This window comes from Tepidimonas charontis, assembly GCF_007556685.1.
Classification (GTDB): domain Bacteria; phylum Pseudomonadota; class Gammaproteobacteria; order Burkholderiales; family Burkholderiaceae_C; genus Tepidimonas; species Tepidimonas charontis.
Window position 1 is genome coordinate 1 of record NZ_VJON01000007.1, and the last position, 80,956, is coordinate 80,956.

An 80,956-nucleotide genomic window follows, 5' to 3' on the forward strand; every position below is an offset into this window, starting at 1 on the left:
GCTTGGCGGTCAAGTTGCTGCTGTTGACGATGGTCAGAAAGTCGGAATTGACTGAAGCGACGTGGGGCGAAGTCAACTTTACCCAGGCGACCTGGACCATTCCGGCGGAACGGATGAAGAGGAAGCGTCCGCACGTGGTGTACCTGTCCCGCCAGGCATTGGATATTTTCGTTGCCCTCAAGACGTGCGCAGGCGGGTCGCGGTACGTCTTGCCGTCGCGCTACGATCCTGACATTCCAATGAGCAAGGCCACGCTGAATCAAGTGACGACTCTTGCGTGGAAGGCGGCGCAGCAAGATGGACAGCCGTTGGGAAAGTTCTGCGTCCACGACTTACGGCGGACCGCCTCGACCCTGCTTCACGAGGCCGGATACAATACGGATTGGATCGAGAAGTGCCTCGCCCATGAGCAAAAGGGAGTACGAGCGATTTATAACAAGGCTGAATATGCCGAGCAGCGTCGCGTCATGCTTCAGGACTGGGCTGACATGATCGACCTCTGGGTGAAAGGCGACCCGGCGCTTTGGGTCGTTGTGCCGCCGCCTTCCTCGCCTCTATCCATGCTTCGACCTCCCTCAAGTCCCACGCCACTGATCGCGGAGTGAGGGTGAATCGTCTCGGAAATTCACCGCGCTTTTCCATATCGAAAATCGTCCGATCCGATAACGGAACGATCTTTAGAAGCTGCTTGCGGTTGATGAGCACCTTCCCAGGGATTTTGAGTTCATCTTCTCGAATGGTGCGCATATTATCTCCGTTACATTCCGATTCTTGCCAGAAAATCTAGGCCACCCATTTAGCATTTTGTGGGGCAAGGGTGCTCGCTTTTGAGTCATTGCGGCCCAACTCGGCTTCCTCCAGAAAGCGAGAAGGCGGGCCTTCCTCCACGGCACTGCTGACCACCAACCGGTTTTTCGCCCGAGTCATGCCCACATACATCAAACGGCGTTCGTCTTCCTCGTCGGAATCGGCGTGAGGCAAGGTGCCATCCTCGCAACCGACAATCCACACGCTGTCGAACTCCAGCCCCTTGGATGCGTGCAGGGTCATGATGTGCACATGCGGTGCCCGCCTGCCAGCGGGGCTGGATCGCGTCACGAATGCCAATCGCTGTGCCAGCGAACCGCTCAACTTGATGAGTGCACCTTCGAGCTTGCGAAGCAGGGATGCTTGCGGGGGCGTGCAGTACTCCGCCAGAAATGCGGCGACGCCATGCACCACCAGCGACGCTCGATCTTTGCTCGATTGCTCGCGCCATGCGATCATGCCCATGCGCAGGCCCATCAAGAGCTTGCGGGTGGCATCATCGCTGGCGTGTTCCACGGCGGCATGGAGGCGGGCCACACAGCCACCACGCGAGCGTCGGGAGTGGTCATTGATCCATCCGGCCTGCACACCACAAAACGACAGCGCGTTGGCAATGCCCGTCCAGGAATCATCGAGCACGGATCGCAGCAGCCCACACAGCACGCTGCCGATGGAGTGCTCCCACACGCTCTTACCCCCGGAGCGGGCGAACTCGACGCGAGCGCCCGACAGGCCGACCTCGACCGCATCGAGAATATTGTTCGTTCTGGCGAGAACCGCCCACTGGGTGCCTCGCGGACTCTGGCGGATGGCGTCCACCACCATATCGACCTCGCTCCAGCGGTCGGGGCAACGAATCACCCGAATCTCGCCGTTGTCTTGCCGGTGCGCGATGATTTTCTTGGCTGCCCGATGTTGGTTGTGGGCAATCAGCCGCGCCGCATGGTCCAGGATGTTGGCTGCGCAGCGGTAGTTGATCGGAAGCGTGGTTTCGGTTGCCGACAGCGCCGTCGTGACCCTTTGCAAGCCCGAGTAGCCCAAGGCTTGGCGAAAGGCATACAGGCTTTGGTCATCGTCGCCCACGAGAGTGACTTCGGTGCCAGCGCGGCCATGAAGCAACACCCACTCCATCTGCACCTCATCCATATCCTGGGCTTCATCGACCAGCATCCAGCGCACAGGCAGCGGAGGCAGTTGCCCGCTGGCGATGCGCTGCACGCACGCCAGCAGCAGGTCGGCAAAATCCATGGCGCCTTCGGACGCCAGCAGGTCTTGGTAGGCACGAAACACCGCCTCCTGGGTGGCGTTGGCAAACGGTGCTGGGTACAGGCGGGCCTTCGCGGCGTCGATGGCGCGCACCAGGTCATCGAACGGCTCTTCGCTGCCGTGCTGTTGCCAGCAGCGACGCAGCAGGCTCACGCGCTCCCCTTCAGCGAGCAAGCGCGGGGGCTGGCCCCCTGAAGCGCGTCTCAGGTGCGCCAAGGCCAAAGAGTGAAAGGTGCCCACGGCCAACCGCTTGGCGTGGGCTTCTCCGCACGAGGCGAGGATACGCGAGCGCAGTTCCTGGGCGGCGTCTCGCGTGAACGTCACGGCACAAAGACGGCCCATGTCATGGCTGGCAAGCAACCGTGACGCCCGCTCGGACAGCACCCTCGTCTTGCCCGATCCGGGGCAGGCGAGCACGGTGCAATGACCGCTTGCCTCGACGGCTCGTGCTTGATACGGGTTGAGCACTGACACTACGCGGCAGCTTGTTCGGGATCGACGGCCTTGATCTCGCTGGCCGCCCCTTCTGCAACCTGAACATCGCCCGCTGCATCCTTCTTGCGCGCGGCGATCATGGCTCGGTTGGCGATGCTGCGCACCGAGCCAGCCAGACGGAGCAGGCGGCGCTTCCACTCGTAAATGCTGGCCGAATAGGTGCTGTCTGGGATCACGCCCGACAGCCACAGCGCATCGAGCTTGGAGACCAGTGCATCGAACTCGCGCACGATGCCGACATAGCGCACGGCGCGAGGGGAAGTGATCTTGGCCTCAATGTCCTTTGGATTCGAGTATTCGATACCAGCGAACTCGATACCGTTATTCTCGGCGACTTTTTCCAGGCGGGCGATCTCTGCGCGAATATCCTCGAACGCCTTATTCATCCGCTCGTCGATGATGCCCTCGACTTCGCGCGCTTGCTCTTCGGTGCCGACGATGCGCAGCACGACCGACAGAGAAAAGATTGCATTCGCGCATGTCTCGAATCCACGCTCGAACACTTGCTGTGCGTGGAAGGACTGAAGACGAACTTTCTGGATGAAATACGGGAGACTTTTGCGGTTGTCGGGGGTGTTTCGAGGTGGTTCCTGGGCTGCCATGCCGTGCTCCTTCGCTGATCTTGGCGACAATATCGTACCCAGAGCAGGGCCTTGTGGCTAGTTTCGAAACGCGACCAAAAATGTCACGATTAGAGACTTGACACCGCTGAGCGCCGGTGTAGCATGATCACATCGTTTCGTTGTGCCTAGTGCCGCGAGCGTGTCCTAGCTGGGGACTTGAAAGAAGCAGCATCAAAGACACGCCGACCGCGCCATGCGTGGCGGCGAGTAGAGAAAAGAGAGGGGCGCATCTCGCCCGACCCTGATCCACGGGACATTGTGGTGATGGCTTGGGCGCGAGACCGTAAGACCTCGCCTTGTCCGTTATGAGCGGACGAGGCTTGAGGCAGCGCGCCCCGTGAGCCTGCGTAAAGGGGTTCTCCAAAGAACGGCGGGCGGCTTGGAAGGCCGCCAGCGGACGGTATCCGTGCGTCTGACAAACGCGCATGGCGGATACCAGTTCGTCCCGTTGGGGCGGTAGCTCAATTGGCAGAGCAGCAGGTTGTCACCCTGGCTGGTGCGGGTTCGAATCCCGTCCGCTCCATTCCCCAGACACCACGGGTGCTGTAATATTGGCACCGGCAATAAGGCAGACACATCCGCTGTCAGCGGATGGGGTGACAGCCCCTTCCCCAGAAGGGGTTTGCCGAATAGACTGGGAGCGACGCCCCGCATGTCGGGGCGTTCGTTTGTCCAGGAAGATTTCTCAACCCTGCGGGGGCCGTCACGCTCCCGCAAGGGGCCGTGGTGCCTCCGCGTTTTCTTGGAGGCCATCATGGCACTTGTCATCGTAGCTTGCTGCATCACCGGCTGGGTTCTCTCGCGCCCGATCGTTCGGGCGCTGGGACTCCGGTAAGCAAAAGCGTCTGCGGGGCAATCCCGCAGGCCACAGACCCTTGCAGATGGGGTTTGCGGCCTGCGGGGTTGTCCGGGCGCGCGAAAAGCCGGGCAGCCTTGCGGGTCAGTCCATCTACCCAGCAAGGAAACGCCATGACACTTTTGATCCTCTCGATGTGCGCAGTCTCGGGATACGTCATCAGCCGCCCGATCGTTCGGGCGCTGGGACTGCGCTGATTGAGTCGGGCGCCCCGTACCAGATACGGGGCTTCCCAGGGCATGCTGGAACAAGTGTGCCGTGGAAAGCCAGCTTTGTTGCTCCTGGGTAACCATGAGCCACATGGCGGTAGCTGGCCGCCCTAAACAAACAGCACCAAGGTTGCTCGCGCAAGCGGGCATTGTGTTCAACCCCTGCGGGGCATCTCATCCCCGCAAGGGGATAGGTGTCTCCAGGGATATTTCCATGGAGACCAAAATGAAGATTGAAAACGTAGGCCTGCTATCCATGCCGGCAGGCCAGTACCACGCCTGCCCTGCGGTGGGCCACAGTGGGCTGGTGCGCATCATGCGCAGCCCGGCCCACTACCAGCATTACGCCACAAACCCGCCTGAGCCGACACCGGCGATGGAGTTCGGCACGGCGGTGCATACCGCCATCCTAGAGCCGGACAACTTCGCGCGCGACTACGTAGTCGCGCCGAAGTTCGACCGGCGAACCAAGGAGGGCAAAGCGGCAGCCGAAGCCTGGGAGGCAGCGAACGCGGGAAAAACCCCGCTGACCGCCGACCAGATGGCCGCCATCGAGCAGATGGTGGCGTCCATCAGGGCTCATGCCGGTGCTGCACGGCTGCTTTCCAACGGCCTTGCCGAAATGTCCGGCTTCTGGGTTGACCAGGAGACGGGCATCGAGTGCAAGTGCCGCCCTGACTTCCTGGCGGTGGCGGAAACCTGCCCGGAGCAGGTGACAGCGATCGTCGATGTCAAAACCTGCGTGGACGCCAGCGCCGAAGGGTTCTCGCGAGCCATCGCGACCCTGGGCTACGACGTGCAGGCGGCGTTCTACCAAGACGGGCTCAAGGCCCTGACTGGTCGAACCATCCCGTTCTACCTCATCGCAGTCGAGAAGGACGCGCCCTACGCGGTCGCGTGCTACAAGGCGAGCGACGAGGTGATCGAGATCGGTCGGGCAAAGTACCGCGCAGCGCTTCAGCTTCTGAAGTGGTGTCGGGACAACGACCAGTGGCCGGGCTACCAGCCAAACGGGGAGATCGAAGAGATCAACCTACCGCGCTGGGCAGCCAACTTCGACGCGGATGCGTAGAATGGGTAGCATGAACTTGCCACTCGAAATCTACGACCTGCTTGAGCGGCGACTTGGGCGCGACGATGCGATGGCGGTTGCCAAGAGCATCGAAGCGTCCTTGACCACATCGAAGAGCGTAGCCGGGAGATGGCGGTTCAGCGAAAGATCGAGGCGAAAGAAGAACTTCGCATCGAGCTGCGCAGTGAACTCGCCACCAAGGAAGACCTGCTTGCCGTCAAGGAAGACCTACTTGCCGTCAGGGAAGACTTGGCTAAGCTCGAAGGCTCGCTCAGGGAAGACTTGGTGAAGTTGGACAAGAAGTTCTCGATGTACTTCTTGACGATAATCTTCACCGTGATCTTCCTAAACCAAAACGCGCTGGAGTTTCTGGCGCGCATTCTCGGCCTGATCAAGTAAGGCCAAAGGCCGCGAGCGCTGCCAAGGCGTCTCGCACATTTTCAACCCCGAGTCGGGACACACTGTTGGTCCCGACGGGGGCCATGGTGTGTCCTTTTCTTTTCTCAAGGAGCACATCATGGCTTTGCAAGCACTCAAAAACATCAACCGCGCCCAAAGCGCTGTCGAGGCGCCGAAGGATAAGGGCTTCCCGGCCTTGTTGGAAAAATACAAAGGGGAAATTGCAAGGGCGCTGCCCAAGCACATCAACCCCGACCGCATGGTGCGGATCGCCTTGACGGCGTTCCGCATGACGCCGAAGCTGGGAGAGTGCGATCCCCGCTCCGTATTTGCGGCGGTCATCCAGTCCAGCCAGCTTGGCCTGGAAGTGGGCCTGATGGGCGAAGCCCATCTGGTCCCCTATGGAGACCAGTGCCAACTCATCCCCGGCTACACCGGGCTGATAAAGCTCGCTCGCCAGAGCGGGCTCGTGCAGGACATCTACGCGCACGAGGTGCGCGTGAACGACAAGTTCACGCTCAAGCTCGGGATGGAGCGCAGTTTGGAGCACGAGCCGCTCACAGGGCCCGGCGGCTTCCCTGCTTCCGATGAGGAGCGGGGTGAGGTTGTCGGGTTTTATGCTGTTGCTGTGTTCAAGGATGGTTCTCGTACCTTCGTGGCGATGAGCCGCAAGGAAGTCGAGAAGATCCGTGACAACAGTAAAGGCTACCAGGCAGCCAAGCGGTACAAGAAGGAATCCGTCTGGGACTCCGACTTCACCGCCATGGGGCTGAAAACGGCGATCCGTCGCCTCTGCAAGTTCCTGCCCAAGTCGCCGGAACTTGCGACGGCTCTGGCACTCGACGCGGCTTCCGAGCAAGGAAAAGCGCAGAACCTGAATCTGAACGATGTCATCGAGGGTAACTACGCTCCGGTGGTAATCGACGAGGAGACGGGTGAAGTCCTGGACGCTGATGAGAAGGCGGGCGCGAAACCCGACCCGACCGAGCAAAAGCCCAAGGAGACCAAAGCCGAGATCATGGGCGGCGTGAAAGCCACCCAGGTCAAGGTGAACGAGGGCGTCACGGCCTTCGTTGTCGATCCCGCTGAGCAAGGAGATGCGGCCAAGCCCAATGCCAAGCTCGCGACGGCGATCAAGGCTATGGAGAAGGCGACCACGAACGAAGCCCTGGACGAAATTTATATCCGTCTTGAGGCCGACTTCGAGGGAACCGACCTGGAGGCTCTGACGCGCGAATATCGTCGCATCAAGGCCGACATCGGTAGCCTGATCTAAGCGCCTGCGCTGCTGCGTAGGTTCTTCCCAACCCGGCGGGAAACGCCATGTCTCCCGCCAGGGGGCATGGTGTGACCGCCTTTTTCTTATTCTGAAAGGAGAATCACCATGCTGAACAAAGTGCAACTGATCGGCTTCCTGGGCGCTGCCCCTGAAGTCCGTTACACCCAGGAACAGGAAGCTGTCGCCCGTGTGCGAATCGCCACCAGCGAAACCTGGAAGAAGAACGGCGAGAAGCACGAAAAGACGGAGTGGCACAACGTCGTGTTTTTCGGGAAGCTCGCTGAAATCGTCGGCGAACACCTGAAGAAAGGCTCCCTGGTGTACGTCGAGGGGCACCTCCAGACCCGTTCCTGGGAGAAGGATGGCGAAAATCGCTACACCACTGAGATCATCGCCGAGAGCATGAAAATGCTCCCGAGTGGTGGCGGCAAGGTCAAGGAAGTGCCGGATGCGTCCAAGCAGACGCAGAAGGGGAAATCCAAGCCGAGCTATGACGATGGGCCGTTCTGATGGAGGTGGGCAATGGAAATCGTAACCGTTGTCCTGCCTGCGTCGTGGGCCCCGGCCTTGGTCAACAACGATTGGTCTGGTCTGGAGTATTACGATCCCGACGGCGCTGCCATGGCGAAAGCCTGGCAGATGGAGTCCGGTTTGGCCGTGCTCTCGTGCGGTGAAGAGCCGTTCGTGTATAGATTCGAGGGTCTGCTGACGGAGTGCTTGGAATACCAATGCGCTCCGGTTGGAGGAAATCAATGAGCAATGAACTCCCTCCAAGCCAAGCAGATTTCGAGGCGGCGCTTCGGCGCATAGAAGGCGGTGTAACAACCGTGACGGATGTGCAAATCATCCGTCAGTACGTGGCCGACATGAAGGAAGGCATGAACTACCTCCATGATCGGCTTCGCGAGACCCGCGAAATGCTGATGCGCGAACGTGCATCCAGTGATCGCTTGCAGCGGGCGCTGGACGAGGCGTTCAACTCAGGGTCGGGTGCATACATTCCTTGATCCAGACCAACCCCAGCCGGGGAGATTCTCCCCGGTTTGGGGAAGCTCTTCGGCTGGTTTTCTTCAATACCCCAGACCGGGGCATCTCCAAGTGCCTCCTTCTGGGGGTTCTTCGGGATGCCCCGACTGGGGCTTTTCAGAGGAGAACCGCATGAAAGCCGAAGAAGTAAGACCAATGGCACGAGGCCGGTGGGGAGAAATCCTCGCAGGCCTTGCGCCGCAGTTGCAACCTGCGCTTGACCGCGTAGGCCGCCACGTCCCGTGCCCAGTGCACGGAGGCAAGGATGGATACCGTGTCTTCAAGGACGTTGATGCGACCGGCGGCTCCGTCTGCAACACCTGCGGGGTGTTTGCAGACGGGTTCGCCACCCTGATGTGGGCGAATGGTTGGGATTTCTCGACTGCGCTCAAGGCTGTGGCCGAGTATCTCAACGCCAACAGCGCGAGGCCAGCACAACACCGTGCGACCAGACCAGAGCCCGTGAAGAGTGAAGATGACGAGAGGTTGCGTCAGTCACTCAATCAGGTCTGGAACGAGTCAGTACCGATCTTGGATCGAGACGCCGAGCCGGCCAGGCTGTATCTGGCCCGGCGCGGAATATCGATCCCACCGCCCGAGGCTCTCCGGTTCCATCCGTCGCTGGCGTACTACGACGGCGACAAGAGGATCGGCGAATACCCGGCGATCATCGCCATGGTGTCTGGCACCCAGGGTAATCCAGTGACGATTCACCGGACGTACCTGACGCAGGATGGCAAGAAGGCGCCCGTCGAGTCGCCCAAAAAGCTGATGAGTTATCCGAAGGATCGAAAGATCATCGGTGGAGCGATTCGGCTGGTTGATCCGGGCCCCGTGCTCGCTGTCGCCGAAGGGCTGGAAACGGCCCTGGCGGTGATGGAAGGAACGGGGCTTCCGGTATGGTGTGCGGTCAACGCATACCTGCTGGAGCACTTCGAAGCGCCACCAGAGGTGCGCCGTGTCATTGTCTTTGCGGACAAAGATCGGCCAACCGCCCAACACCCCGGAGGCCACGGACAAGAAGCCGCCAGGCGGCTTGTCCAGCGCCTGTGGGCCAACGGCATCAAAGCATCGGCCATCGTTCCAGCGGGGGAGATTCCGTCGGGCCAGAAATCCCTGGACTGGCTCGACATCCTCAACCGCGACGGGGCGCAGGCCTTTCCAAGCCTGCAATCCATCGATGCGCGGGTGCGCAAGGCGGCGTAAGGAGGCGGAGCCATGTACGGTGCCGTCAACTTTCGTTGCATCAACACCGAACCCGGCGCGGGCACGGCATTCGCGCCACCTGCGGGATTCGAGGGCGATGCCCAAGCGTATGCGCGGTACATGCGCGAGCGCTGGAAGTCCGACCCCGGTGTCCGGCAGCACGTGGCCGTGGCTGGCCGCAGGCTGGTCAGGGGCGACGAAGTGGTTTTCGTGGGGCGCTACGCTGATGAGGCAAGGCGCATCGCGAAGGCCGCTTGGTGCTAAACTTCAAAGCAGGCCCGCCGCCAAAGGCGGGTCTTTTCAGAGCGCGTTCGAGTCGAGCGCGCTGCGAAAAGACGGTTTTTCTGCTGTCGGTTATGCCGATGGTGAAAAAGTCCTAGCTGGGGACTCTAAACAATCAGCATCAAAGCGCTGCTTGGGCAACTGAGTAGCATCATCAACCGCCCCTGCGGGATGCCTTCGTCCCGCAAGGGGTGAAGCGTCTCCAGGGGTTTTTCACTTCTGGAGACATCATGACTCAAACTCTCATCCTTCTCGCTGCCGTCAGCGGTTCTGTTCTTTATCTCTTCGACCGGATTGCTGCGCTCATCAAGCGCGGCAAGGAGACGAAGGAAAAACGGAGCGAACAGCAGTTGACAGAAGTCCTTCGCCTGAAGGACGCAAAAATCGAGGAACTCCAAGCCCGAATAAGGTTTCTGGAGTCTTCCTTGAGAGACGTGCGCCGTCAACGCGCCGAGCAAATCGCCAGCAGTGCCCGCCCCGCGCGGCCTGCCGATCCGGTTGCTCGGGAGGCCGAGGACAAGGCCGAAGAGGCTATGGCCCAGGCAAGAAACCTGGCCTTAGCGGCCATCGATGCGTCGGGGCGCGAGAAATCGCGCCTCATCGCTCAAGCCCGCAAGCTCGCTGAGCGGGCCAATGAGTATCGCCGCGTTGCGCGCGGCGAACTGCCAACACCCGATCAAGTCCAGGCGCAAGCTCAGGGCTCGATTGGGAAACAAGGCAGCGCTGGGGCTGCGCAGTTCGAGGTTCTTGGCGGGGAGTAACGTCATGCGCTACTACGTCGCTGAGTTCAAGGACGGCAAGCCGATCTGCGTCATCTCCGGTCTCGGAAAAAACCGGGGCCGGTGGGACGCCGACCACTCCAGGTCTGCTGCATACCGTCACGCGCGCATCCTGCGTCAGGAAAACCCCGGCAGGGTGTTCCGCGTGATTTCCATGAGCGTGAAATAGACGCTTTCATCAACCCGGCTGGGGGCGACCTTCACCCCCGGTCGGGGGTGGACGTGCCCAGCTTCTTCTTTAGGAGACAGCAATGGGCATTCTTTTCGATATGGCCGCCTTTTACCGGTGGCTGGAAGAGGCTTCTGAACGCGAGCTATTGGCCCGACGGGATGAGGCGCTCAACATGGAAAACCGCATCAGCGATGTCGATCTCAAGAGTGATTTGCGTCGCTTGGTGCGGATGATCGAGGAAGAGTTGGTGGCTCGGAAGTTTCGAGTCTGAAGCTCTTACGCCGCCCTTTTGCCAAGATGTCGGAAGCATTGCCGCTTCCACTGAAAACGGCAAGCAGGGCGGCGGCCTCGTAGTTTGTCTTGGCCTTGTGCTTGACTCTCGCCAACGCAAGGTCAAAGGCTTCCGCTCGCGACAGTTCGAAAAGCTCGCAGAGCCGATCAAACTCGTCGTGATCGAAGGCCCACGGCTGGTTGAACAGGAGTCGCTTCTTGCGCTCCAGTTCGACCTTGCCGCCCTGGATGACCGTGAAAGCGCGTCTGTGTGGTCTGACCATGCGGCCAGTCTAGCACGGTTGCTCATGACAACCCATGCGGGGGGCGATCCCACGTCCCCGCAGGGGTGTGGGCGCCTTCCGTATCCAACGAAGGAGTCCTACAATGACGGGTATGTTCGCCTTTGACACCCTGGCCTTCGCCAAAAAGCTGCGTGGTGCCGGTTACACCGACGCGCAGGCTGAAGCGCTGGCTGAGGCACAGGTCGAGGTGTTCCAGCGCATGCTGGAATCCACGCTCGCCACCAAGGACGACATCAACGAGGTCAGAGCCGAGATCAACGAGGTCAGAGCCGAGATCAAGGCCCTCAAGACCGAGATCGGTCAGGTCAAGACCCAGCTTCAAAGCGAGATCGGTCAGGTCAAGACCCAGCTTCATGGCGAGATTGCTCAAGCAGTCAAGGACATGAAGATTTGGTTCGGCAGCATGCTGGTAGTGGCCGTCACGGCCATCGCCACGTTGACCAAGGTCCTGTGACCTGAAGCACGAGCGCTGCCAAGGCGTCTCGCACATTTTCAACCCCGAGTCGGGACACACTGTTGGTCCCGACGGGGGCCATGGTGTGTCCCATTTTTCTTTGGAGACCACCATGGAAAAGACCAACAACCGCCCCGACTGGGGCAAACTGTTCCAGGCCGCCCTGCACGAGCCCGGTCGCTTGGGTTCGCACTACCGGCTGTTTCATCGCTACAGTCTGGGGAACCAGCTTCTTGCGATGGAGCAGATGGCCGAACGGGGAATCCCCGCCGGCCCTATCGCCAGCTTCACCGGCTGGAAAAAGGCGGGCCGCAAGGTCAAAAAGGGCGAAAAAGCCCTTGGGTTCTGGATGCCGATCATCAAAAAGGAAGCCCGCCAAAACGGCGACGGCACTGAAGACGAAGTGACCAAGGTGTTCTTCTTGATGAAGAACAACTGGTTCGCGCTGTCCCAGACCGAGCCGATCGACCCGGAAAACCCCGGCACCGTGCCCACACCGGAAACCCCGGAGTGGGATAAGGCGCAGGCGCTGGCGAAGCTGGGCATCACGGAGGTGGCTTTCGAGCACACCGACGGAAACTGCCAAGGCTTTGCGCGTCCGAGGATGGGCGAGGTAGCGGTCAACCCGCTGGCGGCCATGCCGTGGAAAACCCTCTTCCACGAAATGGCGCATTGCCTGCTACATGGCGAGACGGCTGAGGCTCAGTTCGTGGATGGCGGTGCCATCAACCGCTCCATCCAAGAGGCTGAGGCCGAGGCGGTGGCGATGCTGTGCTGTGCGACGCTCGGCCTGCCCGGTGTCGAGGAAGCTCGCGGCTATATCCAGGACTGGCTGGAGAGCAGCAGCGACCGCGAAACCTTCATCAAAAAGTCGGCAAGCCGGGTTTTCTCGGCGGCTGACAAAATCCTCAAGGCCGGAAGCGCAAAGACCGAAGCCTCGCAAGAGGGGGAGGGTGAGTGATGAAGCGCAAACTCGTTTTTCATCTCGTGGAAAACGATGGCCTGCTTCTGATCCAGCCCAAGCCCTGGGTGGGGGAGCCTCGGCGGGCATCGGTGCTCACCGGCATCTGGCGGCTGCTGCTGCGGCTGCGCGACATGATTGGGAAGGGATTGCCATGAGCAGCCCTACGATCATTCGCCTGCCTGCGGAGCAGTGGCGGCCAATGGCTGAAGCCAACTCGTGCCGACTCGCCGCCGAACACCGTGGCAAGTCCCCGGTGCCGGTTCGGGCGGTGCAGTACCGCGGCGCTTCCTACGTCGTCTTCAGCGTGATGTGGGGAGCCTACGGGTCGGTGCCGGAGCCGCAAATAAGCGCTTGGTGGTTGTGGCCGCCGAGTCTCTACGAGGGCAGCACCACGACCGTGTACCACGATGAAGAGGCGATCCGTGCAGGCCTGCGCGAACGCGGAGACCACACGGGCCTGATCGTGTCGGCCAACGGCAAGCTGATGGTGTGCGCGCGGCAGGTCAAGTTCTATCAGGGCTTACCTACCACGCGCCCCCTGACGCAGGCAGAGGCCGAGGACTATGACGCCCAATGCCGGTCATCCGGCTGGCGGGCGTTGTGGTTTCGCGGCAAAGAACCGAAGTGGTACTCGCTGCACGGCCATCCGGTGGCCGTGTACCGGGGCCACGAAACGCTCGGAACGGATCACGCGGTGTTGTTGTGGAGGGCGGACGGAGATGTCCACGAAATGTCCATCCACCACAGCGTGAGGCTAGAGCCAGCGCGCTCAGCGGACGCCGGAAAACCGGCGCTCGTAGGGCAGATGGCACTTTTCTGATGAACCCCGGCCTCTCTCACGAGGGCCGGGTTTTTTATTGCGCTCCGCCGACGCCGCGCGGGCCGAGTCTCTCTGAGCAAGGGCGCAAGCCCGGCCTGCGCAACTTCACCAGCGCCTCAGCCCGCCGCCCCAGCGCTTGGCGTTGATGTCGCTCTCAGGGCGACTGCACGCCGAGATGCGCCTTCACTGGATCGCGCCAGGCGTAGCTCGACTCTCCGAGCCCATTGTTCACAGTTTTTGTGGACAACCGACCGAAACCCGACTCCGGTGCATGCTGCCGCTCGCTGAGGGACAACGGCTTGAGCTGTCTTGCCCAAAAAATGAGCACCCGGGGGCGCACAGCATTCATGATAACTGTCATTATCATGACTGCGATTTTTTGCGTGTAACTCGACCGATCCAGAAATCCGGGGGGGAAAATCAAGGTGAGACAAGGACTTGGCAAGCCACTTGATGGCTGCTAGCATCGCGCCATGCACCAAGGAGCGCGCGATGGAAATGATCACTCGACAGCAAGCCGCTGACCGGCTGGGCGTGCCCGTGGCCTGGATCGATGGGATGATCGAGGCAGGCGAGCTGCAATACCACGAAGGACCGGACGGCAAAGTCCTCGTCGATGCCGAGGACATCCAGGCGCTGAAGGGGGCCGGCGAGCCGCCGACCGTGCCGTCGCTGTCTCACGTTCGCGCCATGCTCCGGCGCGTCATGGGCGGCCCCGATAAGGTCGAGCAAGGCCAATAACCGACTGCGCCTGTTTTGCGTGTGGCCGTCCACGTCGGGGGACGGTCACGATCTTGCGCGCTTCTTCGCCTGCGCGCGGCGACATCTCCAACCCGACGCGCCCACCCCCTCGTCGCACTCATTCCCCCACGAACCGCCCGTTTGGTCTGGCTAAACACAGCCTCGGCAGCCCATCGTCGCGCGGGCCGATCGTTGTACCGCCAGTGAACCGCCCGTGACTCTGCTGGACGAGACGGCGGCATAGCTGTATCGCCAGTGAACCGCCAGTGAATCACCAGTCGCAGCCGCGCCCGGCTCCATGTTCAACTGCTGCACCGTCTGTGCACTGCCAGTGACCTACCGCACTCTGGGCGGAGGGGCTTGCCGAGTGCTCGGTCAAGAATGGGGCGGCTTGCATCGTAGTCACAGTGTGACTACAATATCGGCATATGAACCTTTGCCTGGAGTTCATCATGAGCACCGCCGATACCTACGTCCGCGCCCGCATCGACACCAACACCAAGGAGCGCGCTGCTGACGCGCTCAAAGCAATGGGCCTGTCCATCTCGGACGCCATCCGCTTGCTGATGCTGCGCGTAGCCGATGAGCGCCGCTTGCCCTTCGACGTGAAAGTACCCAACGCCACCACGCGCAAGGCTATTGCCGAGCTGGAAGCGGGCAAGGGCAAGAAGTTCGCCAACGTGGATGATCTGATGGCGGATTTGCATGCGGACGATTGACCGATCCTCGGCGTTCAAGCGCGACTACAAGCGGGAAGCCAAAGGGCGTTACCGCGCCACGCTCGATAACGATCTCAAGCCGGTTCTGGTCGCCCTGGCGACGGATCAGCCCTTGGATGCCCGCTACCGCGATCACGATCTTTCTGGCGATTGGGCAGGCTATCGGGAGTGCCACATCAAGCCAGACTTGCTGCTGATCTACCGCAAGTCCGACGCCGATACCCTCAGATTGGCGCGGCTCGGCTCGCACAGCGAGCTTTTCGGCTGATGCGCCGCATGGCGCCGCCCTCGATGGAGAAGCCTGAAGGCCGCGAGCCGCAGCGACGGCAGGAACGAGAGCGGCAAGTGCAGCGCAGCCGCGACCGGGACGTCGCCCCGGCATGAGCCGTTGATACTTCCACAAAAACGCTTGCATATCGTATCTGTATTGTGTATCGTATCTGTATTGATACGAGTTACACAGATACGGTCAATCCTCCCCGCCCTAAAGGGCGGAGCTTGTGAAAGCAAGCTCGGTTGACCAGACCATGCGCGAGCAATCGCGCGACGTGTGATGGAAGTGCGAAGACCCACCCGCAGATGCTTCCTCAGTCTGCGGCTCTGGAAGAGAGGGATGCAGACACGGCAAGGGAGCGCCACGAAACGGTCCCTCTCCTGGCGGGAAAACCGCCGAAGCTGCCATCGCACACGGTCGAGGGGAGCGGTCCTGATGGACCCGTTACTGGTCCCGTAAGGGACGAACGCAAGGAGAAGAAGATGGCTGTGTTTGTGTTGGACCGGCGTAAAAAGCCTCTGATGCCATGTAGCGAAAAGCGGGCACGGCTCCTCCTGGAGCGGGGCCGTGCTCGGGTGCATCGGCTCGTGCCATTTACCATCCGTCTCGTCGATCGCACGCAGGAAGAAAGCGCCCTGCAGCCCTTGCTCGTGAAGCTCGACCCAGGCAGCAAAACGACGGGAATCGCCGTGGTGCGCGAGGACGAATCGGCTGACGAGGAAACTGGCGAAATCCAGCGCCAGGTCCATGTCCTGTGGCTTGCGCAGCTCGTGCATCGGGGGCAGCAGATCAGCGAAACGCTCGCCGTGCGGCGAGCGTTTCGGCGCCGCCGTCGCGGTGCAAACTTGCGCTACCGCGCACCGCGATTTCTCAATCGCAGCAGACCCAAGGGGTGGTTGGCGCCGTCGCTGCGTCACCGCGTCGAGACAACCCTCTCCTGGGTGCGTCGCCTGCAACGGCTCGCGCCCATCAGCGGGATTTCCCAGGAGCTCGTGCGCTTCGACCCCCAGGCGCTGGAAAACCCCGAGATTTCCGGCATCGAGTACCAGCAGGGGACGCTTGCCGGGTACGAAGTGCGTGAGTATCTCCTGGAGAAGTGGGGCCGGCAGTGTGCCTACTGCGGGGCTACAGACGTTCCCCTGCAGATCGAGCACATCCACCCCAAGGCCCGAGGTGGCAGCGACCGGGTGAGCAACCTGACGCTTGCCTGCGCCCCCTGTAACCACGCAAAGGGTGCGCAGGACGTGCGTGTCTTTCTTGCCAAGGACCCGCAGCGGCTAGCGCGAATCCTTGAGCAGGCGAAGCGCCCCTTGCACGACGCCGCTGCCGTCAACTCGACCCGTTGGTCGCTCTTCGAAGCGCTCAAAGCCACGGGCCTGCCGGTCGAGACGGGCTCAGGCGCCAGGACCAAATTCAATCGCGTGCGTCTAGGGCTGCCCAAGACCCATGCGCTCGATGCCGTCTGTGTCGGGGTGACGCACGCCGTGTTCGATTGGGACCGCCCTACGCTCCAGATCAAGGCCACCGGCCGGGGAGGCTATCAACGCACGCGCCTTGACCGGTTCGGATTCCCTAGAGGCTATCTCACGCGGCAGAAACGGCACTTCGGGTTCCAGACGGGCGACATGGTGCGCGCCGAAGTGCCCAAGGGCAAGAAGACAGGCACCTACGTCGGTCGAGTGGCCGTGCGCGCATCGGGATCTTTCAATATCCAAACACGAGAGGAAGTGATTCAGGGCATTGCCCATCGCTACTGTACGCTCCTTCAGCGAGCCGATGGGTATGGTTATTCGTGGATCAAGAGAGCATGTTGAAGGAGGAAGCGGGATTAGGGGCGTGCCTTGCACGCCGCGCTCTCCCTCCCCGGCCTGAAGGCCGAGGTTTCCCGCGCAAACTGATGAAAGGAGCAAGGGTCGTGGCACGTCAGGGCATCACTTTTGAGCAGGTCGCCGCCGTCGCTGATGCGCTGGCAGGCGAGGGGCAGCAGCCGACGATCCGGGCAGTGCGGGAGAAGCTGGGCGACACCGGCAGCCCGAACACCATCCACAAGCATCTCACCGCATGGCGGCAAGCCCGCCCGGTCGCCGCCGCCGATGCGCCGGAATTGCCGCACACGCTGACCGCGGCCATTGCCGCAGAGATCGAGCGGGCCGCTGCACGCGCCCGCGCCGAGATCGAGGACCGCTTGGTGCAGGCGCAAGCGGAAGCCGCCGAACTGGCCGCCGCTGGCGAGGCGCTGGAGGCGGAGCGCGACGAACTGGCCGAGCAGGTGGCCGTCCTCACCACAGAGCGCGACACGCTGGCAGGCAAAGCCGCCCAGCAGGCCGCCGACTTGGCCGAGGCACAGCGGCGCATCGAGCGCGAGCAGCAGGCGGCAGAGGCCGCCCGCGTGGAGGTGGCAACCGCCCGCCTCAAAATAGAGGCGCAGGCGGAGCGCGTGAGCGAACTGGCCGCCGAGCTTGAGCGCCTACGCGCCGCACTTGCCGAGGCGCAGCAGGGCCGCACCGCAGCCGAACAGCAGGCCGCCGTGCTGGCGGCACGGCTGGATGCGTGCGCCGAGGCCCGCGCAGAGCGTGACGAGGCGCGCAAGGCAGCGGCAGAGGCGCGCGAGCAAGCTGCCCGGCTGGCCGGGCAGCTTGAGGCGCTACAACAGCAGAAATAAGCGGCGCAGGCCGTGGCGGGCGCCAAGGCAGCGCCTAACCACGCGGCTTCTCAAGAAGCGCTTTCACAGCATCACCAGCGCGGAAGCCCCCGACTTCAGTCGGGGGAGGAAGCGCGGCCCCCATGGGTTGGCATATTGAACCAATCCGCCTATAATTACGGGCATGAAGCTGACCTTGCAGACGTGCGGCGCGCGTTTGCAGCCGAGGCAGCGAAGATGGGGCGCTCGCTCTGGAGTGTGCCAACTCTGGATGATCTGTCTGGGCGTTACTTCGACAGTGAGCGCGCCGAAAAAGCGCAAGAGGCGATGCGCCGGGCTCTAGAGCAAACGCTTGTGGAGCACGGCATTGACCCGACGGCGATGCTGCTGCCCAAGCCCACGGCAGCGGCGCTGCCGCAGCCCAGTGGTAGTGTGCCGGAAAAGGCTGAGCAGCTCGCGCTTGTCTAGCACGCCTAGGCTTGCTCGGGTTGTAGCGACAAATCACCTCACCCCGCGCCCCTTGTGGCGCGGGTTTTCCGACCAGCCGGCGGTGAGTAGCCGGCAGAGCATCGAAAAGGAGAACGACGTGGACTATCAGGCACTAAAGAAAATCGGCAACGAAATGCTCAGCGAGATGATCCGCGATGCCGTCGCCCGGGGCGATTTCGGAAAACGCGACCACGGAGAAACCGCGCGCGATGTGATCGAGCGCCTTGGCGCGCGGGGGCTCAGTGCCGATGAAAAGCGCTTCATCGGGGGCTACATCATGGCCCAGTGTGGCTACGGCGGCGGCCTTTGACTACGACAATGCCAAATGGGTAGAGAATGGAGGCTCTCGATAACGATGAAAAAATTCGAGCGAAACGGAAAAGAAAATGGCAAGTCGGCGTGGCTTGTCAAGCAGTCGTTTGTTGGCAGACACATCACTGTCGCCTCCATCGTGTTCGATGGCAGCGATTGGTGTCTTTGCACGCACGGCAAGTCGGGCATTCGCACAGACCGATTTGCCACCTTGAGGGAGGCCAAGGAGGAAGCCCTCAAGATTTGACCCGGCGCACGGCAAGCCCCCGGCCTTCGGGCCGGGGAAGGATAGCGCGGACGCCGTAGGCGCCCCATAGGCCAATCGTATCATTTCACCACGGCATCACCAGCGCGGAAGCCCCCGACTTCAGTCGGGGGAGGAAGCGCGGCCCCCATGGGTTGGCATATTGAACCAATCCGCCTATAATTACGGGCATGAAGCTGACCTTGCAGACGCAACTTCTGCCTACCTCGGAGCAAGCCGCTTTGCTTGAGGCGACCATGCGCGCCTTCAACGAAGCAGCCAACTGGTTGGCCGGCGAGGCGTTTGCAAGAAAGACCGCCAACAAAATCCTGCTGCAAAAGCTCTGCTACGCTCAGTTGCGCGAGAGATTCGGGCTGTCGGCCCAGATGGCGGTGCGCTGCATTGCGCAAGTCTGCGAAGCCTACAAGCGGGACAGGTCCAAGCGACCGCAGTTTCGTCCGCTTGCCGCTGTCCCCTATGACCAGCGGTTGATGAGCTTCAAGGGCATTGACCGCGTGTCGCTTTTGACGCTGTCGGGTCGCATTCTCGTGCCCATGGTCATGGGCAAGTATCAGCAAGAACGGTTTACCGCCGCCAGGGGGCAATGTGACCTCGTCCTGCGCAAGGATGGCAAGTGGTTCCTGCTTGTGACCGTCGATCTGCCAGACGGCACCAAGCCGCCAACGACCGACTTCATCGGCGTCGATCTCGGAGTGGCCAATATCGCCACCGACAGCGACGGGCAGCACTACAGCGGCGATGCGGTCGAAGCCGTCAGGAGTAGGCAGTACACACTGCGCGCCAGTCTCCAGAGGGCTGCTTCTGCCAAAAAGCGGCGAGGCATGCGTCCGAAGAACATCCGGCGCAAGCTCAAGCGCTTGAGCGGGAAGGAAAGGAGATTTCGCGCCAACGAGAATCATCGCATAGCCAAATCGCTCGTTGCTAAGGCCAAAGGCACCGGTCGCGGGCTTGCCCTGGAGGAACTCAAGGGCATCCGCAACCGGACACGGTTTCGCAAGGCGCAGCGGGCGAAGATGGGTGGGTGGGCTTTGGCGCAACTTCGTGCATTTGTCGAATACAAAGCCAGGCTGGCAGGCGTTGAGGTCGTCTACATCAACCCTGCCTATACCAGCCAGACGTGCGCGGTTTGCGGGCATGTATCCAAAGCCAACCGCCCATCGCAAACGGAGTTTCGCTGCGTGGCCTGTGGGCACGCCGACCACGCAGACGTGAACGCGGCGAGTAACATCCGTTGCCTCGCCAGGGCGTCTGTCAATACGCCTAAAGTCTCGGAACCGCATTAGGACCTTCTGGTTGCGTAGTACAGGGACAAGCCACCGACTTCAGTCGGGGGTAGTTGACATGACCAACGTCAGTGCGCACCACCGGGTGCGCCTGGGCAGCGTCCAGACCGGCCAAGTCGCGCTTGGCCTTGTCGTCGATCTCAATCCGCCAGGCCAACATCGCGCTCCACTTCTTCCAGCGTATGGGTGCGGCTGCGGCCTGCACGGATGTCGATCAGGCGTTGCTCTGCAAGGTACAGGTCTTCGAGGTCGTCCAAGTGCTCAAGAATGGCTTCGCGGGCATAGAACGTCTTGGTGCGTTCGGTGGCCTTCGCCAGTGCTTCAAGGCGGGCTTCCACTTCGGCGGGCATATTGGCATCCAACCGCCACGGACAGCAGACGGTATCCGTGCCGCTCACGCACGCGAGCAAGGCGCTCGACCTCTGCCAGCGCCCGTTGTTCGTCGTCGAACACCTGGCGTTTCGTCCCTCCTCGCCGGTTGTAGAGGCCATACCAGCGCCGATGCAGCACGAAGGCTCCGAACAGGTCGCGTTCCAGCCACATGGTATAGCCGCGCCGGTCGGTCCTGAACTCAAGCAGCATGCGATGACTCCAGGCATTCGACGGCCAGTTCAACCTGCTCCTTACCAATATCGCACCACCTGCGCCCGTCGAGCGCCTTGCGGTTCCAGGCCATGCCGGACGTATGAGGCATCGGAACGGCATAGACGGGGCCTGCGACGTGCAGCAAGTGGCGGATGGCGGGTTTGAGAGCATCGTGGGCATCTTTCGCCAACACCAGTGCCGACGCGCGCGAGCGCTCGATTTGCCACCACAGCGCGCCGCTGCCAAGAAAAACCTCCGTGGCCGTTGTGCCAACCAGCAGCAGTACACGAGGCCGGCACATCAGCAAGAACTCGCCCAGTTTGGGCAGGCAGTTGGCGATCTCGTGGCGGCCTGGCGCGCGGTTGTTTTCAGGACGACACCGAACGATGTTGGCAACGCCGTAGTCGCGATTGCGCTCCAGTCCGTGCTGCACGAGCAGGGCATCGAGCACGCGCCCGGCCTGCCCGACGAAGCCTTCCCCGATTTCGTCTTCCTCGGCGCCAGGTGCCTCACCGATTGCCAGCAGTCCGCCAGGTGGACAAGGGGTCGGCTGCACGATGCAACGGCGGCTCAAGACAAGCCGATCGCACAAGCGGCACTCAGGCGCGTGACTCGACCTCGATCCATAGTCGTTCATCATCGGTCTCCGTGTAAATGCTGGTGGTCGCCAGACTCGCGTGACCCAGCAGTTTTTGCACGAGGTTGACGGGCACGCCACTGGAGGCCAAATGAGCGCCGCAGGTGTGGCGCAGCCAGTGCACTGTGGCCCGCTCAAAGGCTTTGGCTTCCTGCTCCAAGCCTTGCGCAACCAGTTGTTGCGCGGCGTCGTGAAACACCGCCCGCAGCATCTTGTACAGTGCGCTGCCGCTGACCGGCGCCAGGCTGCCAAGCCGGGTGATGAGCGGCGTGTCGGCAGGGTTGCGAAGTGGGTCGGCATCGAGTCCGCGCCACGTCAGGTATTGGCGCAGTCGATCCACGACCGCCGTGGGGACGGGAACCGCACGCCAGCGCCCCCCTTTGCCCAGCACCTTGAGCATCCAGCGCACACCCAAATCGTCTTTCAGCGGCATGGTGTAGAGTCGGCCTACGGTGGCATCGACCAACTCCGACAGGCGCAAGCCCGTGGCGTGAGCAAAGGCAAGCACGAACTGCACCCGCGCCACAGCCTCGCTGGCTGGCATGGCGTCGATGTGGGCCATCAGGTACTCCCACTGCGCCACAGAGAACACGCGGGACAGCTCGACATCTGGTGGCGCATCCCCGCTTGCCGCTAGCTTGCGCCCCACGGCGCTCCAAGGGTTGAACGCGCAGTACTGAACCTGCACCAACCATTCGAACAGACTGGAGACAACCGTCAGCGCCTGGCGCACGCTGGTTGCCGACAGCGGGCCATCGAACGGACGCCACTCGGGGCTGAAGCGCGGCGTGTTGCGCTTGCCGATCCATGCCGACTGGGGTAGTCGATACGGCCAGTGCTCAGGATCGGTGCGGCCCAGCGCTGAGAGCCAATCGCGGTAGGCCGCGCAGTCCTCGACGGTGAGGTCGGACAGCGCTTTCTGGCGCTCGATGACCGCCCAAAGCAACAACCGTTCCGCCTCCTTGCGGTACGCACGCAGGGTGTGCGGGCTGCCCGACTTGGTGGTCAGCCAAGCATCAATGGCCTGCTGGTCGTTGCCGGCCTGAATCCGGGGTGGTCCAGGATAGCGGTTGGAAGCCGCTTCGCCCGACAGCGACGAAGGCACGGCCAGCGCCTCGATGGGCACGATGGCCGTCTCCCTGGCGCGTAATGGGACGACTTCTGCTGAGGGTTTGTGGCGTGCAGGCGCGCAGGCGTAGGAGGGCAGGGGGCCGACCGATGCCTCATAGCCCCGAAGCCACTCGACGATGCGCTGGGCGCCCTTTTCGCCGAGTTTGGGAACGGTCGTCCACCAGCGCTGGCCCCGCCGACGGATACGCTCGATGAGGTCGGCAATGGTGACGATATTTGCGCCCGCCAAGCGCTCGGCCAGCGCCTCATCGAACCACGCCGACACGGGGTCAGCGGGCACGGGCTCAGTGGTCAGCAGGCGCTCGATCACGTCCAGGGCGCGCAACTGCCGCTCGATGAGTCGTTGGCGCTGTCGGGTCTTGCGGTCAAGCACGCTTGGGAACGTCTGCACGTATAGCCGAATGAGCTCGTCCTCGCGGTAGAACCCATCCGGGTCGTGCGCTTGGCGAAAGTCCTCCAGCGACGGCGGCAACGATACCGCACTCGATGCCGTTCGAGGCGCCAGGTGCAAGCGCAGCAGGCGCGCTTCGCCTTTCTTCCCATGCCGCAAGGCCGCTTGGCTGAACGTGTCGCGCAACCACGCCAGCGTGGACTTGGCAACCCGCAAATCGAGGCCCGTTTCCAGATACCGATCCGCCAGCGCCTTGAGCTCAAGGCCCTGAAGCCACCCCCGGTAGAACGCGACGTGGTGTCGCCCGATCCTGCGATCACGGCGCGATCGTTCCATCACAAATCCTCGCCGAGCGACTTGGCAAAGCTCACTGCGCGCCCGGCTCGCACTGGCGCGGTATCGGGAGCCTTTTCGGTTGGGGCTGGGTTGTCGCGCGGACGGGGGGCGGCACCGGTCGCGAGCGCCGCCAAACCCAGCGTTGCCAGCGTGCGAATGCGCTCCGCCCGCATGCGAGCGGGAATATCCTTCAGTGCCGCGAAGAGCTCGGGGCTCGATGGCGTCACTGTAAGGACGACGCGAATCCCGCTCACAGCGACATCCCCATCAGCCAAAACCCGCGCGCGTTGGCATAAACCGGCTCCTTGGGGGAGACGACACGAAGCCGTGGAAATGCGGATTGAATCGCCGCCCGGAAAAACCCCGCCCCACCGCCAACCAGTACGACAAGATCGAATCCGCTGCCTTCCGTGCGCAATGACTTCAGCAGCGCTTGAGTCACCACGTCGCCAACGGTTTGGGATGCCTGCTCCAGATAGGGGGCTAGTTCCACACGTTGGCCCAACACCAAAATGCTGCTCTTGCCTGCACGCATGGCGTTTTCGAGCGCCTCTGTCGCAACGGTTGCGCACTTGAGCAAGCCGCAAGCCCCGACCGCGGCGCAGCCCGATCTTTTGGTGCTCGTCTCCCTGTCCATGCCGAAGCAGGCGCTGGAGCGCATCATCGAGCAAGCCGAACGCGCCGGTGCGACGTTGGTGTTTCGGGGCCTCAAGGATGGCTCGATGAACCGCATGGGCGAAGAGCTTCAAAAACTCATCGGTCAGCGCAACGTATCCGCCGCCATCCACCCGCCAGCGTTTCAGCAGTTCAGCGTAACCCGTGTACCGGCGGTGGTGATTGCCGGGGCGGAAGCAGGGGAGGTGCTTGAAAACGGCTGTGCGCGACCGGAGACCTTTGTCAAGGTGACGGGTGATGTCACTCTTGACTACGCCTTGGACTACATCGAGCGCAAAAGCCCCGCCTGGGCAGCGTGGGCCAAGCACTATCGCAGCAAGATCGTTGGGGGAATTCGCTGATGCGAGTCATCGTCGCAGTGTTGTCTGGGCTAATGGTCGGAATCGCCGCAGCAGGTACCGATCAAGCGTTTCAGGCTGGCAAGACACTCGGAGCGGGATCGAGGCAGCAAGCGGCATCGCAAATCAGCGCGGGCAGCGCCACGGGCAAGGTGCCATCGTATGGAGCAAGCGCGCCTGAAACCAATTACTTCCAAGGCGGACGAGGCGAGCTGTCGGGTCACGGAATCACCAAGATGCAGACCTGCGCGACGGCCACGCCGGATTCCGATCCCATCAAGCGCCAGGAATGCGAAGCCGTCAACTTTCTAGCTCGCAACCCCAACACCCGCCCGCAGTTCGACCTGAGCAACAACCCGATGTTCGCTAGAGCGAAGAACATCCGCAACAACGCGGAAAACATCTTCGCCTCACTCGGCATGGGCGGCACGGGCAGCACCACGCAATGTGTGCCGCGCACCATCACGACCCCCGCCCAATACAGCACGGACACATGTTCGTCGATCCGCGAGGTTGGGGAACAGCAATGCACGATGGGGCGGGTCATCAAGATTGATGCTGACTCAAACTTCCAATGCGATCAGACCATCAACGCATACGAAACGCTGAAGTGCAGAAGGACTTATGAAGTCAGTTGTACCGGCGGCGGTACAGGATGCGCTCCATCCGGCATAAATACTGGAACAGCGACGATCAGCGGTTTTGGACGAATTTTGCTCCATCAAGCTGGAAATAACTATTGGTACCTCTCTGCTGGCACGATAGCGCCGGACGGATCATGGATAAACAACTACATGTTCAGTGGCACATTCCTTCAAATCTTTCAGTCGGATATATATTTTGATATAACGAACAAGGACAATATTGCGACGTTTTTTCTGGATCAGATTTTATATGACGACAACATCGCGGTTTGGTTGAATGGCAACCTCATTTATCACAGCACCGGCGGAAATGACTTCAATTACTGCACTGTTACGGAAGATGGCATTACCTATCAACATATAACTGACGGGCGAACATGCAGCAGTAGTTTTTTTGGAGGCGGGTCCAATATTTACTCTTACGGAGGGGCGGAACTGAAACATCTGCTGGTAAATGGGACAAATCATGTCCGACTAAAGCTGGTTGTAGGAAAGAACGGCGACGGAATCGTCCGATTCAAAACATTGGCATACTGCCCCTTGAATTGCAGCGCGATTCTGCGAAATGGCTGTGCAGGTCTTGAGGCGAGGGCACGATAATGTTTCGCTTGCTAGGCTTGGTGTTCGTGTTGATCGTTTCATGGGGCAGCGCCATTGCTGGCGACTGCAAGCGCACCGGTTCTGTGTGCGTAGATTCTACTCCGTGCAAGACGATTTCTGGCGCACAGGTTTGTTTGTCGCAATTGAATATCTCGTGTTGGGAATACGAGGATACTTACACCTGCCTCAAGCCCAACGCAATCAACTACTGCCAACCCTTGATCAATGCTGGTTGCTGGCAGACAAATTCAACATGTGCCCAGTGGGACAGCATCCTGGGCTCAGGCTGCATGAAATATACGCAGACCTATCGTTGTAGCGATCCGTCGCAACCAACGCCGCCAAACACGATCCGTCTCGATGATACCTATACGCTCATATCGAGCAATTACGATCCAGGCCCATGCCAGTCGCTCGACACGAATACCAACTGTCAAATCGCGGAGAGCAGATGTGTATCGACCACTCCGCCGTTTCCCCTGCCACCAGGCATCAGTCCATCGCAGGTCGCTCCCGATGGCTGCTATCAGAAGCAGAACACCTATGCGTGCCTGACCGGTCGCGTAGATTCGTCTGACTGCGATAGCTACTCGACCAATCCAAGCTGCACCCTGCAATCGACGCAGCCCTGTGCCCCTGAAGACGTGGTTGCGGGCAAGTGCATCGATGAGAAAAAAACATATCGATGCGTGTCGCGGCCCGAGCAAAGCACGACCGTGACCGATTGCTCGGGCCAGGCGTTCTGCAGGGACGGCCAATGCTTTGATACTGGCTACGAGAATGACGACGATTTCGCCAAGGCAATCACCGCGATGGAAGCCGCCAGGCAGGCCGGGACATACATGGACCCCAATTCGCTGGAGATTTTCAAGGGCTTCGACTCACGATGCAAGGTCAAGCTATTTGGACTGGTCAACTGCTGCAAGAAAAAAAGCGGTGGCGCCGGCATGAGTAACGCATCGATGGCGCTTGGGGCTGCGGTGCAGGGAGCCAAGTTTTTTGGGTCGCCGTATGTGTACGATGCAATGTTCGCGTCTGACATACCGTTTCTCGTCAATCGCGCCATTGATGCGTGGAGCGCGACCGCGTGGACATCGACCGCCAGCTTTTATGGGGTGACGTTCTCCTATTCGGCGACGGCGGGGTTGCAATTTGTTAGCTTTGATCCGGTGTCCTTCGCTATCCAGGTCGGGCTCATGATCCTGCAAGACATCTTGAGTTGCGATCAAAGCGAGCAAATTCTTGCGCTGAGGCGCGGGCAAAACCTGTGCGTCGAGATTGGTGATTATTGTTCGAAGCGTTTGCCAATCGTGAAAACCTGTATCGAGAAAACGAAATCGTATTGCTGCTACAACAGCCGACTTGCTCGGATCATCAACGTTCAAGGTCGTGCTCAGATCGGTAAGTCGTGGGGCAACCCAAGGAATCCAGATTGTTCTGGATTCACGCCCGCCGAGTTCGAGCGGCTGGACTTCTCACAAATGGACCTGTCAGAGTTCATGGCCGAGGTGATGGCAAACGTGAAGATGCCGGATGTGGGCGCAATGGGGCAGGGCGTACAATCAGAGGTGCAGCGTCGAGTCCAAAACTACTATCAGCGGGGAAGCCAGTAATGCCAAGGATCGGTGCCCTTCTTTGTTTGGTCGTGGCCGCATCCGGTGCTGCGCATGCACAGGGAGAGAACGACACGTCCACGGCCTACGAAGGGCCTCCCGTCACCATGCTGCGAGACGGGGGCCTCGGGGCCATCGACCTGGCAGGAAAGCGCGCCTACGTCGAGTTCCAAAACAGCCCCAGGCTCTCGACACTTCTCGCGCGCCGTGCACAGTCGCTCGGCGCGGTTGTCGTGACGACCGGCAGTGAAGCAGACGTTTGGATAGAGGCGAAAGGCGAGTTCAAGGCCGCACGCGAGTATGGAAACCGGCGCGCGCATGCCGATGTCGGCGAGGTATTCGAGAAGGCGGGGGCCGTACAGACGACAGGGCTGCGTCAAGACGTGATGTTTTCTCATGGAGGGGCAGCGCTCGATGCGGCGCAAGCCACAGTTGCGGCGAACCTTCTGAGCGCCGTTGCAGATGCGAGCGGTTTTCGCGGATGGTTCAACAACCTGGTCGCGGGCGATCCTGATGGATTCTGCTTCCGGGGCTGCGAGTACAAGCAGACAGCCGCCATCACGCTGACGGTGCGGCAGGCCAGCGGAGCGCCCGTGGGATCGCTATCAGTGGCGGCCTCGACATCGGACAGGAAGCTGTTGCCACTGCCGCTCGTCGAGGCGGCACTGGCGGAGGCGCTCGGCGAGCTGGATCGCGCATACGCCTCGCCGCCTTCTGCAGCAAGTGGCCGGGAGCCCAATGGAGTAGAGAAATAATGGTCAACGCTTATCGCGTGATCGCATGCGCTGCGGCGCTCGCATGCGTCGCAACTCTGGCAAAGGCCGCCCAGTACGACAGCCCCAAAGCCCTGCTCATACAGGCCATCGATGCGCCCGACGGCAAGGCCAGCGGAGAAATCGTGGGGCCGGTGGCGGAGCGGTTCCGACAGGCGACCGGCTCCAGCGCCCCCGTTCTTGCCGATGTCAGCACCATCAAGAGCTTTCAACAGGAAGGATGCAAGCGACTCCAGCTTCGCTTGCGGCAAGGCGGTGTGACAGGCAAGGATGGTAAACAAGGGGAAGTCGTGTTCAGCTACGACCTCAACCTGTGCCGGGACGGTACGCCGCCAACCGAAGGAATGGACCTGGAAAGGGTCGGGAAAGTGCTGGGCTCGGCTGGTGTCGCCGAGGGGTTCGAGCGGCTCAAATAGAAGTTGACCGGGTGCGCGGCTTCGTCCAGAGTAATTCCGCGCACCGGAGACGCCGCGCCGCACCATCGCCTACGCGCGGGTTTCCAGCCACGACCAGAAGGACGACCTGGAGCGGCAAAAGCAGGTGCTCGAACTCTACTGCGCCCGCCAAGGCTGGACGTTCGAGGTGATCGCCAATCTCGGCTCGGGCATGAACGACCACAAGAAGGGCTTGAAGCGCCTGCTCGATGCGATCATCACCGAGTGCCAAAGGCACTGGACTCATACAACGGTCTTGCCAAAGTTTGCCAAAGAACCCATACTTGCACCATGAGTACGATGAACATCTCCCTCCCCGAGACCCTGAAGGCCTTCGTGGATGAGCAGGTCAGCCGGCGCGGCTACGGCACGAGCAGCGAGTACGTGCGCGAGTTGATCCGCAAGGACCAGGATCGCCTACAACTGCGTGGCTTGCTGTTGGCCGGTGCGGCATCCAACCCGGCGACACCCGCCGATGCTGGCTACTTCGATGGTCTGCGGGATCGGGTGCGCAAGGCTGCCAACACCAACGCCAAGGCGTGAAGCGCAAACCAGTCGTCCCGCGTGAGCAGGCCAACCGCGATGTCGATGAGGCCATTGCCCACTATCTGACGCAAGCCAATGCGGCCGTGGCGCTTGGCTTCATTGATGCACTGGAGAAGGCCTACAGCCACATCGCCCGCCATCCGGCAACGGGCTCTCCCCGCTACGCGCACGAACTCAACTTGCCCGGCCTGCGCGCCTGGCCACTCACGCGATACCCGTACCTCGTGTTTTACGTCGAGCGCCCCGATCACATCGACGTCTGGCGCGTACTGCACGGCCAGCGGGACATCCCAGCGTGGATGCAGGCGCCTGACACCGTGTGATGGTCGCACCGCCGATAGACATGTGTGCGCTCGTCGGTGTAGACCATATCGCCGAGCATCTGGGTGTCACGCGCGACTCGATCTACCGCTGGATCGACCGCAAGCACCTGCCCGCGCAACGGGTTGGGTGGCTGTGGTGGTTCAAAGAGGGTGTTCCGGGAGATGGCAAAGGAACTGTTGGGTTTCGATGACCGGCAACTGGCGACCGCTCTGATGGCGGGCGAGATCGTGGAGGTGCGTCATGGCAACGACGAAGCGTAAGAGTCGAATGCTGGATGAAATGCACGAGACCGCGCGTGGGCTGTACAGCGCAGGACTGATCAGCAAGCGCCGTATGGGCGAGTTCGATGCGCTGTGCCATCTCGATGTCCACGAGATGTCCCCGCAAAGATCAAGTCCCTGCGTGAGCGGGCGCGTATCAGCCAGGCCGTGCTCGCCGCCGTGCTGAACACCAGCCTGTCAACGGTGCAGAAGTGGGAGGTGGGTGACAAGAAGCCCAGTGGTCCGTCCTTGAAACTTCTCAACCTGATCGAACGCAAGGGGCTTGAAGCCGTGCTGTAGGCTAAACCAGATGGACGAGCCGCCCTGCGCGGGAGGGCAGGGGAGGATTCAAGTGAAGGTTGGCGGGTGCGCTTGGCAACATACAGCAGCGACAGGCATCGGCAAGGGGATGATTCGCAATGGTACTTTTGCTGGTATCCGGTTATGCCAGCAGAGTAATGTTCATACGAATCAATATCTTACGTTTCTAATCAATAAAAGCACGCAGGGTCACTGTGCGTACATTGGCGTCACGTGTGTTGTTTGGCCTCCGAAGCCTCGGCCAGCAGCGCGCCACCCAGCCCCTGGCCTCGGAAGCGGCGATCCACCGCCAGACGGCCCATGCGCACGGCGGGCACGGTGGGATAGCGCGGCAGCCTCTTGGCGGTGCTTGGCGGCAAGTCGGCCAGCCACAGGCTGGCCGAGGCCAGGGTGTAGTAGCCCGCGATGCGGCCCTCGGCGGTGATGGCCACGAAGCAGGCCGCGACGCGGCGGCGCACGTCCTGCGAGACCTGCTCACGCAGGTAGCGATTCAGCGCTGGGCTGTCGCAATCGAATGCCGAACGGTCGTGCGTGGCGTCCAGCGGCACCACGTGAAACGGCGCCCGGCTCATTCAGCGTGCAGCAGTTTGCGGCGACGCGTGAAGGCGCGCTTGAGTGCCGGGGCCGGGGTGGGCGGCGACAGCAAGGCCTGGGCGAAGCACTCCTGGTCGGCCACCGACAGCCGGATGGCGGCCGCCTGCTCGATGGCGCGCTGGGCGGCCTCCTGCACGGCCGAGACCACGAAATCGGTCATCGTGCGCCCCTGCAACTCGGCGGCGCGCTTGAGCTGCGCGTGCAGATCGGCACTGATGCGCGCTTCGAGCCGGGCGGTGGTGGAGTGGGCAGCCATGGGATCGTCCTCCTGACGACAATCATACGGCAAATTGCCGTACATTACCAGCCGGCATGTTGGCTCGTGGGAAAACGGCCGATCAGCTCGGTATGCAGCCAGAACTGGAAGAACAGGTTCAATCCCAGTACCGCCAACACGTACGGCACAGGAAAGCCCAACAGCACCAGCGGTGCGAAGAACAGCGCCGCGCCGGTGACCCGGTGCGCGGCAAGCCTCGGCCTTGAAGGCCGGGGAAGGATAGCGCGGACGGCTGCGCCGTCCTATAATGGCGCTGCCGCCGACAACCAAGGCAGCCTACGGCGGGGCACGCCGGAAGTAACGCCTGTGGAGATACGAGCAGCGGTTGCGCACTCGGCCCAGGAACCCACCGAAGCGACTCATTCCGGCTCGATGCCGGGGTGAGCGCCGTAGGAATCCCCCGACTTTAGGCGGGGGAGGATGTCAACTGCGAACGCTGCTGATCCAGGGCGCACGCAGCAGTTTGCAGCGCGCCAAGGCCGTCGGCCGCGACAAGGCGACGGCGGAGCAACGATGGATCCAGTCGCTGGCCATGCGCCTGCCGTTCGGCAAGGTGCTGGTCGCGATTGCAAGGATATTTGCGACAAGCAAGACAATTTCAGCGTGGCCAGGCGGGTAGGGAGGCCGGCCCTTGAACGTATCTCATTTGAGATACATAATGGAGGCAAGGCTCAAATTAGGAGAAACTGCGATGGCCGCTCAAACATCCATGTTGCACGTTCGTGTAGACGACAAACTCAAGGCCGAGGCCGCCGAAACGCTCGCGACTTTCGGCCTGACGGTTTCGGATGCTGTACGCATCCTGCTGACCCGCGTGGCGAAGGAAGGGGGGTTGCCGGCCGGCTTGACCGCTGACCCAGACGCCCATGATGCTTGGTTCCGAGCCAAGGTGCGCGAAGCCCTGGCCGACACCCGGCCAGGCGTGCCGCATCAGCATGTCATGGACGAGGCGCAAGCCCTGATCGACAGGAAGCGCCGTGCCAGAGCTTGAATGGTCGCAACCAGCTCGCGCCGATCTGCTGGCGATTGTCGATTACATTTCGGACGACAACCCCGACGCTGCGCAAAGGCTGAAAGACGATATCGAGGCCAAAGCGGCGAAGCTGCCGGAGCATCCGAGGCTCTACCGGCCTGGCCGGGTTGAGGGCACGCGGGAAATGGTCGTGCGGGCAAACTATATCGTCGTATATCGTCGTGTACACGGAAGACCCTTTTACCGTGCGCATCCTGCGCGTGCTGCACGCCGCGCAGCAGTGGCCGCCGGGGCAGGACTAAGCATTATCGTTCCGCATGCATCGCAGCAACCGGGGCTGGGGCCACAGTCCCGGCCGGCGGGAGACACCATGACCGCCTGCGCCCAGATCCTCATCCGCGCCGTCGACGAGACGCGCGCGGCCTTCGGCTCGATCCAGCGCAACCTCGGGGGCCTGCTTGACGCCGCACGGCGGTTGACATCCTCCCCCGCCTGAAGGGCGGGGCTTGCCGCGCACCGGGTCAACGGTTCAGAAGCGGGAGGCGGGCGACAAGAAGCTCAGTGGTCCGTCCTGGAAACTTCTCCACCTGATCGAACGCAAGGGCGCGAAGCCGTGTTGTAGGCTGAACCAGACGGGCACGCTGTTCTTCGCGAAGCGCCGACAAGGATGCAATTCCTGATGCGCGATAACGTGAAGGTCGGCGGGTGCGTTTGGCGGCATACGGCATCTACAGGCATCAGCAAGGGGATGATTCGTGATGGTATTTTTGCTGGTATCTGATCAGGCAATTCTAGTAAAGTGCAGAAACATCAACATGTTACTCTGATCATTGATGATTGAGTGGGAGTAGCGCCCCGGACGTTGCAGGGCAGGGGCAGGGACCTCTGGCATTGCTACCTGCCGGAACTGTTCGAGGAGCATGTCCTGGTCATCACAGGGATGCCGCATGCCGATGCGCGAACCTGACTGTTGCTGGCACTGGCGGACGGTATCACGGCGGCCATGGGCCGCCGCACCGTCTTCTCCCGCAGGGCGCGGGTCGCTTTGCCAGCGATGCTCAGGAAGCCGTCTCGGAGCGATTCCAATGGCATCCACCGATAAGGGCAGTCAGCTCAGCGCTTCCTGCACGGCCTTGATGATTGGTGCGTCGTTCTTGTGGGTCAGGATTTCAGGCAGCCTGTCCGCCGGGATCAGCAGGACGGCCTGGCTTTCCCAGCCCATGTCGCCGGGGTGGCCGCTGATACGGCGGGCTAGGTAATAGCGGGTGTAGCTCGTTGATCGGGGCACATCCACCAGAAAACGGGTCAGCTGTACGCGGAGGCCGGCTTCTTCGTAGGCTTCCCGGATTGCTGCGGCTTGCAGGCTAGTGCCGGGGGAGTAGGTGCCCTTGGGGAAGGTCGCCTGGTAACCGCCGTAGGCGTTGCTGGGGGCCACTGCCCAGACACGCCCGTCGTCCTCAACGATGACCACGCCGGCTGCGGCTTTCTTGCCTTTGGGGAGGTTGAAGTCGGGTTCTTCCACCGGATGTTGCTCAGCCACTCGTTGCCACCCGGCGCGGTCGGTTGGCGCATCATCCCATGAGGCAAAGGGTATCGCTGCCAGTTCTGACGGCATCGGGCCATCCGGGATGACGATAGCGATGCTCTCGGGATCCTGCCAGGTCCACAGGGCCGTGGGCGTGCTGGGGTGGGCGAGCTTGACGGGATTGCCGTTATCATCGCGGCGCGGGTGTACCGGCGGGCCGGGCTGGAGAATTTCTTCCTCGTCCTCGAGTGCGTCGTCTTCCTCCAGTTCTGCATCCAGGGCCTCCAGCTCGCGCAGCAATTCCTCGAAGCGGGATTGCTGATTTTCGTCAACAGGCACTTCGTCGAAATCCTCCGGGTTCTCTTCAGGCACGAGGCAATTCCCGGCTTCTTCGTCCCGCTGCATGAAGCGTGAGCGGTTCGCCCAGGTGAAGTCACTGAGTGTTACATCCGGGAAGTAAAGCGTGTGAGTCCCCAGGATCACACTGGCAGTGAATTCGCGCAGGACGGCGACAAACTCGAACAGCGCGTTCAGGTTGTGAGGAGACGAGTCATTGGCCCAGTCGGCGATGATTTTTGCAATTGTCGTCGACAGGCCGGCCAGTCCTTCGCTGAGGATGCAGTGCAGGTTCTCATCGGCGTACCAGTCCGGGTCCAGCGCCAGCGTCCGGATGACAGCCTTGCCCAATCCCTGCTCGGTGCGCCAGGCTTCCAGTCCGTGGAAACTCTCGTCAGCGCCGCTGAGCACCGATGCAATGCGTTCGTTGGCGCTCAGCACATCGGAGAAGCTGGCGGGTTCATAATCGGGCAAGGCATCCAGCCCGGAACAGTACTTGGGCAGCTCCTTGCAGAGGATGCGCCAGAAATATGGGGTAATCAGCTCCATGACCACGGAGGGAGAACCCAGATAGTTGGGTTGTGCCGCCTCCTTCAGGGCAGAGACGAAGCTTGACTCGTGGGGCTGATGGGCCTCGTCGCTGGCGTAATAGCTCAGCACGTCGAGCAAGGTATTCCAGGCGTCATCGCGGGTGCCGCCATAGTCGGGCCCCAGGTTGATCCTTACCCTGCGCGCAACCCCGCCGTCACCGTCGTCGTCGAACACCACCTCGTACATCTTGATGCCCGTCCAGCTGCGGTGGATATGCAGAATGTTGTCCTCAAAATAGAGGAACCACTTCTCGTTCTGATCGGACGGGATGAACCCGAGCCGGAGGTTGTGCATGTGCGCGGCGTTGAAATGCAGCTCGATTTTCATGTCCTCATACGAGGCAGGCATCGGCTTGAGGTCTGGCCAATCGCTCTTGGTGGCGATATGCATGGTTGCGGCTCCGTTGCAAAAGGGCTTCACGCCCTCATTGAGTCGGCCTGCATGACAGTCACAACCGACGGGCAGGCCTTTGGTTCAAGAAGATAGTCCGCGTGCAGGCTTTTCCTGTTCTCGATCATGACTGGGAAGCGTCTGGCCCAGGCACGGCTGCTTCCAGCAACTGGCGGATATAGCTATCCCCGTCTTCCTCCTGAAACAGGATGTGTTTTTTCTGCATCTCGCCCTTGGTGATGCCCCAAAGCTTGCTCATTTCATGCGAGGGCGTGTTCGAGACGATGAAGGACTCGAGCACAACATCAGGCTGTCCCAGCCGCTTCTCGATGTCCTTGACGGTTTCGTAGAAGCTGATCTTGGGGTCCTGGAGGCCGACGTTGCGGATGCCTTTGGGGTCGACAAAGGTCACGCGCTGCCGTTTGCCTTGGAGCTGCCAGATGATGAAGTCCGGGTGGAAGTTGCCGGCCTCGAAGAAGCCGACGCCACGGCCCTTGCTGAGGTTGCGCAGCAGGTAGAGTTCGCGTTCCGCAAAATAGCCGGGGTTGGCGTCGTGGAACGCCTTCAGGTCCTCGATGAACCGGCGCTCGCCCTTGTTGAGAGGCGCGGGTGAGATCTCGACTGCACTGCCGTCCAGGAACAGCAACGGCTGGTAGAGGTGTCGCCCGAACCAGATCGCCTTGAGGCCCCGGAACTCCCAGTCCTTCAGATTCCCTTGCTCGATGGCCTCTTTCAGCTCTTTCAGTTTTGCGACGATTTCCTGCTGCGATTCCTCGATCAGGATCCGGTAACCGTATTCGGCGCCATCCTCACTCAGGATGGATGGGAAGTTGGGATCGTCCTCGGTGAGGTCACGGTATTCCAGGTGCGGCAATTCCCACTCTTTCTTGCGGAAGGTGTAGTAGCGCTCCACGTACTTGCGCAGCAGGGCCTGGGCGATTTCCTGCCATACGCGCACCTTTTCGAACGCGTCGAAGGCCAGCTCCGATGCAGGGATCAGCAGCCGGTACCAGCTGGTGTCCACCAGCAATGCAGCGATGCCGGAACGGGGCAGGTTGAGGTTGTGCCAGCCACGCTCGGCCTTGAAACGTTCGAGGTCGAAGTACAGCTGGTCGAGGTCCAGGAAGGCGATGTGCTGCTTCGTCAGGTGCGCCTCATTGGGGGCGCCTTCGTCCTCGCTGCCCGATACCCCGTCGGACTTCATGGCCTGGATCTTCGGGTACCAGTTCAGCACCACCTGGTTCTTTTGCAGGTAGGCCGTGGCGGGCTCAAGGTCGGGGCGCGGGGGCTGGAGGGTCGGAACCGGCCCCAGCTTGCGGAAGGCGTCGCCAAACTCGGTCTTGATGCCGTTGATCTCCTTCTTGAGGCGGATCGTCTTGAGCGGCTTCGTGCCCAGGTTCCGGATGACCGGCAGGATGAATTCGATGCGTTCTTCGTTGGCGGGTAATCCTTCATCTTCCAGGAACTTCCGGAACTGTTCCATGTAGTCGGCACGGACGCCGAAGATATGCAGCGTTTCGAGCAGGTCGATGTACCTGGGCCGTTTCAGCGCCGCGGGGAGGGTTGCACGCACGCTGCGCTTGAGGCTCATGCCGTAACCCTTCAACCGCACACCGCGGCCGAAGAGCTGGATGATCTGCGCGCCCTCGCTGCGCCCAACGTTCATCAGTCCCATGGTGCTCACACGCCAGCTGCTCCAGCCCTCGGTGAACTTCTTCGAACCAATGAGCACGTTGACGGCGGAGTGCGGCTTGTCCAGCTCGTGGAACAGCGATCCGGCAAATTCCCGCTCGGCAACATGCAAGCCGCTGGTTTCGCACAGCTTCACCAGCTTGGTGTCGTCACCGACATTGATGACGCCAAAAAACGCGTTGTCGCCCACGCGCACGCCAATTTCGCCGGCGGCGCCCTTCAGGTTCTCGACGTGCAGCTGGCCGCCTGCGGGAGCGTTGAACAGGGTCGCCAGTGTTTCGTCGAAAATCTGTTCCGGCGACAGGCCGCAGGTGTTCAGGTAGGCGAAACGGCCCGCGAACAGGTTCTTGCCGGTGGCCGTCAGCAACCCTTCGTCCAGCACGCGCCGGATGCGTTCGGTGCTGTCCTGGCGATTCGCCACGTAGGTGGCCAGGAACTTCAGGATGGCCACGACGTCGGACACATCCTTTTTGTCCTCCTTGCGCACGGCATTGACGCTGCCGCCCACGAAGACCCACAACGGCTTTTCGATGTTGAACGGGCGCAGGCTCGCTTCCTGTTCCCGGTACAGCCGCTGCTGCTGGAAGAACGACAGCAGGCAGGCGGTGAGGTAGGTCCTCATCCATTCCTCGTTGCGATCGTCCTCCAGGTTGAGGATGTGATAGTCCTTGCCGAAACCGTCGCCGTAGAACCAGCGGTACGAATAGTCGAACAGCGTGCTGCGCGCGTAGAGGTCGGTCAGATCGCGGTTACCGGCCACGGCCTGGCCGAAGGTGGCGGAATATTCGAACGAGAAGCCCTTTTCGCACAGCGCGTTGCGGAACTTCATCCAAGCCCCGTCGCCGCCTGCCGAAGCACCGCGGTGCCCTTCATCGACGAGGACAAGGTTGTTGCCCTCGAAGGCATCCACCGCCACCGTCTTCTCGCCCATCTCCTCCTTCAGCTTGGTGACCTCCAGGATTTCCACCGCACGGCCGGCGAACAGGCCGCGCCCGTCCTTGTTGAAGATTTCCGCCTCGATGCCCGACTTCTGGAATTCGCGCAGATGCTGCTGCGACAGCCCTTCGTTGGGCGTGAGCAGGATGATCCGGTTCAGCTCGCGCGAAAGACCATGTGTTTCCAGAAACCGCTGGTACTGGAGGATGTTGGCATGCATGAGCAGCGTCTTGCCGCTGCCGGTGGCCATCCAGAACGCGATCTTGTTGAGCTGGAGGCGAGGGTCCTCGGACTCCTCCAGTGCCGCGATCCGGTCCGCTTCCGGGAGCGTCTCGTTCAGCGCCGCAATGCGCGCGTTGAGTGCCTGCCGCAGACCGGCGGGGTCGCGGAAGTAGCGGTCGAGGTAGATTTCCGTGAACAGCAGCGCCAGGTACTGGAAGTACTTCCAGACGATCGGCTCCTCACCCCGGGTGATGCGCCGGTCGTTGAGGCGCTGCGTGACCGAAACGATGGCCTGGTCGTACTCCAGCAGCTGCTCGTCCGTCAGCTCCGGCCTGTTCTCCGGGGGCAGATGCAGGCACAGGGCGTGGTGGAAGCGGTGGATGTTGTCCGCGTCCAGTCCTTCCAGCGACTCGTCTTTCAAGTGAGCGGCGAGCTGGTCGAAACGCTCGACCCCGAACAGACCGAGCAGCCACTGGTTGAGGGCGAGCTTGCGGTTGAACGGCAACGACGCGCGGGCCGCGGCGGCCCGGCCGCGCGCAGACGCCTTGGGCGAAGCTGCATCGTTCTTGCGAGGACGTCCGCGCGGCATCAGGCAGCCTCCTTCCGCTTGTCGCTCATTGGATAGCAGCTACGGCGTTTGTTGATCATTTTTGATAACAAAGTGATCGACAAGGCGCCTTGTTGTGAATGGGTGAGCATCAAAACACCTCCCTGCCTTCGGCGATGTTGAGCAGCGCCGGAAAGACCAGCACCGCTGAGCGGCGCCCGCTGGACTCCATTAACTCTTTGATAATCTTGTGTTTTTTGAGGACGCCCAGAAACCGCCGGGCGGTCGGCGCCGGGATGCCGGCCATCTGGACGAAGTCCGAGGCGCTGAAGATGGGGCGGGCAAACAGCCACTCCAGGGCGTGGACCGCGTACTGGGAGCGGGTCATCTCCGGCAGGCGGAGTTTGAGGCTCCCATGCAGTTCGAGGATGGCCTGCGTGCGACGCAGGTTCTCCTCAGCCTGGGTCCGCACGGCTTCCAGGAAGAAGCCGCACCATCCCGTCCAGTCGTCGTCCCGGGAGACGGCCAGCAGCCGTTCGTAGTACTCGTCCCGGTGTGCCTCCAGCCAGGCGCTGAGGTAGAACATGGGCCGCCGAATCAGGCCCTTCTGCCACAGGAAGAGGGGCACCAGCATACGCCCCAGCCGGCCGTTGCCGTCCAGGAACGGGTGCAGGGCCTCGAACTCTGCGTGGAGGATGGCAAGCTGGATCAGCCGGTCTGGCGCCTCCTCGTGCAGGTATCTCTCCCAGGCGCTCATGGCATCGGGTAGCTTGTCGGCGCCGATGGGGACGAACCTCGCCTGCTCGATGGCGCAGCCGCTTGGGCCAATCCAGTTGGGAATGCGCCTGTACTCCCCCGGCGCCTTATTTTGGCCCCGCACCCCGTCTAGCAGCACCCGGTGCATCTCGCGGATCACCCGCTGGGACAGGGGCAACTCTGCCAGGAGTCGCTCGGCCTCGCGCATTGCCGCACGGTAGTTCAGTACTTCGCGGATGTCCTCGCGGCGCTCGGGGGAAATGTCCTCCCGGCCCGCCTCGAACTCCAGCACCTCGCCCATCGTGGCCTGGGTACCTTCGATACGCGACGAGAGCACCGCTTCCTGGGTGGTCAGCGGCGAGAGCAGGATGTCCGGGTTCGGCACGGCGGCCAGCATGCCATCATAACGGGCGACTGCCGCGGCCGCCGGACCGATCAGCGGGATAAGCCGCGGCCAGTCCAGCTCCCGCGGGGGGAACCGGCCCTCGTGGTAATGGACCGGAGCCATTACACCCCCTCCGTATCGAACATCAGGCGGAAGAAGTCCTCCTCGATCAGGCGCACCTTCCAGGTGTCATCCGGGGCCTTGAGGTTTTCCAGGTTGTTGTCGCCGTTGACGTAGATCAGGTCGAATTCACTGTCCTTGCTGGAGTAGCCCTGCTTGCGGAACCATTCGTCCAGCACCAGGTTGTCGCGCTCGATGCCTTCCGGCTCCTCGCCGCCCGGGCGCTTGCGCCAGATGACGAGCGTGCGGCGGCCGTCCGGTGTGGTGCCGGTCACGGTGCGGAACCACCATGGGCCTTCCGGCTCCTCCTTCAGGCGGCCGTCCAGCAGCAGCCGGCGCGGGGCATCCGCCGGCAGGTCCGGATCGTCGTCGCGGCGGAACGCGGCGCTGTAGGTGCGCGGCGCGGCGATGTGGTCCACCTTCAGGCCGATCAGCCAGTTGAAGGTCTCCAGCAGGTCGACGTTGACCTCGCGGGACTCGTCCGAGCCCGGGCGCTTGACCTTCAGCCTGTAGGCCGTGGGGTCCATGAAGGCGGACACGTTCAGCAGCGACTGGCTGCCGCGCGTTTCCACGTCCAGCATGTAGCGCAGCAGGTACTGCTCCCGGAAGCCGTCCGCCCCCTGGGCCTGCGGGCTGTCGAGCAGGCTTTGCTGTGCCTCGGTGCGGCGCAGTTCCAGGTTGTTCAGCGTGTCCTCGTAGGATTCGAGGCGGATCACTTTCATGATCCGCGGGCTGCGTTCGGCTTCCTCGGCGGTGGCGAGCCGCTTGGGCTTGCCGTCCTTCCACTCCGGCGTGAACGTGACCTTCTTCAGGCGGGGAAGAAGGACGGTGTCAAAGTAGTCAGCTTGCTCTACGAGGATGAACTTGCGCTGCCCCCCGTCCTCACGATTGAGGTTGATGACCGCATGTGCCGTAGTGCCAGAGCCGGCAAAATAGTCCAATATCCACACCCTTTCGCATTTCGCAGCGCCACCTGTTGCCATTTCCACAAATCGCGCAATGATGTGTTCATCCTTTGGATATGCGAACACTTCCTCGCCCAAGAGTGATGTAAGCCGCTCGGACGCGGAGCGTGCTGCTTGGTAGAAAACGCTCGGCGGTGTGACGGCTGTAGTTTCATGGAGATATCGTCGCACCATTACGGACGTCGACGTGACGAAGCTTATCCGTCCCTCCGCTACCATTTGATCAAACGTAGCCTGATCGAATGCCCAGCCGCGATTTCGTCGTAAGGGAATCTCTTCGCCCGTTATTGGATTAATCAACTTGAAGCGCCGTCCTCCAGGCGCGGTGGGATCGTCCTCCTTGTAGACGCCCCGTGCGTCTATGTGCCGAAACCGACGGAGGCCAAAGGCCGGCTTGGCTTTCATGGAGCGGTACCAGCCGGCCAGGGCCTCCGACGCGGCGTCATAATCCTTGCCATATACCTCGCGTAGACGTTCTACTTCCCTCAGTACGTCTTCAACTCCTTCCTTCCTTATGCACCATTCATTTGGCATGCTCGCGCGATCACGCGCGTATACGAGTACATACTCGTGCGTTACGCCAATTTGCCGGGCAGTATTCTTGTTCGCTCCTTCCCAAACGAGTCGAGCGATGAAATTCTCCGCGCCGAATATCGAGTCGGCGATCAGTTTTGCTACGTCGCCTTCGTTGTCATCGATAGAGACAAACATTGCGCCATCACGATGTAAGAGTTCGGTGGCAGCGAGGAGCCTTTCAGAGAACATTGCTGCCCACGACGAGTGCGGATACAAATCTTTATAGGCGAACCCGTCAGTTCCGGTGTTATATGGTGGGTCAATATAGATGCAGTGAATTTGCTCGCTGAATAGATTCCTAAATAGAGAAAGCGCTTGGTAATTCTCGCCGTGCACCAAAACGCCATCAATCAGCGTTTGTGCGTCCTCTAGGCTAGCAAGCAGTCGCGAAAGGAACTTGGCATCAAAATGTTGTGTATCCACAACCAGCGTCGGGTGCGCCTTCAGAAACTCCACCGTGAGTGGCACGCTGTATCCTGGCGTCGTCAGGTCGCCCTTGATCTCATCGATGGCGCACAGCCGCACCCATTCCTCACGCTGCGCATCGTTGGCAGCGATCTCCGGATAGAACTCCTCCGGAAGCACACCCAGCCGGATGCAGTAGCTGGTTTCGACGACGAACTTCTTCTTCAGCCACAGCTTCTTCTGGAAGTCCTCGAGCTGCGCCAGGAAGTCGATGATCTTGTGCGCGATGCGGCGGATGACCTTGATCTTGGACAGGTACTGCTCGACGCGCGGCGCGGTTTCGCTTTCCACGTCGTCGAGGTGCATGACCTCGTTCTTGATGTAGAAGTCCAGCTCCCGCCGCAGGAAGCCGCCCAGGTCCTTGTGGATGAAATAGTCGAAGGTGTTGCGGGCGGTGTAGCGGTCCAGGTGCACGCGCAGCCGGGTCAGTTCCGAAGCCGTTCCATCGGCCCGGACGTGCTGCATACGGAGTTCCTTGATCCAGTCGGCAAGCGCGGGATCGTCAAGGGCAAGGATGGCGGATTCGGCCTCGGCGTTCAGGTCCTTCTGCTTGGCCGGATCGGGCTCGTAGGTGAAGCGAATCACCAGTTCGCCGTTCTCGACAGCTGCAAACGGGGCTGGGGCCAGTTTGAACCGGCGTTCCTTGCCCGCCTGTTCCTTCACGTTGCCGTGTTCGCCCTCGGCGGCGTCGGCCAGTTTGAAGTGGACGCGCATCGGGTTCGCTTCATCCTCCGGGCACAGGCGGAAGGCGTAGTCGCGGAAGCTTTCGCTGGTCTTGATGTAGTACTGGTCCGCGTTGGCCCAGTGGAGCTTGACCTCCTCGCCCTCGTAGGGGATGGCGTAGACCCCCGGCTTGTAGACGCGCTTGCTGAGGAAGTCGCCCTCGGAGTAGTAGCGGCGGAAGAAACTGTAGAGGTGGTCGTAGACCTCGGCTTCCAGTGCCTCGGTGTCCACGGCGTCGCTGGCCAGGCGGGCGCGCAGGTCCTTGACCTTCTGCGTGCTTTCCGGATCGACGCCCAGGGCCTGGGCGGCTTCGACGGCCTTGGCCAGTTCCTTCTCGAGTTCAGCCTTGTCGGCGGTGCGGTACTGGGCGAAAGCCTGCTTCACCTGCGGCAGCAGGTCCTTGTCCAGGAACTGCGTCACCTCCGCGCTGCGTGCGTGCAGGATGCGGTAGATGCCAAAGTCCAGCTCCGGTTGATCGAGCTGGAACAGTTCCTTGAGCAGGGCCTTCAACTTTTCGTATTTCTGGCTCATGTCGTTTTCGTCCTGTTGAATCCTTGGCGGGCGCGTCGCTTCGTCAGACGACGGCCCAGCGAATGGTGAAGAGTGTCTCGGCCTGCGTGCGCTGCGCGAGCCGCTGTTCCAGCTGGTCGATGAGCTGGTCGCGCTTTTCCATGATCTCGTCCTCGATGCGGAAGATCTCCTGCCGCTGGCGGCGCTGCTGGCGCTCCAGTTTCTGGAGCTTCTCCTGGATCGCGTGCTGCTCTGCCAGCGTGGTGGCCTGGCGCGCCTGCCGGCGCAGGGCCTTGATCTGTTCCTTGGTGTCGGCCAGCGCCTTCTCGGCGGAGAGCACCATGTCGTCGGCCCAGCGTTCCAGCTTCTCCCGCGCCTCGTGGAAATAACGGTTGTTCTGTTCCAGCGAGCGGCTGAGGGTGGCCTGGGCATGGCGCTCGCTCTCCGCGGCCAGCCGCCGGGAAACCGTGTCAGGGATCGTTGCGGTGCCTGCGACGTGGCCGCCGCACTGGAACAGCTTCTCCATGGTTTCCTGGTCTAGCGCGGCCCCGTCGTCGGTCAAGCCGGAGAACAGCAGGTACTCCTCCCGTTCGTACGACTCGATGGTCAGGCGGGTGAGCGTCAGGTAGCCGCGCTTGCCCCGCAGGGCTTCGACGACGGCGATACGGGTCGGGTGGCGGCTGATGTCGAAGAGGATCTCGGCGGCAGGTGTATCGGCATCCCGTGCCTGGGCGAGCACATGCTCGCCCAGCGGGTGCGAGAGCCGGTAGAGGAACTGGCCGGCACCCTCCGCCTGCGGGTGGACGCGGCAGATCAGGTGGTATCGGCCGGCGGGAATATCCTCGCGGGGCGGGCGGACCAGTTCGAAGGTGAAGGCGTCGTCATCGAAGCGCGCCTGGTCGGCCAGCACGTGGCGCGTGAGCGACCAGAAGCGCCTGCCGACCCGGTCCAGCCGGGCCAGGGCATCCGCAAGCCGCATGCGCAACCGTTCGTGCACGTCCTCGTCGAAGTGCTCGAACAGCGCCCGCCGGGTGTCTTCCAGCCGCGAGCGGATCTGTTCGTCCATCTCCGCCTGCAGGGCCTTGAAGGCGGCGTCGATCTCCTCAGGGGTCCGGCACGCCTGGTAGATCGCGAGGATGCGCTTTTCGAAGTCCACGCCGGACTCGATGGTGCCCAGCACCTCGTCGGAGGCGCCGAACACGCCGCTGAAGAGGTTGAATTTCTGCTCCAGCAGCTCCAGCACGCGGCGGTCGGCCTCGTTGCGTTCGTTGAGGAAGTTGATGACCACCACGTCGTGCTGTTGGCCGTAGCGATGGCAGCGGCCGATGCGCTGTTCGATGCGCTGCGGGTTCCAGGGCAGGTCGTAGTTGATGACCAGTGAGCAGAACTGCAGGTTCAGGCCTTCCGCTGCCGCCTCGGTGGCGATCAGGACGGAGGCATGGTCGCGGAAGTGCTCGATCAGCGCCGTGCGCATGTTGACCGCGCGGGAGCCGGTGACCTTGTCCGAACCCTGGTTGCGCTCGAGCCAGCGTTCGTAAATGGCGGTTTCCCCGGGGCCGTTGTTGCTCCCGTTGAAGATGACAAGCTGGCCGGCATAGCCGTTGGCCTCGAGGAACTGCTTCAGGTACTCCTGCGTGCGCCTGGATTCGGTGAAGATGACGGCCTTGCGCGCGGCGCCGACCATTGCCATCTGCTCGAACCCCGTTTCCAGCGCCTTGAGCAGCGTGCGGCTCTTGGTGTCGACGCGGATGCTGCGGGCTTCCTCGGCAAGGCGTGCCAGGACGGCGATCTCTTCCCGCAGTTTCTGGCGGTCGACCGGTGCATCGGTATCCCGGCCCGGGGCCTTGTCCTCGTCCTCGCCGAGGATCTCGTCGAGCAGGTCGGTTTCCAGCTCTTCGTTCTCGGCCAGGAGCTCGGCCAGGTCCACTGTGTCGTCGGTGCCGGAAGTGCGCTCGTCGAGCATGGCCTGCAACCGCTGGCGCAGGATGTCCAGGGTGGCGGCAACGGCGGCCGAGGACGATGCGAGCAGTTTGCGCAGGATCAGCGCCGTCAGGTGCCGTTCGCGGCGGGGCAGGGCATAGCTGTCTTCGCGCCGCAGGAATTCGGACACCTTTTCGTAGAGGGCGTGCTCCTCGTCGGTGGGACGGAAGGGCCGGGTGACCGGCTTGCGCTCGGTGTAACGGATGTACTCCGTGACCTGGTTGCGCAGGGTCCGCTTGCAGAATGCCGACAGCCTTTGGCGCAGGGCGCCCAGATCGCTGCCGGCGCCCGCATACTGCGCGCGGAAGGCATCGACATCGCCGAAGAGGTGCTCGTCGATCAGGGTTGACAGGCCATACAGTTCCAGCAGCGAGTTCTGCAGGGGTGTGGCCGTCAGCAGCAGCTTGCGGCAGTCCTCGGTGGCCCAGCGGATGCCCTGGCCCACCTTGTTGCTCGGACGGTAGGCATTGCGCAGCTTGTGCGCCTCATCGATGACGACGAGGTCCCACCGGATGGCCCGCAGTTCGTCCCGGATCGAATGGGCGAAGTTGTAGGACAGGATCAGGATGGCGCCCTGGTCCAGCGGGTTGCGCGCTTCCCGGCGGGCCTGCCTGTATGCCCTGGCGTCCAGGACGACCGCGGGCAGGTTGAACTTTTCCTGCAGCTCCAGCGCCCATTGCTTGCGCAGTGACGCGGGGCAAAGGATCAGGAGCCGGCGCCGGCGCTCGGCCCAGGACTGGCACAATACGATGCCGGCCTCGATGGTTTTCCCGAGGCCGACTTCGTCGGCGAGGATCACCCCCTTGGAGAGGGGGTTCTGGAGCGCGAACAGCGCCGCCTCGATCTGGTGGGGGTTGAGGTCCACCGAGGCATCAAAGAGCGCCATCGAGAGGCGATCCATGCCCGAGGCCGCCCGACGGGTCAGGTCATGGGCATAGTACTTGGCGTGGTGCGGGGTCAGGGAGATGACATCAGGCGACACCATCGCCCACCTCCCCGTTCAACAGCACGATCTGCTGGTCCGCCGGGCTCCGGGTGGACGGGTCAGCGTCCAGGCCGAGACGTTTGATCGCGTAGTAGAGCATGGCCTTGCGGACAGTGATGCTGGCCTTGCCTCCCTGCATGCCGTAGTCGAGCGCCACCACTTTCTTCTGCGCGTCGGACAGCCCCGGGTGCGGACCGATTTCCAGCGTGATGTGCGTGTGCCAGTCGGCATCCTGGCCGGGGTCCGCGTCACTGGGGCGGCTGTCCCGGATGCCAAGGATGCGCGCCAGCAGGAAGTCCTTGAAGCATTGGTCGGTGAAGCACCAGGCCCGCGCGTGCCAGCGGAAACCATCGAATGCGATGGCATGGGGCGCGATCCAGCGCCAGCGTGGGGCCGGGCTGGAAAGCGACTGGTATTCGATTTCGATGGCCCGTCTGCTGTGAATGGCCTGGAGCACGGCGCGCAGGTGGCCGGCATCGATGCCCCGAGCGGGGTTGCGCACCGTATCGAAGTCCGGCATCTGGCCGATCCAGGTTTCCTCCTGCGAGACGATGCCGTCGGAGATCGACCGCAATTGGGACAGGTAGCTCGCCGGGTCCGGTTTCAGGAACAGGGGCTCGAAGCGGTCGCCGCGGACGTAGGCGCGGGCGCTCTTGTCGTAGAGCATGTTGCCCGGCGCCATGCCGAGGTAGCGGTTGAGGTCAGTGGAGGCCTGGTTGATCGAGATCCCGAAGGCGGCCATCAGGTCGCCGCGGTTGACATGGCCTTCCCAGAACAGCCGGAACTCGATGAACTCGAGCCGGCGCTCAATGCCCCATCGAACGCTGCCTTGCTTTGCCCCCACCTTTGCCCCCAGTGACCCGCATCGAAATTGTATTCGACCATTTTCTGGTTGGTTTTTAAAGGAGGAGGCTGCGGCAGGTGGCCCAGCGTCGTGGGGGAGAGGGCGGTGGTGCAGTCAGTGAGTTATGGTATTTTTCATGGTATTTGATGGCAAAGCGTCTTAGTAACCTATTGATCTATATGAGATTAAAGCGTAAATTGATGTTCGAGTGGGAGTGATACCGCTTCCGGCAGCAGCCGGCAGGAACGGGCGCCAAACACATCCATGTGCCCCGCGTCAATTACCTTGGCCGGTCGACGGCGGCCAGCGTAATGGCCGGCTCGGCAAGCACATGATCCCAGCTGGAGAACGGCTGTTTGGCCGTAATCGCCAGACTCTTGCGTTCGTAGCGCTCGGCGATCAGTTCGAACAGCACGGAGGTCTCGCCTTGGTCGCGGCGCACGTAGCTGAAGTCGTCGCAGATTAACAGGTCGAAGCGGTCGAACTTGTTGGCGAGCTCAGCCGGCAGTCGCAGGTCGCGCCGAGCCGCCTGCAAGCGCTGCACCAAGTCGCCCGTGCGAGTGAAGAGCACTCGATAGCCGCGCTTGATCAGCGCGTGGCCCAGGTCGGCAACCAGCCGTGCGCGGCTCGCCCTTGAACGACCACACGGTCTTCAACACTGCAGATCGTGACCGACCGTCTGCACGGAGAGCAAGGAACCTCTCGACACATAGTGCCACTGGGTGGCATACTTTGCAAATGAGAAGAGTCTTCAAGACGCGCCACTTCGCTCGTTGGATGCGCAAGACCGAACTGACAGACGCCGGGTTGTGTCAAGCGGTCGAGGAGATGGCCGTGGGCCTCATCGACGCCGACCTGGGCGGTGGCGTCTTGAAAAAGCGCGTGGGCTTGGGCAACCGCGGCAAGCGTGGTGGCGCGCGTACCCTGATTGCCACCAACAAGGGCGATCGCTGGTTCTTCGTCTATGGCTTCGAGAAAAACGAGCGGGCCAACATCGATGACGAGGAACTGGAGGCGCTGCGGGATCTGGCCGCCGATCTGCTGACCCTTCCCGCTCGCCAGTTGTATGACTCCGTTGCCGACGGAACATTGCAGGAGATTTGCCATGACAAACGAGCCTAAGTCCAAGAGCCGCCTGCTGCAGGCCGTTCATGAGACGGCGCGCGACCTGCATCGCCTGGGCTTCATCGACAAGCGCAAGATGCGCCAGTACGACGCGCTGTGCCTGGAGCCGGTGCATGAATACGACGCCGAGAAAGTGCGCGCCTTGCGCGAACGGCTGCACTTGAGTCAGGCCGTGCTGGCATCGGTCCTAAACACCAGCGTCTCGACCGTGCGCAAGTGGGAAGTGGGCGACAAGAAGCCCAGTGGTCCCTCGCAGAAGCTGCTCGACCTCATCGAACGCAAGGGGCTCGAGGCCGTGCTCTGAAGTCGCTGGGCACGAGCTCAGGTCACCGCGTCGGCGTGTTTTGGCGGGTGGGATCGTGCATCCGCATGCGTCTGCGACGAAATGCGGGGCTGGCTACTGTAACAGATCCGCCGTTCCGGGGGAGAGTCTTTCGATCAAGAAACCGCTGTGCACAACATCGCTCATTCAGTCGGGTGGGCAGGTTGTGCGGAGTCTCCCTGGTGGGCGCCGTCGGTGCTGGCGACTCATGCGTCGGCTCCAGACGTGTCGCTCGCCGACTGCTGCGCCGCCCCCATCCAGTAGCACAGAAGCGGTGCGGGAATGCGCATTCTGCGCGTGGTAGCGGGCCAACAGGTGCTTGAAGACGGCCGTCTCGGTGGCCACGCCCAGCGCAGCGGCATCCTCCAGGATCGCCTTGCCCTTGAGCATCACCGCCCGGGGCGTGGGCGGCGCGGCCAGCCAGGTGTGCAGCTCGCGGAAGGTGGCACGCCGCCATGTGGGCAGATCCGCAATGGATCTCACCGCGCCGATCGGTGTGTTCCCAGGCGGGTGACACCCGGCATGAGCTCGTGAAAACCCAACGGGCGCCGGCGTTGCCGGTTCTGCCGGGGGTGGCGCGGCATCGCGCTGCTGCGTACAATGCTTGTCGTAGGCAGACAACCGGCGCGAGGGTAACGTGCTATGGCAAGAACGGCATCGTTGATGGTGGAGCTGGGGCAAACCGCCCCCGCGTTTGCGTTGCCCGACGTGGTCTCGGGCAAGGTGGTGTCATTCGATACTTTCCCCGATGCCAAGGGCTATCTGGTGGCCTTCATTTGTAACCACTGCCCGTTCGTGCAGTTGATCCGGCATGAGTTTGCCCGGCTGGCGCGCCGTTCGATGGCGCGGGGGCTGGCGGTGATCGCCATCAACGCCAACGACACCGATGCCTACCCGGAGGACGGCCCGGACGCGATGCGCGACGACGCGCGGCGCTTTGGCTACACCTTCCCGTACTGTCTGGATGTCGACCAGAGCGTGGCCAAGGCCTTTGGCGCCGCTTGCACACCAGACTTCTTTTTGTACGACGCGCAGCGGCGCCTGGTATACCGGGGACAGTTCGATTCGTGCCGGCCGGGATCGGACCTGCCCGTGACGGGCGAGGATTTGGCTGCGGCCATCGATGCGGTGCTCGAAGGACGCCCCGTACCCGGGGAGCAAAAGCCGTCCCTGGGCTGCAACATCAAGTGGAAGCCGGGCAACGAGCCGCCTTACTTCACCGGCTGAGTGCAGGCCAGGTTGACGGCGGGCGGCATGGCAGGCCGGGGCTACGGTCAATGCATCCGCCCGCGTACGTCCCCATGAGCGAAGTCGATCGCCGTTTCATGGCCGAGGCCCTGGCCTTGGCACGGCAGGCTGCGCAGGCCGGTGAAGTGCCGGTGGGGGCGGTCGTCGTACGCGAGGGACGCGTGGTCGGCCGCGGCCACAATCAACCGGTGGCTTGCCATGATCCCACGGCGCACGCGGAGATCGTGGCGCTGCGTGAAGCGGCCCACACCCTGGGGAATTATCGGCTGGACGGCTGCACGCTGTACGTGACCTTGGAGCCGTGCGCCATGTGTGCCCAGGCGGCCCTGCATGCCCGCGTGGCGCAGGTGGTGTTTGGGGCAAGCGAGCCGCGCAGCGGCGCCGCCGGGTCGGTACTGAATCTGTTTGCCCTTCCGGCGCTCAACGCCCACACCGTCGTGCGGGGTGGGGTGCTGGCTGATGAGGCCGCTGCGTTGATGCGCGACTTTTTCGAGCGCCGACGCAGCGAGCAGCGCGCGCAGGCGCAGCCCTTGCGGCCAGACGCCCTACGCACGCCAGAGATGGCGTTCGATGCTGTGTGGGCACGTGCCGCGGCCTGGGGGCTGGCCCGCAGTGCCTCCCGCTATCGGCACGATTTACCGGCGCTGCAGGGCTTGCGCTTGCATTGGTTGGACGTAGGGCCGCACGACGCTGCCACGACCTGGGTGTGCCTGCACGGACTCCAGGGCTGGTGGCCGCAGTGGGGGCCGTGGGTGGCGGTACGGCTCAGCAATGGGCAGCGCTGTTTGGTACCCGATCTGGTGGGGTTTGGTCAAAGCGACAAGCCGAAGAAGCGCGCCTGGCATACACCGGCGCGCCATGCGGCGGTGCTTGCCCAGTGGCTGGATGCGCTGGGCGTGACAGCGGTTTGCCTGGCTCTGGCACCCGGTGCGCAGTGGTTGTTGGCGCCGCTGCAGCAACACTGGGGTGGGCGCGTGGCGGGCGTGTCGCACGTGGCCGCCGAGGCCTTGCTGCCGGCGGCTGACGATTGGGCGAACGCCCCGTTTCCCGACCGCGGCCACCGCGCCGGTCCGCTGGCCTTGGCCGCGCTGGCCGGATAATGCCCGCCTATGCCCAGTCTCTACATCTACTCCCCGAGCGGAGCGGTGCGCGACCGCGCCGCCTTTCGGCGCGCGGTGCGCCGGCTGCAAGCCGCCGGCTATGACGTCGCGGTGGACCCCGCCGCGCTGGCCAGCCACCAGCGCTTTGCCGGCGATGACGAAACGCGCCTTGCCGCCATCGAACGCGCGGCAGCCAGCGGTGCGGACGTGGCCTTGACCACGCGCGGGGGCTATGGCTTGACGCGCCTGTTGCCCCGACTGCCCTATGACGAGATCGCGGCTGCGGCACAGCGTGGCATGGCCTGGGTGGGCTTGAGTGATTTCACGGCGTTTCAATTGGCCGTGCTGGCCCAGCGCGGCACCGCCACCTGGGCGGGCCCGGCCCTGATGGAGGACTGGGCGGGTGAGGCGGTGGATGAAATCACGGCAGCATGTTTCGACGATTTGGCGCGCGGGGTGGGGGAGGGGGCCGGCTGGCGACTGCCGCGCGCCGACGGGCAGGCACACCCGGAGCTGAGCGCTGGGTGGCGGCTGGAAGGTGTGCCGCTTTGGGGCGGCAACTTGTCCATTTTGGCCGGGTTGGTGGGTACCCCCTATTTACCAGCCGTCGAGGGGGGCGTGCTGTTTTTGGAAGATGTGGGCGAGCATCCGTATCGGATCGAGCGGCTGCTGACGCAGCTGTTGTTGGCTGGCGTACTGGCGCGGCAGCGTGCGCTGCTGTTGGGAGCCTTCAACCGATTTACGTTGACGCCGCACGACCGCGGCTTTCGGCTGGAGACCGTCGTGGCTTGGCTGCGCGCCCAGTTGCCGGGGGTGCCCGTCGTCACGGGCTTGCCGTTTGGGCACGTTCCGACGAAAGTGGTGTTGCCCGTGGGGCGGCCGGTCGATTTGGTCGTCGAAGGCCGAGACGTCCTGCTGTTTTGGGGTTGACGGAAAGGCACTCCGGCGTCGCTGCGACCTTCATGCCGCCGCTTCGGTGGCCTCGGCCACCCGGCGGCTGATGTGGGCCAGCGCCTCCTCCACCTGGTCGATCAGAATCAGGCACACGTCGCCCGGTTCTAAGCGATCGAGCGCGGTATCGATGGCCGCAAACTCACCCCGAATGGCCGTTTGCCAACGCGCCTTGGGCGCGGCTTGCAGTCCCCGCTGCAGCAGGGCAATGACTTCGCCGTCGGCGCGCCCGCGCTGGCAGGCATCTTCGAACAGCACGACTTCATCGAACACCTCGCCGATCAAGCGGCCTTGCTCGATGATGTCTTGGTCGCGGCGGTCGCCGGCGGCGCTGATCACCACCAGCCGTTTACGGGCTGGTAGCGTCTGAACCGCCTGACATAGCGCGGCGATGGCATCGGGGTTGTGGCCATAGTCGGCGATCACGGTGGCTCCCCGGTAGGCAAAGCGGTTGAAGCGCCCAGGCACGGTGTGCGCATCGGCGGTGAAGGTCGCCAAACCATGGGCGATGGCATCCCACGACACCCCCGCCGCCCAGGCGGCAGCCACGGCGGCCATGGCGTTGTCCACTTGAAAGGGGATGCTGCCCCCGTCGGTCAGCGGGATCTGGCTGAATGGGATGCGGACCTGCCATCCCGCTTCGGCGGCAACCAGGCAGCTGTCGTCGGCGAAAACGACGCGTCTGCCCAGGGCGCGGTGGGTGGCGATGACCGGGTGCCGGGCGGAAGGACCAAAGTAGGTGACCTGTCCGGGACAAAACTCGGCCATGGCCACACAGTGGGGGTCGGCGGCGTTGAGCACGGCCATGCCATCGTCGGCGACGTTCTGAACGATCACCCGTTTCAGAGCGCTCAGATCCTCGACGGTGGTGATGTAATTCAGGCCGAGGTGGTCGCCGGTGCCAATGTTGGTGACGACGGCGACCTGGCAGCGGTCGAAGGCCAGACCTTCGCGCAGGATGCCGCCGCGTGCGGTCTCCAGCACGGCGGCGTCCACGTCCGGGTGCGCCAACACGCGCCGCGCGCTGCGGGGGCCGCTGCAGTCGCCCTGATCGATCTGGCGCCCGTTGATGTAGACACCGTTGGTGTCGGTGAAACCCACGCGCCAGCCGTGCTGTGCGAGCAGATGGGCGGTCAGCCGTACGGTGGTGGTCTTGCCGTTGGTGCCGGTGACGGCGATCAGCGGAATACGGCCATTTTGGCCGGGCGGAAACATGTGGTCGATGATGGCTTGCCCGACGTTGCGCCCTTTGCCGTACGATGGGCTCAGATGCATGCGCAGGCCCGGTGCGGCGTTGACTTCGACGATGCCGCCGCTTTGCGTCTCCAGCGGTTCGACGACGTTTTGGCACACCACGTCCACGCCGCACACGTCCAGGCCGACCGTCAGCGCGGCGGCAACGGCGCGCTGGGCCACCAGCGGGTGGACTTCGTCGGTGACGTCGGTGGCGGTGCCGCCGGTGGATAAATTGGCGTTGTTACGCAGCACCACGCGCATGCCCAGCGACGGCACCGAGTCTGGGGTGAGGCCCTGCTGCGCCAGCCGATCCAATGCGATATCGTCTAGGCGAATCCGGGTCAGCGGCGTGGCATGTCCGTCGCCACGGCGCGGGTCGGCGTTGACTTGATCGACCAATTCACGCACCGTGTGGACGCCATCGCCTACCACCAGCGGCGGATCGCGCCGCGCCGCGGCGACCAATTTGCGTCCGACCACCAGCAAGCGAAAGTCGATGCCCGGCAGGTAGCGCTCGACCAACACCTCGCTGCCGTACTGGCGGGCCGTTTCATAGGCGGCGCGCACCTGCTCTTCGGTATGGACGTTGGCGGTGACGCCCTTGCCTTGGTGTCCATCGCGTGGTTTGACCACCACGGCTCCCCCCAATTCCTGGGCCGCTCGCCAGGCGTCATCGGCATCGCGTACCGGTCGCCCCAGTGGAACCGGCACCCCAACCGCGTGCAGCAGCTTCTTGGTCAATTCCTTGTCTTGCGCGATCGACTCGGCGATGGCGCTGGTGGTGTCGCACTCGGCAGCCTGGATACGGCGTTGCTTGCTGCCCCAGCCAAACTGCACCAGGCTTCCCGTCGTCAAGCGGCGGTAGGGGATGCCGCGCGCCAATGCCGCTTCGACGATCGAGCCGGTCGATGGACCCAGGCGGACATCTTCATCGAGCTCGCGTAGCTGCGCCAGTGCCGCATCGGTATCGAAGGGGGTATCGTCGCGGGCTGCCTGTAGCAGTTGCAGTGCCAGATCAAAAGCCAACCGCCCCACCGCTTCTTCCGTATATTGCACCACCACTTGAAATACCCCGGGTTCGGGCGCGGAGACGGTGCGGCTAAAGCTGACCGGACAGCCGGCGTGGGTCTGCAGGGCCAGGACGGTGATCTCCAACGCATGCGCCATCGTCACCATCCCCCGATCTGTGGGCTCAGGCAGTAGGCCCACTTGAGGAAAGCGTTGTCGCAGTCGGGTTTCGAATTCGTTGAGCCGACGCAAGTCGAGTTCTTCAGGTGCACAGGTGACCGCGGCCTCGATGGCGGTGACGCGTGACCACAGATTGGGGCCACGCAAGGCCCGCAAGCGTGTGACGTTCATGGTGGTGGATCGTGACAATGAACCGTTGGGGCAATCGCTTCAGTGCACTGAGATGCCAAGTGGAGGCGCCGACTCCAGGCAGGCGCGGATGATATCGAGGGGGACGTCCAGTGCCACGGCGGCGCCCACCGTGGCCAGCAGGGATGTCAGCGATACGCGCGTCGTGAGCGTTTGCAATCCCGGATGCTGGAGATCGGCGATGATGTGTCGCGTCTGGCCGTGATATAAGACGATGTGGCAACCCTCGTCACACAAAAAGCGCCGCCCATCGGCGATGTGAGCGTCGCGCAGCGCGTGGCCGCCTTGCGTGCTGTACAGCAAGACGTCGCCGTCACACAGTTCGGCCAAGCCCGCGCAGACGTCACAGTCAGCATTGAGCACCGCACAGCCCTCTGGCAGCACCACGTCCACTTGCGTACGCACCACTTTGCGCATGTGATCGCGGGTGGTGACATAGTGATCATCCAGTCCCTCGGGGACGGGTACGTCCGTGACCACGCCCACCAGGCAGCGGTCATATGACAAACCTTCGTCCAAGATGCTGCGCGGCGAGTTTTCAATGACGGCGCAATCGACCAGGCGGTTCATGAGCAGGCGCTGCCCGGCTTCCCAGTCGGACGGCACACTGGCATCGATGCGCTGTTCGTTGAGCCAAATCTGCCCCGCGCACGAAATGCCAACCATGCGGTTGGTACGCGCCAACAGCGCGCCCAGCAAGGCGGCAATCTCGGCGGTGCCCTGCGTGCCGGTGATTCCAACGACGGGGATGCGCCCTTGGTCGTTCGGACCGAACAAGTGCGCCACGATTGCCTCCCCGACCGGACGCGGGGTACCGCGCGCGGGCTTGAGGTGTGGCAGCAAGCCCGGGCCGGCGTTGACCTCGACGATGGCCCCACCTTGCGGGATGAGGGGCTGCGTGATGTCCTCGACCACCAGGTCGATGCCGGCGACATCCAGGCCGACGACGCGTGCGGCCAGCGCGGCCCACTCAGCGATATCGGGGTGTACTTCGTCGGTGACGTCGTCGGTGAGCAATCCCGTGCGCTGAACCAGCACCACCCGCCCCGCCTCGGGTACGCTGTCGGGCTGCAGACCCTGCCGGCGCAACTCCAGCATCACGTCGCGGTTTTCCGGCAGGCGGATGGTGTCGAGCGGGAACTCTTCCTCTTCCCCGCGCCGCGGGTCGCTGTTGATGTCGCGCTCGATGAGCTGGCGCACCGTGTGTTGCCCGTCACCCACGACGACGGCATGTTCTCCGCGCGAGGCTGCGACCATGCGCCCGCCCACGACCAAGATGCGGTGCTCGCGTCCACGAATGTAGCGCTCCACCATCACCTCGGAGCCTTCGCGCTCGGCCAGCGCGAAAGCCGCCGCGAGCTCTTCGCGACTGCGCACGTCCAGTGAGACGCCGCGCGCGTGATTGGCGTCCACCGGCTTGACGACGACCGGCAGGCCGATTTCCTGCGCTGCCTCCCAGGCATCCTCGACGTCACGCACGAGCCGGCCCTCGGGAACCGGCACGCCACACTCGGCCAGCAGCCGCTTGGTCAGGTCTTTGTCGCGGGAGATGTTTTCGGCAATGGCACTGGTGCGGTCGGTCTCGGCCGTCCAGATGCGCCGCTGACGACTGCCATAACCGAGCTGCACCAGGTTGCCTTCGGTGAGGCGAATGTGCGGGATGCGCCGCGCGCTGGCCGCATCGACGATGGCCGCCGTACTGGGGCCCAACGCATGGCGATCGATGAGGGCCATCAAACGCTTGACGGCGCCAGCCACGTCATAGGGTTGATCGTTGATCGCCGCCATCAACAGGTCGCGGCCATCCAGCAACGCCTGGCGCGCCACCTCTTCCTGGCGCGCCCGGATGACCAGCTTGTAGACGCCGCGCACATCGGTGGAGCGCGTCTGCCCGAACCCGGTGGGCATGCCGGCCAAGTTCAGCAGTTCGATGGCGATGTGTTCCAGGATATGTCCGGCCCAGGTGCCTTCGCGCAGGCGCTGCAGGAAACCGCCACGCTCACCGACGCCGCAGTGGTGTTCGATCAGACCGGGCAGCCAGGCAGTGAGCCGTTCGTAGAGCCCGGGCAGGGTGTGCGAGGGGTGGTCCTCCAGGGGGCCGATGTCGATGACCGCTTCCAGGGCGGGGCGGTAGGTCCACACGTTGGGACCACGTAGGTGGCGCAGACGCAAAAAACGAATGGCGTCGTGGGGCATGAAAGCACTCGACAAAAAATGCACCGGTCGGCGCGCGCGCACCGAACGGCTAAAACCCGATTATCATCCGGCGCCGCGCCTGAGCGCGCTGCGCTTCGCCATCAAATTGCAACATGTTGTATACGCCATCGTCCGCTGACCTTGCGGGGTGCCCGCCTGTTTGGCGCTCCGTCCTCGAGCAGACGAGGCCGTCTGCGACGCCGCAACCGGTGCTGGCCTGGTTGCCAACCGATTTGGATGCTTCCCTGCGGTTTCAGGAAGGTTTGCTTTGGGTGGCGGGGGGCGTGCTGTGCTGGGCCGCCAGTCCACAGTCCAAAGTCGCCTGCTGGACCATCGAGCCTGGTATGCGGTTGCTCGTCAGTGATCACCACGGTGTGGAAACGCTGGCTCTGTGGCGCGAGCGGCCGAACGAGCCAGCGCAGCGGCTGGCGGTGTGGCACTACACGCTGGGGCGACAGGTGCAGGCCCGTCGCGTGGTCGAGGCGTTCGAAGCCGTGCGCGACGCTGCCCCTGACCAAGCGCCGGCCCTGCAGCCAGCGCCCCTGCAGTGTCCGGTCTGTCACGCACCCATGGAGCCCGACGACGATGAGTGTGCCGTCTGTGCCCGGGTGGTGCACACGCCGCCGTCGGTGCGTACGTTGCTGCGCCTGTGGCGCTTTGCCCGGCCCTACCGCTGGCAATTGCTGGCCGGCTTCGTGCTGACGCTGGCGGCAACCGCTGCCACCTTGGTGCCGCCCTACTTGACCATCCCGTTGATGGACGACGTGCTGATCCCGTTTCAGAGTGGCACGCCGGTCGACTGGGGGCTGGTGTGGTTGCTGCTCGGCGGGTTGCTGGGGGCGGCTTTGCTGGCGTGGGGGCTGGGCTGGGCCAAAACCTATATCCTGGCGCTGGTGTCGGAGCGCATCGGTGCCGACCTGCGTACCACCACCTACGAACATCTGCTGGGCTTGTCGCTGGAGTACTTCGGCAACCGCCGCACGGGCGACCTGATGGCGCGCATCGGCTCGGAGACCGACCGCATCAACATCTTCTTGTCGCTGCATTTGCTGGACTTCGCCACCGACGTGATCATGATCGGCATGACGGCGGTGATCCTGTTTTCGATCAGCCCGACGCTGGCGCTGGCCACCCTGGTGCCCCTGCCCCTCATTGCCTGGCTGATCCATGTCGTGCGCGATCGCTTGCGCACGGGCTTCGAGAAGATCGACCGCGTCTGGGCCGAGGTCACCAGTGTGCTGGCCGACACCATCCCCGGCATCCGGGTGGTCAAAGCCTTCGCCCAAGAAGGGCGTGAGGCGCAGCGTTTTCGCGATGCCAATCGGCACAACCTGGAGGTCAACGACCGACTCAACCGGCTGTGGTCGTTGTTTTCACCCACGGTGTCGCTGCTGACCGAGATCGGTTTGCTGGTGGTGTGGGGCTTCGGCATCTGGCTGGTGGCGCGCGGCACGGTCACGGTGGGCGTGCTCACCGCCTTCCTGGCCTACATTGGGCGCTTTTACACGCGGCTGGATTCGATGAGCCGCATCGTCTCGGTCACGCAGAAAGCGGCGGCCGGCGCCAAGCGCATTTTCGATATCCTGGATCACGTCTCCAGCGTGCCGGAGCCAGCCGATCCGGTGCCGCTGCCGCGCCTGCTGGGGGCGATCGAGCTGCGCCACGTCTCGTTTCGCTACGGCAACCGGACCGTGCTGCATGACCTCGACTTGAGCGTGCGGCCCGGCGAAATGATCGGTTTGGTTGGACACAGCGGTTCTGGTAAGAGCACCCTGGTCAATCTGATCTGCCGTTTCTACGATGTGGCCGAAGGCGAAATCCGGGTCGATGGCGTGGACATCCGGCGCTTTCGGCTGGCGGAGTACCGGCGTCACATCGGCTTGGTGCTGCAAGAGCCGTTTCTTTTCTACGGCACCATCGCCGACAACATCGCCTACGGTCGGCCCGATGCCACGCGTGAAGAAATCATCGCCGCCGCTCGCGCGGCCCATGCGCACGACTTCATCTTGCGCCTGCCCCAGGGCTACGACACCCTGGTGGGTGAGCGCGGTCAGGGTCTGTCGGGCGGCGAGCGCCAGCGCATCAGCATCGCGCGCGCGCTGCTCATCGACCCGCGGATACTCATCTTGGACGAAGCGACCTCCAGCGTCGATACCGAGACCGAAAAAGAAATCCAGAAAGCGCTGGACAACCTGGTGCGCGGGCGCACGACGATTGCCATCGCGCACCGGCTCTCGACGTTGCGGCGCGCCGATCGCCTGGTGGTGATGGACAAAGGGCGCAAGGTGGAAGAGGGCACGCACGACGAACTGCTGGCGCGGCAGGGCGCGTATTGGCGGCTGTATCAGGCCCAGCTGCGCCAGGCCGAAGCCGAGGCACAGCGCTGGAGACAAGCATGAGCGGCGACATGCAGCTCTCTGGCGAGGCGCAGACGGTACATGCGGCTTTGGACACGCGTCTGCGCCGCACCCCCTCCGGTTTGCTGGAGTGGTGCGACGACGCGGGCCAATGGATCGGACCGGTGGTGGCGGTGCGCGCGTTCCCCATTCAGGCGCCGAATGAACACATCGGCCTCATTGGCCCCGATGGGCGGGAGCTGGCGCACATCGCGCGGCTCGATGCGCTGGTGCAGCCGGTACGCTCGCTCATCGAAGCGGCGCTGGCCGAGCGCGAGTTTTTGCCGCGCATCCTGCGCTTGCGGGAGGTGAGCTCCTTTGCCACCCCCAGTACCTGGACGGTGGAGACCGACCGGGGGCCGACCCGCTTCGTGCTCAAGGGTGAGGAAGATATCCGCCGCGTTGCCCGCGATGTGCTGTTGATCCAGGACAGCCACGGCGTGCAATATTTGATTCGAGAGCCGCAAAAGCTCGACCGCCACAGTCGACGGCTTCTGGATCGATTTTTGTAGGCGGCGTCTATCTCATGTTTTATCAATGAGATAGACGTATTACTTCAGGTTTCCACTGAGGAATTGTTGTAGCCGTTCGCTGCGCGGCTGGGTCAGCACCTGCTTCGGGTCGCCTTGCTCCTCGATGCGCCCTTGGTGCAAGAAGATGACGTGATTCGAGACCTCACGCGCGAATCCCATCTCGTGGGTGACCACCACCATTGTGCGGTGTTCCTCGGCCAAGCCTTGCATCACCCGCAGCACTTCGGTGACCAGTTCGGGATCGAGGGCGCTGGTGGGCTCGTCGAACAACATCACCTCGGGCTCCACTGCCAGTGCACGCGCGATGGCCACCCGCTGTTGCTGGCCGCCACTGAGGTGCGCCGGGTAGCGGTCTTCCACGCCCTTCAGGCCCACGCGCTCCAGATATTTGCGCGCCGCGGCCACCGCTTGCTCACGTGGGATTTTGAGCACATGCACCGGCACCTCGATGACGTTTTGCAGCACCGTCATGTGTGACCAGAGGTTGAAGTTCTGAAATACCATCGCCAGCCGGGTGCGTAGCCGGCGCAGTTGCTCGGGGTTGACCGCGTGCAGTTCGCCGTCGCCAGCCGGGCGCAGCTGTAACTCCTCGCCAGCGACGACGATGCGGCCGCCGTGGGGTTTTTCCAAGAGATTGATACAGCGTAAAAACGTACTTTTACCCGAGCCGGAGCTGCCGATGATGCTGATCACATCACCGGCGCGGGCAGTCAGCGACACGCCCTTGAGCACCTCATGGGCGCCGTAGCGCTTGTGAATGTCTTCGACGTGGAGTTTGACGGTAGTCGTGCTCATGCAGGTGGCGCGCGGGCGCAGCCGCGTTCATTCAGACAGCAAATAACCCGTACGGAAAGCCTCGCGGCCAGCAACTTTGGCCACCCCCAGGCCGGCGATTGCGTAGCGATCGCGTGCGCGGGCGTACAGCACACCGTCGTGGGCGGGGCGCAGTACAGTGGCGCGATGGCTCAAGGGGTCGATGACCTCGGCGACGGCATCGCCCGCACGAACCCAAGCCCCTACCGGCGCCTGGAACACCAACACACCTGGGTGCGGCGCGCGCAAGGTCTCCGAGCCCGCCAGCGGCGTCGGTTCGAATAGCGGTGCTGGAGGCGTGCCCGGATCGCCGGCCACCACTCCCAGATGTTGCAAATAACGGCACACGGCGTCGGCGTCGGCGACGGCATATTCATGCGCGACATCGGCTTGTCCCCGCAGTTCCACGGTGGCCGCAGCGCAGGCCTGGGGCAGGGGGGCGGTGCAACCACCATCGCGCAAGCGCTGCGCCAGCTGCGACCACAGCCCCGAAAGCTGTTCGTCAAATGGCTGCCCGCCGGCACCGTAGTCGGCCAGCAGCACCGTGCGTGCCCCCAGCCAGCGCGCCAGCGGCTCCAGCGTCGGCCAACACACCGTTTCGCTGTACAGGTGCAGTACCGCCTCGTCATCGCAATGCAGATCCAGCACCACGTCGGCATCGGCAGCCAATGCAAACAACGTCAGCCGCAGGCCCTCCAGTTCAGTGGTAGGGCGCTGCTCGCTCAGCCACGCCAGCACCGCTGCACGCACGCGGCGCACGTTCGCGGCGGCGTCTCCATCCAGTTGGTCGCTCACGCGCTCGAAGGCGATGGCAGCGAGGTCCGGATAGCCGCGGTTGAAGTTTTCCGAGGTATTCAGTTCGAAGCGACCGAGCGCGCGGTGGTCGATGCGCTGCGCCAGGCCAATGGGGTTGGCCACGGGAACGATCACGACCTCGCCGCGGATCGCGCCCAGCGCTTCCAGTGCCAGCAGGCGCTGGCGCAGATGATGCACCACCAGCATGCCGGGCAACTCGTCGGCGTGCAGGCTGGCCTGTACATACACCTTGGGGCGCGCGCCGGTGCGACCAAAATGCCAGCTCGTCAGCGTTCGTTGCGTGCCCAGGCTGGTGCTCGGTAGGGGGTGGGTGCGCACGTCCATATTCAGGCACGCCGTGGGGCCAAGTGGGCCAGAAAATGCCGTTCAGCCCACTTGAAGAGACCCACCAGGGTGAACGTGATGAGCAGGTAGATGGCGGCTGCGAACAGATAGGCTTCGAACGGCAGATAGAAGTCCGAGTAGACGCGGCTGGCGGCAGCGGTGAGGTCGAGCATCGCCGGCACGGTGCTGGCCAGACTGGTGCTGTGCAGCATCATCACCACCTCGTTGCTGTACGCGGGCAAGGTGCGGCGCATCGCGCTGGGCATGACGATTCGCCACAACACCTGCCGCGGGGACATGCCCATGGCGCGTGCGGCCTCGATTTCGCCATAAGGGGTTTCGCGAATGGCGCCCGCCAGCATCTCGGCGGTGTAGCCGGCAGTATTCAACGCGAAAGCCAGCAGGGCGCAAAAAAATGCGTCCTTGAACCAGGTCCACGGCCAGATCGCATCCCAACGCGCCTGGACCCAATCCAACTGGGCGATGCCGTAGTAAATCAGGTAGACCTGGATCAGCAGGGGGGTGCCGCGAATCACATAGGTGTAGCTGCCCACCAGCCAGCGCAGCAGGCGCCAGCGGCTGTTCAGGGCGATCGCCATCGGCACGGCCAGTACCGCCCCCACGGCCAGCGACGACAACAACAGCTTCAGCGTCGTGACGACGCCCTCGGTATACAGCTGCAGTTGCGCCGGCTCGAAAATGACGGACCAATTCATGCCCAAAGCTCCCGCGCTCAAGCCTGCCAGCTCTGCGCCCGGCGCACGCCGGCGCTAAAGCGCGCCTCCAGGTGCCGCAGCACCCACAGCGACGCCGAGGTGTAGACGAGGAAGAGGCCGCCAACGAACAAAAAGAAAAAGATCGGTGAGCGCGTGGCCGCGGCTGCTTGCTTGGCCAATAGGGTCATGTCCTGCAACCCGATAAGGCTGACCAATGCCGTGCTCTTGATCAGCACCAGCCAGTTGTTGGTAAAGCCGGGCAGGGCATAGCGCACCATTTGCGGCAGGGTAATCCGCCAGAAGGTTTGCAGTCGCCCCATGCCAAAGGCCCAAGCGGCCTCCATCTGGCCGCGCGGAATGGCCAAAATGGCGCCGCGAAACGTTTCCGTCATGTAGGCGCCATAGATGAAGCCGATGGTCAACACACCAGCCACGAAGGGATTGATATCGACCTGCTGCTCAGACCCCATGGCCTCGAGCAGCTGGTTGAGGCCGATGGTGCCGCCATAGAACACGAGCAGCATCAGCACCAACTCAGGAATGCCGCGCACCACGGTGGTGTAGACGGTGGCGGCGAGCGCGGCAACGCGGTGACCAGAAAGCTTGGCCGTGGCACCGAGCAAACCGAGCACGATGGCCACCAGCAGGGACGCCAGCGACACACCCACCGTCAGCAGGGCCCCCTGCAAAATGGTTGGAATATAGTCCAGCAGCATGGCAAAGAAGAACGCGTCGCTGCGGCCGAGGCCCCAGCGACGCGCCGCTCACGCCTCAGGCATCACTTGCCGTAAGGGTCGAAGTCGAAATATTTTTTGGCGATTTTTTCGTAGGTGCCATCGGCACGGATGGCCTTGATGGCAGCGTTGATGTCGGCCTTGAGCTTGTCTTGGCCTTTGCGCATCGCTACGCCGACGCCCTCGCCGAAATACTTCCGGTCGTACAACTCGGGTCCGACGAAGCCATAACCCTTGCCTTCGGGCTTGCGCAGGAAGCCGCCGGTCACCTCGACCTTGTCGGCCACGGTGCCGTCCAAGCGCCCGGCCCGGATGTCCAAATAGACCTGATCTTGGGCTTCATAGGGGACGACCTGCACGCCGGCGGGCTTGAGCTCGCCCATGGCGTACTTTTCTTGCGTACTGCCTTTGAGCACACCGATTTTTTTGCCCTTGAGCGACGCCGGCCCACTGTACGGTGTGCCTTCCTTGACGACGATACCACTGGGGGTGTTGTAGTACTTGTCGCTGAAATCGACGACCTTCTTGCGGTCATCGGTGATCGACATCGAGCTGATGATCACGTCGTACTTGCGCGCCAGCAGCCCCGGGATCATGCTGTCCCACACCTGCTCGACATAAACGCACTTACGGTTGAGTCTGGCACAAATGGCCTCGGCGATGTCGACATCGAAGCCGGTGGGCTTACCGTCGGGCGTCTTGTACGTGAACGGTTCGTACGTTGGGTCGATAGCGACCTTGAGCTCGGCTGTCTGGGCCTGAGCGGCGCCGAGGCCCACCGAGGCCGCCAGAGTGACCGCGAACAAAACATGGCGTCGATTCATGAAAACGACATCCGAAGTGGAACATGGGGAGTGATTGTAGACAGACGCTTGCCCAGGCTTTCCCATGGTTTACCCGCAGGCGAGCGTAAAAACACCAAGCAATAGCGATGCCAGTCGGGGAGTCGACTCGGCGCGCGGCGCCGTGGTAGGGTCGCACCGACCAAGCCGTGGGGAGGCCGGCCGAACGGCCGATGCGACGGTGCTGGTGGCGTCGCCCCTATGTGTTAGTTAACATAATACACATTGTGGAACTTTGATGGTGGTGCGCTGACACCGTGCACCGCGAGCACTTACGGCCGGCCGTTGGTTTTTGCTTCGTGTTGCAGCGGCTGCGCCGGTTGGTGGCTTTGCGGGCAACATGGCTGGTGGCGCCGGCACTCGCCAGTCATACGCACGCGCAGCGCGGGTCGCCGCGCTCACAGCGCGTCCCGCGACCGCTCGCGCGCGCGCAGGCTCGCGCGCAGCAGGCCCCACAGGCTCCACGCCAGCAGCGCGGCGCTGGCCGCCATGAAGCCCAGGCTGATGGGCCGGTCGATGAAGATCGACGGGTCGCCGCGCGACAGCAGCAAGGCGCGGCGCAGGTTTTCTTCCATCAACGGGCCGAGCACGAAACCCAGCATCAACGGAGCGGCCTCGAAGCGCAGCACCGCCAATGCGTAGCCCAAGACGCCGATCGCCGCCACCATGTAGATGTCGAACACGTTGTTGTTGACGCTATACGTGCCCAGCGCGATGAAGACCAGGATCGCCGGATACAGCACGCTGTACGGGATGCGCAAAATCGCCACCCACATGCCCACCAACGGTAGGTTCAGAACCATCAGCATCAGGTTGCCGATGCCAAAGCTCACGATCAAGCCCCAAAACAAGTCGGGCTGGTTGGTCATCAGCAGCGGACCCGGCTGTATGCCGTGGATGATCAGGGCGCCCAGCATCAGCGCCATGACGGCGTCACCGGGAATGCCCAGGGACAGGGTCGGCACGAAGGCCGTTTGCGCAGCGGCGTTGTTGGCGGCCTCAGGCGCGGTGACGCCCTCGATGGCGCCGCGGCCAAAGCGTGAAGGATCGCGCGCCAGTTTTTTTTCCGTGGCATAGGCCATGAAAGAGGCGATCGACGCGCCGGTGCCTGGTAAAGCGCCGAAAAAGCTGCCAATGCCGCTGCCGCGCAGCATGGGCCGCCACGAGTCTTTCCAGTCCTGCCGCGTCGGCAGCATCGAGCGCAGGGTGATGCGCTCGTTGATTTGTCCCTCGCGCGGCTGATTGACCGATCCCACCACCTCGGCAATGCCAAACAAACCCATGGCCAGCGCGACGATGTTGATGCCGTCCATCAGCTCTGGCACGCCGAAGTCGAAGCGCGCTTGCCCGGAGTTGACGTCGGTGCCCACTGTGCCCAGCAGCAGGCCCAGCACCACCATGGCCAGTCCTTTGAGCGGCGAGCCCGTGGCCAGCGTCGAGGCAGCGATCAGTCCCAGCAGCATCATCGCGAAATACTCGGCCGGCCCGAATTTCAATCCCAGCTCGGCGATGCTGGGGGCAAAACCGGCCAGGATGGCAATGCCGATCATCGAGCCGACGAAGGAGGCGATCGTCGTCATGAACAGCGCCACCCCCGCCCTGCCCTGTTTGGACATCGGGTAGCCGTCTAGGCAGGCCACGGCCGACGAGGGAGTGCCGGGCAGATTGAGCAGGATGGAGGCGGTGGAGCCGCCATACTGCGCCCCGTAGTACACGCCCGCCAGCATGATGATGGCAGCGGTGGGCGGAATGTGGTAAGTCACCGGCAGAAGCAGCGAGATGGTTGCCATGGCGCCGATGCCGGGCAGCACGCCGATGAGCGTGCCGATGAATACGCCGATGAAGCAGTACAGCAGCATCATCGGCTGAAGTGCTTCCTGCAGCCCGAGCCAGAGTCCCTGCGCGATATCCATGATCATCGACTCCACGGCCACACGGGCAACACCATATTCAACCCCGCGATGAAGATCAGCCAGCACAGGGCGGCGATGACCGCCGCCGCAATGAGGCGGGTGCGCCAGCCGATGCCGCGATCGGCCAGCGATGCCAACAGAACCGAGGCGACCGTGGCCAGCACGAGGCCAGCGGTTTTCAGCAATACGCCGAACAGCACCAGGGCGCCGATGACGCAGCCCAGTGTGCGCCAGGCCACCGTGATGCGCACGCCGGAGCGCAGCAGCGCTGGCAGCGCAATCAGGACGCCCAGCCCGCCCAGCAGCAGGCCGAGGCCGAAGGGAAAGAAGCCGGGGCCCATGTTACGGGGGCTGCCCAGCTCGTAGTGTTCGACGGCATACCATGCGGCGGCAAAGCCGATGGCGGCCATCAGCAAACCGCCGAGCACATCGTGATGATCGCGGCGGGTGCGTGAAACATCCATACGGTGTTCTCCTGTGGGTATTCGTTCTGCACGGTGTTGGGTGGACGGACGCCGTCGCGGTCTGCGTCACCACTGACCGCGCGGCTGACGCGCGCGGATGGCGGCCGCAATCATATCGATGACGGTCTGGCGGCTGACTTGACGCGCGAAGTCGATGGCGTCCAGCCCCAACCGGTTGCGCAGCGTCGGATCGGCACCCTCCTCCAGTAACAAGCGCACCACTTCCTCGCGGCCGTAACGGGCGGCCATCATCAGCGGTGTGGTGCCGTTGGGTGACTCGGCGTCGATATACGCGTGATGCTCCAGCAGCAGCCGGGTGATGGTCAGTGCATGCTCGCCCTTGTTGGTGGCTGCGTAGTGCAGCGGTGCCCAGCCTGGGCGGTTGACCTGGGCGCGCCGCGCCAGCAACTGCTCCACCAGGGGTAAGTGGTTGCGCAGCGCCGCCATCATCAGGGCGTTTTCGCCGGCCGCATTGACGGCTTCGACATCGACTTCGGGCTGCAGCACCAGGTAGCGCGCCACCGCCAGCGCATCGCGCTGCAGCGCCAACACCAACGGCGGTGTCAGGTCGGGGTCAGGGCTGTTGAGATCGAAGCCGCGCTCGTGCAGGCGACGTACCGTGCCCACGTCGTCGCGCACCACGGCGGTGAAAAACTGCTCGTAAGATCGCTGCGCCGAGGCGGACTGGCTTCCTAAGCCAATAATAATGAAAACAAACAGATACAGGAATTTTTTCATGTATCGGTTGATATTTTGGCGGGTCTATCCACCTGCGTGCGGGCAAACAGGGCACGAAAATTGGCGCTGGTGACCTCAGCCACGGCATGCACGTCCATTCCTTTGATGCTGGCGAGTTGCTGCGCCACCAAGGGCACGTAGGCCGGCGTGTTGGTTTGGCCGCGGTGCGGCACCGGGGCGAGGTAGGGGCTGTCGGTTTCGATCAAGCAGCGCTCCAGTGGCACGTAGGCCGCCACTTCGCGCAGATCGGCGGCGTTCTTGAAGGTCAGAATACCCGAAAACGAGATATAAAACCCCAGATCGAGCGCCGCACCCGCCACTTCACGCGTTTCCGTAAAGCAGTGAAAGACACCCTGCACCGGCGCACCGCCCCCGGCATGGCGGTGGCCAAACCCGCCTGCTTCGCGCAGAATGGCCAGCGTATCGTCGGCAGCAGCGCGGGTGTGGATGACCAGTGGCAAGCCGGTGGTGCGCGCCGCGGTGATGTGCACCCGAAAGCGTTCGCGCTGCCATTCCATGTCGGCTACCGTACGCTGCCCCAAGCGGTAATAGTCGAGCCCGGTCTCACCGATGCCGACCACGCGCGCGCGCGCGGCGCGCTGCACCAAATCGGCCACCGTCGGCTCCTGTACACCTTCGTTGTCGGGGTGCACGCCCACCGTGGCCCACAGCCGTGGCCCCTCGGGTGGTGCGCTCAGGGCGATGCGGTGCACGTCGTCGAAGCCTTCGAGGGTGGTTCCAATGCACAGGGCTTGGCTGACGCCGGCAGCGCGCATCTGCGCCAGCACGTCATCGAGGCGCGAGCTCAGTTCGGGAAAGTCGAGATGGCAATGCGAGTCGGTGTACATGGGTGAGTGAGGCAACGCTTGCACAGCAGGCGCCGTCCTTCGCGCTTGGGCAGGGATCAAATGGTCTGTGTCGGCCGGTCCGATGCCAGATGAGCACCGAGGATTTCCTCGATGCGGGCTTTGAGCCGGCGCGATTTTTCATCGGGCGGAAAGGCCACGCCGATGCCTTGCGTTCGGGTGCCGGTAGCCCCCGGCGGCGTGATCCAGGCCACCTTGCCGGCAATGGGGTAGCGCTGGGGGTCTTCGGGCAGCGTCAGCAACACGTAGACATCTTGGCCCAATGTGTACTGGCGGGTCGACGGCACGAAGATGCCACCGTCGCTAAACAGCGGAATGTAGGCCGCGTACAGCGCCCCTTTTTCCTTGATGGACAGCTGAATGACGGCGGGACGCGCGTGCCCTGTGGCGTCGCCACCGGAGAACGGAGCCATGCTCATGGGCGCGAGTGTAGCGCCGCTGATGACGCGGTGGTTGGGGCGCGCGCGGCGGGGGTGAAGGCGGCACGAGCGCGCTCGGTCCAGGCCTCGGCCCACAACCCGGCGTGAAACGGATGCTCGGCGTGGCGCCAGCCCTGCTGCAAACTGCGCCAGAAGGCCCACAGGCGTTCGGGCTGGGCACGCGGCACGGCATCGGCGTCGAAGTAGCGTGGCGGCGCGCCACAGGCCAGGGCCAGCGCGTCGTGGCACAGCAGCATCAGCATCTGTAGCTGGCGGGATGGCGGCCAATCGGACAGCGCCGATCCGTCGCCACGGACGAGTTGCTGCGGCAGTGCGCGCCAAACGGTGGCGCGTAGCCCACATTGGGCCCAGTTCAGCGCTTCTTGCGGCCGGCCCCCGGCGGCGCGCCAGCACACCTGCCAGTCTTCCTCGGTGAGCCGCAAGCCGGCCGCCGTCCCGGCCGCTTGCAGCCAGGCCTGCCCCTGCGCTTCGCTGGGCCATGTCAAGGTGTAGCGCTGGCAGCGGCTGCGAATCGTAGGCAGCAGTTGGTGGGCGGCCTCGGTGGCCAGGACGAAGCGCACGCGCCCGGGCGGTTCTTCCAGCGTTTTGAGCAGGGTGTTGGCCGACTCGACGTTGAGCCGCTCGGCCGACAGAATCAGAATGACTTTGCCCTGCTCGCGAGCGGACGACAACTGGGCAAAGGCGACGGCGGCCCGCGTGGCCTCGACCCGGATCTGGCGACCCGGCTTGATTTCCTTGCGATCGATGCGCTCCTGGGTGGCGGCATCCAGCGGCCAGCCGCGCTCCAGCGCCAGCCGCTCCGGCATCAGCGCAAACACATCGGCGTGCGCGCGCACCTGCAGCGCATGGCACGAGGGACAGGTGCCGCAGGCGCCTTGTTCGCTGGGGCGTTCGCACAGCCAGGTTTGGGCCAGCGCCTCGGCCAATTCGAGCTGCCCCAAGCCTGCTGGCCCGTCCAACAAAATGGCGTGACCGCGCAGCGCGCGCACTGCGCACAACTGCTGTTGCAGCCACGGTGCCAGATTCATGGCAGCACCCCCCGGGCGCGAGCCGCCTGCTCCACTTGGGCCCACACGGCTGGCAGCGGCAGGCTGGCGTCGATGCGCACGATGCGATCGGGCGCCTGCGCGGCGCGGGCCGCATAGCCCGCCGCTACGCGCTCGAAAAAGGCCAGCGGTTCGGCCTCGAATTTGTCGGGCGCGCGTGTCGCGCTCAGCCGTGCCGCGGCCAGCGCGGGCGGCACGTCGAACCACAGCGTCAGGTCCGGCTGGCGCAACCCGCCTTGCGGCGTGCGCTGCACCCAGCCCTCCAGGGTCGACAGGACGCTCAGGTCGAAGCCACGTCCGTAGCCCTGATAGGCGAAGGTGGCATCGGTGAAGCGGTCGCACAACACCACGTCACCGGCGGCCAGCGCGGGTTCGATGACGTGCCGCAGGTGGTCACGGCGGGCAGCAAACACCAGCAGCGCCTCGGTCAGGGCGTCCATCGCGCTGTGCAGCAAAGACCCGCGCAGGGTCTCGGCCAAGGGCGTGCCGCCCGGCTCGCGCGTCACCGTGACGCGACGTCCCTGCGCGCGCAGCCGCTCGGCCAGCGTGGCCAAGTGGGTCGATTTGCCAGCACCGTCGATGCCTTCGAAGGAGACGAACAGGCCCAGCCCGCATGGGTGGATCGGGGAATCGATGCCATCGCTCATCGTTGCGTCCTCACGGCAGCCCCAACTGGTAGCGCCGCACCGCGCGGTTGTGTTCTTCCAGCGTGCGGCTGAAGGCGCTGGTGCCGTCGCCGCGCGCCACGAAATACAGGTCGCGCGTGGGCGCAGGTTGCACGGCCGCCAGCAACGACGCCCAGCTCGGTATCGCGATGGGCGTGGGCGGCAGACCGGCGCGGGTGTAGGTGTTGTAGGGCGTGTCGGTGAGCAGGTCGCGCCGGCGCAGATTGCCATCGAACGCCTCTCCCATTCCGTAGATGACGCTGGGGTCGGTTTGCAGTCGCATCCCGATACGCAATCGATTGATGAACACGGCAGCGATGCGCGCCCGATCGGCGTCGCGTCCGGTTTCTTTCTCGACCAGGCTGGCCAAGATGAGGGCCTCGTCGGGCGAGCGCAGCGGTAAGTCCGGTTGCCGTTGCGCCCAGGCTTGGGCCAGTCGTGCCTCCATGGCAGCGGCGGCTTGCCGCAAAACGCGCGAGGCCAGCGACCGCTTGGGATAGACATACGTGTCGGGAAAAAGCCGTCCCTCGGCATGTTCTGCGGACAACCCCAGATGGCGCGCCAAGGCAACCGGATCGTGGCCCGGCGGCAGATCGTCGATCAAAAATTCCGCCGAGCGGACGGCCTGCAGCACCTCGCGCACATTCCAGCCCTCGATCAGCGTCAGGCGTCGGGTGGCCTGCTGACCGCGTACCAACATCTCCAGCAGGCTGCGTGGGGTCACGCCGGCGCGCAGCTCGTAGCTGCCGGCCTGGATGCGTCGCCCCTGCCCCGACAGCCGAAACCAGGCGTGCAGCCACAGTGCCGGGGTCTCGACCCCTGCTTGCACCACGGTTTGTGCCACCTGGCCGACCGTTTGTCCCGGTTGAATCCAGACATCCAGCACCGCCTCATTCCCGCCCCGCAACGGCAGAGGGCGGTTGAGCCAGACCGCCACGACCATGGCCGCCGCCAAAAGCACGGCGGCGCACGCCAGCAGCCAACGGCGGGGGCGGGAAGGGTGCGTGGACGACACGGTTTCTGGAGGGAAGGGCCAAACGGCGCACAGCGACTGCGCGAGAATACGGACATGGATGATAGCCGCACCCCATCGATGTCGACGTCACACCCCGCAACCGCCGCCGCGGTCGGCGCCACCGATGCGCCCCCCGAGCTCGCGGCGGTCGGGTCCGCCTTGCCGGCCGGCGGTTGCGCTCCCTTATCCGATTGGGGGGTGCTGTTGGCCGAAGGGCCCGATGCAGCAGCCTTTTTGCATGGCCAGCTGACCAACGACGTGCTGCAGCTGGACGAACAGCACGCGCGCTTGGCGGCTTACTGTTCGCCGAAGGGGCGCATGTTGATGAGCGCTGTCGTGGTGCGACTGGCCGAGGGCGTGGCACTGTGCCTGCCGCGCGAGCGCTTGGCGCCGATGCTCAAACGCTTGGCCATGTTCGTGCTGCGTGCCAAGGTGCGGCTGCACGACGCCAGCGCGCTCTGGACGCTGTGGGGGGTCATCGGTGAGAGTGTACCCGCCGATCTGGCTGCGGCACCGTGGTCCGTGTGGCGCGATGAGGGTGGGGCGTGGGTACGGCTGCCACCCGCCTTGGGGCGTGAGCGGGCACTGCGCGTACAAGCAGCGACGGCCCCCGCGCCTTCGGCCGTATCGCTGCCGCCGGGGCTGTGGCCCTGGCTGGAGGTGATGAGCGGCGTGGTGCATGTCTGCGACGCAACCGCAGAAGCCTTCGTGCCGCAGATGATCAACTACGAGTCGGTGGGCGGTGTCAACTTCAAAAAAGGTTGTTATCCCGGGCAAGAGGTGGTGGCGCGCAGTCAGTTCCGTGGCACGCTGAAGCGGCGCGGCTATTTGGCGGCAGCCGAGGGGCCAGTGGCTGCCGGGCAAGAGGTGTTTCACCCCGCTGACACCGAGCAGCCGGTCGGCCTCATCGCGCAGGCCGCTGCCGCGCCCGACGGCTCCTGGCATGCCTTCCTATCGCTGCAAACCAGCGCGGCCGATGGGCAGCCGCTGCGCGCCGGCACCCCCGATGGCGTTGGCCTGCGCCTGCTGCCCCTGCCCTACCCACTGCTGCAGGATATCTGATGGCTCCGTGGGCGGACACGGAACGCACGGCTGGGCGGCGTGCCTGGGTGCTGTCGGCGGCAGAGGAGCGGGTGTTGCATCGGTGGGTGCCAAGCGGGACGCCTGTACGTGCCCCGGCACGTGGGTCGACCATGGTCCAGCGGAAGGCTGCGGCGATGGCGTGGACCCAGCGATGCGAAGCCGTGCGCGTGGGCGGCCACGCTGATCGATACCGGCGCGGCGGTGTGTGCAAGACGCTGCCATGTGCCTGATCGGTTGGGTCATTGCGGACTGCGGGTATCCCCGGTGGATCGCGTCCAACCGGGACGAGTCCTGGGACCGGCCAACCCAGCCGCTGCATGTCTGGGCACTGCCCAACGGGGTGCGCGTGTGCGGGGGGCGCGACGGCGTGGCGGGCGGCTCGTGGTTGGCCGTGGCTGACAATGGCCGGCTGGCGATGCTGACCAATGTGCGCGCCTGGCCACCCGAGCCGCCGCGGCAGCGCAGCCGCGGTGACTTGGTGCTGGCGTGGTTGAGCGGGGCCGATGCGGACTGGGCCGGCTGGGCCAGCCGCCAGGCTGCGGATGCCGTCAATGGCTGCAACGTCGTGTTGGCGGATGTGCATCGCCCTGAGTGGGTGTGGTTGAGCAACCGGCCGCAGCGCGGTGACCAAGTGCCCCTGCAACGAAATGGGTGGCACGGGCGGCGGCTGGGGCCAGGGGTCTATACCTTATCGAATGCCGTACTGGACACGCCTTGGCCCAAGCAGCAGTCGCTGGCCGCTGCCTTGCACCAAGCCCTGGGCATTCCGCATTCACAGCGGGCGTGGTCGGTGCTGGAACAGGGGTTGCAGCAGTACGAGGCCGGCGCTTCGATCGATGAGCACATACGGCGCAGCGCGTTCGTGCACCTGCCGCAACGCCGCTGGGGCACCCGTAGCCGCCTGATGGCCCACTGGCAGGACGACTGCGGTTTGACGCTGTGCGAACAAACCTATGTGCCGCAGCAGGGCGTGGCCGTGCCGGACGGTCCCCCCAGGTGCTTGACCATCGACTGGTGGGGAATGCCGACTTCGTCGTATGGATCGCCCTCGACCTGCCAGCCCAGCCGCGCGTAAAACGGCAGCGCACTGCGCTGCGCGCTCAGGCGCAGGGTGTGTTCGCCGCGGGCGCGGGCAGCGTCCTCCAGCGCCTGCAGCACGCGGCGCCCTACCCCGGCGCCGCGCAGGGTGCGGTGCACCGCCATGCGGCCAATTTTGCCCTGCCCCGGGGCGGTCGCCAGCAGCCGCCCGGTGCCTACGGCCTGTCCCAGCCCGTTGTAGGCCACGGCATGGAGGGCATGGGTGTCGGCCGCGTCCCATTCCTCTGCCTCGGGGATCCCTTGTTCGTCCACGAACACCGCGCGTCGCAGCGGCGCCGCGTCATGCCGCAGGGCATCCCACGGTCCGGTGACGATGCGCAAAACGTCTTGGCCCGCCTCGTACTGCTCGATGAGGGCGCGCAGCGGCGCCGGCACCGTGCGCGCCGTCTGCGATGCCGGGTCGGCAAAGACATAGACCACCTCGGCTCCCACCAACGCCTGCTCGCCGCGAAACACGGCCGCCGTCATCGTGATGGAGGAGTTGCCGATGCGCTCGCAGCGCAGCGCCACGTCCAGGCAATCATCCATGCGGGCACTGGCGGCAAACTCCAGCGTGGCCTTGCGCACATACAGGTCGCCGCCGAGTTGCTGCATGGCCTGTGCGTAGGGCAGCGCCAGCGCCCGCCAGTACTCGGTCATGCCGACATCGACGTACATCAGGTAGTGGGCGTTGAAGACGATGCCCTGCATGTCCACCTCCGCCCAGCGCACGCGCAGGCGGTGCAAAAAACGGAACTCGTGGCGCTTCACGGCGGGATTTGGGACAATTTCAGGTTCGGAACCAACAGCTCGCATTATGTGGCCCCATCAGCTCGAACTCCTGTCGCCCGCGCGCGACGCCGACATCGGCATCGAAGCGATCCATCACGGGGCGGATGCAGTCTACATCGGCGGCCCTGGATTTGGCGCGCGCGCCCATGCCGCCAACGATGTAGCCGACATCGAGCGCCTGGTGCGCCACGCGCACCGTTACCACGCGCGCGTCTTCGTCACCCTCAACACCATCTTGCGCGATGACGAGCTCGAGCCCGCGCGTCGGCTGGCCTGGCAACTGTACGAGGCCGGGGTGGACGCGTTGATCATTCAGGACATGGGGCTGCTGGAGCTGGATCTGCCACCGCTGGAGCTGCACGCGAGCACCCAGTGCGACATCCGCACGCCGCAAAAAGCCCGCTTTTTGCAAGACGTGGGCTTTGCCCAAATCGTGTTGGCGCGCGAGCTCTCACTGGCGCAGATCGCGGCCGTCGATGCGGCCTTGGGCCCGCGCGACGGACCAGGACGCGCGGTGCTGGAGTACTTCATTCACGGCGCGCTGTGTGTGGCCTACAGCGGACAGTGCTACATCAGTCATGCCCAGACGGGCCGCAGCGCCAACCGGGGCGACTGCTCCCAGGCCTGCCGCCTGCCCTATGAGGTGCGCGATATGCAGGGGCGCATCATCGCGCACGACAAGCACGTGCTGTCCATGAAGGACAACAACCAAAGCGCCAACCTGCGCGCACTCATCGATGCCGGGGTGCGCAGCTTCAAGATCGAAGGCCGCTACAAAGACATGGCCTATGTGAAGAACATCACCGCGCACTACCGGCGGCTGCTCGACGACATCCTGGAAGAGCGTCCCGAACTGGCGCGCGCCTCCAGCGGTCGCTGTACCTACACCTTCACGCCCGACCCCAACCAAACCTTCAACCGCGCCTTCACCGACTATTTCGTCCACGGCCGCCAAATGGACATCGGCGCCTTCGACAGCCCGAAAAATCCGGGCCAGCCGATTGGCTGGGTGGTGCGCGTCGGCGCGGCTGCGCTCGAGATCGAGACCAATGCGCCGGGCATCGAACTGGCCAATGGCGACGGTTTGTGCTACTTCGACCTGCAAGGCAACCTGCTGGGGCTGCAAACCAACCGGGTCGAACGCCTGGGGGCGGGCAGCGATGGGGGCATGCGCTGGCGCGTCGAGCCCAAAGACCCCATGCATACCTTGACGGACTTGCGGCCCGGCACGACCGTCAACCGCAACCGCAGCATGGCCTGGGTGCGGCGGCTCGAGCGGCCATCGGCCCAGCGCCGCATTGGGGTGTGGATGACGTTGCGCGACAGCGCCGAGGGCCTCGAATTGCACCTGGAGGACGAAAACGGTTGCGTGGGGCGCGCGACGCTGGCGGGGCCACCAGCGCCCGCGCGCGATCCGCAGCAGGCGCAGGCCAGGCTGCGGGAGGGCTTGACGCGCTTGGGCGACACGATCTTCGAAGCGCGCGCGGTGCACGTGCACACCGCGCAGCCGTGGTTCGTGCCGCCGTCGCAGCTCAATGCCCTGCGGCGCGAGGCGGTGCAAGCGCTGCTGCAAGCGCGTGAGGCCGCGCGCCCACGCCCGAAACCCCGCGCCCCGGTCCAGCCCCCGCCCACCTACCCCGACGACGTGCTGACCTATCTGGGCAATGTCTACAACCACAAGGCGCGCGATTTCTATGCCCGCCATGGGGTGCGCGTCATCGAAGCCGCCTACGAAAGCCATGAGGCGCTGGGCGACGTCAGCCTGATGATCACCAAACATTGCGTGCGCTACAGCTTGAGCCTGTGTCCCAAGCAAGCCAAGGGCGTCACGGGCGTGCAGGGTACCATCCGCGCCGAGCCGCTGGTGCTCATCCACGGCGACGAGCGCCTGATGCTGCGTTTCGATTGCAAGCCGTGCGAGATGCACGTGGTCGGCCGTCTCAAACGCCATGTGGCGCGTGCATTCGAACGGCAGGCGCGCGAGCAGCCGCTGCGCTTTTATCGCACACGCCCGACCTAGTCGGTGCCGTGGTGGGTGCAGCGCGCGTCGCTTAGCCAACCCAGCGGCGCGCATTACGGAACATGCGCATCCAGGGGCTGAACGCGTCGATGCCGCCGGTGGTGCCCAGGTCGGTCCAGCTCAGCTGCACATTGCGGAACACCCGCTCGGGGTGGGGCATCATGGCCGTGAAGCGCCCGTCGGGCGTGGTGACGGCGGTGATGCCACGCGGGCTGCCGTTGGGGTTGAACGGGTAGGCCTCGGTGGGTCGTCCGTGGTGATCGACATAGCGCATGGCCACCGCCACCCGCTCGATGTCGCCGCGTTGACCAAAGTTGGCATAACCCTCGCCGTGCGCCACCGCAATCGGCAGGCGGCTGCCGGCCATGCCGTGGAAAAACAGGCTGGGGGAATCCGTCACCTCCACCAAGGACAGCCGGGCCTCGAAGCGCTCGCTGACGTTGGTGGTAAAGCGCGGCCAATGCTCGGCCCCTGGGATCAGGCTGGCCAGCTCGGCAAACATCTGGCAGCCGTTGCACACGCCGAGTCCAAAGGTGTCGCTGCGGGCGAAGAAGGCACGGAACTGCTCGGCCAGCTCGGGGTGAAAAGTGATGGAGCGGGCCCAGCCAATGCCAGCACCCAGCGTGTCCCCGTAGCTGAAGCCGCCACAGGCCACCAACCCCTGGAAGCCGGTGAGCACCGTGCGTGCCGACAGCAGGTCGCTCATATGCACGTCCACCGCCTCGAACCCAGCGCTGTCGAAGGCGTAGGCCATCTCGACGTGGGAGTTGACGCCCTGCTCGCGCAGGATGGCCACGCGCGGACGCGCAAGGTTCAGGTAGGGGGCAGCCACGTCCTGCGCGGGATCGAACGTCAAGGCCACGTGCAGTCCCGGGTCGTCCGGCCGGCCAGCGGCGGCATGCTCGGCATCGGCACAGGTCGGGTTGTCGCGCAGTCGGCAGATGTTCCAGCTCACGCTGTCCCACACCTGCATCAGGTCATGCAACGTCGCCGAAAAGACGCACTGTCCGTCACGCCAGATCTGCAGCGCCCCTTTACCCGCATCGATGGGACTGCTGGCTGGCCGCGTTTTGCCGATGACATGGCTGCAAGCGGACAGCCCGTGGGCGCGCAAGGTCTGCAGTACCGTGTCGCGCTCGCTCGTGCGTACCTGGATGACGACGCCCAGCTCTTCGTTGAACAAAGCGGTCAGCGTGCGCTCGTGGCGGCGGACACTGACCTGCGCGGCCCAGTTTTTGGCGTCGCCGACGTCGGCACGGCTGTCTTGGATACCGTCGCCTTCTGTGACCAGCATGTCCACATTGAGCGTGACGCCGACCCGCCCGGCAAAGGCCATCTCGGCCACACAGGCCAACAGCCCGCCGTCGCTGCGGTCGTGGTACGCCAGCAGCAGACCGCGCTGGCGCAATTCGTTGATGGCCGCCACCAAGCGCAGCAGATCCTGCGGATCGTCCAGATCCGGCGGGGCGCCGCCAGCTTGGTCGAGCACCTGCGCCAGAATCGAGCCGCCCATGCGTTGGCGGCCGCGCCCCAGATCGATCAAGATCAGCGTCGTATCGTCCTGCGCGTCGAGCTGGGGGGTGAGCGTGCCGCGCACATCCTCCAGCGTGACGAAGGCGCTGACGATCAGACTCACCGGCGCCACCACTTTGCGCGCTCGTCCATCGGCGCCCGTCCACTGGGTGCGCATCGACAAGCTGTCTTTGCCCACCGGGATGCTGATGCCCAGCTGCGGGCACAGCTCCAGTCCCACCGCGCGCGCGCTGTCGTACAGCGCCGCATCTTCACCCGGTTCGCCACAGGCGGCCATCCAGTTGGCCGACAGCTTCACGCGCGACAACGTGATCGGCGCCGCCAGCAGGTTCGTGATCGCCTCGGCCACCGCCAAGCGCGCTGCCGCCGGCGCGTCGAGCGCGGCCACCGGGGTGCGCTCGCCCATCGCCATGGCCTCCGCGGCCAGCCCGCGAAAGTCCGCCAGCGTCACCGCGCAGTCGGCCACCGGCACCTGCCATGGCCCCACCATCTGGTCGCGATGCGTCAGGCCACCCACGGTGCGGTCGCCAATCGTGATCAGAAAGCGTTTGGAGGCCACCGTCGGGTGCGCCAGCACGTCGATCACCGCACGTTGCAAGTCCACTGCGGTGCCATCGAACGGGGCAAAGCGTCGCACGATGCGCGTGACCTCGCGCCGCATGCGCGGTGGCTTGCCCAGCAACACCTCCATCGGCATGTCCACCGGACGTGCGTGCTGCGGGTCGGTCGCTTGCGGATCGGCCACCACCAGCGTGCGCTCCTCGCTGGCCACACCCACCACGGCATACGGACAACGCTCGCGCTCGCACAGCGCGGCCAGACGCGGCAGCGCCTCGGGGGCCACCGCCAGCACGTAGCGCTCCTGGCTTTCGTTGCACCAGATTTCTTTCGGCGCCAGGCCGCTTTCCTCCAGCGGAATGGCGCGCAGGTCGAAGTGCGCGCCCCGTCCCGCGTCGTTGACCAGCTCCGGAAAGGCGTTCGACAAGCCCCCGGCACCAACGTCATGGATGGCCAGAATCGGGTTGTCGTCCCCCAGCGCCCAGCAGTGGTTGATCACCTCCTGCGCGCGGCGTTGGATCTCGGGGTTGCCGCGTTGCACGGAGTCGAAGTCCAAGTCGGCCGCATTGACGCCGCTGGCCATGGAGCTGGCCGCCCCGCCGCCCATCCCGATACGCATGCCCGGCCCGCCCAACTGCACCAGCAAAGTGCCTGCGGGGAACACCACCTTGTGCGTCTGGGTGGCATCGATCTGCCCCAGGCCCCCGGCGATCATGATCGGCTTGTGGTAGCCGCGATCGATCACATCGACGTCAGAGGCCAGGCGCTGCTCGTAGGCGCGGAAATACCCCAACAGATTCGGTCGCCCGAACTCGTTGTTGAAGGCTGCGCCACCCAGCGGCCCCTCGATCATGATCTGCAGCGGTGTCGCGATATGTCCGGGTTTGCCGTCGGGCTGATCCGCCCAGCCTCCCCACAGCCGCGACACGGTAAAGCCGGTCAAGCCTGCCTTTGGGCGTGCTCCACGTCCGGTGGCACCCTCATCGCGAATTTCTCCGCCCGCACCGGTGGCGGCACCCGGATACGGAGAAATTGCCGTCGGGTGGTTGTGCGTCTCCACCTTCATGAGCACATGGTGTCGCCGCATGCTGCGCCGATAGGCGGGGCTGCCGCCACCATCGAACACGGCGGCGAAGCGTTCGATGTCGCGCCCCTCCATGATCGCAGCGTTGTCGGCGTAAGCCACGATGGTGTGTTGCGGCGCCTGCTGGTGGGTGTGGCGGATCATGCCGAACAGGCTGTGCGGCTGCTCGACGCCATCGATGACGAACTGGGCGTTGAAGATCTTGTGTCGGCAGTGCTCGCTGTTGGCCTGGGCGAACATCATCAGCTCGACGTCACTGGGGTTGCGCCCCAGCCGCTGAAAGGCTTCGACCAGGTAGTCGATTTCATCGTCGGCCAGCGCCAAACCCCAGGCGGTGTTGGCCTCTTGCAGCGCTGCGCGCCCGCGCGCCAGCACATCCACGCGCGCCATCGGGGCCGCCTGCAGTGGTTCGAACAGCGCCTGCGCTGCCGTCAGATCGGGCAGCACGCTCTCGGTCATGCGGTCGTGCAGCAAGGCAGCGCAGGCGCGCCAAGTGGCGTCATCGAGGCTGGCTTGGCGCCCCATCAACCCCGCGAGGGTGCCACCGGCCAGTGTCAGTATGACTTCCGTGACACGCTCCACCCGCCGTGCCATCAAACCGCAGTTGCGTGCGATGTCGGTGGCTTTGGAGGCCCACGGTGACACGGTCCCAAGCCGGGGGGTGACGACGATGCGCACGCCCTCGGTCGGACCGCGGTAGGCTTCGCCATAGTGCAGCAAGGCAGCCCAACGCCGGCGCGCGGCCTCATCCAGCGGTGCCTCAGTGGCGACCAGGTGCACGTGGCGCGCCGCTACCGACTGAATACGCGGCTCCACCGCCTGCAGGCGTGCCAGCCACTGCGTGGCGCGAAAATGCCCCAGGGCGTCGCCCCCGGGAAAAACCGACACGATCAAAGAAGATGGGCGCGCGTTCACGGCAGAGTCAACGATACGGCGGGGGCGATGAGATGAGCAACGCCGCCGATTGTACGGGGTGCCCGCCGAATGCCCGGGCCGTGCAGACACGCCTGGTGCGCCAGCCATCGTTGGCATGCTTGCCGCCCGTCTCGCCCCCGGGGGTGTCCCGGGTAGCGCTGCCGCACCATCGATGGCTGCGTCGGTGGGCGCACGCCGCGCCCTCCGCCCGGGTCAACGAATAAAAAAACCGCAGTACCTTCCCCGGTACCGCGGCCACCTCACCACACACACCGTCGATTATTTATTCACAGGCGAGTTCGGGTCGAGCAGCAGCGCCATGATGTGTTTGATCTGTTGCTCGTTCAAGATACCCTTGTGTCCGGCACTGGGCATCTTCGTACAGGCATTGAACGCGCGCGAGTTCCAGATCTTGGCCCAGGTGTACTCGATGATCGGCTTGGCCGCCGGGCTATTGGGGTCGGTTACGCCGCGCAGCTTGCCATAGTTGTATAAGCTGGGGCCCAGCGTACCGTAGGATATTTCCTCTTTGCTGATTTGATGGCAGTTATAACAGTTGCCACCGTTGACGACTTTGGCGTCGTCGCTCCAGGTCAGACCACGCCCACTTTGGGCGATCTTCTCGCCTTCTTCCCAGTTACCCAAGAATTTGCCATCGCTAGGCCATTTCACACTCTTGTACGCGGCTTCCTCAATGGCCTTGGCTGTTTTCTGGTCCAGCGGCTTACCAGACACTTCGGACTGCCAGCACGCCAGCCGCGCCTCGTCTTGTTCCAGTCGGTCTAGCTTGGCGATGCCGCGCTCGACGAAGGAGCGCTTGACGACCTCCATCGTCATGCGGTCGTAGTCGGCCGCAGTGGGCCCCATGGTGCAGCCAGCGGTGACCAACGCGGCGGGAATGATCGACAGGACGAATACGGATTTCATGACTGTACTACTCCAACTCAGCGCTTGATGGCCGGGGCAATCGACTTGGCCCCTTTGGCGTTGACGCCCATATAGACTCCCAGAGCGATGGTGGCGTCACTGGCAAACACCGGTTCTGGGAAGCGTTGCTGGCGGTAGCAGTCGTTCAAACGGTGCTGCATGCTCCACATTTGCCCGTTGGAGACACGATATGCCGGCCACGCGGCAAAACCCACGCCGTCGCCCGGATTCTTGGTCAGATTGGGCAGCTCCTGTAGGCGGATGCGCTTGCCGTCTTCGCTGTGGCAGCCGGCGCAGGAAAAGTCGTGTGGACCGCCGCGCATGAAAAACAGGCGCTTGCCGATTTCATACATATCGCGCTCGGCCTGGGTGTTGAACGGCAAATTGAATGACATGCCACGCGACTCGCTGGCAATCCAGGTAGCCAAGGCTACCACGTTGGCGGTTTCGCCCTTGCCGAAATTACGCTGTGACACCTCCTTCTTGACGTCGATGCCTTGCAGCGTCTCCATGCAGGTGAGCAGACGGCTTTCCAGATCTTGGACCCGTCCCGTGTCCTTGAAGTAGCGCGGCAGCTCGACGAACGCTCCTTTGACGACACCGGGCCCTTTACCCAGATCACATTGTTCGAGCGAAGCATTTTTCGGCCCCCGCTTTTGTTTCCACAAAGCTTCCCCCCTGACCTCGAACAATTCTGCCGGGTTGCCGTCTTGCAACATGGCCCGATATTCCTCGATGCCCTTGCTGGCATCCGTGCCTTGCGCGTGAACGGCCGCGCTCAAAGCGGACGCCACCGCCCATGTGGCCAGTCGCGTCGGCGATGATCGTTTCATAGGTGACTCCTCGTGCTATGTGGGTTTGCGGTGTCGGCGCGACGGGCTGCGGCGCAGGGCTGCGTTTCGTTGACCCGCTGGCAGTCGAGTCGGCCGCGGATGGATGGGGTGCTGCGGTGTCAGGCGATGGTGGCCTCGTCGGTGCGGGACTCGCCTTTGTTGTCGGTCCACTTCACCACCACCTTGTCGCCCTTGGCCGCACCCCGGAACTTGAAGCTCAAAAACGGGTTTTGCGACACCGCCCCGCTCC

At 63.6% G+C, this 80,956-nt stretch carries 82 protein-coding genes, 1 tRNA gene and 6 pseudogenes; 50 read left to right on the top strand and 39 right to left on the bottom strand.

The annotated features are described in order from the left end of the window. On the top strand, positions 1-605 hold a 605-nt coding region (locus Tchar_RS03330), incomplete at its 5' end, for a tyrosine-type recombinase/integrase (protein WP_144327681.1). 10 nt (positions 606-615) lie between these two features. Here the strand turns inward: Tchar_RS03330 and Tchar_RS14355 are convergent. The 3 genes and pseudogenes from Tchar_RS14355 to Tchar_RS13915 all read right to left on the bottom strand — a co-directional run. Beyond that, positions 616-747: pseudogene (locus tag Tchar_RS14355) on the bottom strand (hypothetical protein); the annotation flags it as partial. A 36-nt stretch (positions 748-783) separates the two neighbouring features. Then, on the bottom strand, positions 784-2,547 hold the full coding sequence (locus tag Tchar_RS03340) for an ATP-dependent helicase (RefSeq protein WP_144327683.1): 1,764 nt from the start codon (positions 2,545-2,547) through the stop codon (positions 784-786). After that, complete coding sequence (locus Tchar_RS13915; protein ID WP_144327684.1) at positions 2,547-3,170, bottom strand: AcaB family transcriptional regulator; 624 nt, start codon at positions 3,168-3,170, stop codon at positions 2,547-2,549. Before Tchar_RS13915 ends, Tchar_RS03340 begins: the two co-directional genes overlap by 1 nt. Before the next feature lie 471 nt (positions 3,171-3,641). Between Tchar_RS13915 and Tchar_RS03350 the strand changes: the two genes are divergently transcribed. The 25 genes from Tchar_RS03350 (at position 3,642) to Tchar_RS03465 (ending at position 20,008) form a co-directional block, all read left to right on the top strand. After that, positions 3,642-3,714 (top strand) — tRNA-Asp (locus tag Tchar_RS03350). 768 nt (positions 3,715-4,482) lie between these two features. After that, positions 4,483-5,328, top strand: a complete 846-nt coding sequence (locus tag Tchar_RS03355; protein ID WP_236640156.1) for a PD-(D/E)XK nuclease-like domain-containing protein — start codon at positions 4,483-4,485, stop codon at positions 5,326-5,328. Positions 5,329-5,457: 129 nt separating this feature from the next. After that, positions 5,458-5,727, top strand: coding sequence for a hypothetical protein (locus tag Tchar_RS03360; protein WP_144327686.1), 270 nt, complete (start codon positions 5,458-5,460; stop codon positions 5,725-5,727). Between the two features lie 118 nt (positions 5,728-5,845). Beyond that, positions 5,846-7,003: a recombinase RecT gene (locus Tchar_RS03365; protein ID WP_144327687.1), complete on the top strand. Its 1,158-nt coding sequence runs from the start codon at positions 5,846-5,848 to the stop codon at positions 7,001-7,003. Positions 7,004-7,111: 108 nt separating this feature from the next. Then, on the top strand, positions 7,112-7,516 hold the full coding sequence (locus Tchar_RS03370) for a single-stranded DNA-binding protein (protein ID WP_201739288.1): 405 nt from the start codon (positions 7,112-7,114) through the stop codon (positions 7,514-7,516). Positions 7,517-7,528: 12 nt separating this feature from the next. Then, entirely contained in the window at positions 7,529-7,762 is a 234-nt protein-coding gene (locus tag Tchar_RS03375) for a hypothetical protein (protein ID WP_144327689.1), read from the top strand. Further along, positions 7,759-8,013: a hypothetical protein gene (locus Tchar_RS03380; protein ID WP_144327690.1), complete on the top strand. Its 255-nt coding sequence runs from the start codon at positions 7,759-7,761 to the stop codon at positions 8,011-8,013. The genes Tchar_RS03375 and Tchar_RS03380 overlap by 4 nt, the downstream gene beginning before the upstream one ends. Positions 8,014-8,164: 151 nt before the next feature. Further along, positions 8,165-9,238, top strand: a complete 1,074-nt coding sequence (locus Tchar_RS03385; RefSeq protein ID WP_144327691.1) for a DUF7146 domain-containing protein — start codon at positions 8,165-8,167, stop codon at positions 9,236-9,238. Positions 9,239-9,250: 12 nt separating this feature from the next. Then, positions 9,251-9,502 (top strand): hypothetical protein, encoded by a 252-nt coding sequence (locus Tchar_RS03390; RefSeq protein ID WP_144327692.1) that lies wholly within the window; start codon positions 9,251-9,253, stop codon positions 9,500-9,502. Between the two features lie 248 nt (positions 9,503-9,750). Then, entirely contained in the window at positions 9,751-10,281 is a 531-nt protein-coding gene (locus Tchar_RS03395; protein WP_144327693.1) for a hypothetical protein, read from the top strand. Positions 10,282-10,285: 4 nt separating this feature from the next. Then, the gene (locus tag Tchar_RS03400; RefSeq protein WP_144327694.1) at positions 10,286-10,468 is read left to right on the top strand and encodes a hypothetical protein; all 183 of its coding nucleotides are present in this window, start codon (positions 10,286-10,288) and stop codon (positions 10,466-10,468) included. Between the two features lie 82 nt (positions 10,469-10,550). After that, positions 10,551-10,742 (top strand): hypothetical protein, encoded by a 192-nt coding sequence (locus tag Tchar_RS03405; protein WP_144327695.1) that lies wholly within the window; start codon positions 10,551-10,553, stop codon positions 10,740-10,742. A 395-nt stretch (positions 10,743-11,137) separates the two neighbouring features. Beyond that, entirely contained in the window at positions 11,138-11,500 is a 363-nt protein-coding gene (locus Tchar_RS03410) for a CCDC90 family protein (RefSeq protein WP_236640158.1), read from the top strand. A 112-nt stretch (positions 11,501-11,612) separates the two neighbouring features. Further along, complete coding sequence (locus Tchar_RS03415; protein ID WP_144327697.1) at positions 11,613-12,461, top strand: ArdC-like ssDNA-binding domain-containing protein; 849 nt, start codon at positions 11,613-11,615, stop codon at positions 12,459-12,461. Beyond that, positions 12,461-12,619: a hypothetical protein gene (locus Tchar_RS13710; protein WP_161595442.1), complete on the top strand. Its 159-nt coding sequence runs from the start codon at positions 12,461-12,463 to the stop codon at positions 12,617-12,619. Before Tchar_RS03415 ends, Tchar_RS13710 begins: the two co-directional genes overlap by 1 nt. 44 nt (positions 12,620-12,663) lie before the next feature. Continuing rightward, positions 12,664-13,284 carry a hypothetical protein gene (locus Tchar_RS03420; protein ID WP_144327698.1) on the top strand — a complete coding sequence of 207 codons (621 nt, stop codon included), beginning with the start codon at positions 12,664-12,666 and terminating at the stop codon, positions 13,282-13,284. A 492-nt stretch (positions 13,285-13,776) separates the two neighbouring features. Next, positions 13,777-14,025, top strand: a complete 249-nt coding sequence (locus Tchar_RS03425; RefSeq protein WP_144327699.1) for a helix-turn-helix domain-containing protein — start codon at positions 13,777-13,779, stop codon at positions 14,023-14,025. A gap of 428 nt (positions 14,026-14,453) precedes the next feature. Beyond that, positions 14,454-14,744 (top strand): type II toxin-antitoxin system RelB/DinJ family antitoxin, encoded by a 291-nt coding sequence (locus Tchar_RS03430; protein WP_456243327.1) that lies wholly within the window; start codon positions 14,454-14,456, stop codon positions 14,742-14,744. Continuing rightward, the gene (locus Tchar_RS03435) at positions 14,731-15,012 is read left to right on the top strand and encodes a type II toxin-antitoxin system YafQ family toxin (RefSeq protein ID WP_144327700.1); all 282 of its coding nucleotides are present in this window, start codon (positions 14,731-14,733) and stop codon (positions 15,010-15,012) included. The genes Tchar_RS03430 and Tchar_RS03435 overlap by 14 nt, the downstream gene beginning before the upstream one ends. A 488-nt stretch (positions 15,013-15,500) precedes the next feature. Next, positions 15,501-16,832, top strand: a complete 1,332-nt coding sequence (gene iscB / locus Tchar_RS03440) for an RNA-guided endonuclease IscB (RefSeq protein WP_201739289.1) — start codon at positions 15,501-15,503, stop codon at positions 16,830-16,832. Between the two features lie 101 nt (positions 16,833-16,933). Continuing rightward, positions 16,934-17,680, top strand: coding sequence for a DNA-binding protein (locus Tchar_RS03445; RefSeq protein WP_144327701.1), 747 nt, complete (start codon positions 16,934-16,936; stop codon positions 17,678-17,680). Between the two features lie 135 nt (positions 17,681-17,815). Then, entirely contained in the window at positions 17,816-18,127 is a 312-nt protein-coding gene (locus Tchar_RS03450) for a hypothetical protein (RefSeq protein WP_144327702.1), read from the top strand. Between the two features lie 52 nt (positions 18,128-18,179). After that, positions 18,180-18,458, top strand: coding sequence for a hypothetical protein (locus tag Tchar_RS03455; protein ID WP_144327703.1), 279 nt, complete (start codon positions 18,180-18,182; stop codon positions 18,456-18,458). Between the two features lie 45 nt (positions 18,459-18,503). Next, on the top strand, positions 18,504-18,707 hold the full coding sequence (locus Tchar_RS03460) for a hypothetical protein (RefSeq protein ID WP_144327704.1): 204 nt from the start codon (positions 18,504-18,506) through the stop codon (positions 18,705-18,707). 188 nt (positions 18,708-18,895) lie between these two features. Then, complete coding sequence (locus tag Tchar_RS03465) at positions 18,896-20,008, top strand: RNA-guided endonuclease InsQ/TnpB family protein (RefSeq protein WP_144327705.1); 1,113 nt, start codon at positions 18,896-18,898, stop codon at positions 20,006-20,008. 140 nt (positions 20,009-20,148) lie between these two features. Here the strand turns inward: Tchar_RS03465 and relB are convergent, their stop codons facing one another. The 6 genes from relB to Tchar_RS03495 are packed head-to-tail and all read right to left on the bottom strand — an operon-like array spanning position 20,149 to position 23,623. After that, positions 20,149-20,358, bottom strand: coding sequence for a type II toxin-antitoxin system RelB family antitoxin (gene relB / locus Tchar_RS03470; protein WP_144327706.1), 210 nt, complete (start codon positions 20,356-20,358; stop codon positions 20,149-20,151). Beyond that, positions 20,330-20,590, bottom strand: coding sequence for a WGR domain-containing protein (locus Tchar_RS03475; protein ID WP_161595443.1), 261 nt, complete (start codon positions 20,588-20,590; stop codon positions 20,330-20,332). Before Tchar_RS03475 ends, relB begins: the two co-directional genes overlap by 29 nt. Then, positions 20,580-21,149: a uracil-DNA glycosylase gene (locus Tchar_RS03480; protein ID WP_236640160.1), complete on the bottom strand. Its 570-nt coding sequence runs from the start codon at positions 21,147-21,149 to the stop codon at positions 20,580-20,582. The genes Tchar_RS03475 and Tchar_RS03480 overlap by 11 nt, the downstream gene beginning before the upstream one ends. 43 nt (positions 21,150-21,192) lie before the next feature. After that, complete coding sequence (locus tag Tchar_RS03485) at positions 21,193-23,088, bottom strand: phage integrase family protein (RefSeq protein ID WP_144327708.1); 1,896 nt, start codon at positions 23,086-23,088, stop codon at positions 21,193-21,195. Continuing rightward, entirely contained in the window at positions 23,088-23,342 is a 255-nt protein-coding gene (locus Tchar_RS03490) for a hypothetical protein (protein WP_144327709.1), read from the bottom strand. The genes Tchar_RS03485 and Tchar_RS03490 overlap by 1 nt, the downstream gene beginning before the upstream one ends. Next, positions 23,339-23,623, bottom strand: coding sequence for an acetate and sugar kinases/Hsc70/actin family protein (locus tag Tchar_RS03495; protein ID WP_144327710.1), 285 nt, complete (start codon positions 23,621-23,623; stop codon positions 23,339-23,341). Before Tchar_RS03495 ends, Tchar_RS03490 begins: the two co-directional genes overlap by 4 nt. Between Tchar_RS03495 and trbC the strand changes: the two genes are divergently transcribed. The 10 genes and pseudogenes from trbC (at position 23,622) to Tchar_RS14290 (ending at position 29,595) form a co-directional block, all read left to right on the top strand. Then, complete coding sequence (gene trbC / locus Tchar_RS03500; RefSeq protein WP_161595444.1) at positions 23,622-24,104, top strand: type-F conjugative transfer system pilin assembly protein TrbC; 483 nt, start codon at positions 23,622-23,624, stop codon at positions 24,102-24,104. The genes Tchar_RS03495 and trbC overlap by 2 nt on opposite strands. Next, a complete protein-coding gene (locus tag Tchar_RS03505; protein WP_144327712.1) occupies positions 24,104-25,345 on the top strand; it encodes a hypothetical protein in 1,242 nt (413 codons plus the stop codon). Before trbC ends, Tchar_RS03505 begins: the two co-directional genes overlap by 1 nt. After that, the gene (locus Tchar_RS03510) at positions 25,345-26,958 is read left to right on the top strand and encodes a conjugal transfer protein TraN (protein WP_144327713.1); all 1,614 of its coding nucleotides are present in this window, start codon (positions 25,345-25,347) and stop codon (positions 26,956-26,958) included. Before Tchar_RS03505 ends, Tchar_RS03510 begins: the two co-directional genes overlap by 1 nt. Positions 26,959-26,990: 32 nt before the next feature. After that, entirely contained in the window at positions 26,991-27,713 is a 723-nt protein-coding gene (locus Tchar_RS03515) for a hypothetical protein (RefSeq protein ID WP_144327714.1), read from the top strand. Beyond that, complete coding sequence (locus tag Tchar_RS03520) at positions 27,713-28,147, top strand: hypothetical protein (protein WP_144327715.1); 435 nt, start codon at positions 27,713-27,715, stop codon at positions 28,145-28,147. The genes Tchar_RS03515 and Tchar_RS03520 overlap by 1 nt, the downstream gene beginning before the upstream one ends. Before the next feature lie 58 nt (positions 28,148-28,205). After that, positions 28,206-28,383, top strand: a pseudogene (locus Tchar_RS03525) (recombinase family protein); the annotation flags it as partial. 73 nt (positions 28,384-28,456) lie between these two features. Beyond that, the gene (locus Tchar_RS03530; RefSeq protein ID WP_144327716.1) at positions 28,457-28,708 is read left to right on the top strand and encodes a ribbon-helix-helix domain-containing protein; all 252 of its coding nucleotides are present in this window, start codon (positions 28,457-28,459) and stop codon (positions 28,706-28,708) included. Beyond that, positions 28,705-29,034, top strand: coding sequence for a type II toxin-antitoxin system RelE/ParE family toxin (locus Tchar_RS03535; protein WP_144327717.1), 330 nt, complete (start codon positions 28,705-28,707; stop codon positions 29,032-29,034). Before Tchar_RS03530 ends, Tchar_RS03535 begins: the two co-directional genes overlap by 4 nt. Before the next feature lie 20 nt (positions 29,035-29,054). After that, positions 29,055-29,225, top strand: a complete 171-nt coding sequence (locus tag Tchar_RS03540; RefSeq protein WP_144327752.1) for an excisionase family DNA-binding protein — start codon at positions 29,055-29,057, stop codon at positions 29,223-29,225. 238 nt (positions 29,226-29,463) lie between these two features. After that, the gene (locus Tchar_RS14290; protein ID WP_408033533.1) at positions 29,464-29,595 is read left to right on the top strand and encodes a helix-turn-helix domain-containing protein; all 132 of its coding nucleotides are present in this window, start codon (positions 29,464-29,466) and stop codon (positions 29,593-29,595) included. A 254-nt stretch (positions 29,596-29,849) separates the two neighbouring features. On the opposite strand, the pseudogene Tchar_RS03555 reads toward Tchar_RS14290, so the two are convergent. Next, positions 29,850-30,188, bottom strand: a pseudogene (locus tag Tchar_RS03555) (GNAT family N-acetyltransferase); the annotation flags it as partial. Next, positions 30,185-30,466, bottom strand: a complete 282-nt coding sequence (locus Tchar_RS03560) for a type II toxin-antitoxin system TacA family antitoxin (RefSeq protein ID WP_058616346.1) — start codon at positions 30,464-30,466, stop codon at positions 30,185-30,187. The pseudogene Tchar_RS03555 and the gene Tchar_RS03560, both read right to left, overlap by 4 nt. Before the next feature lie 394 nt (positions 30,467-30,860). Here Tchar_RS03560 and Tchar_RS03565 point away from each other — a divergent pair. The 3 genes and pseudogenes from Tchar_RS03565 to Tchar_RS14295 all read left to right on the top strand — a co-directional run. Then, positions 30,861-31,058, top strand: a pseudogene (locus Tchar_RS03565) (IS110 family transposase); the annotation flags it as partial. 120 nt (positions 31,059-31,178) lie between these two features. Then, positions 31,179-31,478 (top strand): type II toxin-antitoxin system RelB/DinJ family antitoxin, encoded by a 300-nt coding sequence (locus Tchar_RS03570; protein WP_058616347.1) that lies wholly within the window; start codon positions 31,179-31,181, stop codon positions 31,476-31,478. After that, on the top strand, positions 31,465-31,956 hold the full coding sequence (locus Tchar_RS14295) for a type II toxin-antitoxin system RelE/ParE family toxin (protein ID WP_236640162.1): 492 nt from the start codon (positions 31,465-31,467) through the stop codon (positions 31,954-31,956). The genes Tchar_RS03570 and Tchar_RS14295 overlap by 14 nt, the downstream gene beginning before the upstream one ends. A gap of 612 nt (positions 31,957-32,568) precedes the next feature. Here the strand turns inward: Tchar_RS14295 and Tchar_RS13930 are convergent. The 7 genes and pseudogenes from Tchar_RS13930 to Tchar_RS03615 form a co-directional block, all read right to left on the bottom strand. After that, on the bottom strand, positions 32,569-34,302 hold the full coding sequence (locus Tchar_RS13930; RefSeq protein WP_236640163.1) for an NUDIX hydrolase: 1,734 nt from the start codon (positions 34,300-34,302) through the stop codon (positions 32,569-32,571). A 124-nt stretch (positions 34,303-34,426) separates the two neighbouring features. After that, positions 34,427-37,741, bottom strand: coding sequence for a DEAD/DEAH box helicase family protein (locus tag Tchar_RS03590; RefSeq protein WP_144327719.1), 3,315 nt, complete (start codon positions 37,739-37,741; stop codon positions 34,427-34,429). Between the two features lie 109 nt (positions 37,742-37,850). Beyond that, positions 37,851-38,963: a Fic family protein gene (locus Tchar_RS03595; protein WP_119334598.1), complete on the bottom strand. Its 1,113-nt coding sequence runs from the start codon at positions 38,961-38,963 to the stop codon at positions 37,851-37,853. Continuing rightward, positions 38,963-42,220: a site-specific DNA-methyltransferase gene (locus Tchar_RS03600; RefSeq protein WP_144327720.1), complete on the bottom strand. Its 3,258-nt coding sequence runs from the start codon at positions 42,218-42,220 to the stop codon at positions 38,963-38,965. Before Tchar_RS03600 ends, Tchar_RS03595 begins: the two co-directional genes overlap by 1 nt. 43 nt (positions 42,221-42,263) lie before the next feature. After that, positions 42,264-45,164, bottom strand: coding sequence for an SNF2-related protein (locus Tchar_RS03605; protein WP_144327721.1), 2,901 nt, complete (start codon positions 45,162-45,164; stop codon positions 42,264-42,266). Beyond that, positions 45,151-46,008 carry a helix-turn-helix transcriptional regulator gene (locus tag Tchar_RS03610; RefSeq protein ID WP_144327722.1) on the bottom strand — a complete coding sequence of 286 codons (858 nt, stop codon included), beginning with the start codon at positions 46,006-46,008 and terminating at the stop codon, positions 45,151-45,153. The genes Tchar_RS03605 and Tchar_RS03610 overlap by 14 nt, the downstream gene beginning before the upstream one ends. Before the next feature lie 289 nt (positions 46,009-46,297). Beyond that, positions 46,298-46,624, bottom strand: a pseudogene (locus tag Tchar_RS03615) (ATP-binding protein); the annotation flags it as partial. A gap of 122 nt (positions 46,625-46,746) precedes the next feature. Here Tchar_RS03615 and Tchar_RS03620 point away from each other — a divergent pair. Together Tchar_RS03620 and Tchar_RS03625 are read left to right on the top strand one after the other, a co-directional pair. Continuing rightward, entirely contained in the window at positions 46,747-47,130 is a 384-nt protein-coding gene (locus Tchar_RS03620) for a type II toxin-antitoxin system RelE/ParE family toxin (protein ID WP_144327723.1), read from the top strand. After that, complete coding sequence (locus Tchar_RS03625; RefSeq protein WP_144327724.1) at positions 47,114-47,437, top strand: helix-turn-helix domain-containing protein; 324 nt, start codon at positions 47,114-47,116, stop codon at positions 47,435-47,437. Before Tchar_RS03620 ends, Tchar_RS03625 begins: the two co-directional genes overlap by 17 nt. A 165-nt stretch (positions 47,438-47,602) precedes the next feature. On the opposite strand, the gene Tchar_RS03630 is transcribed toward Tchar_RS03625, so the two are convergent. Beyond that, positions 47,603-47,938: a hypothetical protein gene (locus Tchar_RS03630; protein WP_144327725.1), complete on the bottom strand. Its 336-nt coding sequence runs from the start codon at positions 47,936-47,938 to the stop codon at positions 47,603-47,605. A gap of 159 nt (positions 47,939-48,097) precedes the next feature. On the opposite strand from Tchar_RS03630, the gene Tchar_RS03635 reads away from it, so the two are divergent. The 3 genes from Tchar_RS03635 to Tchar_RS03645 all read left to right on the top strand — a co-directional run bounded on the left by Tchar_RS03635 (position 48,098) and on the right by Tchar_RS03645 (position 50,733). Then, on the top strand, positions 48,098-48,682 hold the full coding sequence (locus tag Tchar_RS03635) for a thioredoxin family protein (protein WP_144327726.1): 585 nt from the start codon (positions 48,098-48,100) through the stop codon (positions 48,680-48,682). 74 nt (positions 48,683-48,756) lie between these two features. Next, the gene (gene tadA, locus Tchar_RS03640; protein WP_236640166.1) at positions 48,757-49,803 is read left to right on the top strand and encodes a tRNA adenosine(34) deaminase TadA; all 1,047 of its coding nucleotides are present in this window, start codon (positions 48,757-48,759) and stop codon (positions 49,801-49,803) included. Positions 49,804-49,812: 9 nt separating this feature from the next. Further along, positions 49,813-50,733, top strand: a complete 921-nt coding sequence (locus Tchar_RS03645) for an LD-carboxypeptidase (RefSeq protein ID WP_144327728.1) — start codon at positions 49,813-49,815, stop codon at positions 50,731-50,733. 30 nt (positions 50,734-50,763) lie between these two features. Here Tchar_RS03645 and cphA read toward each other — a convergent pair whose 3' ends face one another. Then, on the bottom strand, positions 50,764-53,349 hold the full coding sequence (gene cphA / locus Tchar_RS03650; protein ID WP_144327729.1) for a cyanophycin synthetase: 2,586 nt from the start codon (positions 53,347-53,349) through the stop codon (positions 50,764-50,766). A gap of 39 nt (positions 53,350-53,388) precedes the next feature. Beyond that, entirely contained in the window at positions 53,389-55,563 is a 2,175-nt protein-coding gene (locus Tchar_RS03655; RefSeq protein ID WP_144327730.1) for a cyanophycin synthetase, read from the bottom strand. Here Tchar_RS03655 and Tchar_RS13715 point away from each other — a divergent pair. From Tchar_RS13715 to Tchar_RS03665, 3 genes are read left to right on the top strand one after another with little or no spacing between them, the layout of a single operon-like run. Continuing rightward, positions 55,562-55,702 carry a hypothetical protein gene (locus tag Tchar_RS13715; protein ID WP_161595445.1) on the top strand — a complete coding sequence of 47 codons (141 nt, stop codon included), beginning with the start codon at positions 55,562-55,564 and terminating at the stop codon, positions 55,700-55,702. The two genes, Tchar_RS03655 and Tchar_RS13715, sit on opposite strands and share 2 nt — an antisense overlap. Continuing rightward, on the top strand, positions 55,677-57,962 hold the full coding sequence (locus Tchar_RS03660; RefSeq protein WP_144327731.1) for a cyanophycin metabolism-associated ABC transporter: 2,286 nt from the start codon (positions 55,677-55,679) through the stop codon (positions 57,960-57,962). The genes Tchar_RS13715 and Tchar_RS03660 overlap by 26 nt, the downstream gene beginning before the upstream one ends. Beyond that, positions 57,959-58,471 (top strand): cyanophycin metabolism-associated DUF1854 family protein, encoded by a 513-nt coding sequence (locus Tchar_RS03665; protein WP_236640168.1) that lies wholly within the window; start codon positions 57,959-57,961, stop codon positions 58,469-58,471. Before Tchar_RS03660 ends, Tchar_RS03665 begins: the two co-directional genes overlap by 4 nt. Positions 58,472-58,510: 39 nt before the next feature. Here Tchar_RS03665 and Tchar_RS03670 read toward each other — a convergent pair whose 3' ends face one another. From Tchar_RS03670 to mltG, 13 genes are all read right to left on the bottom strand, one after another. Next, positions 58,511-59,287 carry an ABC transporter ATP-binding protein gene (locus tag Tchar_RS03670; protein ID WP_144327732.1) on the bottom strand — a complete coding sequence of 259 codons (777 nt, stop codon included), beginning with the start codon at positions 59,285-59,287 and terminating at the stop codon, positions 58,511-58,513. Between the two features lie 27 nt (positions 59,288-59,314). Then, positions 59,315-60,445 carry a succinylglutamate desuccinylase/aspartoacylase family protein gene (locus tag Tchar_RS03675; RefSeq protein ID WP_144327733.1) on the bottom strand — a complete coding sequence of 377 codons (1,131 nt, stop codon included), beginning with the start codon at positions 60,443-60,445 and terminating at the stop codon, positions 59,315-59,317. A 2-nt stretch (positions 60,446-60,447) separates the two neighbouring features. After that, positions 60,448-61,161, bottom strand: a complete 714-nt coding sequence (locus tag Tchar_RS03680) for an ABC transporter permease (protein ID WP_144327734.1) — start codon at positions 61,159-61,161, stop codon at positions 60,448-60,450. 17 nt (positions 61,162-61,178) lie between these two features. Then, on the bottom strand, positions 61,179-61,877 hold the full coding sequence (locus tag Tchar_RS03685) for an ABC transporter permease (protein ID WP_144327735.1): 699 nt from the start codon (positions 61,875-61,877) through the stop codon (positions 61,179-61,181). A 62-nt stretch (positions 61,878-61,939) separates the two neighbouring features. Beyond that, positions 61,940-62,719 carry an ABC transporter substrate-binding protein gene (locus tag Tchar_RS03690; RefSeq protein WP_144327736.1) on the bottom strand — a complete coding sequence of 260 codons (780 nt, stop codon included), beginning with the start codon at positions 62,717-62,719 and terminating at the stop codon, positions 61,940-61,942. Positions 62,720-63,135: 416 nt separating this feature from the next. Beyond that, positions 63,136-64,650: a tripartite tricarboxylate transporter permease gene (locus Tchar_RS03695; RefSeq protein WP_144327737.1), complete on the bottom strand. Its 1,515-nt coding sequence runs from the start codon at positions 64,648-64,650 to the stop codon at positions 63,136-63,138. A gap of 2 nt (positions 64,651-64,652) precedes the next feature. After that, on the bottom strand, positions 64,653-65,114 hold the full coding sequence (locus Tchar_RS03700; protein WP_144327738.1) for a tripartite tricarboxylate transporter TctB family protein: 462 nt from the start codon (positions 65,112-65,114) through the stop codon (positions 64,653-64,655). A 66-nt stretch (positions 65,115-65,180) separates the two neighbouring features. Beyond that, the gene (locus tag Tchar_RS03705; RefSeq protein ID WP_144327739.1) at positions 65,181-65,852 is read right to left on the bottom strand and encodes an ankyrin repeat domain-containing protein; all 672 of its coding nucleotides are present in this window, start codon (positions 65,850-65,852) and stop codon (positions 65,181-65,183) included. Then, entirely contained in the window at positions 65,849-66,700 is an 852-nt protein-coding gene (locus Tchar_RS03710; RefSeq protein WP_144327740.1) for a TatD family hydrolase, read from the bottom strand. Before Tchar_RS03710 ends, Tchar_RS03705 begins: the two co-directional genes overlap by 4 nt. 56 nt (positions 66,701-66,756) lie before the next feature. After that, the gene (locus Tchar_RS03715; RefSeq protein WP_236640169.1) at positions 66,757-67,137 is read right to left on the bottom strand and encodes a PilZ domain-containing protein; all 381 of its coding nucleotides are present in this window, start codon (positions 67,135-67,137) and stop codon (positions 66,757-66,759) included. Next, the gene (locus Tchar_RS03720; protein ID WP_144327741.1) at positions 67,134-68,186 is read right to left on the bottom strand and encodes a DNA polymerase III subunit delta'; all 1,053 of its coding nucleotides are present in this window, start codon (positions 68,184-68,186) and stop codon (positions 67,134-67,136) included. The genes Tchar_RS03715 and Tchar_RS03720 overlap by 4 nt, the downstream gene beginning before the upstream one ends. After that, positions 68,183-68,851 carry a dTMP kinase gene (gene tmk, locus Tchar_RS03725; RefSeq protein ID WP_144327742.1) on the bottom strand — a complete coding sequence of 223 codons (669 nt, stop codon included), beginning with the start codon at positions 68,849-68,851 and terminating at the stop codon, positions 68,183-68,185. The genes Tchar_RS03720 and tmk overlap by 4 nt, the downstream gene beginning before the upstream one ends. A gap of 10 nt (positions 68,852-68,861) precedes the next feature. Beyond that, positions 68,862-69,812, bottom strand: coding sequence for an endolytic transglycosylase MltG (mltG, locus tag Tchar_RS03730; protein WP_144327743.1), 951 nt, complete (start codon positions 69,810-69,812; stop codon positions 68,862-68,864). Positions 69,813-69,938: 126 nt separating this feature from the next. On the opposite strand from mltG, the gene ygfZ reads away from it, so the two are divergent. Then, positions 69,939-70,946, top strand: coding sequence for a CAF17-like 4Fe-4S cluster assembly/insertion protein YgfZ (gene ygfZ / locus Tchar_RS03735; protein WP_236640171.1), 1,008 nt, complete (start codon positions 69,939-69,941; stop codon positions 70,944-70,946). A 241-nt stretch (positions 70,947-71,187) separates the two neighbouring features. Next, a pseudogene (locus Tchar_RS13935) lies at positions 71,188-71,862 on the top strand (NRDE family protein); the annotation flags it as partial. Positions 71,863-71,918: 56 nt separating this feature from the next. On the opposite strand, the gene Tchar_RS03745 reads toward Tchar_RS13935, so the two are convergent. Beyond that, positions 71,919-72,815 carry a YbgC/FadM family acyl-CoA thioesterase gene (locus Tchar_RS03745; RefSeq protein WP_236640173.1) on the bottom strand — a complete coding sequence of 299 codons (897 nt, stop codon included), beginning with the start codon at positions 72,813-72,815 and terminating at the stop codon, positions 71,919-71,921. 46 nt (positions 72,816-72,861) lie between these two features. Here Tchar_RS03745 and Tchar_RS03750 point away from each other — a divergent pair, with 46 nt between their 5' ends. Continuing rightward, on the top strand, positions 72,862-74,856 hold the full coding sequence (locus Tchar_RS03750) for a peptidase U32 family protein (protein ID WP_144327746.1): 1,995 nt from the start codon (positions 72,862-72,864) through the stop codon (positions 74,854-74,856). A 31-nt stretch (positions 74,857-74,887) separates the two neighbouring features. Here the strand turns inward: Tchar_RS03750 and purL are convergent, their stop codons facing one another. The 4 genes from purL to Tchar_RS03770 all read right to left on the bottom strand — a co-directional run. After that, positions 74,888-79,054 carry a phosphoribosylformylglycinamidine synthase gene (gene purL, locus Tchar_RS03755; RefSeq protein ID WP_144327747.1) on the bottom strand — a complete coding sequence of 1,389 codons (4,167 nt, stop codon included), beginning with the start codon at positions 79,052-79,054 and terminating at the stop codon, positions 74,888-74,890. A gap of 171 nt (positions 79,055-79,225) precedes the next feature. Further along, positions 79,226-79,873, bottom strand: coding sequence for a sulfur oxidation c-type cytochrome SoxX (soxX, locus tag Tchar_RS03760; RefSeq protein WP_144327748.1), 648 nt, complete (start codon positions 79,871-79,873; stop codon positions 79,226-79,228). Between the two features lie 17 nt (positions 79,874-79,890). Beyond that, positions 79,891-80,706: a sulfur oxidation c-type cytochrome SoxA gene (soxA, locus tag Tchar_RS03765; RefSeq protein ID WP_144327749.1), complete on the bottom strand. Its 816-nt coding sequence runs from the start codon at positions 80,704-80,706 to the stop codon at positions 79,891-79,893. 119 nt (positions 80,707-80,825) lie between these two features. Next, on the bottom strand, positions 80,826-80,956 hold a 131-nt coding region (locus Tchar_RS03770; RefSeq protein WP_201739291.1), incomplete at its 5' end, for a thiosulfate oxidation carrier complex protein SoxZ.

What these genes read in the sequence shown, in the direction of transcription:
- Tchar_RS13915 (WP_144327684.1), bottom strand. Translation starts at nt 3,170, where the DNA reads ATGGCAGCCCAGGAACCACCTCGAAACACCCCCGACAACCGCAAAAGT.
- Tchar_RS03355 (WP_236640156.1), top strand. Translation starts at nt 4,483, where the DNA reads ATGAAGATTGAAAACGTAGGCCTGCTATCCATGCCGGCAGGCCAGTAC.
- Tchar_RS03360 (WP_144327686.1), top strand. Translation starts at nt 5,458, where the DNA reads ATGGCGGTTCAGCGAAAGATCGAGGCGAAAGAAGAACTTCGCATCGAG.
- Tchar_RS03365 (WP_144327687.1), top strand. Translation starts at nt 5,846, where the DNA reads ATGGCTTTGCAAGCACTCAAAAACATCAACCGCGCCCAAAGCGCTGTC.
- Tchar_RS03370 (WP_201739288.1), top strand. Translation starts at nt 7,112, where the DNA reads ATGCTGAACAAAGTGCAACTGATCGGCTTCCTGGGCGCTGCCCCTGAA.
- Tchar_RS03375 (WP_144327689.1), top strand. Translation starts at nt 7,529, where the DNA reads ATGGAAATCGTAACCGTTGTCCTGCCTGCGTCGTGGGCCCCGGCCTTG.
- Tchar_RS03380 (WP_144327690.1), top strand. Translation starts at nt 7,759, where the DNA reads ATGAGCAATGAACTCCCTCCAAGCCAAGCAGATTTCGAGGCGGCGCTT.
- Tchar_RS03385 (WP_144327691.1), top strand. Translation starts at nt 8,165, where the DNA reads ATGAAAGCCGAAGAAGTAAGACCAATGGCACGAGGCCGGTGGGGAGAA.
- Tchar_RS03390 (WP_144327692.1), top strand. Translation starts at nt 9,251, where the DNA reads ATGTACGGTGCCGTCAACTTTCGTTGCATCAACACCGAACCCGGCGCG.
- Tchar_RS03395 (WP_144327693.1), top strand. Translation starts at nt 9,751, where the DNA reads ATGACTCAAACTCTCATCCTTCTCGCTGCCGTCAGCGGTTCTGTTCTT.
- Tchar_RS03400 (WP_144327694.1), top strand. Translation starts at nt 10,286, where the DNA reads ATGCGCTACTACGTCGCTGAGTTCAAGGACGGCAAGCCGATCTGCGTC.
- Tchar_RS03405 (WP_144327695.1), top strand. Translation starts at nt 10,551, where the DNA reads ATGGGCATTCTTTTCGATATGGCCGCCTTTTACCGGTGGCTGGAAGAG.
- Tchar_RS03410 (WP_236640158.1), top strand. Translation starts at nt 11,138, where the DNA reads ATGTTCGCCTTTGACACCCTGGCCTTCGCCAAAAAGCTGCGTGGTGCC.
- Tchar_RS03415 (WP_144327697.1), top strand. Translation starts at nt 11,613, where the DNA reads ATGGAAAAGACCAACAACCGCCCCGACTGGGGCAAACTGTTCCAGGCC.
- Tchar_RS13710 (WP_161595442.1), top strand. Translation starts at nt 12,461, where the DNA reads ATGAAGCGCAAACTCGTTTTTCATCTCGTGGAAAACGATGGCCTGCTT.
- Tchar_RS03420 (WP_144327698.1), top strand. Translation starts at nt 12,664, where the DNA reads ATGGCTGAAGCCAACTCGTGCCGACTCGCCGCCGAACACCGTGGCAAG.
- Tchar_RS03425 (WP_144327699.1), top strand. Translation starts at nt 13,777, where the DNA reads ATGGAAATGATCACTCGACAGCAAGCCGCTGACCGGCTGGGCGTGCCC.
- Tchar_RS03430 (WP_456243327.1), top strand. Translation starts at nt 14,454, where the DNA reads ATGAACCTTTGCCTGGAGTTCATCATGAGCACCGCCGATACCTACGTC.
- Tchar_RS03435 (WP_144327700.1), top strand. Translation starts at nt 14,731, where the DNA reads ATGCGGACGATTGACCGATCCTCGGCGTTCAAGCGCGACTACAAGCGG.
- iscB (WP_201739289.1), top strand. Translation starts at nt 15,501, where the DNA reads ATGGCTGTGTTTGTGTTGGACCGGCGTAAAAAGCCTCTGATGCCATGT.
- Tchar_RS03460 (WP_144327704.1), top strand. Translation starts at nt 18,504, where the DNA reads ATGAAAAAATTCGAGCGAAACGGAAAAGAAAATGGCAAGTCGGCGTGG.
- Tchar_RS03465 (WP_144327705.1), top strand. Translation starts at nt 18,896, where the DNA reads ATGAAGCTGACCTTGCAGACGCAACTTCTGCCTACCTCGGAGCAAGCC.
- relB (WP_144327706.1), bottom strand. Translation starts at nt 20,358, where the DNA reads ATGCCCGCCGAAGTGGAAGCCCGCCTTGAAGCACTGGCGAAGGCCACC.
- Tchar_RS03475 (WP_161595443.1), bottom strand. Translation starts at nt 20,590, where the DNA reads ATGCTGCTTGAGTTCAGGACCGACCGGCGCGGCTATACCATGTGGCTG.
- Tchar_RS03485 (WP_144327708.1), bottom strand. Translation starts at nt 23,088, where the DNA reads ATGGAACGATCGCGCCGTGATCGCAGGATCGGGCGACACCACGTCGCG.
- trbC (WP_161595444.1), top strand. Translation starts at nt 23,622, where the DNA reads ATGGCGTTTTCGAGCGCCTCTGTCGCAACGGTTGCGCACTTGAGCAAG.
- Tchar_RS03495 (WP_144327710.1), bottom strand. Translation starts at nt 23,623, where the DNA reads ATGCGTGCAGGCAAGAGCAGCATTTTGGTGTTGGGCCAACGTGTGGAA.
- Tchar_RS03505 (WP_144327712.1), top strand. Translation starts at nt 24,104, where the DNA reads ATGCGAGTCATCGTCGCAGTGTTGTCTGGGCTAATGGTCGGAATCGCC.
- Tchar_RS03510 (WP_144327713.1), top strand. Translation starts at nt 25,345, where the DNA reads ATGTTTCGCTTGCTAGGCTTGGTGTTCGTGTTGATCGTTTCATGGGGC.
- Tchar_RS03520 (WP_144327715.1), top strand. Translation starts at nt 27,713, where the DNA reads ATGGTCAACGCTTATCGCGTGATCGCATGCGCTGCGGCGCTCGCATGC.
- Tchar_RS03530 (WP_144327716.1), top strand. Translation starts at nt 28,457, where the DNA reads ATGAGTACGATGAACATCTCCCTCCCCGAGACCCTGAAGGCCTTCGTG.
- Tchar_RS03540 (WP_144327752.1), top strand. Translation starts at nt 29,055, where the DNA reads ATGTGTGCGCTCGTCGGTGTAGACCATATCGCCGAGCATCTGGGTGTC.
- Tchar_RS03560 (WP_058616346.1), bottom strand. Translation starts at nt 30,466, where the DNA reads ATGGCTGCCCACTCCACCACCGCCCGGCTCGAAGCGCGCATCAGTGCC.
- Tchar_RS03570 (WP_058616347.1), top strand. Translation starts at nt 31,179, where the DNA reads ATGGCCGCTCAAACATCCATGTTGCACGTTCGTGTAGACGACAAACTC.
- Tchar_RS13930 (WP_236640163.1), bottom strand. Translation starts at nt 34,302, where the DNA reads ATGCATATCGCCACCAAGAGCGATTGGCCAGACCTCAAGCCGATGCCT.
- Tchar_RS03590 (WP_144327719.1), bottom strand. Translation starts at nt 37,741, where the DNA reads ATGCCGCGCGGACGTCCTCGCAAGAACGATGCAGCTTCGCCCAAGGCG.
- Tchar_RS03595 (WP_119334598.1), bottom strand. Translation starts at nt 38,963, where the DNA reads ATGGCTCCGGTCCATTACCACGAGGGCCGGTTCCCCCCGCGGGAGCTG.
- Tchar_RS03600 (WP_144327720.1), bottom strand. Translation starts at nt 42,220, where the DNA reads ATGAGCCAGAAATACGAAAAGTTGAAGGCCCTGCTCAAGGAACTGTTC.
- Tchar_RS03605 (WP_144327721.1), bottom strand. Translation starts at nt 45,164, where the DNA reads ATGGTGTCGCCTGATGTCATCTCCCTGACCCCGCACCACGCCAAGTAC.
- Tchar_RS03620 (WP_144327723.1), top strand. Translation starts at nt 46,747, where the DNA reads ATGAGAAGAGTCTTCAAGACGCGCCACTTCGCTCGTTGGATGCGCAAG.
- Tchar_RS03625 (WP_144327724.1), top strand. Translation starts at nt 47,114, where the DNA reads ATGACAAACGAGCCTAAGTCCAAGAGCCGCCTGCTGCAGGCCGTTCAT.
- Tchar_RS03635 (WP_144327726.1), top strand. Translation starts at nt 48,098, where the DNA reads ATGGCAAGAACGGCATCGTTGATGGTGGAGCTGGGGCAAACCGCCCCC.
- tadA (WP_236640166.1), top strand. Translation starts at nt 48,757, where the DNA reads ATGAGCGAAGTCGATCGCCGTTTCATGGCCGAGGCCCTGGCCTTGGCA.
- Tchar_RS03645 (WP_144327728.1), top strand. Translation starts at nt 49,813, where the DNA reads ATGCCCAGTCTCTACATCTACTCCCCGAGCGGAGCGGTGCGCGACCGC.
- cphA (WP_144327729.1), bottom strand. Translation starts at nt 53,349, where the DNA reads ATGAACGTCACACGCTTGCGGGCCTTGCGTGGCCCCAATCTGTGGTCA.
- Tchar_RS13715 (WP_161595445.1), top strand. Translation starts at nt 55,562, where the DNA reads ATGAAAGCACTCGACAAAAAATGCACCGGTCGGCGCGCGCGCACCGAA.
- Tchar_RS03655 (WP_144327730.1), bottom strand. Translation starts at nt 55,563, where the DNA reads ATGCCCCACGACGCCATTCGTTTTTTGCGTCTGCGCCACCTACGTGGT.
- Tchar_RS03660 (WP_144327731.1), top strand. Translation starts at nt 55,677, where the DNA reads ATGTTGTATACGCCATCGTCCGCTGACCTTGCGGGGTGCCCGCCTGTT.
- Tchar_RS03665 (WP_236640168.1), top strand. Translation starts at nt 57,959, where the DNA reads ATGAGCGGCGACATGCAGCTCTCTGGCGAGGCGCAGACGGTACATGCG.
- Tchar_RS03670 (WP_144327732.1), bottom strand. Translation starts at nt 59,287, where the DNA reads ATGAGCACGACTACCGTCAAACTCCACGTCGAAGACATTCACAAGCGC.
- Tchar_RS03675 (WP_144327733.1), bottom strand. Translation starts at nt 60,445, where the DNA reads ATGGACGTGCGCACCCACCCCCTACCGAGCACCAGCCTGGGCACGCAA.
- Tchar_RS03680 (WP_144327734.1), bottom strand. Translation starts at nt 61,161, where the DNA reads ATGAATTGGTCCGTCATTTTCGAGCCGGCGCAACTGCAGCTGTATACC.
- Tchar_RS03685 (WP_144327735.1), bottom strand. Translation starts at nt 61,877, where the DNA reads ATGCTGCTGGACTATATTCCAACCATTTTGCAGGGGGCCCTGCTGACG.
- Tchar_RS03690 (WP_144327736.1), bottom strand. Translation starts at nt 62,719, where the DNA reads ATGAATCGACGCCATGTTTTGTTCGCGGTCACTCTGGCGGCCTCGGTG.
- Tchar_RS03695 (WP_144327737.1), bottom strand. Translation starts at nt 64,650, where the DNA reads ATGGATATCGCGCAGGGACTCTGGCTCGGGCTGCAGGAAGCACTTCAG.
- Tchar_RS03700 (WP_144327738.1), bottom strand. Translation starts at nt 65,114, where the DNA reads ATGGATGTTTCACGCACCCGCCGCGATCATCACGATGTGCTCGGCGGT.
- Tchar_RS03705 (WP_144327739.1), bottom strand. Translation starts at nt 65,852, where the DNA reads ATGAAAAAATTCCTGTATCTGTTTGTTTTCATTATTATTGGCTTAGGA.
- Tchar_RS03710 (WP_144327740.1), bottom strand. Translation starts at nt 66,700, where the DNA reads ATGTACACCGACTCGCATTGCCATCTCGACTTTCCCGAACTGAGCTCG.
- Tchar_RS03715 (WP_236640169.1), bottom strand. Translation starts at nt 67,137, where the DNA reads ATGAGCATGGCTCCGTTCTCCGGTGGCGACGCCACAGGGCACGCGCGT.
- Tchar_RS03720 (WP_144327741.1), bottom strand. Translation starts at nt 68,186, where the DNA reads ATGAATCTGGCACCGTGGCTGCAACAGCAGTTGTGCGCAGTGCGCGCG.
- tmk (WP_144327742.1), bottom strand. Translation starts at nt 68,851, where the DNA reads ATGAGCGATGGCATCGATTCCCCGATCCACCCATGCGGGCTGGGCCTG.
- mltG (WP_144327743.1), bottom strand. Translation starts at nt 69,812, where the DNA reads ATGGTCGTGGCGGTCTGGCTCAACCGCCCTCTGCCGTTGCGGGGCGGG.
- ygfZ (WP_236640171.1), top strand. Translation starts at nt 69,939, where the DNA reads ATGGATGATAGCCGCACCCCATCGATGTCGACGTCACACCCCGCAACC.
- Tchar_RS03750 (WP_144327746.1), top strand. Translation starts at nt 72,862, where the DNA reads ATGTGGCCCCATCAGCTCGAACTCCTGTCGCCCGCGCGCGACGCCGAC.
- purL (WP_144327747.1), bottom strand. Translation starts at nt 79,054, where the DNA reads ATGGCTGGCGCACCAGGCGTGTCTGCACGGCCCGGGCATTCGGCGGGC.
- soxX (WP_144327748.1), bottom strand. Translation starts at nt 79,873, where the DNA reads ATGAAATCCGTATTCGTCCTGTCGATCATTCCCGCCGCGTTGGTCACC.
- soxA (WP_144327749.1), bottom strand. Translation starts at nt 80,706, where the DNA reads ATGAAACGATCATCGCCGACGCGACTGGCCACATGGGCGGTGGCGTCC.